Below are 115,343 nucleotides of genomic sequence, written 5' to 3'. Positions count from 1 at the left end.
AATTATTTTCACCGCTCAGGTACTGGCGAAGTCAAATGACAAGCAGGAGAGGGAAAGGCAGGGAAAAGCTCTGACTATTCACATAGAAGGGCTGAAAGCGAGCCTGCGAGAGCTAGAGCAATATTCGTTTGATCCCAAGCTGATGACCAAGCTGGAGGATGACGTAAAAAGCATCGTCGATAACCTCGCAATGCTGGGATTGTTGGTTGGCCGTAAAATCGACCTGCAAAGTCAGGTGAATATGCTGACTGATGAGCTTTCTTATGCCACGTTGCAGATTGACTCCCTTTCCCAGTCACAGGTCTCTAATGCTAATACCATCGCGATTGCTAACGTATCCCGTATTTATGATTTGGTTGATGACGGAAACACTTCCGCGGTATTTAAGGCGCTCGACAGTCTGGTGGAAGTGGATATGGACCTGACTGAGCGTCTGTTCGAACTTCGCTTTCTGTCTCTTCAGGTGCTGAATATGCTGGATGATTCCAACCAGATCGACAGTATCAAGGCGCTTTCCAGATTAAGAACCCGTTATACCCATGCGGTATCGGTGATGCATCACCGAGTCAAATCAGTTGAGGATCCGAGTCGTTCAGAACAGTTGTTGGATCTGACAAAAACTCTTAAACGCGGTGGAGTACTGTTCGGCACTCAGGAACAACTGCTCTACGCCAAGAAAGATGTTGAGCGAATGGAGCAGCAGAACCTGGTGTTGTTTCAGCAACTTAACCAGACCGTGAGTGACATCATCACCGCGGCAAATGAAGGTACTCAACAGGCGGTAACTAAAGTTGATGAAACTCTGACTGTAGCCCGTAACAGTCTGATCGGCATTTCGGCTATGGGTATGCTGGTACTGGTTCTGATCATGTGGCGCTACGTCTATGCTCGCGTGATCAGCCGGATCAATGAATACAGTAAAGCACTGATGTCGCTGGCAAGGGGCGATTTGGAAATTCGCCTGACTATCAAAGGTGATGATGAGCTGGCTCAGATGGGGCGGGCTATCATGGTTGCCCGTGATACTGCTTATGAACGTCATCGTCTGGCTCAGGTTGAGTCGAAGATCCGTTTTGAACTTCAACAGCATAAGACCAGCCTGGAGCGTCTGGTTGCTCAGCGAACCAGTGAACTGAAAAAAGCCAATGCCAAGCTGAATGAAGAAGTGAAAAACCACGCAGAAGCACGGGCTGAGGCAGAGAAAGCCAACCGCGCGAAATCAGCTTTCCTGGCAACTATGAGCCATGAAATTCGTACCCCGATGAATGGGGTGCTGGGTACAGCTTCACTGCTTGCTGATACCGGACTAAATAAGGTTCAGGCTCGGTACCTGGATGTGATTAACCGCAGCGGTGAGTCGTTGCTGGACATTCTTAATGACATTCTCGATTACTCGAAAATTGAAGCCGGACACCTTGATATCCGTCCGAGAGACTTCTCTTTGTCTGAGCTGGTAAAAGATGTTTATGACATGCTTGAAAATCGGGCATTGGCGAAACATATCAAGCTGGTTTGTGATATTGAACCTGGCTTGAATGACATCTGGGTAGGTGATGCAACACGGATTCGTCAGGTGCTGGTTAACCTGGTAAGTAATGCGATTAAATTTACAGAAGAAGGTGAAGTGACGATTATCGTTCGTCCGGATCCGATGGTTAAAGGTGATCTGCTGTTTGAAGTTGAAGATACCGGTTCTGGGATCGCACAAGATGAGCAGCAGACGATGTTTGATGCTTTCAAACAATCGTTTGAAGGCCGTCAGGCAATTGGTGGAACCGGCCTTGGGCTTGCGATTAGTAAACGTATTATTGAAGCGATGGACGGGGAAATCGGTGTCCACTCAACGCTTGAAGTCGGCAGTTGCTTTTGGTTCTCCCTGAGTCTAGCTCCGGGCAAGCTTTCTCATGTTGTGGAAAGTGCGGCGGAAAAAGTGGCACCGGCGCATATTCTGCTGGTGGAAGATAATCCGGTAAACAGTATGGTGGCGGAAGGCTTCCTGAAACGACTGGGCCATAGTGTGGTGATTGCTGAAGATGGTGAACAGGCGGAACAGGCTTACAGTAAACAGGTATTTGATTTGGCATTGCTGGACATTAACCTGCCAGATACAGATGGAGTGACTCTGCTTCATCGTCTGCGTGATATTGAAAGTTCGAACCTGAAAGAGGGCCGATTTGAGCTTACGCCAATGGTGGCATTCTCCGCGCATGTATTTAGCGAAGAAGTTGAAAGTTATCTGGCCGAGGGTTTTGCAGGGTTCCTGCCGAAGCCTCTGGTTGAAAAACAGCTGGTTGAAACGATTGGCAGCATACTGGCGGGAGAAAAACGCGTTGTGGTTGATGGTGCGGTTGTCAGTGACGAGGCACAAAACAATATTAATCAAGAAGAGTTGGAGAGGGTTGAGATGACAGAACAAACAGAGTGTCCGGTTTTAGATGAATCTGTGCTGGGTAGCGATTTGCAGATATTAGGTGAAGCTCAGGTCACTAAACTGATTAGCTTGTTTATTGATTCTTCATCTCAAACTTTGGATAAATTGATGGAAGCAGTTTGCGCAGGTCAACTGAGTGAAGTATCTAAGCAAGCACATACACTGAAAGGTGCCGCGGGAACCATGGGGCTGACTCGTTTGCATAAAGTATGTCTGGATTTTGAAAAATCAGCGAAAGAAGGTTCAATTGATCATCTTAATGCCGAAGATTTAACAATCGCTTTTGAACAGTCTAAAGAGGCATTGGAATCGGCGTTTAGTTAATCCTAGTAAATCATGATTAAGTAATTTCCTGATTAAAGGCCGCATAAGCGGCCTTTTTTAATCCTAGCAATCAACTTGTGCACGGATAATGATGAATGTTCCTTGAAACAATCAATATTGAGTAACTCAAAATTAATCACATAAGGAATACTTTCCTTTCTTATTGTTAATGTAAATTGAAAGGGTTCATTTGAAGTGAGTTAAACGTATTGACAAACTCAACATGTTGAATATTCATCAGTGATTTTTCATTAAACCAAACATAAAGGTCTATTCCGGGATTACGAAGCCTGGTAATTTCATAACACTCCGGAAGTGAGATATAGTCAGGGCAAATAATAATACAGTTTTCCGAGGCCATATCATTTTTAATGATTTTGGTGCTGCTGGTAGATAGCCAGTTTTCAATGCCACTGCTATCAATGTTATTATCTGTTAGTATATCCATAACCTCTTCCTTGCTTAAGCTATTGAAGTAAATAGCTTTTTGTGGCTTTTCCAAGTTATTGTTTGTGCTTATTATTCTATAGCCACTTCGTTTGATATTAATTGCTCTGCCTGGATTTGTCGGTTTCATATTAACTGACAACACCATGTCATACTCATCAAAAATGTCTGACTGGTTGATACCAAAAGGTGTGTAATGAGTAATGCATAAGTCAAAGTCAGCTTGAAAGCGTTTTAGTATTTTATCGACTAAGCTAGGGCAAAACAGGTTTGAAATTGCAATTCTGTATTGTTTTTTATTCTCATTTAACTCCCTATAAAGATTTTCATATATCTCAAAACTCTCTGTTGCATATTTGAGAAGTATTGTCCCTTCATGAGTAAGTTGAAAACCATCTGAACGGTTAAAAACGTTATAGCCAAGTTTTTCTTCAACCTTTTTTATATGTTGAGAAACGGCTGGTTGTGTCATAAACAATGACTGTGCGGCTAAAGTGACGCTCTTATGCTTAGCAACAGACATAAATGTTCGGAGAAGTTTTACATCAATTAATTGTGCACTTGTAATCATATTTGTTTTAGGTTTTATTGTTTTAGATTTTATTATTTTAGGCTTTGTTAATATATGTCCATTTAGTAGATGTTATTATTTCCTTGGTACCGAATAATAACGTGCATATTAGTGACGATGGGGTGTCACATAAGACCTCCTGTATATAATTATATGAATAATCCTTTTGTTAAAATTGTATTATCAATACAAGATAACCAATTAGGGTGCAATCTAGCGTGATCTCGGTGCAAAAATCAATCATTATTGATTCTTTAGTCAATAATGGCGATTTTGCGCAAAAAAGGCACATTAAGTTTCGAAAAATTCAGGATTGTCTGGTACGATGTGCGGATATTTTTATATGAATAATATGTTTTTAACTGTCTATACTTATTAATTAAACCGTTGTTTTGTAGGGATGTTAAATATTGTTGAAATTGAACTTCGTTTTTTATAAGCATTCAAAATAAAGGCTATAACAATAATTTATAATATCCAGTGTTCTTTATAGGTGGGATTATTTTCTTAAGGCGAATAGAGGACACTTGCTGTTTCTTGCTCGTTTGTTGTCTTTCTAGATGATGGCTTATTGGTTGTATTGAATGTTTAAGAAGACAATAAAGAAAGGCCGCATAAGCGGCCTTCTGTGCATAAACAATGAATAAAATTATTCGGCTTTTTCTTCTTTCTCTTCAGGTTTTGCGTGCTCTTGCTTTTTAGCAACAAGCATTTCAATGTTTTGTGTTAGCTGATCAATTTTGTCATCGATATTGTCTAGTCGCTCGTTATCCAGACCAACAAACTTTTGGATTGTCATCTGAACGCGTTCTTCTATAGCTACAGAAGCGTGGCTTTGTTCAGTGTGTAGACGCTCTTTTGTGTTTGACTCAATAGCGCGGCCTTTTTCGACTAATTCATCGAACAAGGTCTTGCTTTTTTCTGATAACTGGTTAACTTCTTCTGTGCTTTTTGCGTAGGCACCAAGACCTGCTAACCAGATGTTATGCAACTTTTTATCTTTCAGAATATTGTCAGCTGATAGTTTAATAATGCCCATAACTACATTCCTTTCGCTTTGTAGACTTAATTGTTAGGTCGTCTTACTTTAGATTGTCTTACTTGCTTTGTTATATACATCATATGAATCAGGATTAGAGTCTTCTCACTAAAAACACCCTTTATGGTGATTTTTTTTAATTTCTTTTCAGCGATCACTAATCGTAAGGTATGAAAATAGCTTTTATCCAATTTTCAACGCAGGACTCATTAATGTTATTGAGATTTATTTACTCTTAACTTTGGATCTTGTCAGAGAACAGGTTAAAAGGATGAACTATTGGATTGATATTGCATCATCAACGCTGGCTTCCAGTTGCAGGTTCTGGAATGGAACTGTGGCGAGCAAAGTTGAAAAGCAGCCAAAGCAAATGATGATTTTGTTTGATCAGGAAGGTGATCCGGAGTGTCGGCTCGTTCGGGAAGTGCTGACGGAACTGAATTTAAATGTGATCATTGCACCTTGTCCTTCTGGCGGAAAAAATACTGAAAAGTTTCATTCCGTATTCAGTAAAAACAGGTTGCCAATACTTATTGATTCTGAGAACCAATGTGCATTGGAAGGCGCTGAAGATATTTCTGGTTATCTTTTCAAACAATATAAAGGGGTAGACCTTCCCTCAAGGTTTGTTTGTAAACTTCAGCAATTCCTGACTTCAAACCTGGCAACAGGAGTACGTTTGGCTTCTGGCATTAAAGCGCGGGCATCGAAACAGCCAGCTCTTCCTTTAATTCTATACAGCTTTGAATCTAGCCCTTTTTCCCGTCTCGTTCGGGAGTGCTTATGTGAACTTGAGCTGACTTATATTTTGATTAACTTGGGCAAACAACAATTTTCGGATATGGGGCCGGCCAACTTCCGCTGGACGGTTTTGCCTTACAAGCCTGTGCCTGATACTAAGCGGGATGACTTTTTCAAATTGCACGGAAAAGTCCAGGTGCCATATTTAATGGACCCTAATACAGGTATTGATTTGTTTGAATCGAAAGATATTTTGCGTTACCTGAATCAGACTTATGCAATTTAATCAACCGATTGAATGAAGCTGGGTGAGACTTTGTTTCACCTTTGCTTTGTGTATATTGTTGACAACATCAACCATGTGTCTGAAAATATCGTACTTGATAAAATTATGGTTAAGCGGGTTTGGTGGCGTGAATGGTTGATATGACTTCAAGATATTTGTTTGATTTGATGCAGCGTTATCGTGCAAAGATGAAAACCGCGGTGGGGGCCAAGGCGTTAAACCTTAATGCTATGCATATTCAGTGTATTCGCTACATTAATGACGTGGAAAACTGCACTGCGAATTTAATTGTACAGGGTTTGGATCGAGACAAGTCGCAGATATCTCTGGTTATTAGAGATATGGCTAAAAGAGGCTGGATAGAATTGCTCCCCAATCCTGAAGATAAGCGCAGTAAACTGATTAAGCTGACAGGTGAAGGGACTGAATTGCTGGAAAAAGTGATTCAGGAAGAAGCTGCGGTTGCACAAAAGATGAAAGAAGGTTTGAGCCAGGAAGACATTGAGACGTTCGATCGAATCGTTTTAACCATGCAAAAAAATCTTATGAAATAGCCATGACGATGAGAACCAGGATGATACGTCGCCCACTTCTTAGCGATGAAAGAGTGCCGTTAATAAGTGCTGATGATGGCTGTTCACAGTTTGCTGTCAGCGATTTGGTCTATTTCACGGATTGTCATGCAAATCAGCCGGACTGGATTAAGCAGTTGTTTGTTTGCAAAGGCTTTGTAAGGCAAATTTATCGCAGGCAGGATACAGGAGAGGTTGTTTATGACATCCACTTTCCTTTTGCCCGTTGCTGTAAATTAATCCCTGAAGCTGAGCTGGCAACAGACAATCAGCCGCAGTTTGCGCCTTGTCCATGGGGTAAGATTGAGGGAATGATTATTGATGGCATCATGTTGCGAATCGAAAACAGTTTAGCGGTGAAACCAATGCTGGATGAGATTGTGCGTTGCCTTACCCGGGAAGTGACAGAATATCTGAATTCGCGCAGAAGACTTCATATGATTCTTCGAACTGATAATACTAACCTGAAAATTAGTTTTGACCAGTCTGCAGAATTTCGTTTGTTCGGTAAGCGAATATCTTATGAAGAGGCGATTACATCTTTCCGCTGATGCTTAATTACTCGCTATCACTCGGTTAGTAGGCGGAATGATGCTATGTAAAAAGCTGCCATATAAAAGAGCCATCATTTTTGATGGCTCTTGTTGTATCTGCGGTTATTTCGATGGCTTAATTTCGCCGGTTGAGGTTGGGTTGGCAGGGGCGCCGCTCCACTCAAACCAGCCGCCGTCGAAGACGCTGATGTTTTCCCAGCCCATCACATAAGCATAGAAAAACACCTCAGATGCACGCCATCCAGTGCCGCAGTAGAAAGATGCTTGATGGGATTTTTCAATTCCCCATTCTTTCCAGAAGGCTTCAATAGAGTCTGCACTAAGCATGGTGTCATCCGGGTTACGGAAGTCTTCCAGGTGATAGGCATCCGAGCCAGCATGACCCCACTTGGAACCGGTAATGCGGCCTTTGGGTTTGATGTACTTATAGCCGCTGGTTATGCCGATGTACTCATCCCATGTACGAATGCTGACCAGTGATTTGTGCTTAGGATCGGCCAGGATGTTTTTGGCCTCCGGTACATCAATGATCAGATCCGGGCGTGATGGGATAGGGCGGCCAAATTCAACATTTGCTGATGCTGAGTTCAGCATCGGTTCGGTGATATAGCCAGCGTTAACCCACGACTTCCAGCCGCCGTTAAGCAGGCGTACATCTTCAACTCCCGCATACATCATAATGTTGGCTGCACGAGCTGCTGCTGTATTATCCCGGCCATAAAAAATAACGGTGGTATCGTAGCTGATACCCAGGTTTTTGATGACTTCTGTCAGCTTTTTGTCATCAACTCGGTTCCACCATGGCTCAGATTCAATATCGTTAGTATTGAGGTACAAAGCCCCAGGAATGTGGGCTGCCAGGTACTTAGTCGGTGGTCCCCAGGCAACTTCGACAACTTTAAAGCCCTTTTCAGGGGCGTAGAGGGTGTTTTCGCCGTTAATAACCTGCTCTAACCATTCCGGTGAAACCAGATTCTGGAATTTAGGCAGGCGTTCAATTTCACCTTTGTAATCACTGATTTTTTGCGTAATTACCGCAACGTTGTCCATACCAATGGAGTGAAGCTGTTCATTGAGTACCTTAGCTTTTTCCGGCCCGCAGTAAAGGAAGGTTTTTTTATCAAACTTAACACCTTTGTGCTGCAGCAAATGTTCCAGATGTGGCGGACGTAAGGTGCTTAACCAGTCAGAATCGAAGTTTATAGCCCCCGGATAGTGACCACCCATGGTTGCTGAACCTTCGGGCCAGCCGTTGTAGTGGTTGCTGGAGCGACAGTCGATCACTTGAATATCAGACGCAGGAAGAGTAGCCAGGTCATCAAACGTTGTAGCCATCAGCGGTGTGCTGAGCAGGCCGATAAAAGGAAGTAATAGGCGTTTTCCTGAAACCATATTTAATAATCCAAGAATCAAATAAGGCAGGCATTATATATGCCTGCCTTTGGGTAGGTTTTGTTTATGATCACAGAGCTAAAGCATTTTCTGTGATGATATTTTACCGCTGTTTAGCAGTGCCGGAAGGCTTACCGTTACGGGCTTTGTTACCCTGAGGCTTTTGGCTTTGAGGTTTTTTCCCTTGAGGCTTACCGGATGCTCGACCTTTTGGTTTGCCTGCTGGCTTACCGGTTGGTTTAGCATCAGATTTGTAGCTCGGCTTTCCTGTAGGTTTGTTGTTACCTGATGAGCGTCGGGATTTTACCTTTTGATTGCCTGCCTGATTGCTCTTTTGTTTGTTGCCTTGTGGTTTATTACCGTTACTTCCATCAGGCTGGTTATTCATTTTTTCAGCTTTAGGTTTCTTGGGTTTTTTAGGCTTCTTCGCTTTCAGCGGACGCAGAGGCAATGGCTCTGGCAGCTTATTGGTCGGAACAAAACCAAACACGTCTTCGCGTGGCAGAATTTGTTGCGTCAGGCGTTCGATATCGGTCAGCTCTTTGAACTCATCGGCACAAACCAGGGAAATTGCCTGGCCCTCGGCACCGGCGCGACCGGTACGGCCAATACGGTGAACATAATCTTCAGCAACATTTGGCAGGTCAAAGTTTACAACCTGAGGAAGTTGATCAATGTCTATACCGCGGGCTGCGATATCTGTTGCAACCAGAATTCGAACTTCACCGCTTTTGAAGTTAGCCAGTGCTTTGGTTCTGGCACCCTGACTCTTGTTACCGTGAATGGCGGCTGCTGTGATATCACGCGCTTCCAAATAGGCCGTCAGGCGGTTTGCGCCATGTTTTGTGCGGGTAAAGACCAGCGCCTGCTTCCATTTATTGTCTTGGATCAGTTTGGTCAGCACTGCTGGCTTTTTCTTCTTGTCGACAGGGTGAATCCACTGCTTAACAGTTTTGGCGGTAGTGTTGCGTGGCGTAACTGAGATCTCAACCGGATCGTTAACCAGACCTTTAGCCAGCTCACGGATTTCATCTGAGAAGGTGGCTGAGAACAGCAGGTTCTGGCGTTGCTTTGGCAGGAGTGCCAGAATCTTCTTGATATCACGAATGAAACCCATGTCCAGCATGCGGTCTGCTTCGTCCAGTACCAGCACTTCAAGCTGGTTAAACTTAACGGCATTCTGGTTGTAAAGATCCAGCAGACGGCCCGGTGTCGCAACCAGTACGTCGGCACCTTTGCGCATTCGCATCATCTGCGGGTTGATTTTCACTCCGCCAAATACGACTGCCGAGCTTAGTGGTAGTCTCTTGGAATAAGTTGCGACATTCTCACCGACCTGAGCGGCCAGTTCGCGGGTTGGTGTCAGGATAAGTGCACGTACCTGATTGGAACGTACAATCGGCCCTTTAGATAAACGCTCAAGGATTGGCAGGGTAAAGCCTGCGGTTTTGCCTGTTCCTGTCTGTGCTGCTGCCATGACATCCTTGCCTTCAAGTACGGCTGGAATGGCTTGGGCCTGAATCGGCGAGGGTTTCTCATAGCCCTGGTTGGCTACAGCTTCAAGGATTGGGGTACATAAGCCCAAAGAGGCAAAACTCATAAGATAGTCTCAGTTAAGATTAAAACAATACCAATTGCGATACGTTCGCATTCACTCTGAAATGTTGCCGGCATTACCAGAGGACCTGAAGTGTTGGATTTGGAATTATCTCTTTATCAGGATATTGGATATACGTGATCTGCCTCACTGAGGCAGGGGGAGGCTAGCTTACAGGAGCGAAGGAGAAAGTGCTAATGCTGTAATACCAAACTGGACAATAATCTTACCGCTTGTGCTGATTACTACCCAGTCTGGTATCACTTGTGGTGAGATCTTCTAATCAGTAAAGGCAAGCATTGCTTCAAATCGTTCGCTGCCTTGCAAGGATTCAAAATCTTTTTCGTCCCTTGCTAACTCTTTAAATGATCCGCTGCCGATAATGGCCTGTTCAAGATCAAAAAGGGCTTGCTCTTCTAGGCCGAGACGCGCGTAGGCACAGGCGCGTTGATAAAGCGCGTGTGCATTTTGCGGATCAAGATCTAGCACCCGGTTACAGATACTCAGTGCCCAGTTAAACTCCTTTATCTCCATTGCGGCATCGGCTTTATAAGTCAGGGCTTCGAGATCTCCCGGACGGATTTTCAGAATATCGTCATAAACCTCAATTTTCTGCTCCGGAGATTGCATGCTTTGGGAGCGTAGCCAGAGATTATGGATTTCATTGATGGTTTCAATTTCTTTGTTGTTTTGGGCAATAATCCGGGTTTTGCGTTTCAAATCACGCTCAAGTAACTGAAATTTCTTCTCATATTGGTTGGCGATTTCTTCCAGTTGCTGATCGGCGGCCTGTTTCGTTTTCTCTTTGATTTCTTTCAGTGATTGCCAGCCTATAAGGGCGAACAGGGAAGCCGCACCGGCGATGAGGTAGAAGAAGTAGGTAACGGTGACATTGGCATAGTTCATCGACTTATCGGCAACGGCCAGTTCCCGATCGGTGATCTCGATTGTTAACCGTCTTTCCAGGTCCTGCTGATCCTGACGCAGGGCTTTAAGTTCATCAAGAACATAGCGTTCCATCAGTGGTTTGTCGTAAATGCTTTCTTCCGAATACTTTTCTTGTCCCAGCGCGGGCATCGACAGCAGACAGAAAATAACGACGGATAACAGCCGGTTGAACATATTAAAATCCCTTGTCTTCTCAATATCCCTTTATTATGACGAAATCATAGCTGAGAATCATTAAGGGAGGTAAGCATATAGTTCAGAAGAGGCGGGTTACCCGAACAAAAAAGAGTCAGGTAAACCCGTCAGGTAAGAAGGTGTTGAATGTGTTTGACTTCGCCTGTTATTGCGAACAGCGCAGTGAAGACGCTCAACGCTGGTGACATTCTGAAACGTTAAGGCCGCCGTTCTTTTGTACCGCGACAAGAAGAGCCTGGCGTTTTGCTTCCTGTTCGGCTTGTGATGGCGTTGGTTTCTCTTTGGTGAACTCGCTACCTTGTCGGTTGGAAAAAACATGGATTTTGTTAAAAGTCATCATGAAGGTGTACCCTCGATATCAATCTCTACGGCAACATCCTGTCGCTTGATGGTTAAAAAAACATCATCCCTGATTGAATTTGTTAGGGATGAGCAACAAGGCGTAGATCATCCCATTGCATTTTTGGTGGGGGATCATTAGTCCGCCAGGTACAGGGCTAACGCCTTTCTGGCTGAGTCAAATGCAAACTTATCTGTTTGTATTTCCGAGGTTTTTACCCACTTAACATCAGCTACATCATCATTAGCTTGCATGTTTGGTTTTTGCTTCAGCTCTATAGCAAAGAAGGCATCACAGGTTTTGTACACAACGTCTTTGTAGCGGTACGTATTTGGGCAGGAACCGAAATAGCGGGCATTTTCGGCTTTGAAAGCCAGTTCTTCCTCCAGTTCACGGAACAGTGCCTGCTCCAGCGATTCATTATAATCGACAAAACCGCCTGGAAAATCCCACATACCTTTGCCTGGTTCACGGGCCCTTACGGCAACCAAAATTTCATCCTGGCAGCGAATGATAGCAAGTACTGCTGATGCCGTGTTTTTGAAGAAAGTGAATGCACACTCACTGCACTGAAAAGATTTTTCTGAGCTGGCAATAAAGGTTTGCTGACCACAGGACGGACAAAACATACAGATAATTCTTGTTGATAGGTTACTGTTTGAATATTGAGGCGGCAGCATATCGCAGACAGCAGGGGATTGCCAGTTATGCCGGGCGGGAGAATAAGGTAAGATAGGGCGAAATTATCCAATATGGTTTGTAAGATGTCGCAGGAAGAAATTGAAGTAGAAGCGATTGGTGTTGAGGTTGCCAGCCAGCCGATTGAGCTCTACAAGGTGCTGAAAATTGCCAATGCTGTCAGCGGTGGCGGTGAAGCCAAGTTTGTTATTGCTGAAGGCTATGTTGCAGTGAATGGCGAACTTGAGCAACGCAAGCGCTGCAAGGTATATGATGGCGATGTGATAGAGTTTAACAACGAATATTACGTTGTACTTTGCGATCAACCGGTTGATGAAAGCCCTAAAGTGACTGAACCCAAGCCAGCTAAACCGGAAAAACACGCGAAGAAACCTGCGGGTGGTTCGAAAGCTGCTGCAAAGAGTCAGGGAAAGAACACTTCGAAGAGTAAGCCAGCTAAAAATAAAAAGCCTAAAGCCGGCGCAGAGAAAAAATCCGGCCCAGCTGATAAAGCGACTGGACGCAGACCTATCAACTTCTGATTGTGTTTATGCCCGTTTAAATAAAAAAGCTGCCAGTTGGCAGCTTTTTTTCGTTTTGTTCGTGCAACACAAATCAGTGATTGCTTAAACCATACTTCTTTATCTTGCGATATAGGGTCGCAATACCGATACCCAGCTCTTCTGCGACCAGTTTTCGATTGCTGAGGCGGTTCAGGGCTTCCTCAATGCGGATTTTTTCCATCTCTTCCAGGCTCATGGCGCAGTCATCTGATTTGATGTTGTCAGCAGGTCTGGCGATCTTTGCCTGCTCAAAGTATGGCGGCAATAGGTCAACATCAATCATGTCGCCTTCCGGTACAACGTTAACCAGGTACTCCACTAGGTTGCTGAGCTCACGCACGTTGCCCGGCCAGTGGTAAGCGTTCAGGCGTGCCATCGCTTCAGTGGTTATTCCTGGATAACACACGCCGATCTTGCGGGTATGAATCTCAAGGAAGTATCGAATTAGCAGCTCAACATCACCTTCACGTTCTTTAAGTGGTGGCAGGTGGATCGGAATAACATTCAGTCGATAGTACAAGTCTTCACGGAACTTATTGGTAGCAATCATTTCCGCAAAATCCCGGTTAGTTGCCGAGATGATTCGAATATCGACCGGCGTAGCCGTATTGGAGCCAATCGGCATTACTTCACGCTCTTCCAGCACACGTAACAGCTTCGCTTGCAGCGTCATCGACATATCACCGATTTCATCCAGGAACAGGGTACCTTTGTTGGCGGCCTGTATCAGACCGGTTTTACCTTTGTTGGATGCGCCGGTGAAAGCGCCTTTGACGTAACCGAACAGTTCACTTTCAAGCAGCTGGTCTGGAATGGCGGCACAGTTGATGGCAATAAATGGCTGAGAGCTGCGTGCACTTAAATTATGGACAGCATGCGCTATAACTTCTTTACCTGTGCCGCTTTCACCATTAATTAATACACTGGAAGGGCTGCTAGCAATTCTGGTGATCAGCGTTTTAAGTTGGCGCATCTTTTGGCATTCACCGATCACTGTCGAAAATTGTGGCTCAGGTTCATTGATGACTAAAGACTTATTAGGCTGGTGGAATGCCATTAAAAAAAGCTGATGCCCGCGCACATCATGAAATTGGCCGACAACCAGTTCTTGTCGTTCGCCAAGGGAAATAATGTGCTGCTGATGCCCTTTTAGTTCATTATTATGGAAAGACAGCGGCTGGATATTAATTTCAGCATGTGAAAGTTCTTCAAGGGTGATATTTAGATTGTTTAACGCAGGCTGGTTGCCGTATTTAACTCGGCTGTTTTCATCCAGTACTAAAACACCTTGATCCATGTTTTCAATCAGGCTGCTAAATACCTGATCAAGACCGTCACTTTTATCGTTACCTTCCAGTACTTTTGACACAACAATTTGTGCGATGTGCTGAACATAATTAGAAAATAACTGTACGTTCTCTTTTATTCGCTCCCGTGATTCTTCGCTGAAGGCAACCAGACTGATAACCCCGATGCAGCGGTCTTCAAGCATGATTGGCACGCCCAGGAAAGCAGTTTCACGGCAGCTTCCTTTATTTGTACACCCTTCACAAATAGGATCGGTTCGTGATTTGACGACTACTTTTTCCTGATGTGTTTCAAGGATATATCGGAAAATCCTTGAGCTGGTGTTGAGTTTTTTGCCAAAGAATTTGCTATACGGCCCTGTTCCTGCGATGCGAACCAGATCAGCATCTACGACTTCAGCATCCAGCTGAAGTACGGCAGAAAGCATCTTGGTAAAGCGCAGAATAGTCGGCTGCAATTGCATGAGTTCTGATTGCGGGGCGTTTTTCAACATAATACAGATCTGTTTTTGGAAAGACTTAACAAAGTTAATCAACAATACTTAATATCAGCTTGATATATATCAGTATTTCAATTGGTTTCGCGCCACGAAATAGGAATTGTTAGCGAGGTCACATAGCGATATCAATATGATAAATAGCTTTGGGCTCACTATCATTTTGGTCGCTATCACTGATAGTTGATGATAGTGAGAGATATATGTGCTTGAGAGCAATTTAATGCCCTTCTTTATTCCAACCCTTATAAATCAAGGGCTGGAGGGAAAATAAAAAAAATTACCGGTAATTAATCCTGGTTGGCACAGATATTGGATTATGGAAGTCAGTTGTCTGTTGTGACCCTACAGACTTTTTCCAGCCGCCACGACATAACAATTTAATTACTGGGAAGAATAAAAAATGAAAAGCATTAATGAACTAATCAAGGAAATCAATGAACTAAAATCTGATCTTCACAATAAAGATTTCCTTTTGACCTGGGAACAAACTCCTGAAGAGCTAGAACGTGTATTGAAGACTGCGCAAGTACTGAAATCTATGCGCAACGAAAATATTGCTACTAACGTATTCAAGAATGGTTTGGGTATTTCTCTGTTCCGTGATAACTCAACCCGTACTCGTTTCTCTTACGCTTCCGCTATCAACATGCTAGGCCTGGCCCAGCAGGACCTGGATGAAGGCAAATCTCAGATTGCTCACGGTGAAACTGTTCGTGAAACTGCAAACATGATTTCATTCTGTGCTGATGCAATCGGTATCCGTGACGATATGTACCTTGGTGCTGGTAACGCATACATGCGTGAAGTGGGTGAAGCTCTGGATGATGGTGTGAAAGAAGGCGTTCTTCCTCACCGTCCTGCTCTTGTAAACCTTCAGTGTGATATCGACCACCCAACTCAAGCTATGGCTGACCTTGCATGGCTGGAAGAGCACTTCGGTGGTCTGGATAAGCTGAAAGGCAAGAAGATTGCAATGACTTGGGCATACTCTCCAAGCTACGGTAAGCCTCTGTCAGTTCCTCAAGGCATCATCGGCCTGATGACTCGCTTCGGTATGGATGTGACTCTTGCTCACCCAGAAGGCTACGACCTGATCCCTGAAGTAGTTGAAGAAGCTCGTAAGAACGCAGAAGCCTCTGGCGGTAGCTTCTCTCAGGTTGCCACTATGGAAGAAGCATTCCAGGATGCAGACATCGTTTATCCGAAGTCATGGGCTCCTTACCAGGTAATGGGTCGCCGTACTGAACTGCTACGTGCTAACGACCACGATGGCCTGAAAGAGCTTGAAAAAGAATGTCTTGCTCAGAACGCCAACCACAAAGACTGGCACTGCACTGAAGAGATGATGAAGCTGACTAAAGACGGCGAAGCGCTATACATGCACTGTCTGCCAGCCGATATCACAGGCGTTTCTTGTGAAGCCGGTGAAGTTGAAGAGTCAGTATTCGAGAAATACCGCATTCCAACTTACAAAGAAGCAAGCTGGAAGCCATACATCATCGCAGCAATGATCCTGAACCGTAAGTACCAGGAACCAGGTGATGTACTTCAGCAGCTTCTTGATGAAGCAGAAAAGCGCGTCAAATAACTGTTTGACGTCACTATCTCAAGTTCCGTAACAGCTACAACACTTGGGTTAATGCTAGCCCTTTCGCGGGGGTACGAGTCCCGATATCCCCGCACTTTTCACTCTATTGATTCAATGAGGTCTGGTCGTGTCTACATTCTCTCTAAAAATGGAGATCGCCGATAACCGCCATTATAACGGTCAGCAATCTCCTCTATTCACCATTGAAGAAGCGGAAAAAGCCCGCGCGTTCCACACAAAAGTGGAAGGCTATCAACCTACACCTTTACATTCTCTCGACTGCCTGGCCAAAGAAATTGGTGTCGGCAAGATCCTTGTCAAAGATGAGGCGCACCGCTTCGACCTTTGTGCATTCAAGATGCTGGGTGGCGCTTATGCCATCGCACGCTTGCTATGCGATGAATTCAAGCTCGATATCAACGATTTTGATTTCGACAAACTGAAAAACGATATCCCTGAAAAAATGACCTTTGCCACTGCGACAGACGGTAACCACGGACGTGGTGTTGCATGGGCTGCAAACAAGCTGGGTCAGAACGCTGTGGTTTACATGCCTAAAGGCGCTGCCGACGAGCGTGTGAACAACATTCGTGCCCTGGGGGCTGAATGTATCGTTACTGATATGAACTACGACGATACTGTTCGCCTTGCCATCAAGACTGCTGAAGAGAACGGCTGGAAAGTGGTTCAGGACACGGCATGGGAAGGCTACACCGAAATCCCCACCTGGATCATGCAAGGCTATACCACTATGGCAGCCGAAGCGGTTGACCAGATGAAAGAACAACATATCGACCGTCCGACTCACGTATTCCTGCAAGCAGGGGTAGGGGCAATGGCTGGTGGCGTACTGGGTTACCTATGCGACCAGTTCGGTGCTGACAAACTGCACTCAGTGGTTGTTGAACCGGATCAGGCAGACTGTATCTACCGCTCAGGTATCAGCGAAAAAGGCGACATGGTCAATGTAGACGGCGACCTGGCAACCATTATGGTTGGCCTGGCTTGTGGTGAGCCTAACCCAATCGGCTGGCCGGTACTACGCGACTGCTCAACTCAGTTCGTTTCCTGCCAGGACAGCGTAGCCGCTCTGGGTATGCGTGTTCTTGGTAACCCTCTGGGCAATGACCCACGAGTTGTATCCGGAGAGTCCGGTGCTGTTGGTGCTGGTATGTTAGCCGCTGTTCACTACCACCCAGAACGTGAACAGTTAATGGAAAAACTGGGCCTGAACAAGGATTCAGTCATCCTGCTGATCAATACCGAAGGTGATACCGACCCTGTTCACTACCGTGAGGTGGTGTGGCAAGGCAAACATCCGACCCTTTAATACTTTCTTTGCTGTTTAGCCCGGATACGCTATCCGAAATAAACAGCTTCATGAAAGCCTTAAAAAGAATAGTCAACTATTTGAAACAAAAGCGTTGTGCGCCGGATTAGAAGGTGTACAGCGCCTCTGAAATTAATCATGCCGGATACGATGTCCTCCGTCCGGCCCAAGGAGAATTACAATGACAATGAACATCCCTTTCGACAAAGTTCTTGAAAAAGCCCAAGACTACAAAGCAGACATGACCCGTTTCCTGCGTGACATGATCGCAATCCCAAGTGAAAGCTGCGACGAAGAAAAAGTGGTATTGCGCATTAAGGAAGAAATGGAAAAAGTCGGCTTTGATAAAGTCGAAATCGACCCTATGGGTAACGTACTTGGCTGGATTGGTCACGGTCCGCACCTAATTGCAATGGACGCACACATCGATACCGTTGGTGTGGGTAACATGGACAACTGGAACTTCGACCCATACGAAGGTATGGAAGACGACGAAGTGATCGGTGGTCGTGGTGCGTCTGACCAGGAAGGCGGTATGGCTTCTATGGTTTACGCAGGTAAGATCATCAAAGATCTTGGCCTTGAAGACGAGTACACCCTGCTTGTTACCGGTACTGTTCAGGAAGAAGACTGTGACGGCCTGTGCTGGCAGTACATCATCCAGGAAAGCAACATCCGTCCTGAGTTTGTAGTATCTACAGAACCAACAGACTGCCAGATCTACCGTGGTCAGCGTGGTCGTATGGAAATCCGTGTAGACGTTGACGGTATAAGCTGTCATGGTTCTGCACCAGAGCGTGGTGAAAACGCTATCTTCAAGATGGGCCACATGCTTCAAGACATTGAAAAACTTTCAGGCAACCTGGCTGACGACCCATTCCTGGGTAAAGGTACTCTGACTGTATCTGAAGTTTTCTTCACTTCTCCAAGCCGTTGTGCGGTTGCTGACAGCTGTGCAATCTCTATCGACCGTCGTCTGACCTGGGGTGAAACTTGGGAAGGTGCTCTGGACGAAATCCGCGCGCTTGAATCAGTTAAAAAGTTCGGCGGTAAAGTGTCTATGTACAACTACGACCGTCCTGCATACACCGGCCTTGTTTACCCAACAGAGTGTTACTTCCCTGCGTGGAAGATCGATGAAGATCACGTAGCAACTAAGACACTGGAAGCATCTTACGAACTACTGTTCGACCAGAAACCAACTGTTGATAAGTGGACTTTCTCAACTAACGGTGTGTCCATCATGGGTCGTTACGGCATCCCAGTAATCGGCTTCGGTCCTGGTAAAGAGCCAGAAGCTCACGCGCCAAACGAAAAGACTTGGAAAGATCACCTGGTAACTTGTGCTGCAATGTACGCAGTTATTCCACAAATGTACCTGCAGCAGCTTAAAAAATAAGTGATGTTGAGTAATCAGCATTAATACCGATTTCCGTCCCGAGGGTGTCAATATGCTCTGCCTTTATATTGACCTCATATCCCCCTCGGGATGGATTTTCTGTTTCTGAATTTTCCTTCCTGAGGCCGGGTATAAACAGACAGCCATAACAGGAAGTTCAAGGCAGAACTGTTTTATGTGTAAGACGAAGGATAGCGTTATGATTGCACACCGTTCTTTCTCTGTGGATTTGGATAAACTGACGTCTGACGTATCGACTACCATCCTGATCCGGCAGGGACTTGTCGTTGACCACCAACAGGCTCAACAAGCCGACATTCTGATCAAAGACGGCAAAATTGCCGATGTTGCTCCCGTTATCTCCGCTTTTCCTGCCGATACACAAGTAATTGATGCCTCTGGCCTGTATGTGATGCCGGGGGGAATTGATGTCCACACCCATTTCAATATCGATGTCGGCATTGCCCGCAGCAGTGATGATTTCTATACCGGAACCCGTGCAGCAGCCTGCGGCGGGACAACATCGGTGGTGGACCATATGGGCTTTGGCCCTAAAGGCTGCAATTTGCACCATCAGCTGGCGGTTTATAAAAAATACGCCAAAGAGAACGCGGTCATTGATTACAGTTTCCATGGCGTGATTCAGCATATTAATGAAGAAATTCTGTCAGAAATGGCCTCAATGGTAGAAGAAGAGGGCATTTCCAGTTTTAAGCTCTACCTGACCTACGGTTACAAACTGGATGATGAATCCGTATTACGGGCACTGATTCAACTGAAAAAAGTCAACGCCTTGACAACGGTTCATCCGGAAAATGATGCGGCGATAGCGATGCGCCGCGAAATGTTGCTGGAGCAGGGTAAAACAGCGCCGAAATACCATGCCGAGAGCCGTCCGCTTGAGTGCGAGGCTGAGGCAATTGCCAGAATGATCAATCTGGCAAAACTGGCTGGCGATGCGCCGCTTTATATCGTTCACCTTTCTAACGGGCTGGGGCTGGACTATGTCCGTCTTGCTCGTCGCAACAAACAGCCGGTATGGGCTGAAACTTGTCCGCAGTACCTGCTGCTTGATGACCGCTGTTATGAGCGGGACGATGCCCTGAAATTTATCCTCAGTCCGCCGCTGCGTCCGCAGGAAGAGCGTGAAAAGTTGTGGCAGGGCTTGATTGACGGCAGCATCGATACTGTTGCGACTGATCATTGCTCATTCACTTACCACGACCAGAAGCAGCGCGGCAAAGATAATTTCAGCGCCTGCCCGAACGGTATGCCGGGTGTAGAAAACCGGATGCCACTGTTGTTCTCTGAAGGTGTGATGAGTGGGCGCATCAGCCCGAGCCGTTTTGTGGAGCTGACCAGCTACCTGCCTGCAAAACTGTTTGGGTTATATCCGCAAAAAGGCTGTCTGGCCAAAGGTGCCGATGCCGACCTGGTGCTGTTTGATCCCGAACAGCAAGTGACTACCACACACGATTTACTACACGACAACACCGATTATACCCCGTACGAAGGAATGAACTGTCACGGTTGGCCGATTATGACTTTGAGTCGCGGCCGGGTTGTAGCGTGTAATGGCGAATTTACGGGGAGAGCCGGGAATGGCCGCTTTATTCGCCGCAAGCCGTTCGAGCATCAAAAGTAAGACTCGAAGGTTAATTAACAAAAAGAATAATTCAAGGAGTTCCCATGAAACCCACCGCAGTTGTAGCCCTTGGCGGCAATGCATTATTGCGTCGCGGCGACGCGCCTAGTTTTGAGAATCAGTTGGCGAACGTGAAGATTGCCGCCAAAGCGATTGCTGAAATAGCTAAAGAATACCGTGTTGCCATTGTTCACGGTAATGGCCCACAGGTTGGTCTGCTGGCACTTCAGAATCTGGCTTACGACAAAGTATCACCTTATCCGCTGGACGTACTGGGTGCCGAAAGTGAAGGTATGATTGGCTACATGCTGGCTCAGGAACTGCAGAACCTGATGCCGAAAACAGAAGTGACCAGCCTGCTGACCCGTATTGAAGTTGCTGGTGACGATCCGAGCATGCTTGACCCTACCAAGTTTGTCGGCCCAGTGTACAACGAAGAAGAAGCCGGAATTCTGGCTGAAGCGAACAACTGGACGATGAAGCCGGACGGTGAATATTTCCGCCGTGTGGTTCCATCTCCGAAGCCTGTCAACATCATCGATAAAAAATCGATTCATACCTTGCTGGAAGATGGACAGATTGTGATTTGTTGCGGTGGCGGCGGTATTCCGGTTTGCCGCAGTGAATTCGGCTACCAGGGTGTTGAAGGTGTTATCGATAAAGACCTTGCAGCTACCTTGTTGGCGAAGCAACTGAAAGCCGACAAGTTACTTATCCTGACCGATGCCGATGCAGTGTACCTTGACTGGGGTACAGAGCAGCAGCGTGCCCTACGCGCTACAACTCCGGCTGAGTTGGGTGAGTATTCTTTCCCTGCGGGTTCTATGGGACCAAAAGTTGAAGCCGCTGCTGACTTTGCTCAGTTTGGTGGCCGCGCTTATATCGGTGCCCTTGAAGAAGGATTAGATGTGCTGGCCGAGCGTGCCGGTACTTGTGTTTCAGCTTAACGCTTTAACGCTTGTTGCTCTGTCTTGCTTTTGCGGGGCGGAGCAGCAAACCGTGTGAGCGTTCAGAAAGTCGAGTTGCCCTTGAACTCGAACAGCGAAATGTACCCGACAGAAAAACATCAAGAAGGGTGTATTTCATTAATTTACCGAATAAAGGTAGAGCACTATGAGCAATTGTCCAAAGGATATGACACTGCCGCCTGACCTTACTATTAAGAAAGGCTCCGGGCCGGTTCGTACTAAATTCCCGGTGTATTCCAATTCCCTTCCTCCTTGTAACCACGCCTGCCCGACCGGGAGCAACATCCAGGAGTGGTTGTCTTTAGCTCAGGCAGAGCAATACGAAGAAGCGTTTCAGGCTCTTATCAAAAACAACCCGATGCCCGCTATCCATGGCCGCGTTTGTTATCACCCGTGTGAATCCGCCTGTAACCGTGCCAATGTTGACCAGTCTGTCAGCATTCACGCCGTTGAACGTTTCCTTGGCGACCGTGCACTGGAGCTGAAATGGCCGGTTCGTTTCCACGCTAATCCAACCGGTAAGCGCGTCCTGATCGTCGGTGCTGGCCCAAGTGGCCTGGCGGCGGCTTATCACCTTAAGCGTAAAGGTCACGATGTTGAAATCCGTGATGCAGCGCCAATGGCCGGCGGTATGATGCACTTCGGTATTCCTGCTTACCGTTTGCCTAGGGATATCCTGGAAGGTGAAATCGCCCGAATTGAAAATATGGGTATCAAGATCGTACTTAACCACAAGGTTGAGGATCTGCTGGCAGAGAAGGTTAAAGGCCAGTTTGATGCCGTCTTCCTGGCTATCGGTGCTCATGTCGGTCGTGGTGTTGATATTCCGAATGATGATCCGGGTAAAGTCATTGATGCAGTGTCTTACCTTCGTGCTATCGAAATGGAATCAGCGCCGAAACTGGGTAAGCGCGTTGCTGTTTACGGTGGTGGTAACACCGCAATGGATGCGGCACGTACAGCAAGGCGTATGGGAGCAGAAGTGATGGTAATTTACCGTCGGGATCGCGCCCATATGCCAGCCCATGATTTCGAATGTGTTGAAGCGATGGAAGAAGGTGTGACTTTCCACTGGCAGCGCACCATTAACCAGATCGACGGTACCACCTTCACGCTTGAGAAGATGGCGATTGATGATACCGGACGTCCGCGTCCTACCGGCGAATTCGAAACCGTTGAGGCCGATTCGCTGATTCTGGCACTGGGTCAGAACATCGATACCAAACTTACCGAAAGCATTCCGGGTGTTGAGCACAAATGGGACGGTACTATCACGGTCAACGACCAGATGATGACAGGTTACCGCGGATTGTTTGCCGGTGGTGATATGGTTCCTTGTGACCGTACCGTTACCATTGCAGTCGGTCACGGTAAGAAAGCCGCAGCCCACATTGATGCCTTCCTGAATAACCGCACATACAGCAAAGTTGCCAAGCGGCCACTTATCCGTTTCGACAAGCTGCACCTCTGGTACAAGACAGATGCCGAACAGAGTGAGCAGCCTGCGATCCCTGTAATTAAACGCGCAACATCATTTGATGAAGTTGTCGGCGGCCTGACAGAAGAAGAAGCCCTGTACGAAGCTCAGCGTTGTTACTCATGTGGTAACTGCTTTGAGTGTAACGGCTGCTTAGGAGCCTGCCCGCAAGGTGCGATTACCTCGTTAGGTAAAGGTAAGGGATACAAAGTGGATTATGACAAGTGTACCGGGTGTGAAGCCTGTTACCTGCAATGCCCTTGTCATGCGATCGAAATGGTCGAGGCCGAAACGGAGTAGGAGCTGATCATGACTGAGAAAAAGACCCCCGTCATGCATACTTGCGACGGTAACGAAGCGGCGGCACACATTGCTTATCGTGTAAGTGAAGTCTGTGCTATTTATCCGATCACCCCATCGTCCACTATGGCTGAATTCGCCGACCAGTGGGCCGCAGAAGACAAGCGTAATATCTGGGGTAACATTCCTCTTATTGCTGAGATGCAAAGTGAGGGCGGGGCTGCAGGTACAGTGCACGGCGCACTGCAGAGCGGTGCTCTGACTACTACCTTCACGGCCTCTCAGGGCCTGATGCTGATGCTGCCGAACATGTATAAAATTGCCGGTGAGCTGACATCTGCGGTATTCCATGTTGCCGCTCGTTCACTCGCGGCACAGGGCCTGTCTATTTTTGGTGACCATCAGGACATCATGGCAGCCAGAGGTACAGGTTTTGCCTTGCTGGCATCGTCATCGGTTCAGGAAGCCCATGACATGGCGCTGGTTTCCCACGCGTCAACACTGGAAGCTCGTATTCCGTTTATTCACTTCTTTGATGGTTTCCGAACTTCCCACGAAGTGAATAAGATCAGCCTGATCGCCGATGAAGATATCCGCGCCATGATTTCTGATGAGCTGGTTCGTGCTCACCGTGATCGCGGTTTGAGCCCGGATACACCATTCATCCGTGGTACGGCTCAGAACCCGGATGTGTACTTCCAGGGACGTGAAACGGTCAACCCGTTCTATGCGAAAACTCCTGAGATTGTTCAGGCCAACATGGACAAACTGGCTGAGCTGACCGGTCGCCGTTATAAGCTGATGGAGTACTTTGGTGCACCGGATGCTGAACGCGTAGTGATAGCCATGGGCTCCGGCGTTGAGACGGTGAAAGAAACTGTTGAACACCTGGTTGGTCAGGGTGAGAAAGTCGGTGTGCTTCAGGTTCGCCTGTACCGTCCACTTTCTGCTGAACATCTGCTTCAGGAACTGCCTCAGACAGTGAAGAAAATTGCAGTTCTGGACCGTACCAAAGAGCCGGGAGCTAATGCTGATCCTTTGTATCAGGATGTGCTGACTGCATTAATGGACAATCAGGATCACTTTGCTCAAATGCCTCGTTTGGTCGCTGGCCGTTACGGTCTGTCGAGCAAAGAGTTTACACCTGCAATGGTTAAGGCGATCTTCGACAACCTTGAGCTGGATTCACCGAAACATCACTTTACTGTCGGTATTATTGATGACGTCAGCCACTCCCATCTGGAAGTGGATGCAAGTTTCGATATTGAATCAACAGATGTAGTTCGTGCCATGTTCTATGGCCTTGGCGCTGACGGTACGGTTGGTGCTAACAAGAACACCATCAAGATCATCGGTGAAGATCCAGAGTATTTTGCTCAGGGTTACTTCGTCTATGACTCGAAGAAATCCGGTTCGCAGACAGTCTCTCACCTGCGCTTCGGCTATCACCCAATCAACAGCCCGTATCTGATCCAGTCGGCGAACTTCATTGCCTGCCATAAGGCAACGTTCGTTCAAAGTACCGATATGCTGGCTAATGCAACAGAAGGTGCGACCTTCTTGCTGAATACTCCTGCTCAGGCAGATAAAGTCTGGGATACTTTCCCGGCTCGTATGCAGCAGCAACTCATCGATCGCAAGATGAAGCTGTTCGTTATTGATGCTTATAAAGTGGCCCGTGAAACCGGTATGGGCAGCCGCATCAATACCATCATGCAGACTTGTTTCTTTGCGCTGTCCGGCGTGCTGGAAAAAGAGGTGGCTATCGCCAAGATCAAGAAGGCGATTGAGAAGACATACTCTCGTAAGGGCCCTGAAGTAGTTCAGAAAAACTTCGAAGCGGTGGATCATACCCTGGCTCACCTGCATGAAGTTAAAGTGCCTGCGGAAGTGACGGTCAGCGAGCAGAACAAACCGATTGTGCCGGAACAGGCGCCGGAATTTGTTCGCAAGGTAACTGCGCAGATGATGGCTGGTCAGGGTGATTTGATCCCTGTTTCTATGCTGCCGATTGACGGTACTTACCCGTCCGGTACAACACAGTGGGAAAAACGTAATATCGCCCAGAAGATACCGGTATGGGAGCAGCAGGACTGTATTCAGTGCGGTAACTGTAGCATTGTATGTCCGCATGCGGCGATTCGAGCCAAGTTCTACGATAAGTCCATGCTGGAAGATGCACCGGAAGACTTTAAGTCTGCCGGTATCACCGCCCGCGGCTTCCCGGATACCCGTTACACATTGCAGGTATACGCTGAAGACTGTACCGGTTGTGGCTTGTGTGTTGATGCTTGTCCTATGGTCACTCAGGAAGCGAGCGATAACCAGCCGGAACGCAAGGCTATCAATATGGAGCTGAAAGGCCCATACCTGGAACAGGAGAAGAAGAACCTCGAATTCTTCGACACTATTCCGTACAACGATCGCGCAAGGGTCGATTTCTCTACCGTTCGCGGAGCTCAGTTCCTGCAACCGTTGTTTGAGTTCTCCGGTGCCTGCTCTGGCTGTGGTGAAACGCCTTACCTCAAGATGATGTCTCAGTTGTTCGGTGATCGCCTGATGATCGCTAACGCAACCGGCTGTTCATCTATCTACGGTGGTAACCTGCCAACCACACCATGGACGAAGAATGCCGAAGGTCGTGGTCCTGCGTGGGCAAACTCCCTGTTTGAAGATAACGCCGAATTTGGTTTTGGTTTCCGTCTGGCTGCGGTGAAACAGCATGAAATGGCTGAACAGCTGGTGGTGGAAAACCGTGAGCATTTGGATCCGCTGTTAGTGGACCAGTTGCTACATGCTGAGCAGATGACAGAAACGGATATCCAGGCGCAAATTAAACGGGTTGATACCCTGAAAGAGCAGCTTAAAGCGATTGGTACAGAGTCCGCTCTTAACCTGATCTCGGTAGCTGATCAGCTGATCCGTCGTTCAATCTGGATCGTCGGTGGTGATGGCTGGGCTTATGATATCGGCTCAAGCGGCCTTGACCATGTACTGGCCAGCGGGGCAGATATCAACGTGCTGGTAATGGATACCGAAGTGTACTCCAACACCGGTGGTCAGATGTCGAAATCAACCCCATTGGGTGCAGTTGCCAAGTTTGCAGCAGCCGGTAAGCAGGCAACCAAGAAAGACGTGGCGATGCAGGCAATTGCCTACAACAACGTTTATGTTGCCCGGATTGCTATGGGTGCCGATCCACAGCAGGCATTGCTGGCAATGCGTGAGGCTGAAGCCTACCGTGGTCCTTCTATTATCATTGCCTACAGCCACTGTATTGCTCATGGTATTAATATGGAAGACGGCTTACATCAGCAGGAATTGGCAGTGAAATCAGGCCACTGGCCTCTGTTCCGCTACAATCCTGCGTTGCGTAATGCCGGTGAGAATCCGTTCTCACTTGATACGCTGCGTCCAACGGTTCCTTTGGAGGATTACCGTTATAACGAAACCCGTTATCAGATCCTGCGTCGCAGTAACCCTGAAGCAGCTGCGGAAATCACCGCACATGCTCAGAAAGTGGCTAAGCGTAAGTGGGAGCTGTACGAGGAGATGGCTACGCGTAAGCAGGGTTCTGTTGCCCCGCACGTGGAGTTGGATAGTCATTAGGTGGCCAAGCTCTTGATTTTAAAGGGTTATGTAGCCATTTGATTACTGACTAAGGCCTGGCAGTTTTGTCAGGCCTTTTAGTTAATAGGGGGATAGCAAAGATGGATGTTTCGGCGTACGGCCGCTATAAAAAAGAACCCCACTTGAAAAAGTGGGGTTCGTCAGCAATCTAAAGCCCCAAAAGAGGGTTTTCAGATAGAAATATTAATAGATATACACTGCACCAGAACCGTCAGCTGAACCGGTATCGCTAGTGATTTCCGAGCCATCGGTGATGATCCCTTTCGCGCCATTGTCTTCACCTATTGCTGACGTAGCCAGGGTACTGCCATCTGAACTTAATGCCACACGCCAGCCAAAGTTATCACTGGCTCCGGTATTCGAAGCTTTGATATAGGCGTTTTGTGTCCACCGACCAGAGTCATTGTTGAACAGATATACAGCTCCGGAAATATTTTTCGGATTGTAAACGAGGGTTTCCAAACCATCGATGATGACCCCTGATTCTTCGATACCTTCAGCTACTGCCGCCACAGCAAGGGTGCTGCTATCTGCGCTAAATGCTACATCATAGCCAAAACTGCTACCTCGAGCGCTATTTGAGGCCTTGATATAAGCACTCTGCGCCCAACTGCCAGAGGCGTTGCTAAACAGATACACCGCACCGGAGTCAGTTTGTGAACCAGAATCGGTGACTTCTGAGCCATCGGTGATGATTCCGTACGCTCCGTTATCTTCATATTTAGCCCCAACCGCCAGGGTGTTGCCATCTGCGCTTAATGCCAAACCAACACCGAATCCATCAGAGCTTCCGGTATTCGATGCTTTGACATAGGCGGTCTGTGCCCAGTTGCCCGAGGTTTTGCTAAACAGATACGCAGCGCCGGAGTAAGTTTGTGTACCTGAATCGGTGACTTCCGATCCATCGGTGATGACTCCTTTTGCCCCGTTACTCTCATATGGAGTAGACACCGCCATATTGGTGCCATCTGCGCTTAGCGCAATACGGTAGCCAAAGTTGTCATTGGCTCCGGTATTCGAGGCTTTGACATAGGCGCTCTGTGACCAGCGGCCGGAATTATTGTTAAACAGATAGACCGCGCCAGAGGCAAATGCTGAGCCGTTATCCGTGGTTTCTGTGCCATTGGTGATGATTCCTTTCGCCCCGTTACTTTCACCACTTGCGCCAATTGCCAGGGTACTGCCGTCAGCGCTTATTGCTACGCTTGAGCCAAATTCATCATTGGCTCCTGCATTTGAGCCCTTGATGTAGGCAGTCTGCACCCAGTTGCCAGAAGTGTTACTGAACAGATATACCGCGCCGGAGTCAGTTTCTGTACTAGAATCGCTGGATTCCGAGCCATTGGTGATGACTCCTTTCACCCCGTTATCTTCACCTGAAGCACCCACGGCCAAGATGCTGCCGTCAGCGCTTAATGCCACACTTAAACCAAATTTATCATTGGCTCCGGCGTTTGAGGCCTTGATATAGGCGATCTGCGTCCAGCGCCCGGCTGCCTTACTGAACAGATACACTGCACCGGAGTCAGTTTCTGTACCTGAATCGGTAGTTTCCGAGCCATTGGTGATGATACCTTTCATCCCGTTATCTTCACCGGGAGCCCCCACAGCTAAGATGTTGCCGTCAGCGCTTAATGCCAGACTATGACCAAAGTCATCATCGGCTTCGGTATTTGAGGCCTTAAAGTAACCAATCATCCGAGTAACGGTATCTGTGGTCAGTGATACTTCATTCGAAGCTTTGGTGGAGTTACCAGAGGAGGCCAGAATAAAGTAATCGGTAGACAGCGCTTTAACCAAGCTGTCAACTGTGATAGTCGCGGTCAGTGCATCGGTGACCGAGGTTAATACCTTACAGTTATTGGTTTTTGTCGTATCTTTTTCACACACACTGTAGGTCACTCCGCTGTTATTCGATGCGGATGTCCAGTTCAGGGTCATCTGTTTTGCTTTAGTAGTACCTGCACTGATAACGTCGAGATTAAAAGAGTAAGGAAAGGTACTGTTGGTTGAACCTGCGCCACTGTCACCCAAACATCCTGTCAGCAGGCCTGTTAACATCAAGGCTAAGGGGGAATATTTCATCAATTTCATATCATCTAATAATTTTGTGATTTGCGTGCAAAAAAACGCTGCATTATTCACACTTTTTAAGCCTCAGTCAAAATAATTCCAATCTTCTCTATTGTTTCATATAGGTAGTGCGAACAGTTTGTTTCGCGTTGCTCTGAGCTGTGAATAAAAGCTCTTGCGGTATTTATGAGCAAGACAACTTTCGTCTTTTTTCTCAGCAGATCCATCTAGTAGAACAAAGAGCTGGATTGTTGTTGGTTCATCAACTTTTGAATTTGAAAGAACGATTTTTTAACTGGTTGTTATGTCAAATCAGCCAGAAACGAGTGATCATTTATCGGTCAGAAGTAAAAAGCCCCTTTGGTGTTAATGCGATATTGAGTAGTACTCAGTTAGATCGAATTTTGAAATGTGTTACGTGTATGAAGGCCGTCAGGCCCTTTTTTATGATAGGCTGCGCGAACTGATAATTTTATGATTTGTCAGCTAAGTTTATTGATAGGTTAAAAGCAAATACTTATCCCGATTGGTATAAGGACATAATAATGAGAAAACTAAACCGGATTTGTTCGGTACTGCCAAAGCTATTGATTGGCCTTACTATGACTGCAATGGCCAGCAGCGCAGTGGCGGCACCTAAAGTTGCGACGCTTGAAGACGGACGTCAGGTCATTCTGCATGATGATTTTACCTGGCAGTATGTCGTGCCGGTTGAACAAAGACAGCACCCAGAATCAAAGCCGGTTGAATCTTCGGCAACAAGTACTCCTGTGAAAGCGGCTCCGGTTGTTGCAGCGCCTGTGAGTGCTCCTATAGCTGCGGTCCCGGTTGCTGCTGTTCCGGTTAAAACAACTGCCCAAGGGGTAAAAGTTGTTCCAGGTGCCAACAAGAATGTTCAGCAGTTAAGTCGTTCCGGTGTTGATGTTTTGCTACGTCCTGCTTCATACCGCAATGGCGAGTTAGTGATCCCGACATCACTGACAAATCAGGGAACAGAATCTGTCGTTCTGGTGGAAATGCAGGTGAGACTTCGTGATGAGAAAGGTCAGGAACTGGCACAACTGAAAGATAAAATCTGGACGTCTGTGAAGCGTATGCCTGAAACTTATTTCCGTCCTAAAACTCAACGTGAGGGTAAAGAACTGAAGGTGTCAGTGCCGAAAGCGGAGAGTTATATCATCGAAGCTGAAATTATCGAGGTTGAGCACTGGTAGTAGATCACATTGGTCGTAAGTGATTGGTTTTAAATAGTAGAAGATAAGGGCTTTAGGTAGCCCTTATCAAAAGCGTTTGTATTTTATTAATTCAAGTTCTATGTCTGCGTTATTAACGCTCAGTAGCAAATCCAGGCTCTTTGGGTATTCGCTTTCCGTGCTTTTCATATAGGCTGCAAGCAGCTTAAGATCATCAGGGTGAGGAGTATAGTTAAGCTTAGGGAAAGTTGAATAGATAGTTCCGATTGCATCTCTTAAAGTCTCAGTATTATTGTCCATCTTTGCTTCCGTTATATCTTGTCTTACTCAGGTATAGTCGTGTTTTGTGCTAAGGCAAGACGGATTGTAGAGAACTTTTGTTTCAAAAATGTTCTGACTATGTCAGAAAAACGCAAACTGTGAGCTTGAATAAGTAGGTTTGGCAGTAGCCACCTTCTCATTTCGAGATCAGCTGGACGAGAAGGTGGATTCTATCTAGATAGGTTGGAATGAAAGCTTAAGCTATTCTTTTTAATGCTTTTTTAAGTTTCTTCAGTTTACCTTGCTGCTTGGCAACTTTGGCTTTACGGGTTTTGATTTCAGCTTTAAGAGATTTTGCTTTTTTGGTGATTTTTGACATCGTTTAACTCCCTGGTTTTTATTTACAGACAAATTGGCGTCTCGGCCAATTTTGACTTGCACAACTCGGAGAGCGCGAAGCTGTGGACTACAGAAGCTCTCTCTGAGTGACTACATACAGCTCTTCAATGTGAGGCTGGACTGAAAAGTCAATCTTGAAAGTATAGACAGGGAAAAGACGGTTAAAGGATGAATCTTTAACAAGAGCTATGGATGTTTTATAGCCAAGAGCCCCGTGGTGTATGGCTTTAATTATGTGTGAAGCCATATCCTGCAGGGGCTATTGAAATTTTAGCGTCAACAAAGTTGATGAGTTCGGCTTTGCTTACTCATTTTCGTCGTCAACATATTCCAGGATGTCTCCCGGCTGGCAATTCAGGTGCTTACAAATAGCATCGAGTGTAGCGAGGCGCACAGCTTTAGCGCGTCCATTTTTCAGGACTGACAGATTCTGTTCCGTGATCCCTATTTTGGCCGCAAGCTCATTTGAGCGCATTTTTCGCTTTGCCAGCATCACATCCAAGTTAATGATAATTGGCACAAAGTCACCTTAGATTGTTAATTCATGCTCTTCTTTCATGTCCTTCGCGAGAGCCATGACATGCGAGATGGCACGCACCATGAGCCCAATGATGAAAATTGTCAACTCAGTGTCTGAAAAATAGAGGCCAGTGTTCAACTCTTCTTCACCAATGGACAAAACTGCACCAAGCAGCAGATCGGAAATTGCACTGATAAAAGGTGAAGCAATCATCAGGTTAGCAGTTATTTTCAGGCAGGAAACATTGCATGGAGTAAAAACAAGACCCGCTCGGTACAAACGAAATAGGCGAATTAGCTGCCAGATAATCGCCATGTAAACCAGAGAGGGCGCTAGGGCAAAAGGGTAACCCATAAATGCTTTGGTTGGAGTGAACGGCAGAGCAACTGGATAGCTGAATTCCAGATTTACCATATCGCCGGATTCTACTAATGTGCCATAAAACCACAGAAAGGAAATGAAAACAGGTGTAGTGATAAAAATGGCCCACAGTAAGATCAGCAGTCGCTTACTGAGCTTCTCAATGGCTTGTTGGTGGTGCATGTGTTTTTCTCCGAATAATTTATGCCAGATAGATTGACATGCATTACTGTAGTTAGCAATAATAATTTATCGTTTTTCGATAAGAAGTTATTTTTAGCTATGAGGTTTTATGTATAAGCGTGCCCTGTGTATGGTTGTTCTGGCTCAATTGGCCGGTTGTTCAAGTATGTCTGTTGAAGAGTGTAAAGTTGCGGACTGGTACGCGGTAGGTCTTCAGGATGGGAGAAATGGCGCTCCGTCATCACGGGTAAACGATTATGCTGAAGACTGCCTAGAAGCTAATGTTACCGTTGATCAGGCCGCGTGGTTTAACGGTTATGACCTGGGTTTGACTCATTATTGTATGCCTGATAACGGTTATCGTGTTGGTCGTTCTGGTGGTGTTTATAATGGCGTTTGTGACAGTCCTTTTTTCCTTGAGCAATACAATAAGGGCAGGGCGGAATATCGAGTTGAACAACGCATCCGTGATATTGACCGGGAGTTAGATTCAATAGCCGTCCAATTAAAGCAGCTTGATAAGAATGCAAGAAACAACAGTGATGAAGCTAAGCGTTTGCGTCGCTCAGAAAAGATGCTTCGTGCTGAACGTCGGTCGTTAATAACGCCGACAATACAGTACAACTTTACCTTTTAACTGCCTTCGAAAGGTAAAAACTTCTCGTGTCACTTCTGACACTTAATTTGTGGGTGGTTGTTCCATTTGTTTCATTTGCTTTGGTTGCTTTTTAACCAAAGCATTCTTTGGCTTTGCTTTTACATTGACAGAGAGAATGCCCATCATTAATTTCGTGCCTCTCGTATTGAACGGTGTTCATGTGGGCTCATTGTAAGCAGAATGCTCACGACGTACCTTTAAGAGGCAAAATATAAAATGAAAAAAGCACAACACATCATCCTTGCTGCAATTGCAGCCGTTTCTGTTTCAACATCTGCAATTGCTGGCGATCATACGCTGGTTGCTAGTTTTGCTAAAACAAAATTGGATTCAGCTCCTGATGACTTGAACGGTTTTAACCTGAAATACCGCTATGAAGGTGGTTCGCGTTTGGGTTTCATCGCTTCAGGAACGTTTACAGGTAGTAGTCACGACAGTTCTTATGCGGATATGAAGAATGGTAAGCTGGTAACAATAGCTACTACCACTTACGGTTACGGTTCTTTCTCTCTTGGCCCAGTTTACCGCCTTAATCAGGTATTGAGTGTTTACAGTACTGTGGGCTATGCAGGCTATTTTGTTTCTGTTGAAGACAAAGTAAAGAATAAGACATTCACAACACGTGATGAAGAAATGTTCTCAGCCGGCCTTGGTGTTCAGGCTAACGTGACAAATCACTTGGTTGTCGATGCCGGATACGAATACGCGCCATTTGGCAGTGATGAGAATGCGGGCACATTTACCCTTGGTTTGGGTTACCGCTTCTAAAAATCAGACATAAAAAAACCGGGCAATGCCCGGTTTTTGTATTAAAAGTAGCGAGCATAGCTGAGGTTGATTTCGCTGGCTTCATTGTATTGCAGGCTAAGACGAATGTCCTGGTCTTGAGCATTGCCGAAGCGGTTTTCCCACTTGTATATCAGCCCATTGTTTTCACTTTTATCCAGGCCTAATACTGGAGTAATTTTGAGGTGTGTTTTCCAGTTCGTGTTTGCGGTGTAGAGCGCACCTAGCCCAAGTCCTACAGTGGAATCATGATAGTTAGATATGTCATATATAACTTCAGGGATGGCATATAATGCGACTTTGTCCTGAATCTTGATTGCCTTTCCAAGACCGCCATACCACCGTGTTCGCTCGCAATCACGACAACTAAGGTCTTTTTGTTCGAGAGTTAATCGAGTGCTCCATGCAAAGCGGCTATCATCGAACAGGTCTACCTGTAAAATATTAAGCGTTGTAACATTAAACAGGTCGAATTTACTCAGCCAAACATCCTTGTCATCAAATTTAATCTCAGCATCAAAGAATGTGGTATTGGAGTCTTTGAAGCGTGAGGTTTCCAGCGACAGGTAGTCGTAATAAGCAGCCCGAAGGGAAAGCATACCAAACCAGCCTGTTTCATTATTGTAACCACTGCTTAGACCTAGCTTTTGGGGATTTTGCGCGAGGTGCGGGGGCTGACTTTCTGCTTTTTTCCACTCTAAATCCATTGCCGGCAACTGAAGACGTTCCATCATTAGTTGATGTTTACGAGCTTTAGCGGCTTTTACTTCGTTGTCATCACCATCGGTAATGATCAACTCGTAATAATCAAATAGAAGGTTGAGAACCCTTGCCTTACTTTGATTGTCTAATTGTCGATAGTCTGGGTGCTCCTGACTATTCTGACTTTTTGTCAGCTCCTTTGCCACCGTTTTTTCTTGCGTTGTCAGTGACAGGTATTTGTCACGAATGCGTGAAAATTTAGATTCCCGCTTTTTAATCTCTTTTATCAGAGGTTGACCATGATGCTCAGTTTCAGCTAGTGATTTAAAGATATCCAGAGGCATATCCCACGGCTGATTTGGTACCAGCAGCGGCCTATCTAAAACAATTCCAATAAAGTTAGCCATTTGAGTGGCACAGTTACCATCAAGGAAGTAGTAGCGGTATTGCTTGTCTTTTAATTCCCACTGATGAGCTTCGAGCAGGTGTAACTCACTTTCCGTTAGGTTGAGCTCATACTCCCAAAGTTCACGTTGTTCGTTTTCTGCGTAGCTGAATTCGTGCCGGTAGTAGTCGCCTTTTGTAAAGCTGGCGTTGTATCCGCCCAGCAAGCCATAAGCAACATACTTCACCGGGTTATCTCGAGGGCCTGTATCGGCACCAAAGTTAATACTGCTGTCGAGTAGAGGTGAGTCTGTTGTGAAGAGTTCATCGTTTTTGTTGAACTTCATCAGCAGGTGGCCGAAAAAAGAGGCTGGGTTCCCGAGATAACCGGTTACAAATACCAAACTTATTGATTCTAGCTGGTTTTCATTCCGCCATTTCTGAAATTCAGGACAGGACACAGTTGGTAGTTGAATGTTTTTGCCAAGTTGTTCCTTCAGCCAAAGGCTGCGTGCCGGGAATTGACACTGAGTTGGTACAGCAGAGCTTCTGGAATTTGATTTTTCAAAAGCAGCAATGGTAGCTAACAGCTCTTTTCGTGGATCTGTTCGGCCATTTGTATCAAGGAAAAAGCTTTTCGACTCAATTTGGCTTTCTCCATTATTGTAATGGAGTAGTTTTTTCCATTGTGGGTGTTTATCCAGGTTGCTAGCCAATGCGGCTTGTTGGTTTTGAGACAAATAGCTTTCTGTTGCTATTGCATTGTTACTGAGTATCGCTAATAGCAAAGATGATAAAACTGGTTTTAACATTGGTTTTTCTTAACAGCCTGGACATTAAAAAAGCGCAAGAAAATCTTCCTGCGCTTATGTATTCACCCGTTGCTCAGCATTAAACAGCGCTGCACTGACCTGAGAACTGGTTTACGTTTTCAACGACCATGTTGTAGTAGCCTTCCGCTTTTTCGGACTGGCCCATGTTGCTGTAATTCGCGTTGTTAAGAGATTCAGCGAAGTCCTGACGGATGCCGTTAACGATTGCTGGACGGGCTGCAGCATCACATTCGAAGATATCCAGCATTGCCATCATGTGCTCGCCACTGCCCTGAACAGTATCTTGTTCGATTAGCGGGTAAGTATCATTGATAAATTTAGCTGCAGCCCAGAATGGACCAGCACAGATAGAAGGTGTTGATACGTGAGAGGTGGTTGCGGTTGTACCTAGGTCCCAAACCAGGTTAGTTGTGATTGCCGGGATACCTTTCCATGTTGGACCTGCAATCCAGTGACCGATACCACAGTCGCGCCAAAGGTTTTCTGTTGCCATTGAAGGCGCAGATGCAGCTGCCAGAAGTGCTGCAAGTACTACTTTTTTCATGATTACCACTGCTATTTGTTTTTTATATGTAATGCCTATTAGGTATAAGCAGCGGGAAGGGTATCTAATTATTAACAAGTATGTCAATTTAAGTTGAAAGAAAAAAAACGCTTCTTACATGTCTTACGTTTGTGTGTGATTGTGAGTGTTTGTTTCATTGTGGTGGGAGGATTAAGTTTATTGTGTGTAGAAAAAAACAGAGCCGATAGGGTGGCTCTGTTTTGAGTTTAACTTATTGATTTTAAATTATTTGCTGGCTGCTAGCTGTGCCGCTCGACGGGCTTTAGCCTCCAGCAAACGGGATGCTCGTTTATCCGGATTGATTAAAATGCCTTTTGCAGTCATTTTATCGTCAGAGGTTTGCTTCTTCTTCGATTTTGGCAACAGTTGATTAAGAATGACCGTCGCCAGAGTACCGGTGGTGATGCCTGAGTGGAATACCATCTGCAGATCTTCAGGGAAGTGTTGTAGCAGGCGTGGTTCCAGTGTCACGGCAAGACCGGATGCCAGGCCGACACAGACAACCAGCGCATTACGGCGCGAATCGGCGGCATTGAGTAGCATTCGGATCCCTGCGTATGCAATCATTCCGAACATCACAAAGCCGACACCTCCCAGAACCGGTTTGGGAACCGTTACCGCCAATGCTGCAAGTTTAGGGAACAGGCCACCAAGAACCAGCAGAATGCCGGTAACTGCGACCACAAAGCGGCTGGCAACACCACTGATCCCGACTATACCGACGTTCTGGCTGAAACTGGCAACCGGCATAGCTGACAGCATAGAGCCGAAAGTACTGCCAAGGCCGTCACCCAGTAAGCCACGTTTAAGATCCTTACCTGAGACCTCAACATGGCAGTTGCTGCCCAGAGCCATGAAGTCCCCGGTAGCTTCGGCAACCACCACCAGATAAACCAAAGTCATACTGATAATTGCCGGCATCGAAAATGTCATGCCGTACTTAAACGGTTCAGGTGAGGCCACCCATTGGGCTTCATAGAGTTGAGTCAGGTCGACCATGCCGAGTGGAATCGCCAGGATGTAGCCTACGGCCAGCCCGATAACGATAGCTGAAGCAGCAATCGCACCTTTACAGAAAACCGATACTCCGATCACAACAGCCAGAGAAGCCGCCGCAAGGAAGATCTTCGGCAGGGATGCGAAGGATGGGTCGCCCGCAGGGGCATCACCAATCCAGTTCATTGCCACTGGCAGGATTGTCAGACCGATGAGGGTTACCACTACACCGCTTACAAGGTTAGGGAACAATTTGCGTATTTGTTCCATATAGAAGCTGGCAATGATCACCATGAAGGATCCGACAAAGGCGGCACCGAGGATTGTCGACATTCCTGATGTTTTACCAATCGTAATTAGGGTACCCAGGAAAGCAAAACTGGATCCCATAACCACTGGAAGGCGAATGCCGACGGGACCGACACCAATACACTGGACAATAGTGGCGATACCGGAAACAAACAGCGAGGCGCTGATTAGGGTGACGACTTCTCCTTCAGGAAGGCCGATGGCACCGCCGACGATCAGAGGAACGGTCACGATACCGCCGATCGAGGCGAGCATGTGTTGTAGGGCGAGGAAAAACGTCACCCCCTGGGGGGGCTTTTCATTGAGGGTATAGAGTAATTGCATAGTTGTGTCCTTACGCTCATGCGCATTTTTTTAGAATTCTGTGTGTTCCCCTGCCGGAACAGGGGAACGGACATTTGCTCACGTTTTTATTTGTTTGCTGCGGATATAGCCATTTGATTTAGCTGGCTATATCCGCTGCGATGTCGTCGATAACGGCATTGATCGCATTAAGGATCGGTTGATAGCCGGTACAGCGGCACAGGTTTCCTTCCAACGCATCCATGATTTGCTCTGAACTCGGGTTTGGTTGTTTCTTCATCAGAGCCCAGGTACTCATCATCACACCCGGCGTGCAGAATCCACACTGTACGCCGCCTCTTTCAATGAAAGATTGCTGTAACTTCTGAGCAAGCGGATCGTCTTTCAGACCTTCGATAGTGACTATCTCTGCCAGTTGACATTGTGCTGCCAGGATCATGCAGGAACAGACCGCTGCACCGTCCATGACGACAGTACAGGCTCCGCATTCGCCGACTGCGCAGCCTTCTTTGGTTCCAGTCAGGCCGAGATCGTTGCGTAGCAAGTCGAGAAGCCGGGTGTTGCCGTCAACCTGAAGTTGGTATGCCTTGCCGTTAACGGTCAATGCCACTGGCGTCAGGTTAGTTGCCAATAGACTCATAATGCTTCTCCTTGCTGTTGCTTTTGGATCTCGTTCATCAGATCTCTGAACATGTTGAGATAAACCGGCTGTTTATAAGCAGCAGACCAGCGACCGCCGATCGCACTGTCTATCATCTCTTTCAGAACCTCGATGGCTTGGTTAATGGATTCAACCGTCAGCGTTTGGTTCATAAGTACTTCTTCGGCAGGGGTTAACCGTTGTGGCTTACTGAATAATGCACCGTCAACCAGTCGACACTCCCGAACCGAACCGTCGGCATTGAAATCCATCAGGCAGGTAAGGCTGAGGCGGGTAATGTTGAGCGCATTACGCCGTCCGAGCTGGCTGTATTTCTGGACGAAATGCTGATGAGGCAGCTTAGGAATGAATACCCGGGTAAGTAATTCACCCTGCTGTAGTTCAGTGCGGTAACCGCCGGTAATAAACTCTGACAACGATATGCGTCGGGTAGTGTCAACCAAGCGAAGTTCAACATCGGCGCCATAAGCAACCAAAGGTGGAACTGAGTCGGCACACGGAGCAGCATTGACGATGTTACCGCCGATAGTAGCTCGGTTACGGATCTGGTTTGAGCCGATAGTGTGACAGGCGGTAGCAAGCAATGGGAAAGCGTCCTGAACGGCAGGGTGTTCTGTCAGGCGGTTGAAGTTGACACCGCTACCGATAATCACGTGAGAGTCTGTTTCTTCTATGCCGCATAATTCAGTTAATCCGGCGATGTTAATGAGTGTACGGGGAGAATTTTGCAGACGTCCCTGTACCAGCACATCGGTACCGCCTGCGAGGGCCATTGCTTTACCGTCAGCCAGTTGCGACAGTGCTTCATCCAGTGATGACGGATTAATAACACTGAAGCCGTTGATGCGATGAGTCTGCTTTTTCTCTTCCGAGGCATGAACTAGTTCACTCTGACGAGCTGGTTTTTTCAGGTTGTAGCCAAGGAAAATTTGCTCAAGGGTCAGCGGTAATTGGCGGTGCCGGACACTTGTTGCAAAAGCAACGGCATTGGTAATTGCGGCGGCAGCCAGTTCGGCAGCCGGTTCACCGATACTCTTGGCACCGAACGGGCCTCCGGCGTCATGGTTTTCTACAGCCTCAATATTAAGTGTCGGAATGTCCTTAATAGTTGGCAGCAGGTAGCTGTCGAGGTTTTCGGACTTAACGTTACCGTGTTCAATGTTGAAGTCTTCAAGTACCCCGAGGCCGAATCCCTGAGCGATACCGCCCGCGACCTGGCCTTCAAAACCGACCTTGTTAATTACTTGACCGACATCATGCACAGCAGTGACATCAAGCAGCTCGACTTTACCTGTGCTGGTATCTACTTTCAGGTCAACGATCTGACAGCCGTATACCCAGGTGAAATAAGGCGAGCCAGTGCCTTTTTCTTCATCCCAGTGAATGGCGGGCTGATCGAACCAGCCATACGCGGCGAGGTTAACACCGGCCCATTTGGTTTTATTGGCTGCGTCAGCAAAACTGATTTTTTTTTCGTCATCGTGTTTGCTGTGGATATAACCGTCAGCCCAGTGGGTTTCGTCGATCTGACTGACGCCGAGATCGGCTTTTATCACATCGAAAATCCGGGCTTTGATCTTCTCAGCGCCGTCTTTCACCGCATTACCGCCGGTGACGGTCGCGCGTGACGCAACAGTCGGGCCGCCATCCGCAATTAAGGACGTCGGTGGCTCTACAAAGTTGACGTCAGCAAGTTTTAGTCCGAGTACTTCGGCGGCAATGGTCGACATGGTTGTTTGCAGACCCTGACCGTTTTCACATACCCCGGTGGAGACATTGACACTGCCGTCCGCATTCACTGTAACCAGTGCGCTGGAAGTATCAACACCTTCTGCCCCCATTGAACAGCCTCGGTAGCTCAGCGCCAGGCCGATACCGTATTTCACCGGATCCCGGCTGGCATTAAGGCGACGGTAATGCTCCTGTTTTGCAAGGAACTCTGACTGCAGCGCTGCTTTGTCCAACACTTCAATGGCGGAAACCGTATGGTTGTCAAAGCATTGGCCGGTAATACTCTTACCGCTTTGCTTAAGGGCGTTGATTTCCCTGATCTTAACCGGATCCAGGTTGCAGGCTTCGGCTATTTCGTCCATCAGGGATTCATTGGCAAAAATGATCTGAGGAGAACCGAATCCCCGCATTGCCCCGGACATACTGTTATTGGTATAGACGCCTTTAATATCGACCCGAACATGTTCAATATCGTAAGGGCCGGCAGCCTGAACGACGGAGCGCCAGGTGACGAAAGGTGTACAAGCAGCGTAGCCACCAGCATCGGCAAGAATGTCAATCTTGATACCCTGAATGCGGCCGTCCCGGCTGAAACCTACCTTATAGTTCATGTGGTAGGGGTGCCGCTTGGTGCTTTCGATAATGGATTGTTCGCGAGTGTAGGTGATTTTGACTGGGCGCCCGGTCAGCGATGCCATCAGTGCGGTTCGACAGGCTAGGTGGTCGACACCGTCATCTTTACCCCCGAATGAACCGCCCATAACGGCGCGACGAACATCAACTTGTGATTGGTTTAGTCCCATGAATCCGGCAACAAATCCCCGAACCCGGTGCGGGTTCTGGATCGAGCCTGTGATAATAAGGTCACGGGAAGTCGGATCAAGATAGGCGGTAATCGATTCTGGTTCGATATAACCGTGCTCCTGGAAGCCGACCTGATAAGTTCGCTCCAGCACCATTTCAGCCTGTTCTATGGCCTTCGCAGCATCCCCTTTATGGGTATGGTGTTCAGCGACGATATTGGAACCGGATTCCGGGTGGATTAGCCGGGCGTCGGGCTCCAGTGCCTCATGGACAGTATTGATTGGTGCGAAAGGTTCATATTCGATCTTAATTTTGTCGGCGGCAAGGCAGGCTGCCTCGTAGGTCTCCGCGGCGACAACTGCAACCGCATCGCCGCTATAGCGAACAAAATCGCGGCAGATAGGATGGTAGTCGCGAATGATAACACCGGCGGTAGGGTCACCGGGAATATCATCAAAAGTAGCAATCCGTACTACGCCCTCAATGGCGTCAGCTTCAGATGTGTCAATGCTTAATATCTTCCCGGCGGGTATATCTGTATAGCGACACACACCATACAGCATTCCGGGCATTTTAATATCATCTCCATATATTGCCTGACCTGTAACCTTGGCCAGGCCGTCTGTGCGTGGCAGGCCTTTACCTACCTGGTTGTAACGCGTCATGTATTGCTCCCTCTTACATTGGCTGGTGTATAAGCCAATGACAAACAACTTATTGGTTTGAATTGCTGCATCGAGGATGATTAAACACTGGCGTGTCGGTGACGTGTCCGACAGGTTGTCTTGTCAGGACAACCAAACCTTTAAGGTGCCAGTGGCAACTTCGACAGGGAGCATCAGGCAGGATTCAGACCAGAATGAAGTGGAAACAGCTACTTATATTGTTAAACGTGATCTTGATGAGATATTGACTGTCGAATCAACACAAAGGGCAGCATGAAAGTCGATCTTCTTTAGAATCAAGACCATAAAATTGTGACATGCGTAGGTAATGAAAAGTTTTATTCGTTCAAATTGAAACTGATCCTGAGCGAACAAGTATCAAAATGATATTCACTGTTTAATTATTGATAGCGCGAGCATATTTATGCTTAATGTGGGCTCGTTAATGATGTCAGGCGCACATATTGCGTAATTCAGTCCGGTTACTCTTTGTCAGTTTTTAAACTGCTAAGCACAACAGGAGTAACAAGTGGGCAATTTTTACTTTGATGAAATGGTGAAGAGCTTTTCAAAGTTGGAGCAAGTGGACGCGATTTTACTTGCCGGCTCCAGAGCCGTTCAGGCCGATGACGAGCTGTCAGATTACGATGTTTATATTTACACAAGTAATGAAATTCCTGTAGAGGTGAGAAAAGAGATTACTGAGCAATACTGCTCATATATGGAAATTAACAATCAATATTGGGAAGCAGAAGATGATGGAGTTTTGAAAGACGGAACAGAAATAGAATTAATATACCGAAATATTGACTGGCTGGATAAAGAATTAAATAGAGTGGTAAATGTTTATCAGGCAAGTACCGGATACAGTACTTGTTTTTGGTATAACCTTCTGAACTCAAAAGTACTCTATGATCGGGATGGAAAGGCTGGAATACTCATTGATAAATACTCAGTAAGTTATCCTGGTGAATTGAAAAGAAATATAATTTCAAAAAACTATCCATTGCTTAACTCAAGTATGCCTGCGTATCGCAATCAGATTAAAAAGGCACTGGCGAGAAATGATATTATTAGCGTTAATCATCGCATTGCAGAATTTATTGCCAGTTACTTTGATATTGTTTTTGCCATAAATGAAATGCCGCATCCCGGAGAGAAAAAGCTTATCAATATTGCTCTTCATAATTGTAATAAGTTACCGGAATTGTTCGAACGTAATTTAACTGCGTTATTATTACAAATCAGCTCTGCGAATGCTGCTGACAATAAACAAATTCTTAGCTTGATAGATGAGATCGTTGAGCGACTGACTCAATTGCTGGTGCAGGAGGGTCTTGCTGGGTGAGGCTCTACTTGATGAGGGTGTTCGTTAATGGGGGGGCTTGATAATGTGAGTCCTTACTCTGAGCTTCAGCCATGCTCGTAGGATTACGCAGTACTATACCTGTTTTTATACTGAACCTGTGATGTTTGAGGCTGGCATATTGTCCGGCCTTGTCGCTGCAGTTGCATATAAAAGGTGTGAAATTGCGAAATAGTACTTTTTTGTTCAGGTGATCATAAATAATTACAACTCATCCTGAAAAATAATTGAAAATATAAAGTCGAAATTTCTCAATACATTATTTTAATCAACCACCGTTTTTCTCAGTGCTAAGACTTTTTTGTGCGCATTATCGATATTTCACATTTGACTAAAAATGAAAATTGGTCATTATGTGTTCTCCTATGTGATTAATGATGCCTGAATTGTCAGGCGTTGAACCAACAAACTGTCTTGTTAATTTAAAAAAGAGAAAGGGTGTTGCCATAAGAAAGATAAATGTCTGAAAGATAGGAATAACAGTATTGAGTATGTCAGGATAAATATTGTTATATCAATCTAACTCACTGAAATGAAAATAAAGGTACTAAACATCAGCAATCTAAGGGTGATTCTCTGGTGTGGTTTAGTGCGCCATGAATATCACGATTAAGAAATAACAGGAACTTAGAAATGAAAAGAGCATTAGCGATTGGTTTCGCCTTTGCTTCCTCTATGGCTGCTGCAAGTGATATACGAATGACGGTCCCAATTGCCAGCCAGCATTATTTTTGTCCCAGTAATAATTGTATTAATCTCAATGAAGTAAATCTTGGCCTCGGTGCCGAAGTGGATGGTTACGGTATTATTTCGTTTGAGAACAGTTATCGCCGTCAGAGTGTCGCGGTGTACAAAGCATTTGAGTATGATGCTACATCATATATGGGCTTTGGGGTGCGTCTCGGCGGTTCAACGGGTTATGAAGAAGAGACTGATATGCCAGTTGTGCCACTTGCGCAGCCTTATCTGAAACTGGCTCCGTTTGATTTCTGGACGTTTAATTTGGGCATGGTGCCAGTCGGGCTGGTGGATACTAAACATTATAATTTGGTGGTGACCCTAGACTCACAGATATCATTTTAATTACTGGTTAAAATTACCTGTTACTGCGTTTGAATTTTTGAAATTAAGCCCACTAGTTACTGCAAACTCTGCCTTGTTCCAGGAAATTTTTCCTGCGTAATTATTAGAAGGAGTGCTTGTATGCATTATCAATAAAAAAGGTGAGAACATGTCTCACCTCTTTTCTTTTCATCTTGCTGATTTTTGAGGTTAATAAATAAACCGCTTATTCACCAGCAGTGTCAAAGCCTGCGCCTTTCCATGCATAGATGCCGCCTGGGTAGCGGTAAACATTGTTGTAACCCAGTTTAATAGCCCATGCTGCAGCATTGTGGCTGCGACCGCACTTAACAAATCCACAGTAGAACACCAGTGTCTTGTCTTTGTCTGCACCCAGTAACTGTGTAAAGGTTTCAAGCGATTTTCCGTCAGTTTGCGCTGTGTTCCATTCATGCATGTCTGCAATCGGGAACTCGAATTGAAGAGCTGAAGGAATGTGCTCCTTTTTGTAGCTGTCCTTGTAAGGCATTGCATCAACAACCAACACCTCTTTACCGCTGTCCAGAAGGTTCTTCACGCCCTGAGTGTCAATCAGCTGGTAACCACCAGCAAGGGTATCGTTATGAAGTTTAATCGCAACTTGTTCAGTTTGAACTTCAGTCTTGAATTTGCCATCGAAAAGACCGGCATTTGCCGTCAGGGGAACAATCATCAGACCCGCAGTGATAATGAATGCATTAAGCAGAAAGCTTCGTCGCGGACGATGAATACGTAGTTTGCTGAAAGGCATGATTTACTCCTAATGTATGAAGTTTTCCGCAAAGGGCGGCAAAAAAAGAAAACGGATGATAGCAAAATTACGCCGTATGCATTGCGGTGCACTTCATAAAACGCAAGTTGAATGCATACAGACCGCCGGCAACAGCTGTGATTAGTGCCTGAATAATGAACTGTGGTTCAAGCTGACTGTAGACTTGTGATTCAACGGAGCCTGGCAGGTAGCAGCCGCAGTCGAAGTGCAATCCTTGATAAAGCGCAAGACCAGAAAGAGCAGCGTAGATGCCAAGACAAAATACAACCGGGGCGATTGATGTTAGAGAGCTGATAGCCAGTAAAGCGCAGACGGTTAAGGCAAGGGGAAGGGCAAAAGAAAGGACATCAACATACACCATGGGGGCAAGTCCGGTATCCCTGAGCAACAGAGCTATATGCTCCGGCATATAAAAGCCTTTAAGGGAAATAGCAGCGGCTGACATTAATACCACGCTGGTAACGAAACGATGGAAATAGCTATGTGTTTTCATAACGATACTCACTCCATGATGGCTGTTCCGGTTTACCAGTCGATAGCTTTCTGACCAAAGGTGCGGAATCAGCCATGTCGTTGATGTCCTAGTCGCCGCGATAGTATCACGGCAAGTAGCCTAAATTATTGATTTAAATCCTAATTCAAAGCAGTTTGCTCCAGGTGAAGCATTGCTTCGAGAACACTGCCGCCGATTGCTCGGGCTTTGTCTGATACAGTTGTGAAGTCAGCTTCAATACCACGAGGGTCGATATCACCAATCTTGAAGCCTTCGGTGACTGTCAGCCCTTCATTGAGCAAGCCGCGAACCATACCGCCTAAAGGTGCAATAACCGGTGTATCGCCGACATGGGCAATAACATCACCTTCTTCTACGATATCGCCGAGTTTGACATGGTTATGCATAATGCCTTCACATGGGGCGCGCAGTACACGCTGGTGGGTGTAACCGGCGATATTACCCGGTATTCCTGTGTTTGGCTGAGTTGCGCCGTTATAGATAACCCGGCCCATGTAGTGGCCTCTGTTGGTTTCGATTACCGCATCGCAGTCAGTACCGGCTGTAAAGCCAGGGCCTAGTGCAATGGTGATTGGTGCCATGTCGCGTCGGGTTCCCAGGTTACGTTTGGCAAGGATGGCATCAATCAGAAAGGTTGGTTTGAGTTTGTCGATTGAGGCACACTCTTCGTCAACCAGAACCGGAATTTGTTTGTTATCCAGAATACGGAATACATCTTCTGTGGTGATGGCCTTCTGCGCCTTAACACCTTCAACTTCGACCGGTTCACCATACAGACACTGGGCGAAAGCAACAGTGCAGCGGATAACGGTAGGTTGTGAAATATCGGTCATTACAACTTTGAAACCGGCATTATGCAGGCGGATTGCAACACCGGTAGCGATATCACCGGCACCGCGGATCATCACCAGTTTGTTGCGGTTAAGGCGGGTATCGTCTTTCATTTGACCACCGGCGGCCTGGTTCTTCACTTTTAGGATCTCGCCCATGATGCTGATGGCAATTTCTTCCGGGGTTTCAGCGCCGATGTTGAAGCCGACCGGTGAGTGGATTGCCTGAATATGGGCTTCACTGACGTTACAACTGCGCAGGTGGTTAAACAGAGTTTGCACCTTACGGCGGCTGGCCATCAGGCCGGTATATTTAGTGTCGCAGTCGACGACTTTGGTAATTGCATCCTGATCCTGGTGGTTGGTGGCAATCACCACGTAGCTGTCTTTGTTTATATCCAGCTGATCGATGGCATCTTCCATCGTCTGCCCCTGAACACGTTTGGTTCCAGCCGGGAAATTCTCTGCTGCCAGGCTGTCAGCGTAGGCATCCGCGACAGTGATATCAAAACCCAGTACGTGAGCTGCGTGGGCAACCGCACGGTTAACGTGACCTGCTCCGATCAGGATTAAGTTCGGACGCAGGCCATAGACATCAATAAATACGCTCATAGCGCCACCGCAATCCATCCCCATGGCTTCGGGGCCAGTACGGGTCATGCGGCCTTTAACTACGCGTGGTTTACGTTCCTGTAGGGCTTCCAGTGATTGTTCGATGACGTAGCGTTCGATCATGCCGCCGCCGACAGTACCTATGATGGCGCCGTCGCTCTTGACGATCATCTGGCCTGAGTGGCGAGGTGCGGATCCGCGGGTTTCGATAATATTAGCCAGTGCGAATGGAGTGTTTTGTTCTTCTAGTTGTGCTGCCTTAGCAAAGATGTTCATGAATCGTGACCTCAATGTCTCTAGATAAAGCTAATTGCCGATCGGCAACTTCTGCTTTACCAGTCTTTCTTTAATCGGTGCGTGACTGTTCATCGTCGCCAGCCAGATGGCATCAAGATTGTTGGCCTGCTCAAGAACTTGTTGTGCCAGTTTTACCAGCGAGGTGTAGTCATGAGTCAGGTCGATTTTGTTTATTAGCCATATTTTTCGGGCTTTCTCAGGTGAGTTTTTAAACAGTCCCTGAGGGTGAACAATCAAATTTCCTAATGTTCGCCGATCAATCAGTTCACCGGCGGAACAATGGGTCAGGGCAGAAAATAAATGCCAGCGGTGTATTTTTTCGGGAATAGCCCGGGTATTAATGATTTCTGCTCCGGTGACACCGATAACCATATCCGAAGAAATAGGAATGCAAGGCTCATGCCTGTCAGGAGCTTTAATTGGCAAGCATTTTGCTCCATCGGCTTCAATAATAAAAACTGTGAAATATGAACCATTTTTTAATTGTTCAATGTCGTCACATGTGATGCCGGACACTTTATTTTCTTCACTTTTGTTGTTGGTGGGAATTAGATGTTGATAACAAAAAGTGACGCTTTGGTCCGATAAGTCTTTTGTCAGTTGTGATATGCTTTCTAGGTTTGAATTATCGATTTTAATGAAATTATCAGCCTGGTTTTTCTTCGGTAAATACATTTTTGTAGTGGTGGTAACACATACACGATGACCTCTTTTTTTGAATTCTTTAGCCAGCCAGAATGCTGTTGATGTTTTACCTCCACCACCAATCAGAGATATAACCAACGGTGAATTATATGAATATTCAAATATGTCTGAATATAATTGGTGAGAATTCATGTCAGGCCTCATAAACTGGTTGTGACAAGAGTATTTATAAGAAAGGAAGAGTAAATCTTCCCTAAAGGCTGATAGGCAATAAGAGAAAATTGCTATGGAAAGACCAACACAATTAGATTGCGTTATGCCCGCAGCCGGTTTGTCATCTCGTATGGGAAACTGGAAGATGATGTTACCTTATCAACAACATACGATCCTTGATGAAAGTATCGAAAACGCGCTTCAGTTTTGTAGTCGGGTAATTCTGGTTGTCGGTTATCGAGGGAAAGAGTTACTTGAACGATACCAAGAAAAACAGAACGTTAAAGTGGTAGTGAATACTGACTACAAGCAAGGGATGTTCAGTTCTATTCAGCAGGGTGTAAGGCATGTTGAAAGCGAACATTTTTTTATTTGCCACGGCGATATGCCCTGCGTTTATCCGGAAATCTATCAGAAGGTTTGGCTGGCAAGAGGCTTGTTTACTGTGTTTCCCGGAACGAAAGATAAACCGGGCCATCCAGTTTTACTTCCTGCTTTTATAAAGGAGGATATACGTCAGGCGAATATAGAAGAAAAAATGAAACGTTTAATTTACCGCCATAATGTGGTTCACCTTGGTTTAGAAATATCTGAAATCCACCTTGATGTAGATACGCCTGAAGCTTATAAGAAACTGTGTTGTGGCTCACAGTGAATCTATCAAATTGAGAGTTGATAGTTATTTATCTATCAATCTGATATTTGATGGTGGCGATAAATTGCTTTTGTGGTATTGAGAATAAATATAATCATTCAAAAAAATGGAAGTGGTTTTTTGCTGGCGTTTATTTGAAAATATTTTAAACCCTTTTGTCTTTTTATTATTTTTTCTCACTATCATATTTTCTTGTATCAAAGTGATAGCAATTTATTAAATTGATAGAAAACACGCTCTAATTAATAATCATACTCATTTGAAAAGTATTATTACTTTGATTTAATTAATTAGCAAGTCTTGTTTGTGTTCACATAATTAAGTCTAGTTTCGACATCGGTCACGAAATTAATCATGAAATCTCTTGTTATTTAACCTGTTTTTAAAGTTTGGCGCAGTAGTTGCTCAATGAGGTTTATATCTGGCTGAACTATTTTAGCCTATGACACTTAGCCCTACGCATTGCACAACGAATGTGCTGGCTGTGACAGAAGAAGAAAAAAACAGCATCAAGGAGATTTATCATGGGAGACATTATGCGTCCCGTTCCGTTTGGCGAACTTCTGAATCGCGTTTTCAGCGAATATAAGGAGAGCCAGTCGATTTTTGGGATTCCGGCGAAGCAGTTCTATCGCAAAGCTGCAAAGACTGAAGACCTGTCTGTATGGGGAGAATATTGTGAAACAGCGGTTGGCCCTGCTGCCGGTCCGCACACTCAGTTGGCTCAGAACATCATCACATCCTGGCTGACCGGTGGTCGCTTCATGGAGCTGAAAACAGTTCAGAAACTGGATCAGCTTGAACTTGCTAAGCCATGTATCGACGCAGAAGATGAATGTTTCAACACCGAATGGTCAACCGAATTCACCCTGCTAAAAGCCTATGATGAATACCTGAAGGCGTGGATTGCCCTGCACTTACTGGAAGAAGTGTTCGCACCTCGTGGTGAAGGTGAGCCTAAGTCATTCATCTTTAACATGAGTGTTGGTTATGACCTGTCCGGTATTCAGACTGCGCCGATGCAGAAATATATCGATGACATGGTTGATTCCAGCCAACACGAAAGCTTCCATGCTTATATTAAAGAGCTTAAAGCTTTCATCGCCGACCCTGAATTCATTAAAGAGTATGGTCTGGAAGATCGCATCGATCGCTTGAATGCGCTGCCAGAAACTATTCCTACCCAGCTTACCCGTGGCGTAACCCTTTCAACCATGCACGGTTGTCCTCCTCATGAAATCGAAGCAATCTGCCGTTACATGATTGAAGATAAGGGTATCAACACCTTCGTTAAACTGAATCCGACGCTGCTAGGCTTCGAACGTGTACGTGGCATTCTGGACAATGCCGGGTTTGATTATGTTGCATTGAGTGAAGAGTCATTTAGCCATGACCTTCAGATTGAAGATGCCAAAGCTATGCTTCACCGCCTGGTTGACCTTGGTAAAGAGAAAGATATCGGCTTCGGCGTTAAGCTGACCAACACCCTGGGTACTCTGAACCGTAAAGGCCGCCTGCCAGACAAAGAAATGTACATGTCGGGCCGTGCCTTGTTCCCGCTGTCTATTAACGTTGCGCTGGAATTGTCCCGCGAATTCAACGGTACACTGCCAATTTCTTACTCTGGTGGTGCCAGCAAGTTCAACATCAAAGAGATCTTCGAAACCGGTATCCGCCCAATCACAATGGCAACAGACATGCTTAAGCCTGGTGGTTACCTGCGTCTTGCTGACTGTGCAATGGAGCTTGAAACCAGCAACGAATGGGGCATGCAGCAAATTGACCTGGTTAAACTGGAAGCGTTGGCTGCGAAATCTCTGGTTGCTGAATACACCCAGAAAGAATGGCGTGGCCCTGAAGATATCAGCGTGAAGAAAGCTGTGCCGCTGACAGACTGCTACATCGCGCCATGTGTCACAGCATGTCCAATCAGCCAGGATATTCCTGAGTACATCCGCCTGATGGGTGAGCACAAGTACACTGAAGCGCTGGAAGTCATTTACTCCCGTAACGCACTGCCTGCTATCACCGGCCACATTTGTGATCACCAGTGTCAGTACAACTGTACCCGCCGTGACTACGAAGGTGCGCTGAACATTCGTGAAATGAAGAAGATCGCCCTGGCGAAAGGCTGGGAAGGTTATAAAGCTAAGTGGCATGAACCTGATCTGGATACTGCGAAGCACCCTGTTGCTGTTATCGGTGCAGGTCCTGCTGGTTTGTCTGCGGCTTACTTCATGGCTCGCGCAGGTCATCCGGTTACTATCTTCGAAAAAGAGAAGAATGCCGGTGGTGTGGTTAAGAACATCATTCCTCAGTTCCGTATTCCAGCTGAAACTATCCAGCATGATATCGACTTTGTAACTGCTCATGGTGTTCATATCGAATACGGCAGCAACCCTGACATCACAGTTGATGCGCTGAAAGAAAGCGGCTTCAAATACATCTGTCTGGGTATCGGTGCCGATAAAGGCAACCCGATTTCACTGTCCGGTGATAACACCAATGTGTACAAGTCATTGGAATTCCTGCGTGCCTTCAATGACGGCGAAGAGCTGAAATTGGGTAAACACGTTGCTGTAGTCGGTGCTGGTAACACGGCAATGGATAGCGCCCGTGCTGCTTTGAAAGTAGACGGTGTTGAGAAGGTGACCATCCTTTACCGCCGTACTATTGCTGAAATGCCTGCTTATAAAGAAGAGTATGACGAAGCTGTAGAAGATGGCGTTCAGTTTATGTTCCTGACAAATCCAGAGCAGTTCGATGTCGATGGCAAGCTGACTGCCCGTGTGATGGAACTGGGTGAGCCTGATGAGAAAGGCCGTCGTCGTCCAGTTGCTACCGACAAAACCATTGAACTTCAGGTTGATGCTCTTGTTACTGCAGTCGGTGAACAGTCTAACCGTGACGTTCTTGGCCGTATGGGTATCCCGATGGGTGAAGACGGCTGGCCTGCAGTTGACGCAGAAACTTGTGAAACCGGTGTAGAGAATGTCTTCCTGATGGGTGATGCCCATACCGGTCCATCTTCAATCGTATCTGCAATTTCTGGCGGTCGTAAGGCTGCAACTACTATCCTGGCTCGTGAAGCACAGCAGGATGAAGTGATGGAAGTGGTTTCTGATGTTACAGCAGAAGGTGTTTACTCTCGCAAAGGTGATATTCAGGTCCAACTTATTGAAGCCAGCAAGCTTGAAGAAGCAGACCGAGAAGCCTTCATCGAACAGGAAGCACAGCGTTGTCTTGAATGTTCATACATCTGTAGCAAGTGTGTCGATGTTTGTCCGAACCGCGCCAATATCTCACTGCCAATTCCTGGCTTTAAAGATAAGTTCCAGACACTGCACATTGACGCTTACTGTAACGAATGTGGTAACTGTGCCCAGTTCTGTCCATACGACAGCAAGCCTTACAAAGATAAGTTCACCATCTTTAACTTGCGTGACGACTTCAACAACAGCACTAATGCGGGCTTCTACATTGAAGGCGAGCAGGTACTGGTAAGGACTCAGGGTGAAACCTATACCTTCAGCATTAACGAACAAAGCGAACTGGATATGCCTGAATCTCTGGCCGATGAAGCAACCATCATCAGCTATGTTCACGCGAACCATCGCTATCTTCTTGGCAGAGTAGATGTCTAGGTGAGGAATCAGGAATGATATTACTGAGAAATGCAACAGCAGTGCAGTTTGAACCTGCACTGATCAAAGAGGGCGTCGACATCGTGATCGATGGCGGCGAGATCAAAGAAGTTGGCACTGACTTAGTGGTTAAGTACCCGGACGCTACCGTCAAGGATATGAAAGGCAAGCTGGTTATGCCGGGGATTGTCTGCTCCCATAACCACTTCTACTCAGGTCTGGCACGCGGCATCATGGCTGACATCAAGCCAAGCCCTGACTTCATTTCGATTCTTAAGAATCTGTGGTGGAGAATGGACCGCGCCCTGGATGAAGAAGCGCTGTACTACAGCGGCCTGATTTGCTCTCTGGAAGCGATTAAGAACGGCTGTACATCGGTGATAGATCACCATGCTTCGCCAAACTACATCGCAGGCTCGCTGAATACATTGCGTAAAGGCTTCCTGAAAGCCGGTCTGCGCGGTATGACTTGCTTCGAAACCACGGATCGTAACGGTGGCCTGAAAGAAATGTCTGCCGGTGTTGAGGAAAACATCGCGTTTGCCCAACTGATTGACCGTGCGAAAGAAGAAGGTAAAGAACCTTACCTGGTTGAAGCGCACATCGGTGCCCACGCGCCATTTACTGTGACAGATGAAGGTCTGTCCATGATGGCAGAAGCGGTGCAGGCGACTGGTCGAGGTATTCATGTCCACGTGGCAGAAGACCGTTACGACGTAACGCACAGCCATCACCACTACGCGCAGGACATTGTAGAACGTCTTGACAGCTTTGGTCTGATTAACGAGAAGACCCTGCTGGCACACGGCCTGTACCTGTCTGACCGTGACATCGACATCCTGAATGCCAAAGGCGGCTTCCTGGTTCACAACGCCCGTTCAAACATGAACAACAACGTTGGTTATAACCACAAACTGACCCGCTTCAACAATGTCGCTCTGGGAACCGACGGTATCGGTGCCGATATGTTTGAAGAGCTGAAGTTTGCCTTCTTCAAGCACCGCGATGCCGGTGGTCCGCTATGGCCTGACAGCTTCTTGCGTCATCTTTGGAACGGTAACGAAATTCTGGCCCGTAACTTCGGTGCCAAGTTTGGCCGACTGGATGCCGGTAACAAGGCTGATCTGACCATCCTTGATTACACCAGCCCGACTCCGTTCGTGGCAGATAACCTGCCGGGACACATTGCGTTTGGTATTAACGCGGGCAACGTCAACAGCGTAATGGTTGAAGGACGTTTTGTGTATGAGGATCGTGCCTTCCCATTTGATGTCGCTCCTATCTATGCCGAAGCAAGCAAGGTGGCTCAGCGTCTTTGGAAGACAATGGATCAATTAGATTAAACAATGTGAGATCCCGTTATGGATACGGTTAATACTCGATTCAAGTGGCAAGAAGCCACAGGTGAAGCTAAGTATATTGCCGACCGCCATTACGAGGGACTGTTAGAAGGGCGGTTCTACCGCTCTTCTTGCCCCAGAGGCGTAATTAAATCGGTTGAAATCCCGGAACTGCCAGAAGGCTATCATATCTTCGGTGCCAAGGATGTTCCGGGTCAGAACGTACTGCCTATCGTCGAAATCGACTGGCCTGCATTTGCAGATAATGAAGTGCGTTTTGTCGGTCAGGTGATCTTCCTTGTGGTAGGTCCGGATCCTGATGTTCTCGAACAACTGCTCGGTCAGATTCACGTTGACTATGAGCCACTCACTCCCGCTTACACCATTGCCGAGTCAAAAGCCCTGGTTGATGGTGCCATTCATGCTGACGATAATATTCTCGATCACCATTCGCTAGAAAAAGGCGATATCGAAGCCGGTTTTGCGAAAGCCGTGACCATCATTGAAGATACCTGCTCTACGGGTTATCAGGAGCATATCTACCTGGAAACACAGGGATGCGTCGGTTATCCGAAAGACGGCAAGATCGTAATTGAAGGCTCGATGCAGTGTCCTTGGTATGTCCACCACTGTATGGCGGTGGTGCTTGGTCATGACCATGTTCGCGCTATACAGTGTCCGACCGGTGGTGGTTTCGGCGGTAAGGAAGACTACCCGGATGTACTGGCAGGACCGCTGGCTGTCGCTGTAGAGCGACTGCAAAAGCCGATTCGTATCGTGCTTGAGCGTAGCGAAGACATCATGTTCACGTCAAAGCGTCACCCGGTTGAGTTCCACTATAAAACCGGTATTGATGCCGACGGCAACATTGTGGCGATGGACGTGAAGTTTGATGTTAACTCCGGCGCTTATCTCAGCTTGTCCGGTATTGTGCTGCAACGCTCGATTACCACTGCAACCAATGTCTACGATATTCCGAATGTCCGTGTAGAAGGCCACGCCTGGACGACTAACACTGTTCCTACCGGTGCGTTCAGGGGCTTTGGTTCCCCGCAAAACTGTTACTGCATGGAAAACCATATGACGCATGTCGCCAAGCAGCTTGGCGAGGAGCCTGCGGCCTTTAAAATGCGTCATTTCCTGAAATCTGATTCGAAATCACTGACCGGTGCTGATATTTTCGGCGATCTGGTATTGGATCAGATGATAGAAAAAATTCTGTCTATGTCAGACTACAACACCAAGACGGCACTTTATGCTTTCCAGCCAGGTTCTGATGAGCACTGTACAGGCAGCGGTAAACGTCGCGGTATTGGCTTCTCTGCCTTCCAGCACGGCTGTGGTTTTGCCGGGGATTTGGAAGATACTCTGGTGAAAGCGAGAGTTGGTCTTAACAAACTGGCTGACGGTACTGTTCAGATTCTTGCGTCCAACACTGATATCGGCCAGGGCCTGACCCTGACATTCCGCAAAATTGTTGCCGATACTCTGAACAGACCGCTGGATACTATTCAGCTTGCTGTGCCGGATACCGGAGTGGTACCGGATTCAGGTCCGACCGTTGCGTCTCGATCAATTCTGATCGTCGGCTATCTGCTGGAAAAAGCAGCCCAGAAGTTGCAATTGAACTGGAAAGAAGGCGAACCTCAGGAGATCGAAGAGGTGTACCGCAAGCCAGACTATCACGTCTGGGATCAGACTACCTACCAGGGCAACGCCTATCAGGCGACCAGCTACGGCATGAATGTGGTTGAAGTTGAGGTGGATATGGCCACCGGTGAAACTGAGATCCTCGGTGCCTGGGGTGTGTTTGACATCGGCAGGGCGATTGATCCTGTCGTGTTCAGAGGCCAGATCGACGGCGGTATGGTTCAGGCGCTGGGTTACGGCAGCTGTGAAAAAATGGAAATGACCCGGGATGGTGTTTTTGCCCAGAAGACCATGGCTGATTATGTGATCCCAACATCGCTCGATGTACCGACTATCGACAGTGATTATGTCGACAACCCGTATCCGTTTGGCCCTAACGGGGCAAAAGGTGGCGGTGAGCTGACTCACAACGGTGGTGCCGCTGCGTTTGCTGCCGCGGTTGAAGCGGCGATTGGTAAAACAATGTCATCCATTCCGGTAACGCCGGAACGTATCTGCCAGAAGCTGTACGGTGAAGAGCCGGAACAGACAGTAAGAAAAGTGAAAGCACCAAGGGCCGGAGGTAATGCCTGATGAAGATCGAATTCTTTTTGAATAACGAACTGGTTGAGGTAGATGCCGACCCGATGCAGTCACTTCTGAATACTTTGCGTGGTGATCTCAACAAAACTGCGACAAAGGAAGGTTGTGGCGAAGGTGAGTGTGGTGCTTGTTCTGTACTGTTCAATGGCAAGCTGGTTAACTCTTGCATGATGCCGATTGCTCAGGCTGAAGGTGCGCAGGTAATGACACTTGAAGGCCTGCGCCAGACGGAAAAAGGCCAGTGCGTCATTGACGCTCTGCTTGAAGCCAAAGGGGTGCAGTGCGGATTCTGTACACCGGGTATGGTGCTGGCACTGTATGCTTTGCTGGAAACCAATGCCAGACCGACCGAGCAGGAAATCCGTACTGCAATTTCCGGTAACCTGTGCCGCTGCACCGGCTACGGCATGATTGTCGAGGCAGCCCGGATTGCCGCGGAAAAAGGAGAGGGATTATGGTAGAGGTTTATCGCCCCGAAACTTTGGAGCAGGCGCTGGATAAGCTGGCTGTCGGAGAACATACCCTGTTCTCCGGCGGCACCGACCTGATGGTCAGGCATAGTGTCAGGCCGGGGATGAGCCCGACTTTTGACCGCGATGTGGTGTTCGTTGATGCAATTGATGAGCTAAAGCACATTACTGAAGCGGAGATTGAGCCGGAAGGCGAGGGCGCGCCTGACTGTGCACTGTTTATCGGTGCCGGAGTGACCCTGAGTGAAATTGAAAGTCATCCATTGGTTCCGGATGTGTTGCGTCAGGGCGTCGCCAAGATTGCCGCACCGGCTCTGAGAAACCGGGCCACTATGGCTGGGAATATCTGTAATGCCTCTCCGGCGGCTGATTCGCTGCCTGCACTGTACCTTCTGAACGCTCGCGTTGTGCTGTCGTCGCTCAAAGGCCAGCGTGAAATGGCTCTGGAAGATTTCATTATGGCACCGGGGCTGACTCAGTTACGTGCCGATGAAATGCTTACTCATGTGGTGATTCCAAAGCAGGACCTGCCAGAGAGTTTCTACCACAAAGTCGGTACGCGTGCTGCTAATGCGTTGACCAAAGTGTCTGTGGCCGGTCTGGCTAGAGTGGTAAAAGGTCGTACAGGTAAAGGCAAGCTGGTGGACTGGCGTGTAGCTTTCGGAGCCGTCGGCCCGACAGTCGTACGTAGTCGCGAACTGGAATCACTGCTTGTCGGTCAGCCGACAGAAAAGCTGACGAAGCCGCGTTTCGTTGATGAAGTGGTGGGTATGTACAGCGAGATCATTCGCCCGATTGATGACCAACGCTCAACTGCCGATTACCGTCATCAGGCATCAATTAATTTGCTGCGTCGCTGGCTTAGCCAGTTAAGCATGCAATAGCTTTATCGTATCCTCTTGTTTCTTTTAAATATCTTTTTGGTTTGGGGGCTGTTTAGCCCCCGTTTTTATATCGGCAATTAGCGTTTATCTTGAGGGCGCTTATTGGCGTTATTTTTTGAGTTTCGGTTATTGCGATTACCGTTGTTGCGCTTACTCTTAGGCACATAGTTCAGGATCGAAACGGGAACTTCTTTCCTTGGCGCAAAACCTTCAATTTCCTTACGGGTGATCAGGTGACCAAGGCGGCTTTCGATTGCACAAAGGTTTTTGAAATCATCTTTTGATACGAACGAAATCGCTTCACCGGAGGCACCGGCACGACCGGTACGGCCAATTCGGTGAACATAGTCGTCAGCTGGGTAAGGCAGGTCGTAGTTAATCACTCGGCTCAGGTTTTCGATATCAATACCGCGGGCTGCTACACCAGTTGCAACAAGCAAGTTAAGCTTGCCAGATTTAAAGTCTTCCAATAGTTGAGCGCGAACAGCCTGGCTACGGCCACTGTGGAAAGATTCCGCTTTAATACCACGTTTTTCCAGCTGGCTGACCAGCTTAGCTGCACCATGCTTGGTTTCGATAAAGATCAGTGCCTGATCCCACTGATTTTCTTTGATCAGGTGGCTCAGCAGCGAAGATTTCTTATCTTTATCGACTGTGATCAACCATTGATCAATTTGAGGCTTAGCTTTGCTGTCTGGTGTGATTGAAACTTCAACCGGGTTATAGATAGCCGTTTTTGCTAACGCGCGAACTTGTTTTGACAGCGTTGCTGAGAACAGCAGGTTCTGGCGATCTTCCGGTAAGCGCTCAATGATTTTGTTGATGTCTTCGATAAAGCCCATGTCGAGCATTCGGTCGGCTTCATCAAGAACCAGCATTTCTACTTCTTCAAAATGAACTGCGCGCTGGGTGTACATATCCAGCAGACGTCCCGGCGTAGCAACCAGAATATCAACACCTTCAATTAGCTTTTGTTTTTGTTGCTTCGCGTCAACACCGCCGTACATTGCCAGAGAAGTCAGGTTCAGGTGCTTGCTGTATTTCGCAATATTATCTTCAACCTGAACAGCCAGTTCACGTGTAGGTGCAAGAATAAGCGCGCGAATACGTTTCTTTCGCTGAGTTTGACCTTCACGAAGCATTTCTAAAATTGGCAATACAAAGCTGGCGGTTTTACCTGTACCAGTTTGTGCTGCTGCGATCAGGTTTTTGCCTGTTAGCGCAACAGGAATTGCCTTCTCTTGAATTGGAGTCGGGGCTTTATAGCCAAGTTCATTTACAGCTTTTATGATTGGAGCGCTTAATCCAAGTTTGGAGAACGGCATGTAGAGTCTCAGGTTGGTAATGATACAAAACTGTTATAGCCGACGGCGATAACAGAAGTAAGGTGGCGGATTCTATCACGATGGGAGCGAGAGGGGCAGTGGCTGTGATGCGGGATATTTAGCAATAACCACCCACCTGAGTAGGTGGTTATTATATCTTTAGGTGTTGTCGACACAACGAACACTAATTGGAAACAGAGACACAAGAGACAGATATAGAAAAGTCAGGGCTGATATCTCCGATAATGTTTCCGACACCTGTGTTCAGATCTGCATATAAGTACCCGAAACGCCCTTTAGTAGCAGACCAGTATGATTCAGCTGGCCAGCCAAAACGTTCATACATACTTAGATTGTTTTCATTATCATATTCAAACAGTGCTGACAGTTCTTTTAGGGTTGGCCGCCTCCAGTCAGAGTGGTTTGCGAACGTTATTGCTGAAAGCTTCTGACACCAGCGATCAAACTGACCATTAGTCCCTGGTACTTCATCGGTTCGCCAACCAGGTGGAGCTACCATTTGACCATCCTGGCGGAAGAGGGCGAACGTACCTGCTGGCCCGTACTCCTCTCTTTTTTCAACCCAGGCTCTGGCATAAGTATCGCCACTGTTGTATTTACCGTCGTTTATTGTATACCCCAACCCGTTCACCACAGCTAAAGAAGGGCTGCTGGTAAACCATTTTACCTTTCCATCGGTGGTATCGTTGATTTCCCTTATCTTCAAACAGTTGCCTGTGGCATTGGTTTTATCACTGTCATTGATACCGCCGCCGAGAGAACGGTCAAAAGGCTTACCGCTAATATTTCCACAAACAGTGACACTAACGAGGGGATCTGTAACGGTGACGTTAACGCTATTACTGTAAATGTCATCAAGTTGGGCGGTAATGATGGAGGCTCCTGCTTCCAGTCCAGTGATAACACCTTCCGAGGTTACTGTCGCGACGGACGTATCATCCGCAGACCATGATACGTCAGATGTGATATCGGCAGTGGTTTGATCGCTGTAAGTAGCCATCGCATTAAGTGGAAGTGCAGTACCTTTTATGAGGGTTGGTGCTTCCGGCGTAACATCAATACTGATAACTTCAGCATTGGTGACTGCTACTGCGACATTGCTGCGAAGTGTATCCCGGCTTGCCGTGACTTCGGTGTTACCAATACCCACTCCAGTCAATAATCCAGTCGTTGAAATGGTCGCTGTACTGGTATCCATTGATGACCAAGTAATTAAATGACTGATATCAGCTATGCTGTCATCGCTGTACTTAGCAACAGCGGAAAGCTGTATTGTGTTGCCTTTAGCAACTGAAAACGCCTCCGGCCTAATATGAATCGTTTTGATTGTCGCATCAGTTACGCTGACATCTACATCATTACTTGTTATGTCTGATAGGCTTGCGCTGACTTTAGTGTTTCCCGGTTTTAATCCGGTTACAAGCCCCGTATTTGAAACAGACATAATTGCTGAATCTTCTGTAGACCACGACACCACATTACTCACATTCTCGGTTCTTGAGTCACTGTACGTTGCCAGAACGCTAAGCTGGGATGTATTGTTTTTTGCCAAAGATAACGATAAAGGTGTTATCTGTATACTGACAATCGCTGCATCATTCACCTCGACGAGGACTCGATTGCTGATCATTCCGTTGATACTGGCATGTACCTCTGTTGCCCCAGTAGACTGGCTTGATAAAAATCCAGATGATGAAATAGTTACAATGGCACTGTCTTCCGAAACCCAAGATACTTGGTCACTGATATCAGCGGTTGTAGCATCACTGTAGGTAGCTGTAGCCGTAAGCTTTTGCCCGTTACCGACATGAATGCTTGCTACTGCTGGAGTCACGTGAAGACTTGTCATAACAGCATCGGTCACTTCTACATCCAAATCATTACTGACGATATCCCCCTGCTGGGCAGTAACCGTCGCCACTCCAATGTCGGATCCGACAACTGAATCGCTGAGAAAATTAATAACTGACTGGTTACTGGAAAACCAATTTACATCTTCGCTAATGTTTTTATGTGAACCATCATTAAAGTAACCGATTGCCGTTAGTTTTTGATGATTACCTTTTGCTAGCTTTAAGGAGCTCGCCCCTTTTGTCGTTATTATTGTCGGGGTTATTTGTATGCTGACGAGTTTTTTATCATTCTTTTCAGGTGAACCACCGGAATTACATCCGGCTACTATTGCCATAAAGGCAAGAAAAAGCAGCCATTTGGCTCCTTTCAAAACACCATTCATTATGGGGATTCTCTAATTTTATGTTTAGGTGATAATTTTGTTGGGGGGAGGGATTTCTGCAATAAAACCCCATCCATGGGGTTTTTATGTTGGTAAAGTTACTGAACGTTTAGTAAGAACACATTCACTTTACCTGTTGATTCTTCCTGAATATAACCGACAGCATGCTCACCATTTTCACCAAAGAAATGAGCATGCAGCACGCCATGCCATGAGTTATCAGCACTATATAAAACCTTAGATACTAATTCGCCACCATTGTAAGAAGTATCAGAGCTACACTTACGAGATGTGTATCCATCTATCTGACAAGATGGATTATTTGCATCCAGGTTGATGGTGATGTTACCAACTTTAGGGTTATCATCCTCTGCCACACGAGTGTAAAAAATCTTACCTTTGTAAGTTTTGTTTACCTGAGCTGTGTTAGGAATAGAGTAACCGGAGAAAAATGTTATATATCTGCTGTCATCGTAATAATGTTCAGGACTGATACGATAAACGCTGGCATATCCGGCAAAACCAATAACATTACCTTTCTCATCTTTTTGAATGAAAAAGTCATGGCCTGTATCTTCTGCTTGGATGTACTCCTGAACGCTCATAACAGATAGATCAATATGATCGCCTTTGTATCTCAGCTTGATGTCATCAGGCTCTGCGATAAGACCATTCTGTTCTACCTCTTTTATCGTATGATCGCTGTGACGCTGCTTAATAATGCTTGTGTAAAAGCTGATAGGCGCATCTTTAACATTTACTTCAATACCAGCAGTAATATTGTTAAGTGATGCATTAACCCGGGCATTACCTATTTCGATTCCGTGTATTACACCTGAATTGTTTACAGTAACTATGTTCTCATTAGTGCTTGACCATATGACATTTGTAGAGATATCTCTTTCAGAAGAGTCACTGAAAACGCCCGTCGAAGTTAACTGTAATTCACGACCTTTAGCTAAGCTAATTGGTTCATCTGATGAAGGTACCACCTTGATATCAGCTAAAGTGACATCATTTACTGTCACAGCAAATGGTTTACTTTCAATACCATTATATTGAGCTGAAATAGATGTTGTTCCCTCACTGATGCCTGTTATGGTTCCCGAGTTAGTTATTGTTGCAATAGTTGTGTCTTCACTCGACCAAGTTACGTCACTCAATAACTCTTGTTGACTCTCATCACTGAAGATTCCGGTAACAGTCATTGATTGCGTGAAGCCAACAGGAATGTTCTGCGGATCGTCCATCTTAGCGGAAAGCAGAAGTTCAGTTACAACTGCATCCGTTACAGTTACTTCTATGGGATTACTGGTTGCACCATTAAATTGAGCTGTGATTAATGCGGTGCCTGTGTTAATTCCGGTCAGCACACCAGATTGGCTAATCATCGCGATTGAAGAATCATTGCAAGACCAGATGGTATTGTTTAACAGTTCCTGTTCGGAGTTATCACTGAATGTTGCAGTTGCGATCATTGACAGTGCAACACCTTTTGGTAGTGCGCTTAAGTCACCTGATTTTGCTTTAATCTGCACTCCGGTCAACACTGCATCAGTAACGGTTAGTTCAACAGCATTACTTTCAATACCATTATATTGTGCGATGATTGTTGTTACGCCTTCTTTTATCCCTTTTGCAGTACCTTTATCATCCATTGCTGTTACTGAATTATCGGAGCTGCTCCAATCAACTTTGTGTGATATATCAAGTTTGGAATCATCGTCATAATATGCAGTAGCAGTAAATTGCAAAGAAGATTGGAATGAAATTTGGGAGGCAGAACTACCACTGATACTCGGATGTGATATTTTTATCGATGTAATTACTTTCTGATTTAAAGATGTTGTCGTTTGTTCATGGTTGTTTCCACTTACAGTTGATTGTGTGGTTTCTGACGATGAACCTCCGTTACAACCAAATATAATTAATGAGCATAAAACGATAATTTTACGCAAGCAAAACCTCCTTACATAGTTAATCACTCTTGAATGACTTTATGGCCTGACCGATTATTAAAATAACAAGCAAGCTTGGTGGAAAGAGTCATAATTGACCGAAGCGCAATTAAGCATTGTTTTTATTCTTTTTGCAAATGAGTGATTGTTTATTATTTGCTCTGTCGATTGTTTTGAGCGTAAATAAGTGTTTTTTGTATGTATATTTCAAATGTTTTGACCTCGAAGCATTTTGTTGCTTCTCTGATCTTCTTTAATGGATTTTCTTGTTAATGAAAATGTGATTTAACGAGTATTTAACCCAGACTATGCGTACAGACACTCTATTTGGAACAATGGTCACTGGTTGAAAACTGTTCGGTGAATCGACTGAATAATTAAACCTCGAAACATATTGGTTGGTTTATGCTCAGCTTGTTATGTGGATTACTTTAAATAATAAGAATAATTACAGCAAAAACGCGAACAGTGTTTCTACGATTGTTCATTAATTTGTGTTTTGAATTTGATCGTTTTGGTTTAATTGTCTGCCATGGTTGGATTCGTTGGTTAATCTACAAGCTTAATATTGTGACTGAGATCTAACTTTGCCAGAACGAAAAGTGGCTTTCTGATATCGTTTGTTTGTCGGTTACTAGTGGTTGTGGCTGACGATTACACAGTACTGTGAATCGATAAAGGATGATATGTACTGGTTTCATGGAGAACGAGGAGAGCGGTTATGCGAGCGAAATTTCTGAAAACATTGTTAGTTCCGGTGTTTGTGACCGCTCTGGCGGCCTGCTCTTCTAACCCGGTTATATACCATACTGAAGAACTCAGTCGGGATTATACCTATCTTGATATTAGCCAGAATGGCTCTTCATATATTGTTCAATCTCAGGTTGGCGGCGAACACCAAAGTATCTATAAAATTCTCGGATTTAAAGGTGAGCGTTTTACCATTTCGATTGAATCTCTTGATGGCGAGGCGATGCATTCTTTGGATGGTGACGGCTTTCGTGTCTTCAACTATTACTCGGATGAAGAGAAAAACATACGGGTAGAGGAGGTTGAAGTTACAACAATGGATACCTGGGTTACTTTTTCTCTCTATGCCCACCCTCAGGCAGAGTATAAATTGACTGTAACTAAGTTATAAATGAAAACTCGACAATTACAGGAAAGCTAATCAAGTGAAGATGAGAACTGTAGAGTCACTGAGGGGAATAATGTTTTCGGGTTATATCGAAAGCATTATATAACGGAAAATTCAGGTTAATTAAAAACGTCCGGCTATTCATAATGAATGGTCGGACGTTTTTTTCTATTGGTTTTATTAAGCGTTACGCTGTTTCTTCGGCAAGAATAAGATCTTCTGCTGCTTCATCTTTCTCAGAAGACATCTTATCGATCATCAGGGCAATCACACCGTCACCGGTTACGTTACAGGCAGTACCAAAGCTATCCTGAGCCAAGTGAAGCACGATTTGCAGGGCAATCATTTCTTCTGTGAAGCCCAGCATTGAACCCAGTAGGCCGACTGAAGCCATTACTGCACCGCCCGGTGCACCCGGTGCAGCTACCATTGTTACACCCAGCATGGCGATAAACGGTAGTGCTTCAAGCAGGCTTGGAACCGGGCCGGCGCCAGTCATGATGATTACTGCCACAGCAACGCTGGTGATACTGATTACTGAGCCTGACATGTGGATGTTGGCACACAGTGGCACAACAAAGTTAGCAATAGTGTTTGAAACGCCGTTACGTTTGGTCTGTTGTAGCGTAACTGGAATCGTAGCCGCAGAAGACATGGTGCCAACAGCAGTAAGATAAGCTGGCATCATAGTGCGCAGGATTTTCAGCGGAGACTGTTGCTGCACGATACCTGCGGTAATGAACTGGAAAGTCAGCCATACCCAGTGCATAGCGATAACTGCCAGCAGAACCAGGCTAAATGTTTGTAGTGTCGCGAATACTGTGCCTTTTACTGTCATGTCGGCAAACACGGCTGCAATGTAGAAAGGCAGAGATGGAATGATCACTTTGTTCAGAAACAGTTCGATGATGTCGCAGCCCTGGTTGCTGAATCGTCTCAGATCTTCTGAGCCTGTGTTCGATATACCTAGGCCGAAAACGAAGGCAATGGTCAGCGCCGTCATAATGCTCATTAGCGGCGGGATCTTAAGTTCAAGGAACGGAGTCAGCACTGTTTTAGCTTCTGGCAGGGCACCTGCGCCGCTTAATAGTGTTGGATACAAAGTTTCCGCAACAGTGAAGGCCAGAAGACCAGCGCCCAGCGTTGATAAGTAAGATAAACCGACGGTTTTACCCAGTAGTTTTCCTGAGTTCTTAGGCAGATTTGCGATTCCGCTGGTTACATAAAATAGAATCAGCAGAGGAATGGTAAACTTAATTAACTGGCTAACTAGTAATTTAATAGTAATTAAAAATTGAATTAATACGTCAGGAGCAAACATCCCCATTAGTATGCCAAAAAGAATTCCGGCGGCTAATTTAATAATTAAGTTCATTATATTCCCTCAAACTTGTTGTATATTCGTTTGTCTGAAATCAGCAGATTTCTGCAAAAAACACCCGTCCCGGCCTCATATTGAATTCAGGCAGGCTTAAAATTTCAGCGTTCTGGCTGTCGTAATTAATTGCACGCAAAAAGGCGTACTAAAAAACATGTTGTGATTTGCTAAATAAAGTGAATTTGATTCAGTGATTAGATGACTGAGTTTCCTTCTTTATCTTTTAGTTAAACAGGTTGCATAAATTGTGAAGTGTCAGTTTACTCTGATCATCGGTAAAAGAATTCTCGGCATAAACCTTTGGCACCAAAATGAATTTCCCTTCCGGGGAAGTCAAAATAGGTTGTTACACGATTAATGCAACAAAAAATGCCAATATCATACAATTGAAGGGTGGTGGCTGAATATTTTCTAATTTAGTGGCTTTAAAGTGAATAAATTCCATGGTGCGAGTGAATTGCATACAAAGAGTGTGTGATTTTTAGTTTATAAAGAACTTAATTCCGTGAAGGTATAGGTTGGACGTTTTTGAACAATTTGTTTGTTTATTAATAAGTCTGATGGTCTGGTCGTCTCAGAATGTGACGACTGATCGAGCAGTGAGCGACTATACTTCTCACCAACTATCGACTCAGGACTAGCTGGCTGTTTTTGTGAGCACTTCAGGGCAAATCACAAGGTGCTAGTTAGCACAGAGGCTGGAAATATACGTCTGTTTCAGCCCATGCCGCCTATGACTTACACATATAAGATTGTGGTGGAGTAGGTATTCACTCTACGGTTCAAAAGAAATATAAGGGGTAGAGATGGAATTGCTAGAAAGTTTCTTTGGCTTAATTGGTGATCTCACCTGGGGATGGGCATTGATACCATTTCTGGTTGTTTTAGGTCTTTTCTTCACTCTCGTCACAGGATTTGTTCAGTTTACCTTCTTCGGGCGTATGTTCCGGGTTCTGTTAAACAAAAACCAAACCGCTGCCAAAGATGCTATTTCTGGCCGAGAAGCGCTTTTGCTGTCCGTTGGTGGGCGTGTCGGTGGCGGTAATATTGCTGGTGTGGCTGTCGCGATTACGCTTGGTGGGCCGGGAGCAGTTTTCTGGATGTGGGCAATTGCTCTGGTTGGTATGGCGACCAGTCTGGTGGAATGCTCTCTTGCCCAGTTATTTAAACGAAGAGAAGATGACGGATTTCGTGGTGGTCCGGCTCGAACCATCATTCATGGCTTGGGTAATGATTTCAGATGGTTGGCATATCTCTACACCGTGTGCTTGATTGCCTCTTTTGCTATCGGCTTTAATGCGTTTCAGGGAAATACTGTAGCAGGTGCAGCTCAGGACAGCATGGGTATTGATCGTCTTTGGACTGGTGTTGCTCTGGCTGTGGGTACCGGAATTATTATTTACGGTGGTATTAAACGTATTGCTAAAGCGGCTGATGTTATCGTTCCGATTATGGCGATTGGTTATGTAGCCATGGCGATAATTATAATTCTGCTCAACATTACTGAAATCCCGGCTGTTATCGGGATGATTATTTCGAACGCGTTTGGTTGGGAAGAAGCCGTTGGTGGCGGTATGGGGGCGGCAATGGCGCAAGGCCTGCGCCGTGGTCTGTTTTCTAACGAGGCTGGTTTGGGCTCGGCTCCGAACGTAGCGGCAACAGCAGATGTTACTCACCCAATCAGCCAGGGAATTACTCAATCACTCTCAGTATTTATTGATACTATTTTGATTTGTAGTTGTACGGCTTTCATCATTTTACTTGGTGATGTGTATGTTCCGGGAGCTGAAGATATTGATGGTGTTGTACTGACTCAGCAATCGTTGGTTTCTCATGTTGGCGACTGGGCTCAGTATTTCCTGACGGTCGCTATTCTGCTCTTTTCAATCAGTTCGATTATCTATAACTACTATTTGGGGGAGAACGCCCTTACGTTTATGACCCACAGTAAGATCTCACTGCATACACTTCGGATTATCGTGATTGGGATTGTTTTTCTCGGTGCTGTCGCCCCTCGTGCAACAGCAGTATTTTTCTTCTCGGATCCTATGATGGGGGTACTGGCTATTGTAAACCTGTTGGCCTTACTGATGCTGTTCCCGACACTGATTAGGCTTCTTAAGGACTACAAGAAGAAGCTGAAAGAAGGGGCAGAGCATCCGGTATTCAATCCAGATGAGTTCCCTGATTTAGACATAGATCATGAAGCATGGAAATCAAAATAAAAGCCACTTCATCGGAAGGAAGTTTCTAACTAGGAATGGTCACGATAGATGAATACTTGATGTTTTTTTATGGGGTCAGCTTACGAGCTGGCCCTTTTTCTTTTCGCGATGAATTGTTCTGACTAGCACCGAAAGTTCACTATCATGATTTTCAGATAGTCAGTATTTTTTCATGTCATGCTTTTCTATTTAAGATTGCTCTCATCAGGCAGTACTGCTTTTTGTTAGTAACCAGTTGAACACTGGCTCATATTAAAGGACAAATCCATGAGAAAAATTCCGAAGCTTGCTTTGTTAGGAGTCGCGTTGATGTCAGCACAACAGCCACAGGCAGCAGAGTATGCCGACATTATTATTACCAACGCGCTGGTTTATGCCGACAAAGAGGCTGATGCAATTGCTATTTCTGACGGCAAAATCATCTTTGTCGGTGACAGCAGAAGGGCTGGGCAGTATCGCACCCCAACAACTGAAGTTATCGACATGGAAGGGGCGATGGTGTTGCCGGGTTTTGTCGATAATCACAATCATGTGTTTGAAGCGGCTTCCGAAGTCGGTGGTAATTGCGAACTTAACGGTGATGCGACATTGGAAGAGCAGATACCGTACCTAAAACAATGTCGGAAGGAGGCTAAGGCAAATGAATGGGTAATGGGGTACGGCTTTACAATTGATTCAGTGCTTGATGAAGATAGTGAGCGAACACCACTTGAAGTGCTTGACGAGATTTTTCCGGATCAGCCGGTTGTATTGATGGAGCAGACTTCTCATTCTATGTGGGTTAATTCGCAGGCGTTGAAACAGGCTGGAATTAGTAAAGGTTCACCTGAACCTCAGGGCGGAAAGATCCTCAAAGATCATCAAACCGGTGAGTTAAATGGAATTCTGTTAGATAACGCAGGTGACATCATAATGGAACTGGCCTGGAACAGCCTGAAAGGGAAGTTTGCCCAGAGCTATGACGGCTTGATGATTGGTCTTGAAGAAGCTGCCGCTCATGGTATTACCACGATCGGTGATGGTCGGATGTACTGGAAACGAGGCTGGTATGAGGTTTGGAAGGAAGCTCAGAAAAATGGTGAGCTGACAGCCAGGGTATCGCTGCGTCCATGGATTTATCCGCTGGATGGTCAGGCTTCGCAGCTTAAGTACCTAAAATCTATTCAGTCTCGTGAGCTGGAATCACGATTGATTGTGGATCAGGTAAAGATGTACAGCGACGGGATCTTGATCAATGGTACGGCTAAAACATTGGCTCCTTACCTTTCAACGTATATTGAGGATGAACCATACGGAATTAATTATATTCCGCCTTCAGAGATGAAAAGCTGGCTGACGGAGCTGGATAAAATCGGTTATGGAGCCCATATACATGCAATCGGTGATGGTGGTATTCGCGAGTCGCTGAATGCTGTGGAATATGCTCGTCGGCAGGGTTCAGAGCGTGACTATACGTTGACACATGTCGAGATGGTTAACTCTAAGGATATCAGTCGATTTAAGCTTCTGGATGTGACTGCTGATTTTCAGGTTGGCTCCGATTATATAGCGCAGCATGACAATAGTTGGGCAGAGCCTTTCATCGGGGCAAAACGGGCTCGTTCTCTGATGCAGATAAGCCGAATCTATCAGGCTGGGGCGAATGTAAGCCTGAGCAGTGACTGGAATGTGCATGACATTAATCCATTGGTCGGTATTGCTAACAGCCTGAAAAGGGGTAACACCGGGCTTCCGGGTGTTGAAGTGGCAATTGATGCTTATACAATTAATCCGGCGGTTAGCTTAGGGCTTGATGATATTACAGGTTCGATTGAGGTGGGTAAGTCTGCAGATTTGGTGGTGCTGGATAAAGACATCACTAAACTGAAACCGGAAGCAATCGCTAAAACTAATATTCTTATGACAATGCTACAGGGCGAGGTTGTCTTTGATGCTGATGATTAAGTCTCGTAACAAGAACACCTGAATTACAGAAAGCGCCTTAAAAAAGGCGCTTTCTGCTTTATTGCGGATAAGATGTAAGAGTTTTTGTTAGAGTTGTCGCTTAATGAATTACCCTAATTGCGACTGAGTATTGGTAACTTCTTGCTTAAAATTGATTGTTAAAACACCCAAGATAAATGCGCCAGCCGAACTTATATAAAAAGCAGATTGTAAAGTATCTATTCTCATCAATTGGACTGCGATTGGTGAAGCAAATTGGCCCAAGAAGTAACAACTAACAAAACCGCTCATCAGCATGCCCCTGTTATTCAAGTCACTTCTGGAAGATATCGCCTTATTTATCGTTGGGAACGCGATACCTAAACCAACCCCAGTTAATACGCCCCCGGTTATCATTACGGGCCAGTTTGAAGCGATCGCGATAAACAGGTGCCCTAGTGAGTAGCTAATGAATGCCAGGGCTATCAACTGGTACTCAGTGTAGCGGCGAAACAGCTTAGTCATTTGCATTGATGCAATGGCGGAAGCAATACTGAACAGCGCAAGTGTAACGCCAGTTTGTGTTGGTGATGCGCTAAGTACATTAGTGACTATAAATGAGTAAATTACAGGTATCTGGTAGAACAGGAGCATACTGATAAAGCCAAAAAGATAGAATGGTATTATCGATTTCCAAGTGTCACTATCTACCGAAACCTTATGGCTTTCGACTGTTTTATTGGTATCTGGTATGAAGAAAATAGCGAGAATCAGAACAACTATTGCCAGTAAGTAGATAGAGAATGGCATTCGCCAATTGAGTTGAGCTAGGTAGCCACCAATGCCAACAAAAATCACGCCACCAAGATTCATCGCTGTCGCTTGATATGAAAGAAGTTTGGATGTCCCGTATCCCGAACTCAGATCTGAAATGAATGTTGAGCTTACCGTCATGATGAGGGAAACCGACACGCCTAAAACAAATCGACCCAGTAACAAAAGTTGGAGCGAATCCATCCACAGTCCGGTACTACCTGCGGCACCGTACAGTGCTAAGGCAATGATCAGCAACCATTTCTTGCCGAAAGAATTAATTAGTTTTCCTGCTAATGGGGCTGTTACCACTACAGCCAAAGAAGGCATTGTCAGTAGCATAGCCACTAGTTCTGAATTATGAAATTGCTGATTGATAAGAGATAAAGAAGGACCGATCAGTGCGCCAGCCATAATTGTCAGTGCGCTGGAAGCGAGTAGGACAAAAGTGGTTGTGAATTTCGGTTGTTTATTCGATGTCATTTTCACTCAAGTGGTTAAAGATGAATATTGACAGGGATCTTATATATAACCCAAAATGGCAACAATATTCATAATTCGGACACTTCGTTCATGAAATGGAACGTTAATGACATGCCGCTATTTTTGGCTGTAGTTGATGCAGGGGGAATCTCTGCGGCATCAAGAGAGCTGAATGTTGCTAAATCCACCATTAGCAGAAGCATTACCCGCCTTGAAGAAGATTTGTCTATACGACTGTTGGAACGAAATTCTCGTCAGCTAAGGTTGACCAAAGAAGGGGAAACTTTTTATCAGCACTGCCAGTTGTTACAGGAACAAATTGAGTTAACACAAGCATCGATGCTTGGCTTTCACCATGAACCACAAGGTAAGCTAACGATATCTATGCCTGCTGGCTTTTGTCTTCAGTTTATCCAGCCTAAGCTTACTGAATTCGCTGAAAGGTATCCGCATATCAACTTGGAATTAAAAGTGTCGGGCAGGGCGGTGGATTTGTATTCAAGCTCGATAGATCTGGCGATTCAAATCGGCCCGTTGCCCGATTCAGATTTAATTGCCACTAAGCTGATTGATTCCCCTTTAGTCTGGGTGACATCGGAAGGGTATTATCAGGAGAATCATGACGAACTTTGCGATAAAAACCTAACGATTGAATTGCTGAAAAAGCACTCAAAACTGATGTTAGACAGTAAGATTCACAGCAATTTACATTTTCTATATGAAGGTAAAAAGGAAGCTATGTTTAGCCCGCCGCATTGTAGTTGCGACGATTCAGTTGCTATTAGAACGGCTGTCTGTTCTGGTTTTGGGGTGTCACTGATCCCACTTTTTTTGGTTGAAAAAGACATCAGTCGAGGCGTGCTAAAGCAGATAGGTTGTAGTTTTAAGGTTACCCCTGACAGTTCACTTTATGCTGTTTATCCAAGTAAAAAATATTTATCTCAAAAGACCAAAGTGTTCCTCGACTTTCTGAAAACAGCAATAAAAAGTGATTAGGTGCTTTGTTTACTTTCCCTGGTAACCAATTTGTCCTGCAATCTTAATTATCGGCGATAATTTAATGGTGCTAAGAAGTTATTTATTTCTGAAAATGTGATCTAAATAACTTCTATTTCACGCTTAGGATAAGTCATCAGGAGCGTTTTGCGTGCTGCTTCACTGTTTTTTTGTTTTGTAAATTTATACTGAGAATTAAATCAATGCATAAACAAAACAACCAATAACAGGAAATAACAATGAAAAAGAACCTAATTGCGATTGCAATGGGGAGCTTAATCACACTTTCTGCCCCTTTTTATTCCATTGCTGATAGTAATCCGGCAGTACATGCTCAGGTCGAATACAGTCAGTTTGTTACAAAACGTCAGGTTGTTGATCAATTACTGGCGGATGCGGTAAAAGCTTTTAAATCGCCGGCCCGAGTGTCTCATGCTGGCTTTACGGCAAAGATGCCAAGCAATATGGAAATGGTAACCGCTCGTTTGTTGGAAGCGTATCAGCTGGAACCTTATCGTACTGATCTACTTATGTCTGCTGCTAACGCTCAGATATATAACAAGAATGTTGAGCGGGCCATTGAACTTTTTGAACAGGTGTTGACAGTTGCTCCGGATGATTTAGATGCGCATTCATACCTGGCTGTATGGCAAAAATTCAAGGGTAATGATAAAGCATCACAAAAGCACATGGAGAAAATTTCCGGCCTGAATAAAGGGCGCGAGTCGGATTTGAAGCGTATCTTCAGCACGGTTGACCGTGTTCTGTCTACGCCGTTAAAGGAAAAGGCCGGTCAGTCTCTGGGAGAGAATGGTGCAATTGTAACGCTGGGATATGCGTTAAATCCGGATGGTTCAATGCACGATATTTTAATTAAGCGTCTGGAAACGACTCTGGAAATGGCTACAGCAAATCCGAAGGCGTTTATTGTTTTGACTGGCGGAGTGCCACAAAATCATAAAACAGAAGGTAAGTTGATGGCTGATTGGTTAATTCAGCATGGCATCAGCGCAGACCGGATTATTGAAGAGAATTATGCAACAAGCACAGTAGGTAATGCACTTTACACTAGCTATGCTCTTGCTCGACATAATATTAAGCATGCGACCATTATTAGCTCGGCAAGCCATGTTCGCCGTGGTCAAACGTTATTTGAAATTGCAAGCTGGCAAACTGGTCCTCAAAATATCACATTCGATACTGTGGCGTATCCGGATAAGCCGTTAGATGAACTAAAGCAGGCCAGCGATAAAGAAATTCTAGGTATTTACCGTGATGCATTGAGAACCTACGGTATGTGGAGTTACCGCTCTTATCCGCTGGAATCACGTTAACTCCACTTCCTCTTAGGACATTAAAAATAAGGCATAAACCGTTGGTTTATGCCTTTCTTGTTTATTTGATCTTTTCTCTTAATACTCCGAAGCCAGCCATCATTAGCAGGAACATCATGTTCATAGAACCGCCTGCTTCACTGTCATCGTTACTAGGAAGAACAGGTTTTAGCGTAGACGGTAATTGATTTGGCTGCGGCTGCGGCTTTGGCTGCGGCTGTGGTTGTGGCTGCGGCTGTGGTTGCGGCTGTGGCTGCGGCTGTGGTTGCGGCTGTGGTTGCGGCTGCGGCTGCGGCTGCGGTTGCGGCTGTGGTTGCGGCTGTGGCTGTGGTTGCGGCTGTGGCTGTGGTTGCGGCTGCGGTTGTGGCTGCGGTTGTGGCTGCGGCTGCGGTTGCGGCTGTGGTTGCGGCTGTGGCTGCGGTTGTGGCTGCGGCTGTGGTTGCGGCTGCGGCTGCGGTTGTGGCTGCGGTTGTGGCTGCGGTTGTGGCTGCGGCTGTGGTTGTGGCTGCGGCTGTGGTTGCGGCTGCGGTTGCGGCTGTGGCTTCTCTTTTATGGTTACTTCCGTCTCGTAAGGAATGCCATTGTGCTCTGTTACCGTTACCGTAAAAGCTTCTTGGGCGGTGAAGTTGAAAGTCACTCGGCCTGAATCGTCTGTTTTACCAACCAACGAGCTTCCGTCTCTGAAGACTAGAGCTACACGGGCTCCTTCAGTCATAGCCGAGCGGGTGCGAACTGCAACTTCAAATGGGTCTGATGAGCCGACTTCAAGAGATGACGGGTGAAACGCGTAAAGTTGCTCAGGTATTGATGTTCTTAGTTCAAGATCAGGATCACCAAACCAATTGAAGAAACGAGCTGTCAATTTTGCGGTTTCGTCTCGAACGGAGTATCCCGAAAAGACTTGTTGTTTAGCGCGGTTTAAAGCTTCAGCAGGTTTCCACGAGTTTGCATAGATATCTGATGACCATGTTTGATCATATTCATCCCAGAATGTATCCATCACACCGACGTGAAAAAGATCGTTATAGCCTGAATAACTTACACGAGCCGCACCGGTAAATCCGACAGCGCCACCATTTGTGTTACGCATCCAGGATTCAGCGAATGAATCAATACCGTCATACCAACCAGTGGCACAGTTCAGGCTAAAGACCACAGGATAAACTTGATTGTTACTCAGGCCGTAAACTTCACGGTCAGTAAAGTGAGGATCTGCCCAGCCGGATCCGCTGCCATAACCGTGATCGCGGTGAAACACCAGGCCAACGCCCTGGTTGATAGCTTGGGTGATATCGTTGCGGTTGCCTTCACCCTCGTTTTTCCAAGACTGAGGAACAAATTCAGGGGGAGTGAGCCTCGATCTGCCATAGTTCCAGCCACCATACTTTAGCGCATCGGCTGTCGAACTGTCCCACTGCAGAGCTGTATGGATTTGAAAGCCCTTATTAAATGGGTCGCCCGGTTGATCGAAGAAATCAAAATCCGGACCAAGGAAATCGGCAATTCGATTAAGGTCTTCCATGAACATACGGTCGGCTACGAGATGTTCACCTTTGTGGTCCTGGAACTGCCCGGCTAGCAAAACATGGTTATAACGGTCGATGACTTCAGGGGCTTTTTCATATTTCAGCGTACGCTCGACCATATGGGTGATTTGCTCAGCCGTGTCACCAGGTAGGCGACCAATGGTTAAATCGGCGAACTCATCATCACCATCAACCAGGCTGTAAATATAGTCGGTTGCCCATGTGTGGTCTTTACCATGGAAAGGGTGACCAGTGATCTCCCACCCTGATACATCTTCATCATCACCTACAAGCAGGACATAGCTTGTCATCGTGCCTTTCAGGTATGAATTCCTAATATAAGCTTTAATTTCTTCCTGGGTATTACCGGTTTCTGTCGTTGATGCGATGTAAACCTGATAGCCTTTTTTACGTTTCCATTCGGCCAGAGGCGTGATTGCATCAATATAACCCGGGGGGGAAATAATCAAATAGTCAGCTTTTTCAGCCGCTGTTAAATCAGGAGTTGTGCTGTCAGTGTTGTTGGATAACTCTCCATCGACAGCATTATTTTGTTTGGTGAGCGCTTCATCATCGGTAGTAGATGCCTCGACGCTTGCTTTCCTGCTCTCAATCATTGGATCCGGACGTGGCTGGTATTGACTGTCCTCGAAGCTGCCGTGAAAATCCAGTCGAAATCGAACATTGGTTGCGAAGCGAACTGTTTTCGCTTTAGGGTTGTAATCAATCGGCTGATATTCAAGGCTGACGTAGCGTTTATTACGTACTGTTAAAGTATCGATAACCCTGATTGGAGAATATCTGTTGTCAGCCAATTTATTGTAGGCGTCGAGGTCTTTTACAAATGGCAGGTTTTCATCCGGACGTTCACCATTCGCTAATACAACGTCTGGGAAAGGAAGCTGAGTAGGATCAACGGTGACGTCATTATAGGTTTTCGACCATTTGACTTCTTCAATGATAAGGCTCAGTTCTGCTCCGTAGGGTAACGGAACCAGTTTGAAATAACTCTCAATATTAGGTGAGCCGGGTATTTTTGCTCCGCTGCTGTTAGGAAGCATAATGCGGTCGTATGTAACACCATCAGCTAACGTCGCTTTAGCAAAAGTTAAAGAGTTAATACTGGCGTCAAAAGTTGCGGCTTGGTTGGTTTTTTCGAGTAGTTTAAAGTTTTCTGAAGTATTTAATTCAGGAGTACTCGTTAAATTTTCATTGAATACAACAACCTTCCGAGCAAACAGGGTACTGTCAACATGTTCTGATGCGGTTGCGTGGGCTGTGATCACCGATAAGCCGAGTATGGCTAAGCTTACAGCTGATTTCATCTTCAGTCCTTAAAATAATGATAGGTATTTAGAAGTGATAGGAGGCAACCCTGCGCCGAAGAAGACACAGGTTAATATGACTTTTAATGCTATTTATGGAAGAAATACGCGTTAAGCTATATTAATAACTCTCGTCAAATAAAGATGACTTATGGCCTATAAAAGGTTGTTATAGGCAGGGTAGAGTCGGATATTTTATTCCTCTGAACCACTCCGTAAATGCTCAGGTTTGATATTGGATATCATGTTGGAACCGGGATGAAATATACCAAAACATGATGATTGCATTAAATTAGTTCGGCTTATGCCGGGATAATCAGTTGTTATGGTTTTAGTTGTCCTTTATGACCAATCAGGATCACGGCTGGATAATTATGATCAAAAATAAAACCGCCCGTGAATTACGGGCGGTTGATATATTAATATTATTGAGCTTTAGTCGACACGGTATTTGGCAATAACCTCTTCGTTCAGCTCAATCCCCAGTCCTGGGCTGTCCGGCACTGGCACAAAACCGTCTTCAAACGGTAGTCGGTTTGCTACCAAATCGGTAAATAACGGGCTGTCACTCTGTGAATATTCCATTAAGGTGCCATGCTCGCAGGCCGCAAGAAAATGTACGGAGGCAGCCAGCAGAATACCTGTGCTGAAGCCATGCGGTACAAGGCGCGTGCCGTGCATCTGTGCCATGTCGTAGATCTTCTTCATTTCAGTAATTCCGCCGCAGCGTGTGATATCCGGCTGAACGATATCGGCCTGAGATTTTTCAAGGAAGTCACTGAATTCAAATCGGGTTGTGAGGGATTCACCACCTGCAATCTTCTGCGATACCTTACCCGACAGCTTAGCGTAGCTGGTCAGGCAGTCAGCCAGAACTGGCTCTTCTACCCAGTTAAGGTTGAATTCTTCCATGCGTCGGCACATTTCCAGTGCGTGACCACAGGTTCCCCATTTAGAAGCCAGATCGATTTGAACTTCAATATCATCGCCTACTTCTTCGCGAACATTGCGGACGATCTCAACGTCAACTTCCGGATCATCACCGAATACACCGCCGCCGAACTTAATACTAGTGAAGCCTTGCTCAACAAGTTTACGGGCGATATCTCTGTTATCTTCCGGACGGTCAGCCGGAATGAAGGTACCGTATGCACGGATCTTGTCCCGGTATTTACCGCCAAGCAGGGTGTGAGTTGGTACGTTGTAGTGTTTACCGGCAATATCCCATAACGCGATGTCGATGGCGCTGATAGCATGGATACCAGCACCACGACGGCCCATGTAGTTTGATGCCCAGTACATCTTGTTCCAAAGACGTTCAATTTCCAGCGGGTTTTCACCGATGAGTAGTGATTTCAGCCCATAGCAATACAGGTTTGAATTCGGGGTTTCAATGCAGGCTTTCACAACAGATGGTGATGAGTCTGCTTCACCTATGCCGACAATACCGCTGTCGGTGATAACTTTTACGATGACGGCATCTTCTCCCCATGTGCAGGTTTCTTCTGCGCTTGGTACACGGAGGTGGATAACTTCAATATCAGTGATTTTCATTTATTATTTTCCAAAGTTATGGCCTGACAGGAATTTCTTAAGACCCAGAATGCAAAGGATCAGGACCACGATGAAAGGTGCGGCAGTAAGGGTTACTGCTGTTTTTAAAGTTGATAGCGATGCGTTGATATACAGCATTGCAAGAGGCAGTAGGCTCAGCATGATGCACCAGAATAGACGTAGTGCACGAGTCGGATCCTGGCCTTGTTTCAAGCCCTGAGTACTTACGGCTGCAACGGTATAGGCGGTAGCATCCAAGTGAGAAGCAAGGAATACCATCATCAGCAGGAAGTAGAAGACAGAAAGTACAGTGCCCATTGGTAGGTTTGCTATCAGTTGTGCGATAGCGAGATCACCACTTACGCTGGTCAGAATTTCTGGTGAATTGATAACACCGGAGTTGAACATATCTACGGCGTAGCCACTTAAACTGCCGAAGAAGAACCAGCAACCTGCACAACCACCGGCTATCAGGCCGAAGATCACCTGGCGGATAGTGCGTCCTTTTGAAATACGGGTAACGAAGATTGAAACGCCCGGGGTGTAAGTGATCCAGTACAGCCAGTAGAAGACAGTCCAGTCTTTGTTGAACGTGCCGTTATTCGTTACGTCAGTAAACAGGCTCATTTCAACAAAGTTTGACAGGCTCAGGCCCAGTGAGTTGACGAAGAAGTCAACGATGAAAGAGGTATCGCCGAGGCAAAGAACAATCAGGCCAAACACAAAGGTCATGCCACAGGCCATATGAGCGATTTTCTGCAAACCTTCGCTAATACCGATGTAAGAGCTCAGTGTGAAGGTCAGGGTGACAAATGCCAGTAATACCGCCTTAAGCAGGAAAGTATTCTCAATATTAAAGAGTGAAGCAAAGCCTGTCGATACGGTGCCGATTGTTACTGTCGTCGTCAGGATAAGACCACCGAAAGTGGCAAACAAAAAGGTTAAATCCAGTGCGCGGCCAATCAGTCGGCTGGTGTTACTGTTTTCATCAAGGCCCAGAATAGAAGCCACCAATGATGACAAATTCAATCCTTTAGACTTATTTACATGGAAATGGTAAGCCATTGCAATTGATGCCAATGCATAAATTGCCCAAGGTGTAATTCCCCAGTGAAAAAAGACATAAGAAAGACTGGCTCGCAAAGATTCATTACTCTGAGCCGGAATATTAAGGCCGATACCATTGTAGTAATACGCCCATTCCATGAATGCCCAATACATAGTTGCGGAACCTAAACCGGCGCAAATAAACATGAACAGCCAGCTCATGTCTGAATATTCAGCTTTGCCTTCACCAAGTTTAATTGAGCCAAACTTACTGCTACCGACAAATAAAACTATACATACGGCTAAAAAGCCAAATAGCTGCACTACTGAACCAATGTTATTGGTTAAACCATGAAACAAACCTTTGGCGACTTCCTGAGATTTATCCGGGTACTGCATGAGTAATGCAATCGTTGCAAAAACAAATACCAGACTTATCGTTATTAACGTTTTATCGTTTTGTGCTGCGGGATTTTCATCCGGTTGCAGTACTTCCACCTCATTCAACATTTTATACCTCATATAAATACACGTTATGGATACGGTGAGTTTTTTCGTCGAAGTGGATTTTCATGCAGCCTAAACGTATGATGAAGCAATTAAACATTATTGACCTATAACGTTACATTATGGATAGCCCTTCAAGTAGCCCTCATTCATCACGTGTCCCCCATCTTTCCTGGTTTATGGCTTTTAAAGCTGTCGCAGACAGGCAGAGTTTTACGTTGGCAAGTCGTGATTTACATCTCACTCAGCCTGCTATTAGTCAACAAGTTTCAAAACTGGAATCTTTGCTGAAAACTAAACTATTTTTTAGAACATCAAGAAAAGTAGTAATGACTGAGGATGGAAAGCGTCTGTATGAAAAAATAGAAATGCCATTTAATACGTTGCTAAATATCGTCGATGAGTTTAATGAAAAGTCGAATACTTATAATTTAAATATTGAAACAGAGCCTGTATTCAGCCGTTTGTTTATCAGTAAAAGTTTGCCTCGATTCTTAAATCATCATGATTATGTTTTGGTGCGGCAGGTATTAACAACTCATCACCTGGACTTTTTACCGGAGACTGAACTTGCGGTTAAATGGGGTGATGGTCGCTGGGAAGGCTTTGATGCGCAATTCTTATTCGGTCTAAATTATGTCCCGGTCTGTTCACCGCAATATGCAGAAGAAAACCAATTAGTAACATCTTCAGACCTAAGTAAAGCCGTGCTGATCCATGAACGGGATACGACTGATTGGCAGTATTGGCAGAAGCATTACCCGATACAGGGTATGGATATAAAAAAGGGCCATGTGGCAGGTGAGTCTGATGTTGTTATGTCCATGGCTATAGCCGGGCTTGGTGTTGCTTTATGTGGCTATGAATTGGTGAAAGAGCATATAGAGAATAACAGCTTAATAATGCCTTTCCCTGAACTCAGAGTCCGGCACCACAGAGCGTATTACATTCTTACCCGGAAAAATACACAGCTTACGAAAGAGGCGGTCAGCTTTATTAAGTTTCTGCATCAGATAGTTATTGAACAACTGGGTTGAATCGCAGGCTGCCTTAAGGTTGTAACGAAGTGTTCCAAATAAAAAATCTCACCCATTTTTGATGGGTGAGATTTTATCTTCAGAAAGGCGTTACTTGTTTAATGTTACTTTCAAGCTTGCCCCTGTACTTGTTGGCGCACCTTGAGATGTTAAGTAGTGCCAGCCCGGGGTAGGGTTATAGACTGTTAAAGATTCAGTGTTACCAGCTTCAGTCGATTTAAGTTGGTAATTATTCTCTTGAGCCCAGTAGCCGGAGTTATAGTACAAGTCCAAATTACCGTCACCATGATCGCTGTTGATGTCGATACGTGTCACATCATCATTTACATAGAAGAAGTAATAGGTGGTGTCGCTGCCGGTACAAATAGTTTCACCATCTTTGATCTCGCTATGGCTCTTTGGTTGCTGAGTTTGACAGCTATCCTGCACGATTGGGGTAGTGACTGGCCCAGAGTTAGAGCCATTATTGATCACTGAACCCATGTTTGTACCAAGAGGTGTGTCGTTGCTTGGTACCGTTTCAAGCCATTCATACCATTTTTCATCAAGGGAAGTGCCAATGGTGTTATCAATATAGTTAACCCAAGCTTTTACATCCCCTTTACGAGCATATTCCAGTAGCTGGTTGACAGATTCCGGTGCATTTTCGAACATGAATCGAACAGCTAAGTAGCCCCAACGGTAGATACGATCTGTTCCACTGTCGTAATTATTGCTGAAGATTTCGCTCAGAGAGTGGGTGCGCTTACGAGCGAAGTTAATGGCTTCATCGTAGTGGTTTTGATGAGAGATATACTCTGCCAGACCTTCAGTCCACCATACTACTTTGTCCTGACTCGTTTTGAAGTGACTGAACGAACCGAACAAGTTAAATCGGCCATCAAGGTAATGGACGTATTCATGGCGAAGGTTCCAGACCAGGATATCATCGCGCCATGTTGCTTCATGGGCAATAAATCGAGCCTGATTATCTTTATCGGCCGGGTTGCCTTCCAGATACATTCCGCCATTGTTTGTGTCTATACCAAACAGGATTCCGGCGTAACTTTTATAGTCTTTGCCAGAATTAAAGACATTCACTTCCAGATCTGTGTTGAAGTCCTGCTCTACAGGCTGATTGCCTGTATTCAGCACTTTATGGAACAGCTTTTCTTCTTCATCAAGAATGCTACACGCCTGCTGAAGTTCTGGCTGGGTCATCTCCTGAGCCTGGATATTGATGGTATCACTACAGGTATAGTCAATTGACAGCACTCTTTCTCGTAGCTTGTCTTGCCAGCCACAAATATTAAATTTGTCACACTGACCTCGGTTATAGCTTTCCAGCAGACCTGCACCTTTTGCCCATAGATCAGAGTAACGATCAAACTTGGACATGAAGTCTACGATGCCATTGTTGATTTCATCTCTGAATGAGTCTGATAGTTTCCAATAGTGATAGTACTCAAGGAAACGGCCATATTCGCTTAGTGCATCTTTGGCTTCATAGCTGTGTTCCGAGTTGTAGATGAACTCAGAGTTCGCAACCTTAAGCAGAGCCTGGCGTAAAGCCGTATGTTGTTCTGCTGCCTTGGTGAACTCAGCATCCCAACTTGCATGATATAGATCTCTTAGTGCACTGGTTAGGGCATTTCGGTGTGACCATTGTGCCAGATGTGCCGGGCTGAATTCATTGAGATAACGAGTTACGCTATCGATACTTGCCATGAAATTTTTCGAGCTGTCCCATGCTGCAAAGTATTCAGACAGTGTATTGCCCTGCATGTCAGTTGTGGCTGATATATAAGGGTTACGGCTATAAGCCTGTAGCAGGGCGTTCATGGCCTGGTGAGGCTTTTTATCTTGATAAGTCAGTTCTTTATTGTTGCCTTCAACATAAAAACCGCCTCTTAAGAATAAGAACAGGTTATACAGGTCATCGCCTTCTGATGAGTTGTAGCTCGGGGCAATTCGGGCTGCACGCTGAGCAATATCAATAATTTTTTCTGGCTGGAATGTGTCAACGGCGATCTTATCGTTACGGCGATACAATTCAGAGATACATCTTGATGAAGTATCTTTGATGAAATTGAACAATTCTTCGTCAGCAAGCTGTGAAAACTGACCATATTCCCGACAACTATCCAGTTCCATCATTGGGTTGGAAGCTTGCATCCTTTCATGTTCAGGCGGTACAGGAATAGAAATTGGAGCCAGTTCTTCAGGGCGCGGTTTAATTTTCGTGTTGCTATTGTTATTTGTATTGGCTGGGGAGCTTGCTGATGCGCTACCTGTAGAAGGATTAGTCTGGTTGCTTTTATCTGTTTCAGAGTTACAGCCTAAAAGGGCCAGCGATATGGCAACGCCTAATATTATATTTTTATTGGGTGACACAGATAAACTCCTTACGTTTATAAAATAGAATGAAATAGGATTATTCGGGTGTTTGATTATTTTCTTGATAAGAAGAAAATAAATATGAAACTAATGGTTTATTGCTAATGGTATATTGTGGTCTGTTAACATCTACGACTATGGTTAAGAGAAATACCTGCGTGATATTGTGATTTTTGGTTTTTATTATTTGCTGTCGTATTTAATGATTAAGGTCAAATTCCCTCAGGCACACGATTAAGTAATGTCTTTATAAAAGGGCATTAATATGAGCTTTGAAGTATATCTCGATGCTAACAATTACATTTAGACTTAAATTATTCGTTGAGCCTGCTGTTGATGCGTGGGAATTTACCAAATATCTATGAGGGCTTTAAATTACGTTGACTTATTACTTAATAATCAATTTTTATTGGGAATGATGGATTGTTGGTGATTAAGTCATGGGGAGTTTTACGTTGGCTTACTTTCAAATATTGGCAGTCATCCTGGGGAGGTGACAGATCAAGTCGTTTTTTAGTTACTGATACTTGTCTGGAGAGTTGGTAGCACTTTCCTTTATATGTACCAACGTGCCAAATCCGCAATCAAGTGAGCCATAAGGGGTGGTTATCAGTACGGATCTTTCTGCAACGTGATTGGGAATCATAACTCTGCTTATTTCGGCCTTTAGCGATTTAATGCTTTTAATGTCATACGGTTAGTTCATTTTATCACTTCTGATAGTTATCAATTTGATAGTGAAAATATTATTTTGATAGATAAATAACTTTAATTGAGAAGCAATCTTATTTAACTGGCTGATGACTTGTTCATTCTTCTAATCAATTCAAAAACTGCTATTGATTCAGATCTCATTTCTTTGTTGATTTCTGACAGCGCTCACGAATCTGGTTTCTTATTCAACTGGCTGACAAGTTTGGCGCAATAGTTGCCTTTTTAGTTCCTAAGAATTTTTTAAAAACTTCTTCATTACCTCTGATTTCTTAAAGAGAAGCATGAATTTAAGAATAAGTAGGATTCTAAAAAGGTAAGAAAAATGATTGAACACTACTTAAAGCCGGACTCTACCGCCGAAGCCCTCGACTTAATGCGGCAGCATGCAGGTGTCGCAACCTGGTTTGCTGGTGGTTCCAAGGTGAATGCCGCGCCGACTAAAACCGAAAAGACCGTTGCCATATCTTTGGACAACCTGGCTTTCGATAAAATTGAAAAGCACGGCGATGCGCTTCACATTGGCGCCATGTGCCGTCTGCAAACACTAATTGATCATGAATTGGTGCCGGTTGCACTGAAGCAGTCTTCTGCTTTTGTCTATTCCCGCCACGTTCGTAATCAGGCCACTTTAGGTGGTGAGATTGCAGCTCGTCAGGAGGAAGCACTTTTAGTACCAAGCCTGATGGCACTGAAAGCGAAAGTGGTTCTGGCTGATGGTCGTGAGTGCGACATTGAAGATTATATTGAAGCTGAACAACGTGACCTGATTGCCAAGGTGATTATTCCTGATGTGAACCTTGCCTGCATCGGTTACAACATTGCCCGTTCTGCCGCTGGTCTGGCGATTGTTACTGCTGCTGTGTCTATTGCAAAAGACGGCAGTAAAGTGATTGCGCTGGATGGTGTTTCTCCTCTGCATAACGACTCGGCCCGTCCTGTTCGCCTGCGTGATGTCGAATGCCAGGATCTTAAAGGTGAGCTGCTGGAACAGGCAGTTGCTGAAGCGATCCACCCTGTTGCCGATCTTCGCGGCAGCGTTGAATACAAGCGTTACATCGCCGGGGTCGTTGTGACAGATCTATTGGCAGAATGCCAGCACATGGCAGAGGAGGCATAACCATGACAATTCAATTCACCCTCAACGGCCGCCCTCAGACTTTAGAATGTCGTCTTGGCGACGATGTGCAGAAACTGCTGCACGGTATGGGACTGCATTCTGTCCGCAACAGTGATGACGGTTTTGGCTTTGCTGGCTCAGACGTTATCTTATTCAACGGTACGCTGGTTAACGCATCGCTGTTGATTGCCGCTCAGCTTGAAGGCGCGGAAGTACGCACTGCTGAATCACTGGGTGAGTGGAACCAGTTGAGCCTTGTTCAGCAGGCCATGATTGATGTGGGTGTGGTTCAGTCAGGTTATAACGATCCTGCGCTTGCACTTATTCTGACTCATCTGCTTGAAAACAACTCTCAGCCAAATCGTGAAGAAATCGACGACGCAATATCAGGTTTGTTCAGCCGTGATGCCGGTTATCAGCAGTTCTATGAAGTGGTTGAACTGGCTTCAAAACGTTTGGCTGACCCTGAATACCATCAGCAGTTTGCACCTGAATTCCGTGACGACCTGACTATTGTTGGTAAGAACTGTCCGAAGATTGATTCGGCGAAAATGGTTCAGGCTAAACCTTGTTATGTAGAAGACCGCATTCCAGCCAATGCTTGCGTGATTAAAATGCTGCGCAGCCCGCACCCACATGCTTGGATCAAACATCTGGACGTCAGCAAAGCTGAAGCTCTGCCTGGTGTAGTTTCAGTTATTACTCACAAGAACTGCCCGGATGTACCTTACACTCCAGGTGGTCAGAGTGCGCCTGAGCCTTCTCCGCTGGACCGTCGCATGTTCGGTCAGAAACTGCGTCACGTAGGTGATCGTGTGGCTGCGGTTGTGGCTGAAAGCCCTGAAATTGCCGAGCAGGCACTGAAGCTGATCGATGTTGAGTATGACGTTCTTAAGCCTGTCATGACTATCGATGAAGCCATGGCTGAAGATGCGCCAATCATCCACAACGAGCCAATTGAATACGGTGTTGGTGCGCCGAATGATTTGGAAGAGCAGAACAAAAATGCTGATCCACGTGAAGGCAAGATTATTGTTAACTTCCCGATTGGCTGTTTCCCTCGCAAGAACATTGCTGCCAGTGTTCGCGGTCACATTGGTGATCTGGCGAAAGGCTTTGACGAAGCGGATGTGGTTATCGAGCGCACTTACGAGTCTAAGCAGGTACAGCAACTGCCAGTTGAAACTCACATCTGTTACAGCTACATGGACGGCGAACGCCTGGTAATGCACGACTCAACTCAGGTGCCATGGCACGTACGTCGTCAGGTTGCCAAAATCATCGGCGTGAAGCAGAACAAAGTTCACATCGTTAAAGAGCGTGTCGGCGGCGGCTACGGTTCTAAGCAGGATATTCTGTTGGAAGACGTGTGTGCCTGGGCAACCTGGACCACTGGCCGTCCAGTGTACTTCCACCATACCCGCGAAGAAGAATTCATCAGTAACTCTTCTCGTCACGTTGCTAAAGTAACCGTGAAGTTGGGTGCGAAGAAAGACGGTACGCTGACTGCTATCGACATGGAATTTCGTGCCAATACCGGTCCTTACGGTAACCACGCGCTGACAGTACCAAGTAATGGTCCTGCGTTGTCGCTACCTCTATACCCATGTGACAACGTTGATTTTCGTGTAACAACTTACTACTCAAACATCTGTCCGACTGGTGCTTACCAAGGTTACGGCGCACCGAAAGGTAACTTTGCTCTGACCATGGCAATGGCAGAACTGGCAGATGAGCTGGGTCTCGATCATCTGGATATGGTTGAGAAGAACCGCGTTGTAGAAGGACAGGAACTGAAGATCCTGGCTGCAATCGGTGAAGGTAAGATGCCTACCAGTGCACCGAAGGTTCACAGCTGTGCCCTTGAAGGTATTCTGCGAGAAGGCCGTAAACTGATTGAATGGGATTCGCCTAAGTCGGCAGAAGGTGACTGGAAAGTTGGTCGTGGTGTTGCCATCATTCAGCAGAAATCCGGTATCCCTGATATCGACCAGGCGAACTGTAGCATCAAGATGACTTCTGACGGAACTTTCATTGTTCATTCTGGTGCTGCGGATATCGGTACCGGTCTGGATACTGTGATCAACAAGCTGACTGCAGAAGTGCTTTGCTGCCCGATGGAAGAGATCACCATTCATTCTGGTGATACCGACCATGCGCCATTCGATAAAGGTGCATACGCATCATCTGGTACTTGTTTCTCCGGTAATGCTGCGAAGCGTGCGGCTGAAGCAATGCGCGAGAAGATCCTGAAGTGCGGTGCCGAGATGCTGGATGAGCCGGTAGAAGATGTTGAAATCGTTGCGCCAGGCATGGTTAAAGGTAAGAAAGGTGAAGTCAGCTACGCTGAAATCGCGCATAAAGCTGAAAGCGGAACAGGCTGGGGACAGCTGCTGGCTTCCGGTTGCTTTACTACACCTGAGTTTGCCTTCCCGTACGGTGCGAATTTCGCTGAAGTGGCTGTGAACACCCGTACCGGTGAAATCAGACTGGACAAGTTCCACGCTCTGCTTGACTGTGGTACGCCGGTGAACCCGGATTTGGCTTTGGGCCAGATCTACGGTGCCAGCATGCGAGCTATCGGTCACAGCCTGACAGAGGAACTTGTTTACGACGATAACGGTATTCCTCTGACTCGTGACCTGAAGAGTTACGGCGCGCCTATGATTGGCGATATACCTCGCGACTTCCGTGCAGTTCTGGTTCCAAGTGATGACCCTGTGGGCCCATACGGTGCCAAGTCGATTTCTGAAATCGGCGTGAACGGCGCGGCGCCTGCGATTGCCAGTGCAATTCATGATGCTTGTGGTGTCTGGATTCGAGACTGGCACTTCACTCCGGAGAAGGTACTTCGCGGACTGAATAAGCTCTAAGTAATACGAGAAACGGTCATTTCCACGGGGATAGGAAATGGCCGTTTTCTTTAGATAACGAGTGAGCTGTCATAGCTTGGCCTGTTGAGACTGAAGTTGCTTCAGTCGAGGTGAATAGGGTAAGGCAGCATCTGGCTTGATGTCAGGTGAAAAGGCCCTTGGGGATTTTGGCTAGGTTATCGATTCTATACTCGTCCCATCTTTCCACGGGGATGCTGCATATCTGTGTATGCAAGCTGCATTGCAGACAGAAGCGGATCCGGGAAGTGCAAAGAAACGGATGGTATTGAAATGAAACTCTTTTATAAAGTTGAAGATAAGCCGCCCGTAGGGGCATCCATTTTACTTGCCTTACAACACATGCTTGCTGCTATGGGGGCGATTATTGCTGTCCCTCTGGTAGTCGGTAGCGCCATTGGTCTGCCAACAGACCAGATGGTCATACTGGTTAATGCCGCACTGATGGTATCCGGTGTGGTGACCATTATTCAGTGTAAAGGAGTCGGCCCGGTCGGTATCCGTTTACCTGTGGTAATGGGTACCAGTTTTACCTTTGTGGCAATCTCTATCTCCATCGGCCTTGATGCCGGGGTGTCCGGTATTTTCGGAGCTTCGCTGGTCGGTTCGATGGTGATGATCATCGGCAGTCGCTTTATGCCGCAGATCCGCAAGCTGTTCCCGCCTGTGGTATCAGGCACTGTAGTCGTACTTATTGGTCTGACTATCTTGCCGGTTTCCGTTGACTGGTTTGCCGGTGGCTTTGTTGGACAGGATGGTTATGGTGAGCTAAGTAACCTGATGCTGGGTACGTTGGTGCTTGTGGTGGTCATTGTGCTGTCACAGGTCGGCAAAGGGATTATCTCCGCCGCTGCTATCGTGATTGGTATGATTGTCGGCTATATCGTAGCAATGTTCATGGGTATCGTTGATTTTTCTCCGGTACACAATGCCGCTTATTTCGCTTTACCGGAAATTATGCCGTTCGGCCTGAGTTTTACGGTTAGCGGAATTATCGGAATGTCGATTGCCTATCTGGTTACCATCATGGAATCAACAGGCGATTTCCTTGCCCTGAGTGATGCGACCCATACCAAGCTGACAGGTAAGAAACTCTCGAAAGGGATCCTGTGTGACGGTATCGGTAGTGCGCTGGCTTCCATCTTTGGTGCTACACCGTTTTCATCCTTCAGCCAGAACGTCGGTATTGTTTCAATTACTGGTGTCGCAAGCCGCCACGTTGTTGCTGTTACCGGGGTGATCATGCTGCTGGCCGGTATGTTCCCTAAACTCGGCGGTATTGTGGTTACCATTCCTTCGCCTGTACTGGGCGGTGCCGGACTGGTAATGTTCGCCATGATCATTTCTGCCGGTATCGGCATCCTTTCCCGCATCAACTTTACTAAACGTAACATGTTAATTATTGCCGTCGGCGTTGCTTCCGGTATGGCGGTAACTGTGCGTCCTGAAATTCTGGCTTCGCTGCCTGATTCTATGCAGGTTGTCATGGGTTCAGGTATCACAACCGGCTCTCTGGTTGCCCTTGTGCTAAATACCGTGCTTGGCATCAACCGTGCCGATGAAGCCGAAAGTGCCGAGGAGAAACGTCAGGCTTTGGAAGAACAAATTAAAGAGTGCGAGGCATGTAACCGCGCACTGGAAGAGGAGGAGAAGCTCGCTCGTCAGCAGGAGCAAGCTGAGCTTGAGCGTAGCTGACAGTAAATAGAATCAGAAGAACAGAGCAAGCACGATTTACGCTTATATAGAGAGCGATTAAGTACTCCAATACAGAATCAGATAAAAGGTCAGTACCGGACCTGTTCATGACGTCCCCCTACAGGCTTCATGAAGGAAAAGCAGGTTGAAGTACAAGGACATCAAACGAGGTAATTATGGAATATTCCCAATCAATCAAAGCGATCCGAGCATCTATTCTGGATATTGCCCATGTGGTCGATAAGCCGGAAGACATCGAGAAAAATATTCGCTTTATCGAAGATGGTTTGCTGCTGGTTGAAAATGGCCGTATTGAGTGGGTCGGCCCATGGAGCGAAGGAAAGGACAGGGTTCCACCGTCTGTTCGTGTGCGCAGTTATCCGGGCAAAATGGTGATGCCTGGTTTTATCGATACTCACATTCACTATCCGCAGGCCGAAATGGTCGGCGCTTACGGTGAGCAGTTGCTGGAATGGCTGAATAACTACACCTTCCCGACAGAAGCCCGTTACAAAGACAAAGATTATTCCCGTGAAATGTCGACTTTCTTCATTAAGCAGCTGTTGAGAAACGGTACAACAACTGCGCTGGTATTCGGTACGGTTCATCCAGAATCTGTCGATGCCCTGTTTGAAGAAGCAGAAAAAATCAATATGCGGATGATTGCCGGTAAGGTCATGATGGACCGTAACGCACCGGAATATCTACTGGATACACCTGAAGTCGGTTACAACCAGACTAAAGAGCTGATTGAAAAATGGCATAAGCGCGGCCGTTTGCTGTATGCCATCACACCGCGTTTTGCACCAACTTCTACACCAGAGCAGCTGGCGATGGCCGGTAAGCTGAAAGAAGAGTATCCGGACACTTACGTTCATACCCACCTGTGTGAGAACAAAAATGAAATTGCCTGGGTGAAGGAGCTTTACCCTGAGCAGGATGGCTACCTTGACGTTTACCACCATCATGGCCTGACCGGGTCAAAGAGCGTGTTCGCTCACTGTATTCACCTTGAAGACAAAGAGTGGGATTGCCTGCAAGAAACTGATTCGGCAATTGCTTTCTGTCCGACCTCCAACCTGTACCTGGGTAGTGGCCTGTTTAAGCTTCAGGAAGCCTGGAAGCGCAAGGTAAAAGTCGGCATGGGTACCGACATCGGCGCTGGTACGACCTTTAATATGCTGCAAACCCTTAACGAAGCCTATAAAGTTATGCAGCTTCAGCAGCACCGTTTGTCTGCTTTTGAAGCGTTTTACCTGGCGACCCTGGGGGCGGCGAAATCACTGTCACTGGATCATCTGATCGGTAACTTTGAGGTTGGTAAAGAAGCTGATTTCGTGATTATCGACCCATGTTCAACACCATTACAGCAATTGCGCTATGACAGCTCGAAAGATCTGGCAGAGAAGCTGTTTATGTTGATGACACTGGGTGATGACCGCAGCATCTACCGAACCTACGTTGACGGTCGCCTGGTTTACGAGCGCGGCTAATACTTTGTCATAAAACAAGTTTTGTAATCATAGCTACACAAGAAACACGTAAAGAAGTATTAGGGGTAATTAATTTTACGTTGAGAGGAAGCTCAACATCTTTGTAAGGGCTGTGGAGAGTATTCAGCCGACAGTAAGTCACTTTGCTCTCCCGGCTCATGACTCACAAGGAACTATAATCATGTCAGAAAATAGTACAATTCAAAGCGACACCGCCACGATAACAACAGAAGCACAACCACAAGGCGGGTTAGATGGGTTTTTCAAGATTTCAGCACGCGGTAGTACCGTTCGGCAGGAGATGGTGGCAGGTTTAACCACTTTTCTTGCGATGGTTTATTCGGTGATTGTTGTGCCGAGCATGTTGGGTGCGGCAGGCTTTAACCAGGGAGCTGTTTTCATTGCAACCTGTCTGGTTGCGGCTTTCGGTTCACTTCTGATGGGCCTTTGGGCCAAACTACCGATGGCTATCGGCTGTGCGATTTCACTTACCGCGTTCACCGCATTCAGCCTTGTTTTGGGGCAGGGCATCAGCATTCCTGTTGCTTTAGGCGCTGTCTTCCTGATGGGTATCCTGTTTACCGCAATTACTGTAACCGGTGTTCGTCAGTGGATACTGACTAACCTGCCATTCGGTATCGCACATGGTACTGGTATTGGTATCGGTCTGTTCCTGCTTTTGATTGCAGCGAACGGTGTTGGTCTGGTGGTGAAAAACCCTTATGCAGGTCTGCCTGTGACTCTGGGTGAGTTTACTTCTCTGCCTGTTCTTATGTCACTGATTGGTCTTGCTGCTATTTTCGGTCTTGAGAAACGCCGCGTGCCTGGCGGTATTCTGCTGGTCATTGTTGCTATTTCAATTTTTGGTCTGATTTTCGACCCGAATGTGACATATCAAGGCTTGTTCGCTATGCCTTCATTCGGTGCTGAAGGCGAATCTCTGCTTGGCACAATGGATATTATGGGCGCATTGAACCCGGTTGTAATTCCTAGTGTACTAGCACTGGTTATGACTGCGATCTTTGATGCGACAGGTACTATCCGCGCTGTTGCTGGTCAGGCGAACTTGTTGGATAAAGACGGCCAGATCATCAATGGTGGTAAGGCACTGACTGCTGACTCAGTGAGTAGTATTTTCTCTGGCTTTGTTGGTGGTGCACCAGCTGCGGTATACATCGAATCTGCTGCCGGTACGGCTGCAGGTGGTAAAACAGGCCTGACAGCAACCGTTGTTGGCGGTTTGTTCCTGCTGATGTTGTTCTTATCACCTATCAGCTACCTGGTTCCAGCTTACGCGACAGCACCTGCACTGATGTATGTTGGTCTACTGATGCTTAGCAATGTCAGCAAGCTGGATATGGCTGATTCTGTAGATGCACTTTCAGGTCTGGTTTGTGCGGTATTTATCGTTCTGACCGGTAACATCGTAACCGGTATTATGCTGGGCTTCAGCTCACTAGTAATTGGTCGTGTGATTTCTGGTGAGTGGAAACGACTGAATGCCGGTACTGTGATTATTGCTATCGTTCTGGTTGCCTTCTACGCTGGTGGCTGGGCAATTTAATACTGAGTGATGGGAGTGACTTAAGCTCTTAATTACCAGTGTAATAAACAAATGCGAGAGCCTTTTGGCTCTCGCATTTTTTTTATGAAGTTTGGTATTAATTTCTCTTTGCCAGCCAATCAGCAATAAAGGCAGCCACAGCTTCCGGTTTATTCAGATCCAGTTGCGGTAGCGTACAATCATCCGGGCAGTTACCGTCAGTTGCAAAAGCAATAATGTGGGAATCCTGCGGATACAGCAGGGGTTTGCCATAGCTCGGGCGGTGGATTTCAATCTTCTCAAATGGCTGGTCACGAAAACCTTCAACCAAAATCAAATCAAGCTGGCTGTGGTCGAACTGCTTTAGACAGGCTTGCAGCTCTGGCTCATCCCGGTCCGGTTCCGGATATTCGAAATACAGCATATGCCTTTCTTTTGTCGCCATCAGGGTTTGCGCACAACCAGCATGGCGAAGTCGGTAGCTGTCTTTTCCCGGAGTATCCGGATCAATACTGTGGTGGCTGTGCTTGAGTAGCCCAACACGTATGCCGAGTTGTTTAAGCAGCGGAATAACCTGTTCCAGCAGAGTTGTCTTACCTGAGCCGCTGTAACCGGCAAAGCCAATAATCGGAGTCATTGTGATCTGTCATTCGTTCAGTTTTTCCTGATCCTAATGGAAATTCAGAGCTTCGTCATGATGAATCACAGCATGAGGCAAAACGTTATATGACAAATAATGGGCAATGGTGACATTGCGGAGACATAACTGCGCAGGATTATCGTTATAATGCCAAAAGACTTATTAAGCTTGGTTGTCATCTTGCGAAAGCCATTACTGATTTTCTCGTTATTTTTATTTTTCTCGCTCTCTGCTGTGGCGGAAAGCGACACTATAGAGGTGCGTTTTCAACGCTTTTTGAAAAGTATCAGTGAAATTTCTGCTCATCCCCTAATTACTAGGATTGAGCTTGAGAGTTATCCACGTCTGTTACTGACATTGAAAAGCCAATATCCAGACTTAAAGCGTTACAACTGGTCACAGATTCAGTTTTTGTATCAGTTCCATTTAACGTGTCGATTTGAACTGACGAATGACATAGGAAGAGGTTTGGAAAGAGCTATCGAATTCGAACTGACTTTATGTGCTCAACAACGTTTAAATGAGGTGTGGTTTACCGGTTCAGACTTATTGCATCCGGCCGGAGGCAGTTATGCCGATCGTTATTTGGATTATCTGAAGGAGTACGCAGAGCCGCAGGAAGTACAGTTATTTGAAAATAAACATCGACGTTTGTTGACGATAGCTAATTCTCAGCATCCGTTACACAAACGCTTGTCGAAGTTATCTCCTTCAGGGCAGGACGTTCTCTTGATTAGCGGTGCGAGATATTTCCTGAACAAAGACGGCTCTTTATGGCGTAACACCCAACAAGGTATTGATTGGATTGAAGCGGAGAAGTGGCAGTCAATGGCTAAGGAACAAGGCCTATTAGTAACACCATCCTCTAGTGAAAGTGGCAGCGTTTGTACTATGCAATACAGTAATCTCTGCGTTGCTCTTGATTTGCAAAAGAATCTGGTGGTTTACGGCGTGATTAGCTTCTTTGTCATGCTGTCATCTGGCCTTTTACTTCGACTCATCTGGGAACGTCGTCAGGAAGCAAAAGAGCGACAGTTTATTCTGCAGCTGTTAACTCATGAATTGCGAACCCCCGTAGCCAGTCTGGGGATAACGGTTGAGCAGTTCCGGGATGGTTTCGATCGGCTTGATGAAGTGAATCAACTGGCCTTTTGGCGCCTGATGGAAGATTACCAGCGTCTCAGTAGACTGACCGAAACCAGCAAAGGTTTTCTGAGCCAGAACAATGAAGACATGTTACTGATGCAAACTGCCTATGTGTCGGAATGGCTTGATAGCCTGACCGAGAAATATGACCTGAGCTATTCGCTGACAGGAGATAAGTCTTTGTCATTGCCATATTACTGGCTCGGGGTCTGTGCGGATAACTTGATTCGCAATGCAATTTGTCACGGCAAGCCGCCAGTTGAGTTAACAGTAACCGTAACCGACTCATTACTTATTGAAGTTTCAGATAATGGTGAGCCTTTAGCATGGTGGCAACGACGACCATCAGCAGCAAGAGATAATATGGGCTTGGGCCTTTTCATCGTCCGCCGTCTTATGAAGAAGATGGGAGGGCGAATGCATTACCGGAGTAACCCAACCTGCTACACACTGGAGTTACCGTTATGACGCAATTACTGTTGATAGAAGATGATCTGCTGCTCGGGCATGGGCTTGCTGATTTTCTGGTTAAACATGGCTATCAGTGCCAGTGGGTCAAACGGGGAGCCGATGTTGAAAAGTACTGGTTTTCGGCAGATTTAGTGATCTTGGATCGTCAGTTGCCGGAAGGTGATAGCTTGATTTGGTTGCCGGAGTGGCTGGTGAAAAAAGCGTTGCCTGTCATTATTCTTACGGCAAAAACAGAAGTGGATGACCGGATCGATGGTTTGATGGCCGGTGCAAAAGACTATGTGTTAAAGCCATTCTCTCACCAGGAACTTTTGGCAAGAATTCAGGCTCAGTTGCGTCCGTTAGGAGATGTTGAGGTTTTTTATAAGGATGTTTGTGTCAGTTTGTCCCGCCGAACTGTACAAGTATCTGGTCAGGATGTGGCATTAAAGCCAAAAGAATTTCAGTTGTTGTTATTACTTGTGCAGAACATCGACAGGGTTTATCACCGCGATGAGTTACTAAATAAGGTGTGGGGGTTTCAGGCTTTTCCGTCCACCCGTACCGTCGATAACCATGTATTGCGTCTACGCCAGAAAATACCAGCATTAGATATTGAAACTTTGCGGGGTGTTGGCTACCGCCTTAAGGGTGAGAGTAAGCATGTTTAGGAACGTACAGCGTAATGGTTTGGCTTTAGACCATTTAGCTCTTTTGGGGATTGTTGTTATTTCATCGTCAGCCGCAAAGGCCGACGATTGGTTAATGCCAACACCTTTAAAACCGACTTATGAAGCTTTACTAAACCAGCAATCAATCTTGGCCTGGCAGGAGCTGCAAATGATGTTAGGGCGGGATAAATCCTTACTGGACAGCAAGCTGTGGGAGGATGCTTTTGACATTATTCTTGAGCAGTCGAACTGTGGAAAGCAGCTTACTAATCAAGGGGCAATGATAGCTAATGAGACCACTGACGGAATAGGACAGATCACCGTATCTTTGATCAGCCGAGCCAATATTAACTATCAGGCTAAGCAACTTAAAGTCTCAATTGATGGCACCCCTGACATCACCAATATTGAGCTAAGTGATATGAGTGGTAAGCAATGGTTAAAAGGTAATAACTTAACACCGGATAAAGATGGATACCTTGAAGTAGAAACTGAAGATGGCGGCAATCAACTTCCATCAGGGCTCTATCGCCTTAAGGTAAATGATCGCTTTTTCCCCATTATTCTCGCACCCGATGATGAAGACGGCTGGGTGAAGTTTAACTCTCATTCCAATGCAAAAGGAGGTAAGGGGTTATTTAATTATTCGTTGCCTGAGGGCAAAACGGGCTGTAGCAAACCATTAGTGATGTGGCAGTGGCTTGATGAGGACTTTAATACAGTGGCACCGACGGAGTCGGTTACTTTTAGTCACAATGATGACGTAATTTTGCCTGAAAGAGCTCCTGAAGGCGGGCAATGGCTGAGTAGCATCGTATCGCAGAAATACTATCAGGGAGAAATTGCCATCAGACAAGACCGGCGCTTAACAATACCTGTCAGTGTGTTTCAACAAGTTCGTTAATGTAGTTGATAATGGAGACAGAGAGGTGACAATTTAACAGCATAATATTGCTGAAATAACGGTATTCCAACTAATTGAGTCAGGTAACCGTTATGTCACCAATTGTTCGATTATCTTTATTATTTATTCTATTGGCATTTCAGCCATTTTCAGCTTTGGCCTCGAAACTGGTATCTGAGACCATTATTCTTTCTGATCGTGAAAACATGGTTTCGATAAACACCGACACTCTCCAGATCGATTGGCAGCAGGGTCAATCGCTTTATGCTGTAAATGAAGGAATTCATTTAAATTCTGAAGAGAACACCCCGCGTTCGGACATTATTAACTCTAAAAGTCATACCGCAAGTTGGTTGTGGTTGGCAGGTAAAGTTAGAGTGACTGCGGCACTGGAAGAATCTGAGCTGAAGCTAAGTTTTTCTGCACTTTCATCTGCCGCCATATCACAACAACATCCCCTAAAGATCCGATGGTTTGACTTAACACAGGACAAAACCAAAACGCTTTATCTTCCTTTTAATGAAGGGATGAGAATCCCGACTGATCATAAGGTCTGGGCTAAATACCTTGAAGATGAGTATTCAGGGAGTAACACGTCGCAAGACTTAAAAATGCCATTCTGGACTCAAAGGATTGCTGCGACTTCAGGTTCGCGACAAAAGAGTAAGCAAGACAAGTATCTTTCTTATCTGCTGGTATCTCCGTTCAATAATGAAATCGTGTTCAAAGATTTGTCTCGTCAGCAAGTATCTGGACGTAGTGAACATGTCATTGATATGCAATTGAGTCACGAGTTTACAACTCTTAATCGCAATGACTCATTTCAGGTATTGATCCATCTTGGAGATGATAATTTGTCAGGTGCGCGTCGTTATCGTTACTGGCGTGAACAACGAGGGTTATCAAAGTCTTTAGCGAGCAAAATCAAAGCACAACCGACACTAAAAAAGCTGATAGGTGCCAGCCATGTGTATCTGTTTGGCAAGGACTTAATTACTGCGGAAGATGTCAAAAGTTGGTGGAAGCTAAAAAACTGGTTTTTTGAACAGTCAGAGCTGAATGTGTTTGCTTCAAAAGAAACCATTAGAGAGTTGCTGCCTCTTGAGAAAGGCCGAGATTGGTTCAACTCTTATCAGAAAAGGCTGTTGGTTGAAGCTATTAATCAAGGTTTAAATCAGAAAATAAAAGTACTGGGCAGCCCGGATGATAAGGATTTTGTGGCTCAACAATATATCGCGGCACAAAAGAGAAAACGGTATTTGGCAAAACGAGCTGGACGTTACTTATTATCTCCTGATTCATGGGGAGCAGGTTTTTCGAAACCAGTTCTGGATACGCTTAAAAAAGCTCAGCTTCACCATTTATGGTTAGGATTGGATAATTGGATGCCAGCATTTTATCAGCCAGATTTGGTGGATTTGGCCAAGAAGGCAGGGTATTTGGTTGCCACTTATGATTCGTACAATACTGCAATCCCACGTGGAGTTAACGATGATTGGCTAACAGCGCAAATACCGGCGGCAATGAGGGAAGAGTGCGCCATTGTTCGTGCTGATGGAACACAACAACCAGGTTTCCGTAAGCAAGGATATTACTTAAATCCAGCCTGTCGGCGAGACTATGTAGAGAGTCGAATCAAGGATGTCATTAAGTATGGGCGTTTTGACAGCATATTCCTCGATGTTGATGGAACCGGAATGGTTCGTGAAGATTACGCGCTTAGAAAGCACGGACTGGATGTTCAGCAAAGGGCAATGACTCAAGCTGAGATGGCTGATGCCTTTAATTCTCGTATGAGCTGGATCTCGAATAAGACAGATGTCGTACTAGGTTCTGAGGACGGAAATGCCACAACTTCAAGTGGCATCGCCTTTGCGCATGGTATGGAAACAACCGGCTTTGGTTGGACAGATGTAGAGATGACCAAAAATCGGAAATCGCCATACTATCTTGGTGCCTGGTATCCAGATAATAAGCCAGCATTCTTTTTCAAATTATCCAGGGTAAAAGAACCTTATCGCGAGCTCTTGTTCTCACCACAATATAAGGTGCCGTTATATCAGGCTGTGTTTCATGATGAGTTAATTAACTCTCACCACTGGCATACAGACAGTCTTAAATTTTCAAACGTACAGGAAATGCGGGATATCAGCAGTATGCTGTACAACACACCCGCAATGGTACATATCAGCCGTGATGAAGCATCCTCAGTTAAAACCAAAAGGATAAGGGCGCTGCAACATTATCAACAAGGCTTTGAACCGATACACAAAGCACTGTGGAATAAGAAGTTGAATTATCACAAATGGCTCTCAGCTGATGGATATATTCAACAAACTGTTTTTGAGAATGGCAGCTCAATTATCGCCAATTTCGATAGTGAGCCACGTAGTGTCAGAGTGGATATGCAAACTAAAACTTTAAAGCCGTACAGTATTGAAGCTACTTTGAAACCAAAGCTGAGAAAAGATACAGAAATAATCACTTGGCAATCTGTTATGCAAAAATAATATTTATTTATGAGGGGCGCTCTAAGAGCTGTTTTTTGGTCAATTAAGCATCAGTTAATATGATTGCTGATGCTTATTTTTATGTGGTATCCATAGTTTGGAATAAAAACATAATGGTTCATTATGGTGGTATAAATGTATTTACTTGGCGCTTAAAAACGAAAATAAGTAATGTGTCTCCGACTTTTGTTAACAGTTTTAGCGGAGATGAAAATGAAAGAAACCCTTCAAATGATGAAAGTATACAGCCGTCACTACATTGGTAAGTTTGTTAAAGACGAGCGCGGTGTAACAGCTGTAGAATATGCAGTAATTGCTGTTGTTATGTCTGGTCTTCTTCTTGCTGTATTTAAAGAAGGCACCCTAACAAATGCAATTACAGATGCAATTAATAAAGTTAGTACTGACCTTAATGCTGCGAAAAGCTAGTACTGACCTTAATGCTGCGAAAGGATGAACGGCTCTTAATATAATTTATTGAGTCTTTTCAAAGTAAGATTATGAGCTGTGCTCATAATCTTACTTCTAATCCATTTGCCATGGATGAAAGTAATGAATAGAAAATTTATTTTTATTGCTGTTGCTGCAGTGTTGATGTTGGGAATGTTGTATTTAAATAGCGCTTTTCTTTCAGCAACGGAGCCAACAGAGAAAGCTGTTGTAGTAAGAAAAGTTAATACTGTACAGCTTGTAAAAAACGTTGAGAAATCAATGCCAATCAAAAGCAGTGATTATGCAGTAATCAGTATGAATGAAGATGAGGCTTTGGCAAATGGTATTGAATTAGGTGTTGATAGTGAAATCCGCTCCGGGAGCTTGTATCGTAATAATATAGAAGCAGGTGCATTCATGAGAAGTGATGATATTGCAAATGCTGAAGACCAAGATTATATATTCTTATCTCTTAATAAGGATGAGGTGCCTTATTTCTATGAGATAACCAATCCAGGCATTATTGATGCAGTCCCTATTGAAGCTGGTGATAAGGTTAGTTTTGTTGCTACTACATCATCAGAAGAGAACATCAAAGAGCAAGGTTATAGCGAGCTAGACAGCATCGTCAGTAAAATTATTATTAACAATGCAAAAGTAATTAAAGTTAATGAAACTGTTTCGACTGATGATGACGATGTTGAAGCATCAATGAATATCCTTGTGGCTTTGAAAGTAGATGAAGTTCTAAAACTTGAAATGGCACAAAAGATTGCAGAGGTAACTCTGGTTCCTTCAAAGCTTTCTCAGCGTTTTATATCGATTAAGAGCAGTGACATTGTACAAGGCATACATGGTGTAAGAGAATTACGAGCAGGTACTAATTGTAATGATTAAAAATGGATTGAAAATTGTACTAACGTTAGCCTGTATGATTGCTTGCGTGAATTCTGTCTCAGCTTCAGAACTTATCAACATAGATAAAGGTGCCGCAAAGACAGTAAAAGTTTCCAGAAAAATCGAAACTGTCTTTGTATCAGACCCGAAAGTTGCAGATTATAAAGTTATTGATAGCACTAAAGTTGTAATATATGGCGTTGATATTGGTGATGCGACAGTTATTATATATGACCGAGGTGGTAATGAAGTTTATAATGCAGAGTTGGTGGTCAATAAAAGCCTTCGTGCTGTAAAGCAGACTTTGATAGCTAGGTATCCTGAAGAAAAGATCCAAATTCACAATTTGGGTGATCAAGTGGTCCTTGACGGTATTGTTAGCAGTGAAGAGATAAAAATTCAGATCTACCGTACTGTCGGTGAGATGCTAAAAAAAGAAAAGACTGTAAACACGCTTGAAATAAAAGGCCCTGGTGCAGAAGAAGGAAAAACACTTGATTACACCTCAACATATGTGTACGAAGGGGTAATCAATAATTTGAAAGTTCTGGCCACAGAACAGATTAATGTAAAGCTAACGGTAGCAGAAGTATCAAGCTCATTTCTAACAAAACTTGGCGTTAAATATAGTGATATGTTTACTTACCCGGATACAGGGAGTGTAATCCAGCATGTACTAGATTTTACTGCTAAAGATATTGTTGCAATTATATCTGCAAAAAATGATGACAAAATAGGTCAGGTGTTAGCTGAGCCAAATTTGTCTGTGATTTCAGGTGAAACTGCCAGCTTCCTCGTCGGTGGTGAAATACCACTGGCAGTTCGTGACCGCGATGGCGTTACGATTATTTATAAAGAGTATGGTATTAAGTTGTCAATGGTCGCCAAAGTAACTGATAGCGACAATATTCGGCTGACCATGATGCCTGAAGTTAGTTCCTTGGATGAAAGTTTCACTCAAAACAACGCATATGCCAGCCTTCCAGCCTTAAAAACTCGTAAGGCTCAAACTACCGTTCAACTGAAAGACGGTCAAAGTTTTGTATTAGCTGGCTTGCTGACTACAGAAGAAATGGAATCTTTAAGTAAAGTGCCAATTCTTGGTGACATTCCTTTATTGGGAAGTATGTTTCGACATACGGAGTCAAATAAAATTAAGACTGAATTGATCATTGTGGCGACTGTTAACTTGGTTAATCCGGTGAAAACTAAAAAATTGAAGTTACCTAGATATCATTCAACAAGTGATCTGGAAAGGTTATTGAGAATTGATTTATCTGGTATCGGTGATTCAGAACTTAAGCAAACTATGCAGAACGGAGGTTTTAACTAATGAAGAAACTTTTAACTTTGTTCTTGCTGACCCTATTTATCACTGGTTGTTCTTCGCCAAGTTTTAAAAATACTGTGAAGCTAAATACAGTTCAGGAAAAGTTTGAGTTTAATGTGGTTGATGAATCTATTGCTTTAGAAAAATCTGAAGACTTTTTAGAGGCGATTCTTGATACAGAATCTGATGCTAGCTTCATTATTCATTACAAGCCTCAATTTGCTAATGTGTTAGAGGAAATAACTATTCTGGCAAAGAATAAAGGGGTAATGAAAAAGAAAGTATCTACAGTCGCAATTTCAGCTGATGATGAAAAAGATATCTCCATTTTAGCAACTTATACTGCTGTAGATGAGAAAGACTGCGGAGATGTGAACTTTTTCAATAAAGATGAATACAAGTTCGGTTGTGCACTTGAATACAATCGTAACCTTAGCCTGGTAAACCCTTTATCGCAAGTTGAGTAATACTATGGATTTGGATAACCTATTTAAAACGTCATCAAATAAAATTAGTAAACAGTCTGGTAATATTGACCTGGTTGTTTCAGATGACTCTAAATTTGTTGACTCGGTAAATGAACTCTATGCGATAGAGGGCTTTGAAAAACCAGAGCATATTGCAAACTTACATGATGAAGATGCCTGGGATAAAATAAAGGTTAAAGTTCGCAATGTAATTATTGATTTCAGAACAAATAACGATATTGTTGATGAAGTTAGTGATATATCAACGAAATTGGATGTTGATATAAATATCATTGCTGTAAGCAATCTTGATTCCATAAAAGTGAAAGATCAAGTTCTGTCCCTAGGTGCAAACTATGTATTGTGGGATGATGAACTTAATGAGTTACTAGCAACACTATTGTCGTTAAATGGTATTAATAAAGTTCAAAGCACGACAAAAAAAACACGTATAGCTAAACGAGTGCTGTTTTTGGGTACTAAAGGCGGTATTGGTTTATCAGCTATTACATCGCTATTGGCTCATACACTTTCAGAAAGTGCTAATCTGAAAACATTGCTTGTTGACCATGATTCAGGTGCTCTTAATTCAGATATGTTCTTGGCAATTAAGGGGCTGAAAATACGACAAACGAGTGCTGATATTGTTAACAAAGAACTGGATAATGCAATTGCTAAGACATATGTTAACAAAGCGAGAGAAAAGTTAGATTATCTAATGCTGGAACGTCATGGCGAAGGGCATAGTGAACATACCAACACTCTCTATAATCTTTCTCAGCAATTAGTTGATGAATATAATTTTATTATAGATGCAATGCCATTAAATGGTTTTGATCAGTTAAATCCTTCAGAGTTGTCAGAACGCTATCATCGCATCTTCATTGTTTGCGAGCAGTCTGTTTCATCACTTAGAGCATATAATGGGCTAAAAAGAAAACTTGAGAAAACACCACATTTTCTTATTTTTAGTCAGACAAGACCTGCTAAAGATTTTGTTATTCCACTTGATAATGCAAAAGTGAGAATTAAACAGAAAGAAACAATTGATATTATGTATGAGCCTAGCCTTGAAAAGATCTTTGTTCATAAAGGTCCTGTTGGCGTCATGGAAACGAAGTTCTCAGATCCTGTTCGAGCCATCGTGGCTAACTTGACTGGTAAAACTATTATTCGTAAAAAACGTTTTAAGCTGTTTAATCGATGAACCAATTCAAACGAATCTATATTGAAATCCGAGACGAGATTTTTGACGCCCTTGATGCTTCAAGCTTGGTAGAGATAAGTAATAACGATCTTGAAAATCAATTAAAGGAGTCAGTTAACCTACTTATTGACCGAAAACAACTCCAGGTCTCGAACGTTCAGCGACTTGAGCTTGTTAAAGCCTTGCTTGCTGAATTAAAGGGCTTAGGGCCACTTCAGTCACTGTTAGAAAATGATAATATCTCGGATATCATGATTAATGGACCATCCGATATATTTATTGAAATTGGCGGTAAAGTTGAAAAGTCACCTATACAGTTTATCAATGAAAAACAGTTGGTAACCATTGCAAAGCGAATTGCATCTAATGTAGGTCGTCGTATAGATGAATCAAAACCACTATGTGATGCTCGTCTTGAAGATGGAAGCCGTGTAAACATTGTTATACCGCCACTTGCGATAGATGGTACTTCAATATCAATTCGTAAGTTTAAGAAACAAAAAATTAAGTTAGAAAACTTAGTTGAATTTGGTGCGTTGTCGGTAGAAATGGCAAAGGTGATATCTATTGCCAGCCACTGTAAATGTAATATTTTGATTTCAGGCGGTACAGGTTCAGGTAAAACAACCCTGCTTAATTCACTATCAGGTTTTATCGGGCATGGCGAGCGTGTAGTTACGATTGAGGATGCGGCAGAACTTCAGCTACAGCAGCCACATATCGTTCGCCTTGAAACGAGGCAGGCAAGTATTGAGGGAACCGGTGAGATAACTGCTCGTGATTTGGTAATTAACGCCCTTCGTATGCGTCCGGATAGGATCATCGTAGGTGAGTGTCGTGGTGGTGAAGCCTTTGAGATGCTTCAGGCTATGAATACAGGTCACGATGGTTCCATGTCTACATTGCACGCCAATACACCTCGTGATGCCATTGCTCGTGTAGAAAGTATGGTGATGATGGCTACCAGCAGTCTTCCATTGGAAGCGATACGACGAACAATTGTCAGTGCTGTTGATTTAATCGTACAGGTAAGGCGTCTGCACGATGGTAGCCGGAAAGTTATGTTCGTATCAGAAGTTGTTGGCCTTGAAGGGGACAGTGTGGTTCTTGAAGATATTTTCAGGTTTCACAATGAAGGTTCCGGTGAAGACGGCAAGGTTAAAGGAACATTTAGGACACCGGGCTTATCTACACGATCAGTGATTTATGAACGTGCAAAATTCTTTGGTTTAGATGGAACGCTTAAGGAGATTTTTGCATGATTTATATGATTCTTCTTGTAATAATTAGTTTAGTTATATTTTTTATTATTGATAATAAAGAAAAAAAGAAAATTAATAGCTTTATTGAATTTGAAGGTGAATTCGAGGGAGTTAAAGGTGTCAAGTCCGTTATTGACTCTGAAAAATTTGATGTCTCATTCAAATATAAATTAAAGCAGTTCATAAAAGGGTTGAAAGCTGATTTGGCACCTAATGCTACATCAAAGATACTAATGTTTTGTGCTGTAAGTTCTGGCTCTATATATGTGGTGAATTACTTTTTACTCAAACAAGATTTAATGCGTTGTTTGCTTATTGGTATGCCTATTCTGTTTGTTTTCTTTATGGTCAAGTTGAGACAGCTTCGCCACAATAGGTTCAGAGAAAACTTTCCTGATGCATTGAATATTCTATCTGGTGCTATTTCTGCTGGTCAAAGTATTGTACATGCCTTCGAATATGTAGGTAAGCAGCTTGATAATGAAGTGGGTAAAGAGTTCCAACATATGGCTGAACGTCTGTTGATTGGTGAAGACGCTGATGAAGTTCTAGCAAAGAGTAGTTCAACTTTTCCTTATGTAGAATATTTCTTTTTTGCTTCAACAATACGTTTGAATTTAAGTCGTGGTGGTCAGCTTAAAGACATTATTGCAAAAATAAACCGTATTATGTTTGAATCGAGAGCTCTTGAGAAAAAGAAGTTTGCACTAACATCTGAAGCGCGAGGTTCGGCGAAGATTGTAGGTTTTCTGCCTGTTATCTTTTTAATTATTTTGCGTATAACCAGTCCTGAAAATTATAACTTCGTTATGTTTGAAGAAGGTGGTAGGGGAATTTTCTATTATGTGTTAGGCAGTGAAATGTTAGGGTTTTTCTGTATATCACTTATTCTTCGTGGGGTAGGTTAATATGTTTTCAGGTATCAGCCTGTGGTTTATGGCCTTTGCATTACTCATATCCTTAGCTGTTGCAGCCTTAATCATGCTGGCCTCAGATAAACTAGTTGCTCGAATAAGCATAAACAAGATTGTTGGAACACCAGAAGAAGATAAAAGAAAATTAAAAATACTCAACAAGATAGTAGATACTTTCAGTTTTAACCATGAAGAAACTAAGAAAAAGTTGATAGCCGCAGGGATATATAATGACTTCATTGCTAAAAGTTATTATATGTTCAAGATTGTTCCTTTTTCTGTTTTGTTTCTAATTATTACTTGGCTATATGTTAATAATGAACTATCGATTGATATGTTCATGGTCTATCTTGCTGCTATTACGCTCTTTTTCCTAATGGGAATAGATATGTATGTTTCTATGAGAGCTAAAAAAATCACTAAAAAAATTAGCGGAAGATTACCGTTTTTGCTTGATCTCATGACTGTATGTGTACAAACAGGTATGACCATAGAATCAAGCCTAGAGCATTTAGCAAAAGAAATTAGTACGGTTGATGAAAATCTTGCTTATGTTGTAAAAACAACAGTTGAACGTGCACGTTTAGTTGGTATTGAAAAGGCAATTAATGAATTCGTGGATTTGGTACCTACCAGTGAGGCACAGAGCTTTGCCATGACGTTAAATCAAAGTCTTCAATATGGTTCTTCTGTTGGTCCTGTTTTATCTTCACTAGCAAGTGATATTCGTGAAATAACAATTATGGAACTTGAGGAAAAGATCGGTAAATTAGGCGCGAAAATGTCGCTTCCGTTGATCGCATTCATCATGGTTCCAATTATTGTTCTAATTATCGCACCAGGGATATTAAGGATGTTAAATGGATAAGAAATATAGAGTACTCTTTCCAGTAATAGCTGCTTTAGCTGGTTGTACCTCGACTGGTGCCGGTAACAGCGATTTAGATAGCAAGGAAGGCTTATTACTAAGTTCGAATGAGAAGGCTCAACTAGTTCAGTTTTATAAAGATAATCTAAAAAACAACGAGAATTATAAGCTGAAGCTAGTTCAAGTATATCTTGATATGAAAGATATTAAGTCTGCCGAGTTGTACTCAAGTACATTCGAAAGTGAAGATTACGAAAAGCCTGAGTACTTGTATACAATGGCACGTCTTAACTATTTAAAGCGCAACTATGTAAAGTCAAAAGAAATACTTAAGACGTTTCTTGATGAAGGTGGTGATGAAAGTCAATACTATCTGCTCACTGGTAAGGTGTTAGCGGAGCAGGGTGCCTATGACAAAGCTATCGAGTCTTTTGAAAAGAGCCGTCAGTTAGGTATGCCTGATAGCGATATTAAGAATAATATTGCTGTTGTCAAAATGATGAAGAGTGAATTTAGTGAAGCGGTGAAAATTCTATATGAACTATATTCGCAAAACCCATCAGATTCTCGTTTAAGATCCAATTTAATTTTGGCTGCCGTCAAGTCAGGAAGGCAAGATATTGCTTTGAATGCGTTAAAAGATATCTACAGTGAAGATCAGGCGAGATTGCAACTCAAAAAATTATCAGAAAGTTTAGCTACTGAATCTAGGAATGTTCAGATGCCGAAGTTGGTTAAGGAATCGACAAAGAAGTCTACACAAAAGCCTAAAACAACGGTGTTGAACAACAATATAAAAGAAGTAGTAAAATCGCCACCAGTGAATAAGGTTATTAAGTTAAGTAATAAGAATAAAGCGAAGCAGATTAACAAGCAGTTAGCTGTTAAAGAAATCTTCGATCCAAAGAGACTTAAACCCAATTCTGAGCACGTTTATCGCATTCAGGTCTTGGCGACATACAATGTTATTACGCCAGAGTATCTTAAATTCTTGAAGACAAATTATGGCCCTGTTTATTCCTACACCCATGATTTATGGAATCGTTATTGCGTTGGTGAGTTTAATAACTTATCTAAGGCAAAGGCATTTATGGCTGAAATGAATATCAAAGGGGCGTTTGTTGTAGATTACACCAAGAAAAGGTACGTAAGACTATGATGAATCGTCAACGGGGCTCTGTTGCTGTAGAGGCTGCTTTTGGTTTACCAGTTCTGATTCTGGTTATTTTTTCATGGTTTGATTTTTGTGTGATGAGTTACGCGATGGGTGTCGCAGATCATGCGATTACTATGGCCGTTGCTGAAACCAAAAAATTAGGACGAGCAGACAGTACAACCAGTGTTAACTATGAACAACGTTTAGAAGAGGCTCTTGAAGATGCAGCTGGTATGTTATGGCCATCTGTGATTCAAAAAGAAAGTGTAGAAGCAAAAATATACTACTTTAAAGATTATGAATCTCTTAAAATTTGTAGTGATAATACCAAGCCTTTAGATGAGTGTGATGGCGCAGGTAAAAAACCTAAGAATATGCCGATCGCAGTCTATGAACTTTCCTTTAACTATAAACCTTTATTTAATTACTTTTGGCCTCCTATGAGAATGAGTCGAGAAGTGATATCGATCCAGGAATATGAAAGATGCAGGTTTAAAATTGGTCCGGGGGCAAGCTGTGCAATATAAACAAAGAGGCGCTTTTACTGTTGAACTGGCTTTTATTTTGATGATGGTCTCTGGCTTATTCTGGATGCAAATAAATAATCTTATGGCAGTATCAAATAAAGGTAAGCTTGATCGATTGTCATATTCATTGGTTAATATTTTGTCAGAGCGACGACAACTTTTCGGCGATGAAGGTTATATGTGTAAAGACCGTCGAAAATGCCATGCTGTGCGTGATGATTTATATAAGATAGCTACAGCATCAATGGGACGTATGTCCGGAGGATTCAAGCCAGATGAGTTTGGTATGAGAATAGAAGAGCTAAGGAAAGAAGGTGGAAGAACGAAATATGAGTACCTTGATAAGGGTAACTTGAGTGATTGCAACTTAACGACCATTCAGTCGAAAGGTGATATTTTACCAAAAACATCTCGTAATCGATATCTTCCTATGTACAACGTTATACTCTGTTATTCGACTCCAGCTGATCTCATCGGTGCAACAAATAACAATATGCTCAAAGTTGTCTCATCATCATTTACTTATGCGAGGATTTAATATGCGTCATCATCAGAAAGGCGCAGCCAGCATAATTTTTATGATGGTATTGCCGTTGATTATTGGTAGTTTAGCTTTTTCTGTTCATATTACTCAGGAATTACAAGCTCATGCAAAACTAACAGAAGCAACAGAAGTAGCTAGTCTGGCTTTGATTTCTACCTCGACGGGTAAGAATAACCCAGATGAAGAATTGGCAAAAAAAATAGTTAATGAATATATGCCATTTAACTTAGATGGTACTCAGATAAAAGTAGGATCTGAGGTTTGTGACTACGATACAGGATGTGTACAGCGTAGTGGTGAACCATCGCCTTTTTCAGATTTCACTGTTGGCGCAACAACTAAACATAAATCATGGATGCCAAATAAGGTTACTAAATCGACATTTAAGGTTTCCAGTTCTTCAATTACAAGGAAATACCTACCACAACCTGTAGATATTTACTTTGTTGTTGATATGAGTGAATCAATGAGTTACTCATTTAGCTCGGATAGAAGTAGAAGGAAGCTTGATGTTGTTAAGTCTACAATCGTTAAAATTCTAGATGAATTGACCATATTCAATAAATTTAACAAACATAAAAGTCGGGTTGCTTTTATCGGCTATCATCATTACAACATTCAAAGGAAAAACGGTAAACAAGTTCTGATTGATCAGGTTGTGAATGATAGTGTGAGTGATACCATTTCCGATATGTTTAATGAAAATAAGCCAGTCTTAGCTAGAAACCAAGACCGCGGCTATAAAGGATTTGAGGACATTCCATTAACTGATGATTATGACGTATTTAAACGAAAATTAAGCACATTTAGAGTTGCATACCCTGCATTAACGGAATCATGGCAAGGTGTAATTCGAGCCGCTCAGGTTACTAATAGCCAAAGAAAATATAACCCAGAACAAGCAATTATTGTTCTATCTGATGGTCAAGATGGTTCTAGATACCCAACAACACCAGGGTCATCAACACCACCTCAGAAAAACTATTTAAAAACGCTTGTAAATAACGGGTTGTGCGAAAGAATCGTAAATAACTTAGAAAGAAAGAGAAATCGTTACGGCGAAAAAGTTAATGTTACTTTCGGGGTTATCGGTATTGATTTTCTCTTAGATAAAAATACTAATGGATTTTATGACTGTGTAGGCGAAGATAAAATCTTTCATGCCAAAGATGGCGCTGATGTTTATAAATATATTTTAAATCTGCTTAACGAAGAGACAGGAAGACTTAAGTCATGATAACTCGCTCAAATATTGCTTTGCTTACTATTGGCCTGGCCTTAACCTCATCAGTTAATGCTTCTTGTATTAATGTAGAGAACACTTATACACATAGTGTTGTAGTATCAACAACGGAAGTTACAACGCAAAAAAAAGGTGAATTTCTTAATGTGAAAAAGGTGGACAATGGTGTGCAGCCTGTCGTCAGCCAGGAAGTGTCTTCTGAATCTCCTGATAGTGAGGTATGCCTTTTTGACAGTAAGTCAAAATCTTTAACCTTGATTTATGATTTTGATAAAAAAGAGTTGACGCAATCTCATAAGGAAATTTTACAACAGTATCTGACCGTTGTTGATCAAAGTGCACTGATTTTGGTTGAAGGACATGCTGACAAAGCTGGCCCAAAGAAATATAACCAAAATTTATCATCCCAACGAGCAAATAATGTTGTAAGCTATTTGAAGAATAATCTTGGCCAGGGTAAGCGAATAGTGTCACGTGCATTTGGCGAGATGCAGCCTGTATGTTCTGTTGAGCAAAATAATAACGAAGGCTGTAACAGACGCGTAGTTTTGACTTTGCAAGAAGAAATAGAGTGATGGTGAATTAGTATCATCTTCTTAATTTTTAAGAGCTATCATTTATATATGATAGCTCTTTTTTATGCTCAATGTTTTATATTGTTGATTGTTAAATCATTTAAGGATAAAAAGTCATAAGTCATATGAATTTTAATATAATATAACTTAATGATATATATGTTTTTATTAATATATACTTGCGTGATTATTGAATCACATTAACAGAGGGTTTAATGTTACGCACTCTTATCGTCATGGATATGATGTTATTGCTCCTTAATGGCTGTAATTCATCAACAACTGACAACTTGCCAATAGTAGATCATAGTAACCTACAACAAATTAGTATTCCTCAAACTCCAGAGCTTTTATCTGAGTTAGATGGAAAAAATATTAATGAACAACTTACTATTCTATACGGTAAATATGAACCATTGCTTGATAGATCTGGTTCACTTCTTGGTATTGATAACAATAACGATGGTATTCGAGATGACGTAGGTGCCTTTATCGATGCTTTAGTAGTTAGTGAACAGGTTAGAAAAGCAATCAGACAACAAGCGAGACAGTTTCAAAAAATTCTTGCTCATGACTTCACTATGAACACGGAAGAAGCCTATAAAAGAGCCGTTGATATAAATACAGGGCATCTTAAATCAAGTGCTTGTATGGAATATAACGGAATTCATATAGATGACGAAATCGATACTGTGCGAACTTTAATTGCGCTTACATATAACACAAGAGCTAGGGCGTACGCATATCTCTCATGGAAAAATAAAATGGATGGATTGATAACAACCTTGGTCGAGTCAAAAGAGGAGAGTTGTGAGTAACTCCGTCTTTTTGAATGGATTCTGTGAGAAATTGTCATGCTTAGAAAAAAAATATCAAATCATCTGCTTATATTGTTTACATTTTTTTCGTTTTTTATTTTTTGCTATTCTTTTTTTGCTCATAAAACGGAATTATCCGAGCCAACGTCTGCACTTGGTGGTGGACAGATCCAACACCCAGATGGAACTAAGGGGAGCTCAAGGTGTAATCAGGGGGAGCTATCCTGGTTTGTCGATGTAAATAATCTCAATCTGATTATTCAGGATACTCCGATCTTCTATGATTCAGCCTATGGTCCTAATATAGAATTTACTCTGACGTATAACTTACTTGCTAAGAACGGTAAAAACAACGCTATCGGAAATCGTTGGACTCATAATTATAGTGAGTATGTAACTTTTGATGAGACTAAAGAAGCTATTACTCATCACGGTGCGTATGGGCGAATTGAGACATACGTAGTCTCCGGAGATAAGTATTACCCAGATTCAGCAAACTTGATTGCTGGTGAACGTATTAATATGCCTGTCTTATCTCGGGTTAGTGATTACATCTATGCGCATTTCATGGATGGTTCTTACAAGGTATATAAGGCATTTTCAGACAATACATATCGTCTGACAAAACTAGTTGATAGAAGTGGTAATGCGGTTCAAGTTGTTTTTGATAATCAACGTCTGATCAGGGTAACCAATAGTGAAGGAAAATCACTTAACTTTTACTATAGTGATAGTAAATTAGTAAGAATTGATATCAATAATGAGTTATCAGCAGAATTTGGCTATAACTCTAACGGCTATTTGACTAAAGTCGTTGACTTTGAAGACAAAAATTTTGCTTTTTCATATGATGAAAATGGATTTATCCACCAAATAACAGATGACAGAGGAACAACCTTTATCGATTACGAACCAGAAGCATCTATGCCAGCTTCTGAATCTGTCGGTAAGTCGATGAGTGATAACAGTAAAAAAAATCATCGCATAATAATAACTGATAATAAGGGGCAGCAGTCTGAGTACTTCTATGAGTCCTCTTCTGGCATGTCATGGTATATAGCTCCTGAATTTTATGTTCCGCCAAAAGAACGAAAAGATAAAGATTATTTATTCAAGGTTCCAAAGACCACTTATCATTATAAAAGATTCAATAAAGGCTATTCTCGTTTAAGTAAGATCACTTATCCCGATGGTTTTATTGAATACTACACGTATGATGAAAATAGAAACCTCTCTCAAATCAAATATTCGAATGGTGACTTCTATACATATGAAAACAATATTTATGGTAATGTGATTAAGTCATTTGATAGATATGGGAATGTTACAGATTACACTTATGATCACAATCAAAATCTGGTAAAGCTATCATCAGTTTTGGGTGTTGAGACCTTCTCTTATGATAGTAAGAATAGACTAATTTCTGAGAAGGATACTAATGGAAATATTACATGGTATAAATATAATAAAAAAGGGCAATACAAGTTTATCAAAAACTCAGATCATAAAATTCTTGATTTTATTTACGATAAGAGTGGGCGTCTTATAAAAATTTTAGATAAAAACAATGTTTTTGCTGAATTTGATTATAATATTTTTGGTAAAGCCTCCCCTGTGAATGATGACGATTATCAATACGCCAGTGCTACCGATGTGTTAGAGCTTAATTGGTACGGTAAGAACCTTCAAATATATCCTAAAGATAGTGATGATCTGGGACTCTATTTCTAGGGATTTAAAATGTAACCTCAATACTTACTCGTCATTAAATATCCTTATTCTGTATTCAATGTGGTTACTATCATATAAAGAATTATAACGAACTCATTTATGAAGGAACGTATTACTATATCGGTATCTACAGTTAATGGCTCCCGGCATTTCCATTTGGGTCTTAAAGCGCAGAAAGGAATTCGTAGGGCTGCTTATTTTGCTGTGGGTATATCCTTAGTTACTGTCGGTGCATTTTTTTATCTGGTGGGTGAGGTTGGTTTCGCAAAGCTTAAACAAGAAGAACTTGAAAAGCATTCTTATTCTTTGAATGAGGAACTGGCTTCACTTAAACAGTTAAAGGACGAACTTGAAAATGACCTAGGTGAAAGAGAATCTCGATTATCTTTGGTCTCTGATAGATTGGGTGAACTAGAAAATTTGCTCGGGGTAAACGTTGATGGTGGGTCACCACTAGAAACGCGCTTAGATGTTGCTGCGATAAATTCTGCTGTACGGGTTGCAGTATTAGATAACTTGCCCAATGGTTCTCCGGTAAAAAAAGCCAGGCAGTCATCACAGTATGGAAAGCGCACGCATCCAGTAACAGGAAAAGTCCACTTACATGCAGGATTAGATTTTGCGGTAAATATCGGTACGCCTGTTTATGCGCCGGCGGATGGTGTTGTATCCACAGTGAGACCAGGAAATAAAGGCTCCGGAAATTTTATTCGTCTTCAGCACTCATTCGGTTTTACTTCGTCATATTCTCATTTAAAAAAGTTTGCTGTACGTGCCGGTGACTTTGTTGATAAGGGCGATCTGATTGGCTATTCAGGAAATTCAGGCCTCTCGTCCGGGCCTCATCTTCATTACGAAATCCGATTTGTCGGCAGATCACTAGATCCACGTCCGTTTGTTGATTGGGGGATGGATAACTTTGAACATATTTTCGAGAAAGAGAGAAAAATAAAATGGGTATCTTTGATAAACAAGGTGGAACAGAGGGTCAGCAAGCAACTACAACTGTCATCGCAGATGGTTGTAACATCACAGGCGAACTCCAGCTAGCTTGTGATATTCAGGTTGACGGCATCATTGAGGGTAAGCTGCGCTTAGATAAAACTTTAGTTGTTAGTAACTCTGGGCGTCTTCAAGGAGAGATCTACGCTGATAAGATAGTGGTTAATGGTTTGATCGAGGGTACTTGTTACGCCAATGCTATCGAGATTCTCGATAAAGGAAAGGTTACAGGCACTATTTACTGCGATGATCTGAGTATTGAACGTGGGGGCTCTTTCCTTGGCAGCACACATCCGGCACAAAAGGAAAGAGTAGTTGAGCTTGGCCCTAAGGAAAAAGCGCCGGTTAAAAGTACAAAAAGGAAACAAGATTCCAAAGCTGTTAATGAATAAACTTCATTTATCTATGTCATAAATCCCCCCTTGAAAGGGGGGTATAACGATTGCTAATTCAGTAATAATAAATTCATATTCGATTTAAGGTAATTTTATTGAGAAAATTATCTTGTTTAATCCAATGTTCAATTAAATAAAAATGATTAAAACTTACGCATTATATTCTAAGGCTTACTTGATAATACATAGATTATTAGTTCTTTTTTTAATCTCAATAATATTAGTATCTATGTATGTATTGTTATCAAGGGAGAATTTGTATTTCATTTGGGGGATATTTTTACCTGTAATCCCACTGTTTATACAAGCAAGGGCCTCTGAATACAGGAAAAAGTACTTGCATGGATGATTGTATAAATTTGTAGAAGGAAAGTCGCCCCCAATAGGGGGCAAGAAAGGAAGTATGAATATGAATAATCTTAGCGTATCATTATAGCTATTATTTAATTTATAATTATTAAGAAAAATAAATGTGATATGTTTTATTTATTGCGCAGTAAAACTATCTAAGGAGTTAAACATAATTGCTTTTTCAGATGCTATGTGAAATTTGGGGATAATTGGACTTACCACCTTTTCATCAATAATACTCAAAGAGCTCAGTGGTTTTTTATGTTCGACATTAACTGCAAGATCATTAATGATCTTATACAATCCAGCCCGACGAATCTCTACTCTTGAACGATAGTTGCACCAGGCGTACATGTTAATATCTAGGTTGGTTTCTATTCTATGTGTTTTTTTATCAGCGATACACCAATTAGGAGTTATGACGATGGTGTCAGGATTTTCAAGTTCTTGAGTCATCACCTCAGAGGAGCTGGTAGATAACCAACTACTGACATTTTCTGCATTCCCGCCATGCTCACTAATTAAGTCTATAGCGGTATTTCGGTCAATACTGCTGCAATATATGACACGCTTAGGCGTCAGTGTTTTATAGATTAAATAGGAAGATTTACTCATTATTGAGTATTTTGATGCATTCAGGTGGATTTTACTTCCATATTGTTCAGGTAGTGAATCAATACCAAAAATGACATCAAACTCTGTAAAATTGAGCTCCTTTCTGGAATGGTAATGGATGACAGTGAGGTTCAGGTTACTGATTTTGCTTAACTCCTTGAATATTTTTTCTCGAAGGTGGGAGCAGAAGGAGTATGAAATAGCAATTTTGTAATAATTGCGATTTTTAGCCCTGTCCAGTTCGTCAAATAGTTCGTGATAGAGTTTGAATCCTTTTTCAGCAAACTTTAATAATATTTCTCCTTCTCTGGTTAGTTCAAAACCACCTGAACGTTCAAATAGAGTTGCACCAATTTGAGATTCAATTTTTCTCATATGTTGAGAAACGGCTGGTTGGGTCATATATAATGATTCAGCAGCGGCGGTAAAACTCTTATATTTTGATACATGGTAGAAAGTGCGTAGGTGTTTTATTTCAATTAATTGTTTTCTATTAAGCAAAGTTGTCACCCCCGAAAAACCCTTTTGGCGTGTTATTATAAAATAACATTTAAGATATCAATAAGTTGTAATGCAAGCAATTTTTTTGTGATTATGCGCATATAAGAGTTTATTATACATATTTGTGAACTCAGCAATCTATATGTTATGTGTTGAGTTGCTTGTATTTGTTTGAAATATGATCATTTTTGTTTTATTAAGAATTTGATTTACGCGTACTAGGATTTTGACTTGCGTTTTTTATTTATTAGTATTTCGTTCTGTATTATGGTTATATTGCGAATCGGGTTGTTTCATTTTCTTTATTGTTTCATAATAAATAATCTTATTAGAAAGGACCTCTTATGGTAGTAAAACTACTGCTTGCTTTTTTACTTGGTTTGAGTGTATATGCAAGTTATACAGATATCAGAAGCCGTAAGATAAGTAACTTAACCGTATTAGCTGTTTTTATATTTAGCTTAACAATTTCTTATTTGACTTCTGTCTTAAATGAAAGCTGGATTGTGGCGAGTAAGATTTTGCTTGTTGGATTTGTTCTTTCTTGTTTTGGTGTGATAGCTGCAGGAGATATTAAGCTTTTGACGGCTTACAGTTTAGCGATTAATCCAGAATTTATTTTGCTCGTGCTGATAATGATAGGTTTAATTGGTGGTCTGATTGCGCTTTTTTACCTGATCAAGTATTTCTTAAAAGGCAGAAATCCAGACACTTTGATGAGAGGTATCCCCTATGGTGTCCCAATTAGT

Annotated in this window: 88 protein-coding genes and 2 pseudogenes (2 of these 90 only partly in view); 57 read left to right on the top strand and 33 right to left on the bottom strand. The window is 44.4% G+C overall.

Going from position 1 to position 115,343, the window contains the following annotated elements:
- A protein-coding gene (gene torS / locus AACQ93_RS11420; RefSeq protein ID WP_064605100.1) for a TMAO reductase system sensor histidine kinase/response regulator TorS crosses the window boundary here: on the top strand, nucleotides 1-2,755 show its 3' portion. The gene continues 191 nt to the left of window position 1, outside the view; only the last 2,755 of its 2,946 coding nucleotides appear in the window; the start codon falls outside the window, past its left edge; it ends in the stop codon at nucleotides 2,753-2,755.
- A gap of 166 nt (nucleotides 2,756-2,921) precedes the next feature.
- Here the strand turns inward: torS and AACQ93_RS11415 are convergent, their stop codons facing one another.
- Nucleotides 2,922-3,773 (bottom strand): LysR family transcriptional regulator, encoded by an 852-nt coding sequence (locus AACQ93_RS11415; protein ID WP_064605098.1) that lies wholly within the window; start codon nucleotides 3,771-3,773, stop codon nucleotides 2,922-2,924.
- 649 nt (nucleotides 3,774-4,422) lie between these two features.
- Nucleotides 4,423-4,812: a phasin-related domain-containing protein gene (locus AACQ93_RS11410; RefSeq protein WP_064605096.1), complete on the bottom strand. Its 390-nt coding sequence runs from the start codon at nucleotides 4,810-4,812 to the stop codon at nucleotides 4,423-4,425.
- A 373-nt stretch (nucleotides 4,813-5,185) separates the two neighbouring features.
- Between AACQ93_RS11410 and AACQ93_RS11405 the strand changes: the two genes are divergently transcribed.
- The 3 genes from AACQ93_RS11405 (at nucleotide 5,186) to AACQ93_RS11395 (ending at nucleotide 6,962) form a co-directional block, all read left to right on the top strand.
- The gene (locus AACQ93_RS11405) at nucleotides 5,186-5,839 is read left to right on the top strand and encodes a glutathione S-transferase N-terminal domain-containing protein (protein WP_232323311.1); all 654 of its coding nucleotides are present in this window, start codon (nucleotides 5,186-5,188) and stop codon (nucleotides 5,837-5,839) included.
- A gap of 131 nt (nucleotides 5,840-5,970) precedes the next feature.
- Nucleotides 5,971-6,393, top strand: a complete 423-nt coding sequence (locus AACQ93_RS11400; protein WP_064605093.1) for a MarR family winged helix-turn-helix transcriptional regulator — start codon at nucleotides 5,971-5,973, stop codon at nucleotides 6,391-6,393.
- 20 nt (nucleotides 6,394-6,413) lie between these two features.
- Entirely contained in the window at nucleotides 6,414-6,962 is a 549-nt protein-coding gene (locus tag AACQ93_RS11395; RefSeq protein WP_157097561.1) for a hypothetical protein, read from the top strand.
- Between the two features lie 105 nt (nucleotides 6,963-7,067).
- Here AACQ93_RS11395 and AACQ93_RS11390 read toward each other — a convergent pair whose 3' ends face one another.
- From AACQ93_RS11390 to AACQ93_RS11370, 5 genes are all read right to left on the bottom strand, one after another.
- Nucleotides 7,068-8,357 carry a rhodanese-like domain-containing protein gene (locus AACQ93_RS11390; RefSeq protein WP_064605089.1) on the bottom strand — a complete coding sequence of 430 codons (1,290 nt, stop codon included), beginning with the start codon at nucleotides 8,355-8,357 and terminating at the stop codon, nucleotides 7,068-7,070.
- A 103-nt stretch (nucleotides 8,358-8,460) separates the two neighbouring features.
- Entirely contained in the window at nucleotides 8,461-9,957 is a 1,497-nt protein-coding gene (locus AACQ93_RS11385; protein ID WP_064605087.1) for a DEAD/DEAH box helicase, read from the bottom strand.
- Nucleotides 9,958-10,233: 276 nt separating this feature from the next.
- The gene (locus AACQ93_RS11380) at nucleotides 10,234-11,076 is read right to left on the bottom strand and encodes a TPR end-of-group domain-containing protein (protein WP_007467083.1); all 843 of its coding nucleotides are present in this window, start codon (nucleotides 11,074-11,076) and stop codon (nucleotides 10,234-10,236) included.
- 193 nt (nucleotides 11,077-11,269) lie between these two features.
- Nucleotides 11,270-11,437 carry a hypothetical protein gene (locus AACQ93_RS11375; RefSeq protein WP_007467081.1) on the bottom strand — a complete coding sequence of 56 codons (168 nt, stop codon included), beginning with the start codon at nucleotides 11,435-11,437 and terminating at the stop codon, nucleotides 11,270-11,272.
- A 137-nt stretch (nucleotides 11,438-11,574) separates the two neighbouring features.
- The gene (locus AACQ93_RS11370; protein WP_064605085.1) at nucleotides 11,575-12,066 is read right to left on the bottom strand and encodes an NUDIX hydrolase; all 492 of its coding nucleotides are present in this window, start codon (nucleotides 12,064-12,066) and stop codon (nucleotides 11,575-11,577) included.
- A gap of 135 nt (nucleotides 12,067-12,201) precedes the next feature.
- Here AACQ93_RS11370 and AACQ93_RS11365 point away from each other — a divergent pair, with 135 nt between their 5' ends.
- Entirely contained in the window at nucleotides 12,202-12,657 is a 456-nt protein-coding gene (locus AACQ93_RS11365) for an RNA-binding S4 domain-containing protein (RefSeq protein ID WP_064605083.1), read from the top strand.
- 73 nt (nucleotides 12,658-12,730) lie between these two features.
- Here the strand turns inward: AACQ93_RS11365 and AACQ93_RS11360 are convergent, their stop codons facing one another.
- A complete protein-coding gene (locus AACQ93_RS11360) occupies nucleotides 12,731-14,479 on the bottom strand; it encodes a sigma 54-interacting transcriptional regulator (protein ID WP_064605081.1) in 1,749 nt (582 codons plus the stop codon).
- Between the two features lie 406 nt (nucleotides 14,480-14,885).
- Between AACQ93_RS11360 and ygeW the strand changes: the two genes are divergently transcribed.
- The 7 genes from ygeW to nifJ all read left to right on the top strand — a co-directional run bounded on the left by ygeW (nucleotide 14,886) and on the right by nifJ (nucleotide 26,801).
- Nucleotides 14,886-16,073, top strand: a complete 1,188-nt coding sequence (ygeW, locus tag AACQ93_RS11355) for a knotted carbamoyltransferase YgeW (protein WP_007467073.1) — start codon at nucleotides 14,886-14,888, stop codon at nucleotides 16,071-16,073.
- Between the two features lie 127 nt (nucleotides 16,074-16,200).
- Nucleotides 16,201-17,403 (top strand): diaminopropionate ammonia-lyase, encoded by a 1,203-nt coding sequence (gene dpaL / locus AACQ93_RS11350; RefSeq protein ID WP_064605079.1) that lies wholly within the window; start codon nucleotides 16,201-16,203, stop codon nucleotides 17,401-17,403.
- 181 nt (nucleotides 17,404-17,584) lie between these two features.
- Complete coding sequence (locus AACQ93_RS11345) at nucleotides 17,585-18,802, top strand: YgeY family selenium metabolism-linked hydrolase (protein ID WP_007467066.1); 1,218 nt, start codon at nucleotides 17,585-17,587, stop codon at nucleotides 18,800-18,802.
- A 199-nt stretch (nucleotides 18,803-19,001) separates the two neighbouring features.
- Nucleotides 19,002-20,447: a dihydropyrimidinase gene (gene hydA / locus AACQ93_RS11340; protein WP_198160127.1), complete on the top strand. Its 1,446-nt coding sequence runs from the start codon at nucleotides 19,002-19,004 to the stop codon at nucleotides 20,445-20,447.
- A 44-nt stretch (nucleotides 20,448-20,491) separates the two neighbouring features.
- Nucleotides 20,492-21,394, top strand: coding sequence for a carbamate kinase (locus AACQ93_RS11335; RefSeq protein ID WP_007467061.1), 903 nt, complete (start codon nucleotides 20,492-20,494; stop codon nucleotides 21,392-21,394).
- Nucleotides 21,395-21,560: 166 nt separating this feature from the next.
- Nucleotides 21,561-23,192, top strand: coding sequence for an NAD(P)-binding protein (locus tag AACQ93_RS11330; protein ID WP_007467057.1), 1,632 nt, complete (start codon nucleotides 21,561-21,563; stop codon nucleotides 23,190-23,192).
- A 9-nt stretch (nucleotides 23,193-23,201) separates the two neighbouring features.
- On the top strand, nucleotides 23,202-26,801 hold the full coding sequence (nifJ, locus tag AACQ93_RS11325) for a pyruvate:ferredoxin (flavodoxin) oxidoreductase (RefSeq protein ID WP_064605077.1): 3,600 nt from the start codon (nucleotides 23,202-23,204) through the stop codon (nucleotides 26,799-26,801).
- A gap of 204 nt (nucleotides 26,802-27,005) precedes the next feature.
- Here nifJ and AACQ93_RS11320 read toward each other — a convergent pair whose 3' ends face one another.
- Nucleotides 27,006-28,907 (bottom strand): FG-GAP repeat protein, encoded by a 1,902-nt coding sequence (locus AACQ93_RS11320; RefSeq protein ID WP_232323310.1) that lies wholly within the window; start codon nucleotides 28,905-28,907, stop codon nucleotides 27,006-27,008.
- A 533-nt stretch (nucleotides 28,908-29,440) separates the two neighbouring features.
- On the opposite strand from AACQ93_RS11320, the gene AACQ93_RS11315 reads away from it, so the two are divergent.
- Nucleotides 29,441-30,109, top strand: coding sequence for a DUF3157 family protein (locus tag AACQ93_RS11315; protein WP_084419132.1), 669 nt, complete (start codon nucleotides 29,441-29,443; stop codon nucleotides 30,107-30,109).
- Nucleotides 30,110-30,175: 66 nt separating this feature from the next.
- Here the strand turns inward: AACQ93_RS11315 and AACQ93_RS11310 are convergent, their stop codons facing one another.
- The 4 genes from AACQ93_RS11310 to AACQ93_RS11295 form a co-directional block, all read right to left on the bottom strand.
- Nucleotides 30,176-30,388 (bottom strand): hypothetical protein, encoded by a 213-nt coding sequence (locus tag AACQ93_RS11310; RefSeq protein WP_007467050.1) that lies wholly within the window; start codon nucleotides 30,386-30,388, stop codon nucleotides 30,176-30,178.
- 217 nt (nucleotides 30,389-30,605) lie between these two features.
- Nucleotides 30,606-30,728, bottom strand: a complete 123-nt coding sequence (locus AACQ93_RS11305; RefSeq protein WP_007467048.1) for a hypothetical protein — start codon at nucleotides 30,726-30,728, stop codon at nucleotides 30,606-30,608.
- A 324-nt stretch (nucleotides 30,729-31,052) separates the two neighbouring features.
- Nucleotides 31,053-31,268, bottom strand: a complete 216-nt coding sequence (locus AACQ93_RS11300; RefSeq protein WP_064605073.1) for a helix-turn-helix domain-containing protein — start codon at nucleotides 31,266-31,268, stop codon at nucleotides 31,053-31,055.
- A 9-nt stretch (nucleotides 31,269-31,277) separates the two neighbouring features.
- Nucleotides 31,278-31,811 carry a DUF2975 domain-containing protein gene (locus tag AACQ93_RS11295; protein ID WP_064605070.1) on the bottom strand — a complete coding sequence of 178 codons (534 nt, stop codon included), beginning with the start codon at nucleotides 31,809-31,811 and terminating at the stop codon, nucleotides 31,278-31,280.
- A gap of 109 nt (nucleotides 31,812-31,920) precedes the next feature.
- Between AACQ93_RS11295 and AACQ93_RS11290 the strand changes: the two genes are divergently transcribed.
- On the top strand, nucleotides 31,921-32,448 hold the full coding sequence (locus AACQ93_RS11290; protein ID WP_064605068.1) for a DUF2799 domain-containing protein: 528 nt from the start codon (nucleotides 31,921-31,923) through the stop codon (nucleotides 32,446-32,448).
- A 237-nt stretch (nucleotides 32,449-32,685) separates the two neighbouring features.
- Nucleotides 32,686-33,237: an Ail/Lom family outer membrane beta-barrel protein gene (locus tag AACQ93_RS11285; protein WP_064605066.1), complete on the top strand. Its 552-nt coding sequence runs from the start codon at nucleotides 32,686-32,688 to the stop codon at nucleotides 33,235-33,237.
- A gap of 41 nt (nucleotides 33,238-33,278) precedes the next feature.
- On the opposite strand, the gene AACQ93_RS11280 is transcribed toward AACQ93_RS11285, so the two are convergent.
- The 5 genes from AACQ93_RS11280 to AACQ93_RS11260 form a co-directional block, all read right to left on the bottom strand.
- Entirely contained in the window at nucleotides 33,279-35,153 is a 1,875-nt protein-coding gene (locus AACQ93_RS11280; RefSeq protein WP_064605064.1) for an Lnb N-terminal periplasmic domain-containing protein, read from the bottom strand.
- 79 nt (nucleotides 35,154-35,232) lie between these two features.
- Nucleotides 35,233-35,718 (bottom strand): DUF3015 family protein, encoded by a 486-nt coding sequence (locus AACQ93_RS11275; RefSeq protein ID WP_064605055.1) that lies wholly within the window; start codon nucleotides 35,716-35,718, stop codon nucleotides 35,233-35,235.
- Between the two features lie 246 nt (nucleotides 35,719-35,964).
- Nucleotides 35,965-37,368 (bottom strand): nucleobase:cation symporter-2 family protein, encoded by a 1,404-nt coding sequence (locus AACQ93_RS11270; protein ID WP_064605053.1) that lies wholly within the window; start codon nucleotides 37,366-37,368, stop codon nucleotides 35,965-35,967.
- Nucleotides 37,369-37,486: 118 nt separating this feature from the next.
- Nucleotides 37,487-37,987: a (2Fe-2S)-binding protein gene (locus tag AACQ93_RS11265; protein ID WP_007467031.1), complete on the bottom strand. Its 501-nt coding sequence runs from the start codon at nucleotides 37,985-37,987 to the stop codon at nucleotides 37,487-37,489.
- A complete protein-coding gene (locus AACQ93_RS11260; protein WP_064605051.1) occupies nucleotides 37,984-41,208 on the bottom strand; it encodes a molybdopterin cofactor-binding domain-containing protein in 3,225 nt (1,074 codons plus the stop codon). The genes AACQ93_RS11265 and AACQ93_RS11260 overlap by 4 nt, the downstream gene beginning before the upstream one ends.
- 529 nt (nucleotides 41,209-41,737) lie before the next feature.
- On the opposite strand from AACQ93_RS11260, the gene AACQ93_RS11255 reads away from it, so the two are divergent.
- Nucleotides 41,738-42,556 carry a DUF4037 domain-containing protein gene (locus AACQ93_RS11255; RefSeq protein ID WP_198160126.1) on the top strand — a complete coding sequence of 273 codons (819 nt, stop codon included), beginning with the start codon at nucleotides 41,738-41,740 and terminating at the stop codon, nucleotides 42,554-42,556.
- A 651-nt stretch (nucleotides 42,557-43,207) separates the two neighbouring features.
- Nucleotides 43,208-43,657, top strand: coding sequence for a hypothetical protein (locus AACQ93_RS11250; protein ID WP_007467022.1), 450 nt, complete (start codon nucleotides 43,208-43,210; stop codon nucleotides 43,655-43,657).
- Between the two features lie 205 nt (nucleotides 43,658-43,862).
- Here the strand turns inward: AACQ93_RS11250 and AACQ93_RS11245 are convergent, their stop codons facing one another.
- The 4 genes from AACQ93_RS11245 to yqeC form a co-directional block, all read right to left on the bottom strand.
- The gene (locus AACQ93_RS11245) at nucleotides 43,863-44,426 is read right to left on the bottom strand and encodes a rhodanese-like domain-containing protein (RefSeq protein ID WP_064605049.1); all 564 of its coding nucleotides are present in this window, start codon (nucleotides 44,424-44,426) and stop codon (nucleotides 43,863-43,865) included.
- 67 nt (nucleotides 44,427-44,493) lie between these two features.
- Nucleotides 44,494-44,940 carry a MauE/DoxX family redox-associated membrane protein gene (locus AACQ93_RS11240; protein WP_064605047.1) on the bottom strand — a complete coding sequence of 149 codons (447 nt, stop codon included), beginning with the start codon at nucleotides 44,938-44,940 and terminating at the stop codon, nucleotides 44,494-44,496.
- A 140-nt stretch (nucleotides 44,941-45,080) separates the two neighbouring features.
- Nucleotides 45,081-46,679: a selenium-dependent molybdenum cofactor biosynthesis protein YqeB gene (yqeB, locus tag AACQ93_RS11235; protein ID WP_064605045.1), complete on the bottom strand. Its 1,599-nt coding sequence runs from the start codon at nucleotides 46,677-46,679 to the stop codon at nucleotides 45,081-45,083.
- A gap of 30 nt (nucleotides 46,680-46,709) precedes the next feature.
- On the bottom strand, nucleotides 46,710-47,537 hold the full coding sequence (gene yqeC / locus AACQ93_RS11230; RefSeq protein ID WP_064605043.1) for a selenium cofactor biosynthesis protein YqeC: 828 nt from the start codon (nucleotides 47,535-47,537) through the stop codon (nucleotides 46,710-46,712).
- A gap of 94 nt (nucleotides 47,538-47,631) precedes the next feature.
- On the opposite strand from yqeC, the gene mocA reads away from it, so the two are divergent.
- The 6 genes from mocA to AACQ93_RS11200 all read left to right on the top strand — a co-directional run bounded on the left by mocA (nucleotide 47,632) and on the right by AACQ93_RS11200 (nucleotide 56,783).
- Entirely contained in the window at nucleotides 47,632-48,213 is a 582-nt protein-coding gene (gene mocA / locus AACQ93_RS11225) for a molybdenum cofactor cytidylyltransferase (RefSeq protein ID WP_064605041.1), read from the top strand.
- A 524-nt stretch (nucleotides 48,214-48,737) separates the two neighbouring features.
- The gene (ygfK, locus tag AACQ93_RS11220) at nucleotides 48,738-51,857 is read left to right on the top strand and encodes a putative selenate reductase subunit YgfK (protein WP_064605039.1); all 3,120 of its coding nucleotides are present in this window, start codon (nucleotides 48,738-48,740) and stop codon (nucleotides 51,855-51,857) included.
- A 14-nt stretch (nucleotides 51,858-51,871) separates the two neighbouring features.
- On the top strand, nucleotides 51,872-53,200 hold the full coding sequence (gene ssnA / locus AACQ93_RS11215) for a putative aminohydrolase SsnA (RefSeq protein WP_007467010.1): 1,329 nt from the start codon (nucleotides 51,872-51,874) through the stop codon (nucleotides 53,198-53,200).
- Nucleotides 53,201-53,218: 18 nt separating this feature from the next.
- The gene (locus tag AACQ93_RS11210; RefSeq protein ID WP_064605038.1) at nucleotides 53,219-55,420 is read left to right on the top strand and encodes a xanthine dehydrogenase family protein molybdopterin-binding subunit; all 2,202 of its coding nucleotides are present in this window, start codon (nucleotides 53,219-53,221) and stop codon (nucleotides 55,418-55,420) included.
- Nucleotides 55,420-55,890 (top strand): (2Fe-2S)-binding protein, encoded by a 471-nt coding sequence (locus AACQ93_RS11205; RefSeq protein ID WP_007467006.1) that lies wholly within the window; start codon nucleotides 55,420-55,422, stop codon nucleotides 55,888-55,890. The genes AACQ93_RS11210 and AACQ93_RS11205 overlap by 1 nt, the downstream gene beginning before the upstream one ends.
- Nucleotides 55,884-56,783 carry an FAD binding domain-containing protein gene (locus tag AACQ93_RS11200; protein WP_064605036.1) on the top strand — a complete coding sequence of 300 codons (900 nt, stop codon included), beginning with the start codon at nucleotides 55,884-55,886 and terminating at the stop codon, nucleotides 56,781-56,783. The genes AACQ93_RS11205 and AACQ93_RS11200 overlap by 7 nt, the downstream gene beginning before the upstream one ends.
- Nucleotides 56,784-56,860: 77 nt before the next feature.
- On the opposite strand, the gene AACQ93_RS11195 is transcribed toward AACQ93_RS11200, so the two are convergent.
- The 3 genes from AACQ93_RS11195 to AACQ93_RS11185 form a co-directional block, all read right to left on the bottom strand.
- A complete protein-coding gene (locus AACQ93_RS11195; protein ID WP_064605028.1) occupies nucleotides 56,861-58,108 on the bottom strand; it encodes a DEAD/DEAH box helicase in 1,248 nt (415 codons plus the stop codon).
- Nucleotides 58,109-58,292: 184 nt separating this feature from the next.
- Entirely contained in the window at nucleotides 58,293-60,365 is a 2,073-nt protein-coding gene (locus tag AACQ93_RS11190) for an Ig-like domain-containing protein (protein WP_064605026.1), read from the bottom strand.
- Between the two features lie 98 nt (nucleotides 60,366-60,463).
- Nucleotides 60,464-62,323, bottom strand: a complete 1,860-nt coding sequence (locus tag AACQ93_RS11185) for an Ig-like domain-containing protein (RefSeq protein ID WP_064605024.1) — start codon at nucleotides 62,321-62,323, stop codon at nucleotides 60,464-60,466.
- Between the two features lie 721 nt (nucleotides 62,324-63,044).
- Here AACQ93_RS11185 and AACQ93_RS11180 point away from each other — a divergent pair.
- Nucleotides 63,045-63,464 (top strand): hypothetical protein, encoded by a 420-nt coding sequence (locus AACQ93_RS11180; RefSeq protein ID WP_064605022.1) that lies wholly within the window; start codon nucleotides 63,045-63,047, stop codon nucleotides 63,462-63,464.
- A gap of 184 nt (nucleotides 63,465-63,648) precedes the next feature.
- Here the strand turns inward: AACQ93_RS11180 and AACQ93_RS11175 are convergent, their stop codons facing one another.
- Nucleotides 63,649-64,836, bottom strand: a complete 1,188-nt coding sequence (locus AACQ93_RS11175) for a dicarboxylate/amino acid:cation symporter (RefSeq protein WP_064605020.1) — start codon at nucleotides 64,834-64,836, stop codon at nucleotides 63,649-63,651.
- Between the two features lie 809 nt (nucleotides 64,837-65,645).
- Between AACQ93_RS11175 and AACQ93_RS11170 the strand changes: the two genes are divergently transcribed.
- Together AACQ93_RS11170 and AACQ93_RS11165 are read left to right on the top strand one after the other, a co-directional pair.
- The gene (locus AACQ93_RS11170) at nucleotides 65,646-67,064 is read left to right on the top strand and encodes an alanine/glycine:cation symporter family protein (RefSeq protein WP_064605018.1); all 1,419 of its coding nucleotides are present in this window, start codon (nucleotides 65,646-65,648) and stop codon (nucleotides 67,062-67,064) included.
- Between the two features lie 267 nt (nucleotides 67,065-67,331).
- Nucleotides 67,332-69,008 carry an amidohydrolase gene (locus AACQ93_RS11165; protein ID WP_064605016.1) on the top strand — a complete coding sequence of 559 codons (1,677 nt, stop codon included), beginning with the start codon at nucleotides 67,332-67,334 and terminating at the stop codon, nucleotides 69,006-69,008.
- Between the two features lie 108 nt (nucleotides 69,009-69,116).
- Here AACQ93_RS11165 and AACQ93_RS11160 read toward each other — a convergent pair whose 3' ends face one another.
- Entirely contained in the window at nucleotides 69,117-70,283 is a 1,167-nt protein-coding gene (locus tag AACQ93_RS11160) for an MFS transporter (RefSeq protein WP_064605014.1), read from the bottom strand.
- A gap of 90 nt (nucleotides 70,284-70,373) precedes the next feature.
- On the opposite strand from AACQ93_RS11160, the gene AACQ93_RS11155 reads away from it, so the two are divergent.
- On the top strand, nucleotides 70,374-71,279 hold the full coding sequence (locus tag AACQ93_RS11155) for a LysR family transcriptional regulator (RefSeq protein ID WP_084419130.1): 906 nt from the start codon (nucleotides 70,374-70,376) through the stop codon (nucleotides 71,277-71,279).
- Between the two features lie 239 nt (nucleotides 71,280-71,518).
- Complete coding sequence (locus AACQ93_RS11150) at nucleotides 71,519-72,613, top strand: YdcF family protein (protein WP_064605010.1); 1,095 nt, start codon at nucleotides 71,519-71,521, stop codon at nucleotides 72,611-72,613.
- Between the two features lie 61 nt (nucleotides 72,614-72,674).
- Here AACQ93_RS11150 and AACQ93_RS11145 read toward each other — a convergent pair whose 3' ends face one another.
- From AACQ93_RS11145 to AACQ93_RS11135, 3 genes are all read right to left on the bottom strand, one after another.
- Nucleotides 72,675-75,464 (bottom strand): C25 family cysteine peptidase, encoded by a 2,790-nt coding sequence (locus AACQ93_RS11145; protein ID WP_064605008.1) that lies wholly within the window; start codon nucleotides 75,462-75,464, stop codon nucleotides 72,675-72,677.
- A gap of 435 nt (nucleotides 75,465-75,899) precedes the next feature.
- Entirely contained in the window at nucleotides 75,900-77,018 is a 1,119-nt protein-coding gene (locus AACQ93_RS11140) for a mandelate racemase/muconate lactonizing enzyme family protein (RefSeq protein ID WP_064605006.1), read from the bottom strand.
- 3 nt (nucleotides 77,019-77,021) lie between these two features.
- Nucleotides 77,022-78,575 carry a BCCT family transporter gene (locus AACQ93_RS11135; protein WP_064605004.1) on the bottom strand — a complete coding sequence of 518 codons (1,554 nt, stop codon included), beginning with the start codon at nucleotides 78,573-78,575 and terminating at the stop codon, nucleotides 77,022-77,024.
- Nucleotides 78,576-78,694: 119 nt separating this feature from the next.
- Here AACQ93_RS11135 and AACQ93_RS11130 point away from each other — a divergent pair, with 119 nt between their 5' ends.
- The gene (locus tag AACQ93_RS11130) at nucleotides 78,695-79,609 is read left to right on the top strand and encodes a LysR substrate-binding domain-containing protein (protein ID WP_064605002.1); all 915 of its coding nucleotides are present in this window, start codon (nucleotides 78,695-78,697) and stop codon (nucleotides 79,607-79,609) included.
- A 90-nt stretch (nucleotides 79,610-79,699) separates the two neighbouring features.
- On the opposite strand, the gene AACQ93_RS11125 is transcribed toward AACQ93_RS11130, so the two are convergent.
- Entirely contained in the window at nucleotides 79,700-81,982 is a 2,283-nt protein-coding gene (locus tag AACQ93_RS11125) for a M9 family metallopeptidase (RefSeq protein ID WP_064605000.1), read from the bottom strand.
- A gap of 1,039 nt (nucleotides 81,983-83,021) precedes the next feature.
- Here AACQ93_RS11125 and ygfM point away from each other — a divergent pair.
- From ygfM to AACQ93_RS11100, 5 genes are all read left to right on the top strand, one after another.
- The gene (ygfM, locus tag AACQ93_RS11120) at nucleotides 83,022-83,816 is read left to right on the top strand and encodes a molybdopterin-dependent oxidoreductase FAD-binding subunit (RefSeq protein WP_064604998.1); all 795 of its coding nucleotides are present in this window, start codon (nucleotides 83,022-83,024) and stop codon (nucleotides 83,814-83,816) included.
- A gap of 2 nt (nucleotides 83,817-83,818) precedes the next feature.
- Nucleotides 83,819-86,689, top strand: a complete 2,871-nt coding sequence (locus AACQ93_RS11115; RefSeq protein WP_064604996.1) for a molybdopterin-dependent oxidoreductase Mo/Fe-S-binding subunit — start codon at nucleotides 83,819-83,821, stop codon at nucleotides 86,687-86,689.
- A gap of 291 nt (nucleotides 86,690-86,980) precedes the next feature.
- Nucleotides 86,981-88,402 carry a solute carrier family 23 protein gene (locus AACQ93_RS11110; RefSeq protein ID WP_007466969.1) on the top strand — a complete coding sequence of 474 codons (1,422 nt, stop codon included), beginning with the start codon at nucleotides 86,981-86,983 and terminating at the stop codon, nucleotides 88,400-88,402.
- Nucleotides 88,403-88,578: 176 nt separating this feature from the next.
- Nucleotides 88,579-89,895: a guanine deaminase gene (guaD, locus tag AACQ93_RS11105; RefSeq protein ID WP_007466967.1), complete on the top strand. Its 1,317-nt coding sequence runs from the start codon at nucleotides 88,579-88,581 to the stop codon at nucleotides 89,893-89,895.
- Nucleotides 89,896-90,076: 181 nt separating this feature from the next.
- Complete coding sequence (locus AACQ93_RS11100) at nucleotides 90,077-91,459, top strand: NCS2 family permease (RefSeq protein ID WP_007466965.1); 1,383 nt, start codon at nucleotides 90,077-90,079, stop codon at nucleotides 91,457-91,459.
- A 97-nt stretch (nucleotides 91,460-91,556) separates the two neighbouring features.
- Here the strand turns inward: AACQ93_RS11100 and mobB are convergent, their stop codons facing one another.
- Nucleotides 91,557-92,075 carry a molybdopterin-guanine dinucleotide biosynthesis protein B gene (mobB, locus tag AACQ93_RS11095; RefSeq protein ID WP_064604994.1) on the bottom strand — a complete coding sequence of 173 codons (519 nt, stop codon included), beginning with the start codon at nucleotides 92,073-92,075 and terminating at the stop codon, nucleotides 91,557-91,559.
- 150 nt (nucleotides 92,076-92,225) lie between these two features.
- Here mobB and AACQ93_RS11090 point away from each other — a divergent pair, with 150 nt between their 5' ends.
- The 22 genes and pseudogenes from AACQ93_RS11090 (at nucleotide 92,226) to AACQ93_RS10990 (ending at nucleotide 113,124) form a co-directional block, all read left to right on the top strand.
- On the top strand, nucleotides 92,226-93,692 hold the full coding sequence (locus AACQ93_RS11090; protein WP_064604992.1) for an ATP-binding protein: 1,467 nt from the start codon (nucleotides 92,226-92,228) through the stop codon (nucleotides 93,690-93,692).
- Nucleotides 93,689-94,046 (top strand): annotated as a pseudogene (locus AACQ93_RS25470) (response regulator); the annotation flags it as partial. The gene AACQ93_RS11090 and the pseudogene AACQ93_RS25470, both read left to right, overlap by 4 nt.
- A 68-nt stretch (nucleotides 94,047-94,114) precedes the next feature.
- A pseudogene (locus AACQ93_RS25465) lies at nucleotides 94,115-94,345 on the top strand (winged helix-turn-helix domain-containing protein); the annotation flags it as partial.
- Nucleotides 94,338-95,249, top strand: coding sequence for a DUF2861 family protein (locus tag AACQ93_RS11080; protein WP_064604988.1), 912 nt, complete (start codon nucleotides 94,338-94,340; stop codon nucleotides 95,247-95,249). The pseudogene AACQ93_RS25465 and the gene AACQ93_RS11080, both read left to right, overlap by 8 nt.
- Before the next feature lie 92 nt (nucleotides 95,250-95,341).
- Nucleotides 95,342-97,759, top strand: coding sequence for a glycoside hydrolase (locus AACQ93_RS11075; RefSeq protein ID WP_084419128.1), 2,418 nt, complete (start codon nucleotides 95,342-95,344; stop codon nucleotides 97,757-97,759).
- Nucleotides 97,760-97,972: 213 nt separating this feature from the next.
- Nucleotides 97,973-98,188, top strand: coding sequence for a Flp family type IVb pilin (locus AACQ93_RS11070; protein WP_232323309.1), 216 nt, complete (start codon nucleotides 97,973-97,975; stop codon nucleotides 98,186-98,188).
- 123 nt (nucleotides 98,189-98,311) lie between these two features.
- Nucleotides 98,312-99,088, top strand: coding sequence for a hypothetical protein (locus tag AACQ93_RS11065; protein ID WP_064604986.1), 777 nt, complete (start codon nucleotides 98,312-98,314; stop codon nucleotides 99,086-99,088).
- Nucleotides 99,081-100,421 carry a type II and III secretion system protein family protein gene (locus AACQ93_RS11060; RefSeq protein WP_064604984.1) on the top strand — a complete coding sequence of 447 codons (1,341 nt, stop codon included), beginning with the start codon at nucleotides 99,081-99,083 and terminating at the stop codon, nucleotides 100,419-100,421. The genes AACQ93_RS11065 and AACQ93_RS11060 overlap by 8 nt, the downstream gene beginning before the upstream one ends.
- Nucleotides 100,421-100,885 carry a hypothetical protein gene (locus tag AACQ93_RS11055; protein WP_064604982.1) on the top strand — a complete coding sequence of 155 codons (465 nt, stop codon included), beginning with the start codon at nucleotides 100,421-100,423 and terminating at the stop codon, nucleotides 100,883-100,885. The genes AACQ93_RS11060 and AACQ93_RS11055 overlap by 1 nt, the downstream gene beginning before the upstream one ends.
- 4 nt (nucleotides 100,886-100,889) lie before the next feature.
- A complete protein-coding gene (locus AACQ93_RS11050) occupies nucleotides 100,890-102,092 on the top strand; it encodes an AAA family ATPase (RefSeq protein ID WP_064604980.1) in 1,203 nt (400 codons plus the stop codon).
- Nucleotides 102,089-103,354 (top strand): CpaF family protein, encoded by a 1,266-nt coding sequence (locus AACQ93_RS11045; protein WP_064604978.1) that lies wholly within the window; start codon nucleotides 102,089-102,091, stop codon nucleotides 103,352-103,354. The genes AACQ93_RS11050 and AACQ93_RS11045 overlap by 4 nt, the downstream gene beginning before the upstream one ends.
- Nucleotides 103,351-104,262 carry a type II secretion system F family protein gene (locus AACQ93_RS11040; RefSeq protein WP_064604976.1) on the top strand — a complete coding sequence of 304 codons (912 nt, stop codon included), beginning with the start codon at nucleotides 103,351-103,353 and terminating at the stop codon, nucleotides 104,260-104,262. Before AACQ93_RS11045 ends, AACQ93_RS11040 begins: the two co-directional genes overlap by 4 nt.
- Nucleotide 104,263: 1 nt before the next feature.
- Complete coding sequence (locus AACQ93_RS11035; protein WP_064604974.1) at nucleotides 104,264-105,136, top strand: type II secretion system F family protein; 873 nt, start codon at nucleotides 104,264-104,266, stop codon at nucleotides 105,134-105,136.
- Nucleotides 105,129-106,295, top strand: a complete 1,167-nt coding sequence (locus AACQ93_RS11030) for a tetratricopeptide repeat protein (RefSeq protein WP_064604972.1) — start codon at nucleotides 105,129-105,131, stop codon at nucleotides 106,293-106,295. Before AACQ93_RS11035 ends, AACQ93_RS11030 begins: the two co-directional genes overlap by 8 nt.
- Nucleotides 106,292-106,819: a TadE family protein gene (locus AACQ93_RS11025; protein WP_084419126.1), complete on the top strand. Its 528-nt coding sequence runs from the start codon at nucleotides 106,292-106,294 to the stop codon at nucleotides 106,817-106,819. Before AACQ93_RS11030 ends, AACQ93_RS11025 begins: the two co-directional genes overlap by 4 nt.
- Entirely contained in the window at nucleotides 106,770-107,357 is a 588-nt protein-coding gene (gene tadF, locus AACQ93_RS11020) for a tight adherence pilus pseudopilin TadF (protein WP_064604970.1), read from the top strand. Before AACQ93_RS11025 ends, tadF begins: the two co-directional genes overlap by 50 nt.
- Before the next feature lies 1 nt (nucleotide 107,358).
- A complete protein-coding gene (locus tag AACQ93_RS11015) occupies nucleotides 107,359-108,600 on the top strand; it encodes a TadE/TadG family type IV pilus assembly protein (protein WP_064604968.1) in 1,242 nt (413 codons plus the stop codon).
- Entirely contained in the window at nucleotides 108,597-109,181 is a 585-nt protein-coding gene (locus AACQ93_RS11010) for an OmpA family protein (protein ID WP_084419124.1), read from the top strand. The genes AACQ93_RS11015 and AACQ93_RS11010 overlap by 4 nt, the downstream gene beginning before the upstream one ends.
- A 215-nt stretch (nucleotides 109,182-109,396) precedes the next feature.
- On the top strand, nucleotides 109,397-109,999 hold the full coding sequence (locus AACQ93_RS11005; protein WP_064604966.1) for a hypothetical protein: 603 nt from the start codon (nucleotides 109,397-109,399) through the stop codon (nucleotides 109,997-109,999).
- Between the two features lie 36 nt (nucleotides 110,000-110,035).
- Nucleotides 110,036-111,730 carry an RHS repeat protein gene (locus tag AACQ93_RS11000; RefSeq protein ID WP_064604959.1) on the top strand — a complete coding sequence of 565 codons (1,695 nt, stop codon included), beginning with the start codon at nucleotides 110,036-110,038 and terminating at the stop codon, nucleotides 111,728-111,730.
- A gap of 99 nt (nucleotides 111,731-111,829) precedes the next feature.
- A complete protein-coding gene (locus tag AACQ93_RS10995) occupies nucleotides 111,830-112,780 on the top strand; it encodes a M23 family metallopeptidase (protein WP_064604957.1) in 951 nt (316 codons plus the stop codon).
- Nucleotides 112,684-113,124 (top strand): bactofilin family protein, encoded by a 441-nt coding sequence (locus AACQ93_RS10990; RefSeq protein WP_084419122.1) that lies wholly within the window; start codon nucleotides 112,684-112,686, stop codon nucleotides 113,122-113,124. Before AACQ93_RS10995 ends, AACQ93_RS10990 begins: the two co-directional genes overlap by 97 nt.
- A gap of 489 nt (nucleotides 113,125-113,613) precedes the next feature.
- Here the strand turns inward: AACQ93_RS10990 and AACQ93_RS10985 are convergent, their stop codons facing one another.
- The gene (locus AACQ93_RS10985; protein ID WP_198160125.1) at nucleotides 113,614-114,603 is read right to left on the bottom strand and encodes a LysR family transcriptional regulator; all 990 of its coding nucleotides are present in this window, start codon (nucleotides 114,601-114,603) and stop codon (nucleotides 113,614-113,616) included.
- 335 nt (nucleotides 114,604-114,938) lie between these two features.
- Here AACQ93_RS10985 and AACQ93_RS10980 point away from each other — a divergent pair, with 335 nt between their 5' ends.
- Nucleotides 114,939-115,343 carry the 5' portion of an A24 family peptidase gene (locus tag AACQ93_RS10980; RefSeq protein ID WP_064604953.1) on the top strand. Its footprint extends 60 nt past the window's final position, so only the first 405 of its 465 coding nucleotides appear in the window; its start codon is at nucleotides 114,939-114,941; the stop codon falls past the right edge of the window.

The sequence above is a fragment of the Photobacterium sp. J15 genome, assembly GCF_963870815.1.
Taxonomy (GTDB): domain Bacteria; phylum Pseudomonadota; class Gammaproteobacteria; order Enterobacterales; family Vibrionaceae; genus Photobacterium; species Photobacterium marinum.
This window is presented reverse-complemented; position numbering and strand designations above follow the sequence as displayed.

Bases quoted from the DNA above. Each gene is read 5' to 3' on its own strand.
- AACQ93_RS11415 (WP_064605098.1), bottom strand. From the start codon at position 3,773: ATGATTACAAGTGCACAATTAATTGATGTAAAACTTCTCCGAACATTT.
- AACQ93_RS11410 (WP_064605096.1), bottom strand. From the start codon at position 4,812: ATGGGCATTATTAAACTATCAGCTGACAATATTCTGAAAGATAAAAAG.
- AACQ93_RS11405 (WP_232323311.1), top strand. From the start codon at position 5,186: ATGATTTTGTTTGATCAGGAAGGTGATCCGGAGTGTCGGCTCGTTCGG.
- AACQ93_RS11400 (WP_064605093.1), top strand. From the start codon at position 5,971: ATGGTTGATATGACTTCAAGATATTTGTTTGATTTGATGCAGCGTTAT.
- AACQ93_RS11395 (WP_157097561.1), top strand. From the start codon at position 6,414: ATGATACGTCGCCCACTTCTTAGCGATGAAAGAGTGCCGTTAATAAGT.
- AACQ93_RS11390 (WP_064605089.1), bottom strand. From the start codon at position 8,357: ATGGTTTCAGGAAAACGCCTATTACTTCCTTTTATCGGCCTGCTCAGC.
- AACQ93_RS11385 (WP_064605087.1), bottom strand. From the start codon at position 9,957: ATGAGTTTTGCCTCTTTGGGCTTATGTACCCCAATCCTTGAAGCTGTA.
- AACQ93_RS11380 (WP_007467083.1), bottom strand. From the start codon at position 11,076: ATGTTCAACCGGCTGTTATCCGTCGTTATTTTCTGTCTGCTGTCGATG.
- AACQ93_RS11375 (WP_007467081.1), bottom strand. From the start codon at position 11,437: ATGATGACTTTTAACAAAATCCATGTTTTTTCCAACCGACAAGGTAGC.
- AACQ93_RS11370 (WP_064605085.1), bottom strand. From the start codon at position 12,066: ATGTTTTGTCCGTCCTGTGGTCAGCAAACCTTTATTGCCAGCTCAGAA.
- AACQ93_RS11365 (WP_064605083.1), top strand. From the start codon at position 12,202: ATGTCGCAGGAAGAAATTGAAGTAGAAGCGATTGGTGTTGAGGTTGCC.
- AACQ93_RS11360 (WP_064605081.1), bottom strand. From the start codon at position 14,479: ATGTTGAAAAACGCCCCGCAATCAGAACTCATGCAATTGCAGCCGACT.
- ygeW (WP_007467073.1), top strand. From the start codon at position 14,886: ATGAAAAGCATTAATGAACTAATCAAGGAAATCAATGAACTAAAATCT.
- AACQ93_RS11345 (WP_007467066.1), top strand. From the start codon at position 17,585: ATGACAATGAACATCCCTTTCGACAAAGTTCTTGAAAAAGCCCAAGAC.
- hydA (WP_198160127.1), top strand. From the start codon at position 19,002: ATGATTGCACACCGTTCTTTCTCTGTGGATTTGGATAAACTGACGTCT.
- AACQ93_RS11335 (WP_007467061.1), top strand. From the start codon at position 20,492: ATGAAACCCACCGCAGTTGTAGCCCTTGGCGGCAATGCATTATTGCGT.
- AACQ93_RS11330 (WP_007467057.1), top strand. From the start codon at position 21,561: ATGAGCAATTGTCCAAAGGATATGACACTGCCGCCTGACCTTACTATT.
- nifJ (WP_064605077.1), top strand. From the start codon at position 23,202: ATGACTGAGAAAAAGACCCCCGTCATGCATACTTGCGACGGTAACGAA.
- AACQ93_RS11320 (WP_232323310.1), bottom strand. From the start codon at position 28,907: ATGAAATATTCCCCCTTAGCCTTGATGTTAACAGGCCTGCTGACAGGA.
- AACQ93_RS11315 (WP_084419132.1), top strand. From the start codon at position 29,441: ATGAGAAAACTAAACCGGATTTGTTCGGTACTGCCAAAGCTATTGATT.
- AACQ93_RS11310 (WP_007467050.1), bottom strand. From the start codon at position 30,388: ATGGACAATAATACTGAGACTTTAAGAGATGCAATCGGAACTATCTAT.
- AACQ93_RS11305 (WP_007467048.1), bottom strand. From the start codon at position 30,728: ATGTCAAAAATCACCAAAAAAGCAAAATCTCTTAAAGCTGAAATCAAA.
- AACQ93_RS11295 (WP_064605070.1), bottom strand. From the start codon at position 31,811: ATGCACCACCAACAAGCCATTGAGAAGCTCAGTAAGCGACTGCTGATC.
- AACQ93_RS11290 (WP_064605068.1), top strand. From the start codon at position 31,921: ATGTATAAGCGTGCCCTGTGTATGGTTGTTCTGGCTCAATTGGCCGGT.
- AACQ93_RS11285 (WP_064605066.1), top strand. From the start codon at position 32,686: ATGAAAAAAGCACAACACATCATCCTTGCTGCAATTGCAGCCGTTTCT.
- AACQ93_RS11280 (WP_064605064.1), bottom strand. From the start codon at position 35,153: ATGTTAAAACCAGTTTTATCATCTTTGCTATTAGCGATACTCAGTAAC.
- AACQ93_RS11275 (WP_064605055.1), bottom strand. From the start codon at position 35,718: ATGAAAAAAGTAGTACTTGCAGCACTTCTGGCAGCTGCATCTGCGCCT.
- AACQ93_RS11270 (WP_064605053.1), bottom strand. From the start codon at position 37,368: ATGCAATTACTCTATACCCTCAATGAAAAGCCCCCCCAGGGGGTGACG.
- AACQ93_RS11265 (WP_007467031.1), bottom strand. From the start codon at position 37,987: ATGAGTCTATTGGCAACTAACCTGACGCCAGTGGCATTGACCGTTAAC.
- AACQ93_RS11260 (WP_064605051.1), bottom strand. From the start codon at position 41,208: ATGACGCGTTACAACCAGGTAGGTAAAGGCCTGCCACGCACAGACGGC.
- AACQ93_RS11250 (WP_007467022.1), top strand. From the start codon at position 43,208: ATGAAAAGAGCATTAGCGATTGGTTTCGCCTTTGCTTCCTCTATGGCT.
- AACQ93_RS11245 (WP_064605049.1), bottom strand. From the start codon at position 44,426: ATGCCTTTCAGCAAACTACGTATTCATCGTCCGCGACGAAGCTTTCTG.
- AACQ93_RS11240 (WP_064605047.1), bottom strand. From the start codon at position 44,940: ATGAAAACACATAGCTATTTCCATCGTTTCGTTACCAGCGTGGTATTA.
- yqeB (WP_064605045.1), bottom strand. From the start codon at position 46,679: ATGAACATCTTTGCTAAGGCAGCACAACTAGAAGAACAAAACACTCCA.
- yqeC (WP_064605043.1), bottom strand. From the start codon at position 47,537: ATGAATTCTCACCAATTATATTCAGACATATTTGAATATTCATATAAT.
- mocA (WP_064605041.1), top strand. From the start codon at position 47,632: ATGGAAAGACCAACACAATTAGATTGCGTTATGCCCGCAGCCGGTTTG.
- ygfK (WP_064605039.1), top strand. From the start codon at position 48,738: ATGGGAGACATTATGCGTCCCGTTCCGTTTGGCGAACTTCTGAATCGC.
- ssnA (WP_007467010.1), top strand. From the start codon at position 51,872: ATGATATTACTGAGAAATGCAACAGCAGTGCAGTTTGAACCTGCACTG.
- AACQ93_RS11210 (WP_064605038.1), top strand. From the start codon at position 53,219: ATGGATACGGTTAATACTCGATTCAAGTGGCAAGAAGCCACAGGTGAA.
- AACQ93_RS11205 (WP_007467006.1), top strand. From the start codon at position 55,420: ATGAAGATCGAATTCTTTTTGAATAACGAACTGGTTGAGGTAGATGCC.
- AACQ93_RS11200 (WP_064605036.1), top strand. From the start codon at position 55,884: ATGGTAGAGGTTTATCGCCCCGAAACTTTGGAGCAGGCGCTGGATAAG.
- AACQ93_RS11195 (WP_064605028.1), bottom strand. From the start codon at position 58,108: ATGCCGTTCTCCAAACTTGGATTAAGCGCTCCAATCATAAAAGCTGTA.
- AACQ93_RS11190 (WP_064605026.1), bottom strand. From the start codon at position 60,365: ATGAATGGTGTTTTGAAAGGAGCCAAATGGCTGCTTTTTCTTGCCTTT.
- AACQ93_RS11180 (WP_064605022.1), top strand. From the start codon at position 63,045: ATGCGAGCGAAATTTCTGAAAACATTGTTAGTTCCGGTGTTTGTGACC.
- AACQ93_RS11175 (WP_064605020.1), bottom strand. From the start codon at position 64,836: ATGAACTTAATTATTAAATTAGCCGCCGGAATTCTTTTTGGCATACTA.
- AACQ93_RS11170 (WP_064605018.1), top strand. From the start codon at position 65,646: ATGGAATTGCTAGAAAGTTTCTTTGGCTTAATTGGTGATCTCACCTGG.
- AACQ93_RS11165 (WP_064605016.1), top strand. From the start codon at position 67,332: ATGAGAAAAATTCCGAAGCTTGCTTTGTTAGGAGTCGCGTTGATGTCA.
- AACQ93_RS11160 (WP_064605014.1), bottom strand. From the start codon at position 70,283: ATGACATCGAATAAACAACCGAAATTCACAACCACTTTTGTCCTACTC.
- AACQ93_RS11155 (WP_084419130.1), top strand. From the start codon at position 70,374: ATGAAATGGAACGTTAATGACATGCCGCTATTTTTGGCTGTAGTTGAT.
- AACQ93_RS11150 (WP_064605010.1), top strand. From the start codon at position 71,519: ATGAAAAAGAACCTAATTGCGATTGCAATGGGGAGCTTAATCACACTT.
- AACQ93_RS11145 (WP_064605008.1), bottom strand. From the start codon at position 75,464: ATGAAATCAGCTGTAAGCTTAGCCATACTCGGCTTATCGGTGATCACA.
- AACQ93_RS11140 (WP_064605006.1), bottom strand. From the start codon at position 77,018: ATGAAAATCACTGATATTGAAGTTATCCACCTCCGTGTACCAAGCGCA.
- AACQ93_RS11135 (WP_064605004.1), bottom strand. From the start codon at position 78,575: ATGTTGAATGAGGTGGAAGTACTGCAACCGGATGAAAATCCCGCAGCA.
- AACQ93_RS11130 (WP_064605002.1), top strand. From the start codon at position 78,695: ATGGATAGCCCTTCAAGTAGCCCTCATTCATCACGTGTCCCCCATCTT.
- ygfM (WP_064604998.1), top strand. From the start codon at position 83,022: ATGATTGAACACTACTTAAAGCCGGACTCTACCGCCGAAGCCCTCGAC.
- AACQ93_RS11115 (WP_064604996.1), top strand. From the start codon at position 83,819: ATGACAATTCAATTCACCCTCAACGGCCGCCCTCAGACTTTAGAATGT.
- AACQ93_RS11110 (WP_007466969.1), top strand. From the start codon at position 86,981: ATGAAACTCTTTTATAAAGTTGAAGATAAGCCGCCCGTAGGGGCATCC.
- guaD (WP_007466967.1), top strand. From the start codon at position 88,579: ATGGAATATTCCCAATCAATCAAAGCGATCCGAGCATCTATTCTGGAT.
- AACQ93_RS11100 (WP_007466965.1), top strand. From the start codon at position 90,077: ATGTCAGAAAATAGTACAATTCAAAGCGACACCGCCACGATAACAACA.
- mobB (WP_064604994.1), bottom strand. From the start codon at position 92,075: ATGACTCCGATTATTGGCTTTGCCGGTTACAGCGGCTCAGGTAAGACA.
- AACQ93_RS11090 (WP_064604992.1), top strand. From the start codon at position 92,226: ATGCCAAAAGACTTATTAAGCTTGGTTGTCATCTTGCGAAAGCCATTA.
- AACQ93_RS11080 (WP_064604988.1), top strand. From the start codon at position 94,338: ATGTTTAGGAACGTACAGCGTAATGGTTTGGCTTTAGACCATTTAGCT.
- AACQ93_RS11075 (WP_084419128.1), top strand. From the start codon at position 95,342: ATGTCACCAATTGTTCGATTATCTTTATTATTTATTCTATTGGCATTT.
- AACQ93_RS11070 (WP_232323309.1), top strand. From the start codon at position 97,973: ATGAAAGAAACCCTTCAAATGATGAAAGTATACAGCCGTCACTACATT.
- AACQ93_RS11065 (WP_064604986.1), top strand. From the start codon at position 98,312: ATGAATAGAAAATTTATTTTTATTGCTGTTGCTGCAGTGTTGATGTTG.
- AACQ93_RS11060 (WP_064604984.1), top strand. From the start codon at position 99,081: ATGATTAAAAATGGATTGAAAATTGTACTAACGTTAGCCTGTATGATT.
- AACQ93_RS11055 (WP_064604982.1), top strand. From the start codon at position 100,421: ATGAAGAAACTTTTAACTTTGTTCTTGCTGACCCTATTTATCACTGGT.
- AACQ93_RS11050 (WP_064604980.1), top strand. From the start codon at position 100,890: ATGGATTTGGATAACCTATTTAAAACGTCATCAAATAAAATTAGTAAA.
- AACQ93_RS11045 (WP_064604978.1), top strand. From the start codon at position 102,089: ATGAACCAATTCAAACGAATCTATATTGAAATCCGAGACGAGATTTTT.
- AACQ93_RS11040 (WP_064604976.1), top strand. From the start codon at position 103,351: ATGATTTATATGATTCTTCTTGTAATAATTAGTTTAGTTATATTTTTT.
- AACQ93_RS11035 (WP_064604974.1), top strand. From the start codon at position 104,264: ATGTTTTCAGGTATCAGCCTGTGGTTTATGGCCTTTGCATTACTCATA.
- AACQ93_RS11030 (WP_064604972.1), top strand. From the start codon at position 105,129: ATGGATAAGAAATATAGAGTACTCTTTCCAGTAATAGCTGCTTTAGCT.
- AACQ93_RS11025 (WP_084419126.1), top strand. From the start codon at position 106,292: ATGATGAATCGTCAACGGGGCTCTGTTGCTGTAGAGGCTGCTTTTGGT.
- tadF (WP_064604970.1), top strand. From the start codon at position 106,770: ATGAAAGATGCAGGTTTAAAATTGGTCCGGGGGCAAGCTGTGCAATAT.
- AACQ93_RS11015 (WP_064604968.1), top strand. From the start codon at position 107,359: ATGCGTCATCATCAGAAAGGCGCAGCCAGCATAATTTTTATGATGGTA.
- AACQ93_RS11010 (WP_084419124.1), top strand. From the start codon at position 108,597: ATGATAACTCGCTCAAATATTGCTTTGCTTACTATTGGCCTGGCCTTA.
- AACQ93_RS11005 (WP_064604966.1), top strand. From the start codon at position 109,397: ATGTTACGCACTCTTATCGTCATGGATATGATGTTATTGCTCCTTAAT.
- AACQ93_RS11000 (WP_064604959.1), top strand. From the start codon at position 110,036: ATGCTTAGAAAAAAAATATCAAATCATCTGCTTATATTGTTTACATTT.
- AACQ93_RS10995 (WP_064604957.1), top strand. From the start codon at position 111,830: ATGAAGGAACGTATTACTATATCGGTATCTACAGTTAATGGCTCCCGG.
- AACQ93_RS10990 (WP_084419122.1), top strand. From the start codon at position 112,684: ATGGGTATCTTTGATAAACAAGGTGGAACAGAGGGTCAGCAAGCAACT.